The sequence below is a fragment of the Salipiger sp. PrR002 genome, assembly GCF_010500775.1.
In the GTDB taxonomy this organism is placed as follows: Bacteria; Pseudomonadota; Alphaproteobacteria; order Rhodobacterales; family Rhodobacteraceae; genus Salipiger.
In genome coordinates this window covers 56,189-166,730 of sequence record NZ_JAAGOU010000011.1, presented here as the reverse complement: position 1 = coordinate 166,730, position 110,542 = coordinate 56,189, and the positions used below count along the sequence as shown (strand labels likewise).

Genomic DNA, 110,542 nt, shown 5'->3' with positions numbered 1-110,542 from the left:
GCACCTGCTCGGTCACGCCCGGCATCGCCGCAAGCTCATCGGCGAGCTTATTGGGGAACCACGTGCGGCCAACCCCTTCAAAGCCCGGCAGCTGGCTCAGCACGCCAGAGGTCGCCACGGTGCATTGCGTCTGCGACACCGGTCCATGCGCCTGCACCATCTTCAGCGCGCGTTCGGCCACCTCGGGCGACACTTCGATGCGCTGGATGCGCACGCGGTAGGTCTCGCGCGCATGGGCACGGGCGTAAAAGCGTTCGACCTCGGGGGTTACGCCATAGAGCACATCATCCACCTCGGGCACATTGCGCGCCCGGACGGATCCCGCCGGATCGAAGATCACCCGCTGCGACGGCGCGCTGATCATCAGGCTGGAATGCGCCCCGGCATCCGAGCGGTTGTTGATCATCGTGTAGAGCGTCAGCGCGGGTGGGCCGCCATCGACATAGCGCGCGGCGGCAACCTCTTCTGGCGTGGCATTGGGATAGCGCATGGCCGGAGTGGTACAGCCCGCAAGCGTAAGCGCTGCGAGACCGGCCAAAAACGTGGCGCGATAGAACATGAAAGCCGACCCTTTCCGGTCAGCGGGCGGCCTCCTCCGCCGCCCGGCCTTGACTGACGTCTAGATGAATTCCCCTCCCGAAGGCGCGAAGCTCAGGAGTTGAAGATCGCCAGGAAGAGCAGCACTGCGATGATCACATAGACCATGCGGATGGTGAACTTGATGAAGCCGTGAAAGGTCTTCTCTTGGGCCGTGATGTCCATGCTGCCGGGCTTGTAGTCTGCCATATGTCCGTCCTGTCTCCATCCCCAACGGGCGTTTCTTCTCCGCTCAGAGGCTTAGCGGATTCTGCGCAAGCTGTCACCTGTTCTTGAGCCCCGCGTGAGCCCGCTCAGCCGCGCGCGGCCTGCCACAGCCATGCGCCATCTGCGCCTTCGGTCCGTGTCGCCCGGCCTTCCAGATAGAGGTGCTGACAATGCGCCATGGCCTCGACGATGGCGAGCCCGTATTCCGCATCGCCGATGGTGCGCTTGAAGAGCGGCGCAAAGCACGCGCCCGCGCTCTTTGGCGTGTCGAGGAAGTCCTCCAGCCGCTCAAGCGCGCCGTGGTGATTGTCGATCAGCTGGCGCAGGCGGAAGGGCAACCCGGTGAAGGGCAGCTTGTGCCCGCCCAGCACGTAGTGATCGTCGCGCGCCATTGTGGCCAGCCGCTCGCAGGATTCGAGCCAGTCGCCCACCGGATCGGCCTCGGGCTCGGTGGCATAGACGCCAAGGTTGGAGCTGATCGTCGAGAGCACCTGATCCCCGGCCAGCACCAGCGTATCGTCTTTCGACCAGAAAGTGGCGTGCTCGGGCGCGTGGCCATTGCCCATATGCACCTCCCAGTCGCGCCCGCCCATGCGCAGCACGTCGCCCTGCTGCAGCCGGGTGAAGCCCAGGGGCATCGGCCAGACGCAATCGGCGAAGTTGAAAGGCCGCTCCTTGCGCCGCCGCTCCAGCACCCGCGGCTCCATGCCGCAGCGCTTCCAATAGGCGATTTGCTCGGGCGGCGGCGCCTCCTGCGCGTCAAGCTGCAGCATGCGCGCGAACAGCCACGCGGTGCGCGTGGTCAGGAGCTCCGCGCCCCGCTCCTGAAACCAGCCCGCCAGCCCCATGTGATCGGGGTGATGATGGGTCACCACCACCCGCCGCACCGGTTTGCCCGCCAGCGGCCCGGCGAGCAGCTTTTCCCAGATGCCCCGCGCCCGCCCCGAGTTGATGCCGGTGTCGATCAGTGTCCAGCCGTCGCCGTCATCCAGCGCGTAGCAATTCACGTGATCGAGCTTCATCGGCAGCGGCAGGCGCAGCCACAGAACGCCCTCGGCGATCTCTGTGGCCTCGCCCCATGCGGGCGGCGTTTCGTGCGGGTAGTGCAATCCGGGCTTCATCAGGCGGCAAGATCCTCGGCAGTGATGGCAATCAGCTCGGCATCCGCCGCCGCGACCTCGGCCAGCAGGCCGACATGCTCGGGCAGAAGCCTCGTGATGTAGAAACGCGCAAGCCGTGCGTGCGCGCCCGACGGGTCTGCCATGGCCGCGCGCAGATGGAAATGCCCCCCGAGCACGCGGGCGAAGGCGCGCAGATAGGGCACCGCCACGCCAAACCGCTCGGTCATGGGGCGCGCCACCAGCGCCTCGGTGGTCTCGCGCAGGGTCTCCGCAGCCTGCCAGACCGCCTCGGCCAGATCGGGCATCTGCGCTTTCGCCGCCTCCGACTGGGCCTCGATCTCATCGAGCAGCCGCGCCGCCGCCTCACCGCCGTCCATCAGCTTGCGCCCCACGAGGTCCATGGCCTGAATGCCGTTGGTGCCCTCATAGATCGCCGTGACCCGGACATCGCGGTAATATTGCGCGGCGCCGCTTTCCTCGATGAACCCCATGCCGCCCCAGACCTGCACGCCCGCCTCCGCCGAGGCGCAGCCGACGTCGGTACCAAACGCCTTGGCGATCGGTGTCAGAAAGGCCGCGCGGGCGGCCCAGTCGGCCTCGCCGGTCGCCGAGGCCATGTCGAGCGCCACCGCGCAGCTGAGCGCGATGGAGCGCGCCGCCAGCACATCCGCCTTTACCCCTGCCAGCATCCGCCGCACATCCGCATGGCCGATGATGGTGCCCTCGGGCGTGCGGCCCTGCTTGCGCTCCATCGCATAGCCAAGCGCGTGCTGATAGGCGCCCTCGGCGGCCCCCACGCCCTCGCAACCGACACCGAGCCGCGCGTTGTTCATCATGGTGAACATGGCGCGCATGCCGCCGCCTTCCTCGCCGATCATCCAGCCGCGCGCGCCCTCAAAGCTCATCACACAGGTCGGCGAGCCGTGCAGACCCATCTTATGCTCGAGGCTGACCACCCGCAGATCATTGGCCACGCCCGGTGCGCCGGACTCGTCGGGGATGTATTTCGGCACAAGGAACAGGCTGATGCCCTTGGTGCCCGGTGCCGCATCCGGCAGGCGCGCCAGCACGAGGTGGCAGACATTGCCGGTGAAATCGCAATCGCCCCAAGAGATGAAGATCTTCTGCCCGGTGATCGCATAGGTGCCATCGCCGTTGGGCACCGCCTTGCTCGACAGCGCGCCCACGTCCGAGCCCGCCTGCGGCTCGGTCAGGTTCATCGTCCCCGACCATTCGCCCGAGATCAGCTTGGGCAGATACAGCGCCTTGATCTCCTCGCTGGCGTGATGCTCCAGCGCCTCGATCTGGCCTTGGGTCAGCAGCGGGTTGAGATGCAGCGCAAGACAGGCCCCCGACATCATCTCGTTGACAGCCGAGGCGACGGTCAGCGGCAGCCCCATGCCGCCATGTTCGACCGGCCCGGCCACGGCCACCCAGCCGCCCTCGGCGATCGCGCGGTAGCCTTCAGCAAAGCCCGGCGTAGAGCGCAGCACGCCATTTTCGAGCACCGCCCCCTGCAGATCGCCCGCGCGGTTGAGCGGCGCCAGCACCTCGTCGCAGAGCCGCCCCGCTTCGCCGAGCACCGCCGCGACCATGTCAGGCGTGGCCTCGGCATGGCGCTCGGTCGCCGTTACCGCGTCAAAGCCCACCACCTTGTCGAGCAAAAACGTAAATTCAGCGACAGGCGCGCGATAGGCCATGGCATTTCCTCCGATCCCGGTTGGCAAGTCGGAGCCCCTCGGCTAGGGAGGATCCGACGATTTCGGTGCGACCCTAGGACGATGGCTCGCCGCCGACCAAACGGAACGCAGCGTCACGGATAAACCGATGCCCGACACCCCTACCTTGCGCCTGCCCGCCGACGAGGCCGGGATCGCGCGCGCCGCCGAGTTGCTGCGCGCCGGAGAGCTTGTCGCCTTCCCGACCGAAACGGTCTACGGGCTGGGGGCCGACGCGCGCAATGATGCCGCCGTGGCGGGCATCTACGAGGCCAAGGGCCGCCCCAGCTTCAACCCGCTGATCGTGCATGTGCCCAGCATCGAACACGCCAAGGAATTGGTGGAATGGTCGGGCACCGCCGAAAATGTCGCCCGCGCCTTCTGGCCCGGTCCGCTGACGCTGGTGCTGCCGATCCGCTGGGATGCCGGTCTGTCGGACCGCGTCACCGCAGGCCTCGACACGCTGGCGGTGCGCCTGCCCGCGGCGCCGCTGGCGCGCGAGCTTCTCACCGCCTTCGGCGGCCCGCTCGCTGGCCCCTCGGCCAACCGCTCGGGACGGATCAGCCCGACCACCGCCGATCACGTGCTGAGCACGCTCGACGGGCGCATCGCCGCGGTGCTCGATGGTGGGCCCTGCAAGGTGGGCCTCGAAAGCACGATCCTTGGCCTCTCGGGCCGCCCCACCCTGCTGCGCCCCGGCGGCATCAGCGCCGAACAACTGTCGGAGGCCCTCGGGCACCCGGTGATGCGGCGTCAGGACAACGCGGCCATCTCGGCCCCCGGGCAGACCGCCTCGCATTACGCGCCGCGCGCCCGCATGCGCCTCAACGCCGCCGAGTGGCGCGAGGGCGAAGCGCGGCTCGGTTTCGGCGACATGGAGTGCGATCTGAACCTCTCGCCGAGCGGCGATCTCGAGGAGGCGGCGGCCAATCTCTTTGCGCATCTGCATCTGCTCGACGCCAGCGGAGCAAAGATCATCGCCGTCGCCCCGGTGCCGCATTTCGGTGCCGGTGTCGCGATCAACGACCGCCTCAGCCGCGCCGCCGCCCCGCGCTGAGCGCCGCAGCTTCATTGTTCTGAAAATACGCGATCCCAGCCATGCCAGACGGTCTGCAGGCGGAACGGCTGGGAACGCCTCCGGCGGGCGTATTTGGGGAACAATGAAAGCGCAGGGGCGCGCTCAGGCCCGGCCGCCTTCGCCCGAGAGCGCCAGTGCCGGGATACCGAGCACATCGAGCGCGGCGCTCCATTTGCCGGCGTCGGGCGTGGCGAAGACCAGTTCGCGGCTCGCCGGGCAGACCAGCCAGGCATTCTCGGCCAGCTCGCCCTCGAGCTGCCCCGGCCCCCAGCCCGCGTAACCCAGCATCGCCATCCAGTCGCGCGGCCCGTCGCCGCGTGCGATATGCTCCAGCACGTCGAGCGTGCCGGTCATGAAGATCGCGTCGTCGACCTGCAGCGTGGTGAGTTCCGAGCGGTAGTCGGCGCTGTGCAAGACGAATCCCCGGCCCATCTCCACCGGGCCGCCGAAATGCACCGGCTGCTTGCCGGACCCCGGCTCGGCGTCGATGCCAAGCTGTTCAAAGAGCCCTTCGAGTGTGACGTCCGCCGAGGGTTTGTTGAGGATCAGCCCCATCGCCCCCTCGTCTGAATGGGCGCAGAGGTAGATCACCGCGTGTTCGAAACGCTCGTCGCCCATGCCGGGCATGGCAATGAGGACGGAGCCGGTCAGATCGGTGGCGCCGGAGGCGGTCTCGCTGTGCGTCATGGGACCCTTTCTGAAGTCTGCCTTCTGAGTGTGACCGTCCCGCAGTGTCGGTGCAAGCACACAAGCGGGCAGAATTGCCACGCTCTCGCTGCAATGTGACTTGGCAGGAGCCCCGCGAGGCTCCATTTGAAATGCATGATCCAGAATGCATTCAGAGCCGCCACCCTTGGCTGCGCGCTGGCGATGTCCGGCGTTTTCGCCACCGACGCCACCGCGATGGAGCCGGTCACCGCCGAGCTACGCCCCGGCTGGCGCTTGCCGAATGGCGATCACATGGCGGCGCTGCATCTGACGCTTGCGCCGGGGTGGAAGACCTATTGGCGCGCGCCCGGCGACGCTGGCATCCCGCCGGTCTTTGACTGGAGCGCTTCGGACAATGTCGCCGATGTCGCCGCGCTCTGGCCGACACCGCATGTGTTCCGCCAGTCCGGCGCGCGCTCGGTGGGCTATAAGGGGGAGCTGGTCCTGCCACTGCGCGTGGCCGCCACGGGCGGGCCGGTGACGCTGGAGGCGAATATGATGATCGGTGTCTGCAGTGACATCTGCGTGCCGCAGGAACTGCATGTGCGCGCCACGCTTCCCGACAGCAGCAGCGTCGATCCGGTGATCGCCGCGGCGCTGGCCGAAGCGCCCTTCACCGCCAGTGAGGCCAATGTGGGCAAGGTGCAATGCTCGATCAGCCCGGCCAAGGGCGGGATGGTTCTGCGCACCGAGATCGAGATGCCGTCTGCCGGTGGGCAGGAGGAACTGGTGGTCGAGGCGGGGCAGCCCGAGATCTGGGCGTCCGAGCCGAAGACCCGCCGCGAGGGCGGCAAGCTCGTGAGCAAGACCAAGCTGATGCATATGGAAGGCAAGCCCTTCGCCCTCGACCGCTCGAAGCTGCGCATCACCGTGCTGGGCGCGCAGCACGCGGTGGATATTCACGGCTGCTCTTCCTGAGGCACCCTGCTGGGCTTGAGGCTGCTTAGCCCACCCGCTGCCCGCGCAGCGCTATGGCGAGCGTGGCCAGCCAGACCAGCCCCAGCGCCAGAGCCACCCCAGCGACGAACAGCGTGAAGCCCGCGAGCGCCGGGGGCAGCAGCGCCAGCGGACCAAGCGCCAGCGCCGCCGGAAGCGCGCCGCTCACCGCCACCGCGCCCATGGTCGCCGCCAGCCAGCCCAGCACCAGCGCAAACAGCCCCAGCGTCAGCGCGCGCACCTTCGCGTGGCGATGCCGCGCGCCGCGCCGGAAGGCCGCGATGCGCCGGGCGATGTCATGCTGCGCTGCCAGAAGCGCGGGCACCACCATCAGCACCAGCAGCATGCCAAAACCCAGCCCGTAGACCAGCGTGATCACCGTCGGCTTCAGGAATTGCGCGTCCGAGCTGCGCTCGTAGAGCAGCGGCGCGAGACCCAGCACGGTGGTCGCCGTGGTCAGAAAGACCGGACGCAGCCGGTCCGCCGCGCCGTCGATGATCGCTTGAAAAATGCCGCGGTCGGGGGCGTATTCGTCGATCTGCGTCACCAGCACGATGGAATCGTTGATGATGATCCCGGTCATCCCCAGCAGGCCCACGACAGTGAACATCGACAGCGGCACATCCCACAGCGCGTGGCCGTAGATCGTGCCGACAAGGCCGAAGGGGATCACCGCCATCACCACCAGCGGACGCGTCCAACTGGCAAAGACCCAAGCCAGCACGAGGTAGATGCCCAGCAGAACCAGAACCAGCCCGGTGCCCGCGTCCGACAGGAAGTTGCGCTCGTCCTCGGCCATGCCGGACATGCGGAACTCCACCTGCCGCTCGGCGGCGATGGCAGGAAGGATGTCCTCCTGCAGCGCCTTCAGGATATCCGCGGCGCGCTCGGGATCATCCTCCGAGATATCGCCGGTGACCGAGACCGTGCGCAGCCCGTTCTCGCGCCGCACCGTAGAGAACCCGCTCTGCCGCTCGACCCGCACGATGTCGGCCAATTCCACATAGGCGCCCTCGGGCGTGCGGATTTGCGTGCGCTGCAGGAAATCGGCGGTCTGTTCGCGGTCCGGCAGTTCGACGCGGATCTCGGCGCTGCGCGGGCCGACCGGGAAGGTCGCCGCCTCGAGCCCGCCGATACGCGCGCGCAGCACCCGGCCCAGATCGTCCACCGTCAGCCCCAGCGCCTGCCCCTGCGGGGTCAGCTCCAGCACCAACTCGTCCTTGTCGTAAGACAGGTTGTCCTCGACCGCCGAAACCTCGGGGAAGCGCAGCACCGCTTTCTTGAGGTCTTCGGCGGCGGCCTTGAGCGCGCCCGCATCGGCACCGAAGAACTGCACGTCCAGCGCGTCGCCCCCCGGCCCCGAACGCCAGCCGCGGAAGCTGATCACCTCGACCATGGGCATCGCCGCCACCCGCTCTTGCAGCTCGCCGACGAATTGGAAGCTGGAATAGGGCCGCAGATCCGGCTCGATCAGTTCGATCGAAATGGCGCCCAGTTGATCGGCCTCCTTGTTCTCGGCCTCAGCCAGCGGGCGCCCGGAGTTGCCGCCGATCTCGGCGATCACATAGTCGAGCGGGTTGAGGCCGTAGCGCTCTTCATATTCGCGCCCCAACGCCTCGGTGGCGCGCTGCATCTCGCGCATCTGTGCCAGCGTGTCCGCGCGGGTGGCGCCCGGTGTCATGGCGAAATTGCCGCTGACCGAGGGCCGTTCCGGCGAGTTGAAAAAGCGCCAGACCACATCGCCCCGGATGAAGCTTGCCGCCTGCGAGGCCAGCAGCAGCACCGCCAGCGCCAGCACCACGTAGCGCGCCGTGATCACCCCGGCCATGAACGGGCGGAACAGCCGCTCGCGCACCCAGCGGAACCCGCGGTTCACCATGCGCGAGGGCCAATCGTACCAATGCTGCTCGGTCGATTTGGCGATGGCATGGGCCATGTGGTTGGGCAGGATCAGGAAGCATTCGATCAGGCTGGCGATCAGCACGACGATCACCGTGAAGGGAATATCGGCGATCATCTCACCGAACCGCCCCCCGATGGCGGTGAGCCCGAAGAAGGCGATGATCGTGGTCAGGGTCGAGCTGAACACCGGCAGCGCCATGCGCCGCGCCGCGGTCTCGGCGGCTTCGACCGGCCCCAGCCCCTTGCGATGCAGATGATCGGCGTGCTCGCCGACGACGATGGCGTCATCCACAACGATGCCCAGCGTGATGATCAGCGCAAAGAGCGAGATCATGTTGAGCGTCAGACCCGAGGCATACATCAGCGCCAGCGCTGCGAGCATCGAGGTCGGGATCCCCGCCGCCACCCAGAGCGCGGTGCGCGCATTGAGGAACAGGAACAGCAGCCCGACCACCAGCACCAGCCCCGACAGGCCGTTGTGCAGCAAGAGGTCAAGCCGGTTGGTGATCGCCTCGGCGCGGGTGCGGATCAACTCGATCGTCGTGCCCTCGGGCAGCACCGGCTGAAAGTCGCGCGCCACATCGGCCACGGTCTGCTGGATCTTGATGGCATCGCCATCCGCCGAGCGATCGACCCGCACCGAGATCGCCGGATCGTCGCCGACGAAATAGGCGCGCTCGCGGTCGATGCCCTCTTCACGCAGGATCGCCACGTCACCGACGGTCAGCTTGGTGCCGTCGGGCTGCGAGCGAAGGACGATGGCGGCAATGTCACGCAGCGCGCGCTTCTCGACCCCGGCGCGCACGCGGGCGTTTGCGCCCGTCACATCGCCGGCGGGCGCGGCATCGACCTCGGCGGCAATCGCCTCCGAGATCTCCTGCATGGTCACATCGTAGCCCAGCAGATTGGCGGTGGGCACTTCGACGATGATCTGCGGCGCGGCGACACCGCGAATGGTGGTACGGGTGACGCCTTCGGCAAAGAGGCGCACCACGAATTCGTCGGCGAAGCGGCCCAGCTGATCCACTGCCACCGGTCCCGAGATCACCACATCGGTCACCCGGTCGCGCCAGCCTCCCGAGGTGACGCGCGGATCGTCGGCCTCTTCCGGCAGATTGTCGACGCCGTCCACGGCGGTCTGCACGTCGTCCAGCGCCTTGGCCATATTGTAATTGGGCTCGAACTCCAGCTCGATCTGCGCCGAGCCCTCGCGCGAGCGGCTCTCGGAGGCCACCACCCCTTCGACCGCAAGCAGCGTCGGCTCGAGCAATTGCACGATGGCGTTGTCCACGTCCTGCGCCCCGGCGCCGTCCCAGCTGACGCGGACGTCGATCTCATCCTCGACCACATCGGGGAAATACTGCGCGCGCATATTGGGTACCGCCAGCAGCCCCGCCCCAAGCAGGATCACCAGCAGCAGGTTGGCCACCGTGCGGTGCCGGGTGAAGTAGCTCAGAAGGCCGCTGGCAGATCCGGGGATGTGGCGCATGGCCTCAGCCTCCCATCCGCGCTTCGAGCCGTTCGATCACCTGCGCGGGCACCTTGGGTTCCGAGATCTGCGCCAAGAGCCGCTGTTTGGCCTCCGCCGGCATGCCGCTGTTGCCTTCGATGAAGGCGACCAGCCGCGCGCGGCGTTCGGCGCTGAGTTCCAGCATCGCCGCCTCAGAGGTCACATCGGGCCCGCTTGGGCCGCCCGCCGACGCCTCGGCGCTCAGGGGCCGAACCTTGATCCCCGCACCCAGAAGCGGCGTGCGCTCGGACACCACCAACCGCCCGTCCAGCGCCGCAGCGCGCACGATCACCTCGTCGCCCTGCCGCCGCAGCAGTTCCACCGGCAGCGCCTCCAGCCGCTGTTCGGCGTCGAGCACCAGCACATCGCCATCGGCCCCGAGCGCGGTCGCAGGCAGGCGCACCACCTGCTCGAGCGCTGGCTCGGCGATCTTCACGGTGACGAAATCCCCGGGCTTGAAGCCGCGCGGGGTCTCCAGCGAGGCAAAGAGCAGGCGCCCGGTCTGCCCCTCGCCGACCGCCGCCCCCTCGCGGGTGAGCGTCCCGGCGCTGCTGACCGAGGCGCCGTAGAAATCCAGCGTCACCGTGACCGGCAGTTCGCGCGGGCGGTCGGACGCGTTGAGCAGTTGCAGATACTGTTGGGTCGAGACGCGGAAGGCCACCTCCAGCGCCTGCGGGTCCACCAGCGTCGCCAGCTGTTCATTGGCCGAGACCCGGCGCCCAGCCACCACCGAGACATCCTCGAGCTGGGCATCGAACTCGGCGCGGATTTCCGTCTCGTCGAGCCGCCGCTGCGCCTCGTCAAGCGCGATACGCGCGCGCGCCAGCGCGGTGGTGCTCTGGTCCACCCGCGCCTCGGCCTGCGCCAGCGCCTGCCTGCGGGTCACCACCGCCTGCCGCGCCGAGGAGGCGGAAAGCTCCGCCTCTTCCACCAGCGCCGATGTGCCCACGCCGCGCGATTGCAGATCGGCCTGCCGCTGGTAGGCGCGCTGGCGCAGCTCAGCCTGTTCCTCGGCGGCCGCAAGCGCATCCTTTTCCAGCTCGACCGCGCGGATCGCCTCGCGGCGCTCGGCCTCGGCATCCTCCAGCGCGCTTTGCGTCCGTTCCAGTTCCGCCTGCATGTCCGCCGGGTCGATCCGCGCCAGCAGTGTGCCCGCCGCGACGCGCCCACCCTCGACAAACTCAGGCGCCAGTTCCATCAGCGTGCCGCCCACCGCGGTCCGAAGCTCCAGCATGCGGCGGCTCTGGATCTCGCCAAAGGCAGTCATCTCTGGCGAAACACTGCCTTCCCGCGCTTCCACCACGTTCACCGCAAAAACCCGTTCGCGCGCCTGCGGAATGCGCGGCGTATCGCTGAGCCGCGCCTGCACGGCATCGCGCACCAGCAGCCCGGCCCAGACCAGCAGGCCCAGCGTCAGCGAAAGGAGAAAGAGCCCGGTCAGGCTCCGCCGAAGAAACCGCATATGAACGTCCCGCGAAATCGAGGGGCATCGCCCCCCTGTCTGGCTGATATCACCTTATGCCCGAGCCCAAGCACAAGGAAAGCCATGACAAGGATACGCGGGCGCGCGTCATTTCCGCCGCTTATGCTCGTCGAGGCGCGGAAAAATCTCAACAAAGTTGCAGGGACGGTGCCGATAATCGAGCTGCCAGCGCAGGATCTCGTCCCATGCGTCCTTGCACGCCCCAGTGCTGCCGGGCAGCGCGAAGAGATACGTGCCCCCCGCAACCCCGCCCGTGGCTCGCGACTGCACCGCAGAGGTGCCGATTTTCTGCATGGAAACAAGAGTGAAGACCGTCCCAAAGGCTTCGATCTCTTTCTCGTAGACGTCGCGGTGCGCCTCGACGGTGACATCCCTGCCCGTGAGCCCGGTGCCCCCGGTCGACAGGATCACATCCACCTCGGGATCGGCGATCCAGACCCGCAGCTGATCGGCGATGCCCTCGCGGTCATCCTTCACGATTGCGCGATCTGCCAGCTTATGCCCCGCCTCGGTCAGGCGCACGACCAGCGTGTCGCCGGAGCGGTCCTCGGCAAGACTGCGGGTGTCGCTCACCGTCAGCACCGCAATGCGCACTGGAATGAACTCTCGGGTTTCGTCGATGCGGCTCATGCGGCCTCCGGTATCTAAAGATCAGGGACAGGGCTGCGCCAGCGGCAGGCGCGGCACCGAAAAGATGCGCTCAAAGCGGCGGGCGGCGCCATCCGTGGCGAGGCTGCGGGCGAAACGCACCCAATCGGCCTCGGGCGTCGGACAGACCCCCGGCTGCGCCTGCCGAGCGGCGGCAAGCTCGGTCATCAGCGCCGCGCGGCGCGCCTCTTCGGGCAGCGGCGGATAGGTGTTCCGACCGGCGAACGCGGCGGCCCTCATCAGCAGTGTCGCCAGCCGGTCGCGCTCGGCGGCACTCAGAAGCTCGGGGCAAAGCTGCACGGCGGCGGTGATCTCGACAAGCCGCTGCAAGGCGCAGCCCGCGCGGCCATAACCGCTTTGATCTTCGGCCCGGACGACCGCGCCGCTGCGCCGGGTGAGGATCACCGGCCCCGGCAATTCGAGCACCTGGGTGCCCGGCGATGGCGTCGCGATCTCGGCGGCGTGCTTCTCGAAAAGCGCATCAAGTTCTGGTGCAAAGCCGCGCTCGGCGCGCAGCGGCCCCGCGAGCCCGCACCAGAGCATCCCGCAGAGAACCCCGGCCAAGACGCGCCCCCGCCACGCCGCCGGGCGCATCACCCCAGCGCCTTGAGCTTGGCCTGAAGCTCCAGCAGATCGGCCCATGCGTGGCGCTTCATGCCCGGCTGGCGCAGCAGGTAGGCAGGGTGGAACATCGGCATCACGGGACGGCCCGCCGCTTCGGTCCATTTGCCACGCAACCGGGTGATGCCGCGCTTGCCAAGCAGCGCGTCGCAGGAGATGTTTCCCATGATCACAAGAAGATCGGGATCAACCAGCTCGATGTGCCGGGTCAGGAAGGGCGTCATCATGGCGATCTCATCGGGCCGCGGATCACGGTTCTGCGGCGGACGCCAGGGCAGAACATTGGTGATGTAGACCGACTCGGCGCGGCTCAGCCCGATGGCGCCGAGCATCCGGTCCAGCAACTGCCCGGCGCGCCCGACGAAGGGCTTGCCCTGCCGGTCTTCCTCGCGTCCCGGCGCTTCGCCGATGATCATCACCCGCGCCTCGGGCACCCCATCGCAAAAGACGAGGTTGCGCGCACCGCGTTTGAGCTCGCAATGCTCGAAACCCGCCATGGCCTCGCGCAGCCCCTCGAGACTGCCCGCGCCCCGCGCCGCCTCGCGCGCGAGATCCACCGGATCAGGCCCCTCGGGCTCGGCCATTGGCGTCGCCGCGGCACCGGGTTTTGGCTCGGGCCCTGCCGCAGGCGCGCCGCGCGCCGCCTGCTCCGCCGCCTCATGCGCAAAGCGGTCCACCGGCGTCTCGCCGATCGCCTCGTCGATGCCCAGTTCGACCTGCCAGTCGAGCGCAGCGCGGGCCCAGTGCCAATCCATCCCCGAATCCATGATGCGACCCTAGCCGAGCCCGCGGGCAGAGCAAATCTCCCCTGACTTCATTGTTCTCAAAATACGCATGGCGTTACCTCTGGCCGAAGCGGCACCTTGCGTATTTGCGGAACAATGAAGGACCGGGCCATCGTCCCGGACGTCACGAGCGGGGCTTCTTGCGGGCACGGATCAGCGTGCTGTGGCTGATGATCTCATAGCCGAGGCGTTCGACCAATTCGCGGCGCAGGCGCTCGATCTCGGCGCATTCGATCTCGATCACCTCGCCAGTGTCCACATCCACAAGGTGGTCATGCTCTGCCGCCGGGGTCAGCTCGAACCGCGCGGGCTCGTCTTCGAAGCTCAGCTTGCGGATCAGCCCGGCCTCTTCCAGTGCTGACAGCGTTCGGTAGACCGTGGCGAAGGAGACCGAGCCGTCGATCACCTTGGTGCGCGCGAAAAGCTCGTCGGCATTGGGATGATCCTCGGCCTGCATCAGCACCGACAGCACGATCATACGCTGCTGCGTGACGCGCAGCCCCGCATCGCGCAGGGCCTGTGCAAAATCCGGTGCGACCGATGACATGGGCAAACTCCTGTTCAGGGCGGTTTTCTATCCCCTGCCCCGGGACGTGGCAACAGCGTGGAGGCGTGCCCCCTGAAGGTAATGCAAATGAGAACGACTCGCATTACCCATTGACTAATGCGAATGCCTCGCATTTACATTCACACGACAGAGCCAAAGGAGTTCCCATGCCGTCCCGTCTTGCGCTGATCCTCGGCACCGCCGCCTGTACCCTTGCCAGCGCAGGGGGCGCGGCGGCAGAGAAGATGAAGGTGGTCACCACATTCACCGTGCTTGCCGACATGGCGGCACAGGTCGCCGGAGACGCCGCCGATGTGGTCTCGATCACCAAGCCCGGCGCCGAGATCCATGGCTATGCCCCCACCCCGCGCGACATCGTGCGGGCGCAGGGTGCCGATCTGATCCTGTGGAACGGGCTGAATCTGGAGCTGTGGTTCGAACAGTTTCTGTCGAACCTGCGGGACGTGCCCTCTGTTACGCTGACGACAGGCATCGACCCGATCCCCATCGCCGCCGGCGCCTATGAGGGCAAACCCAATCCGCATGCGTGGATGGGGCTGGAGAACGCGCAGATCTACATCGACAATATCGCCAAAGCCTTTGCCGCGCAGGACCCTGAGAACGCGGCGGTCTATGAGGCCAACGCCGAGGCCTATAAGGCCAAGCTGCGCGCCACGCTCGAGCCGCTGCGCGATGCGGTGGCGCAGATCCCCGAGGCGCAGCGCTGGCTGGTCACCTGCGAAGGCGCCTTCAGCTATCTGGCGCGGGATTTCGGCATGAAGGAGCTTTATCTCTGGCCGATGAACGCCGACCAGATGGGCACGCCGCAGCAGGTGCGCGCGGTGATCGACGGGGTAAGGGATAACGATATCCCCACGGTGTTCTGCGAAAGCACCGTCAGCACCCGCCCCGCCGAGCAGGTGGCGCGGGAAACCGGCGCAAGCTATGGCGGCGTGCTTTACGTCGACAGCCTCTCCGAGCCCGGCGGACCGGTGCCGAGCTATCTCGACCTGCTGCGGGTCACTTCGGAGACCATCGCAGACGGGTTGGCGCAGGGTCTGTCGCGATGAGCCGCGCCGAAGGCATCGCGGTCACGGGCGTCACCGTCACCTATCGCAACGGCCACACCGCGCTGCGCGGCGCCAGTTTCGAGGTGCCTCGCGGCACGATCACCGCGCTGGTCGGCGTCAACGGGGCCGGCAAGTCGACGCTGTTCAAGGCGATCATGGGCTTCCTGCCGGTGGCAAAGGGCGAGATCAGCCTGCTCGGCCAGACGGTGAAACAGGCGCTGAAGAGCAACCTCGTCGCCTACGTGCCGCAGTCCGAAGAGGTGGATTGGTCCTTTCCGGTGCTGGTCGAGGACGTGGTGATGATGGGCCGCTACGGCCATATGGGGTTCTTGCGCCGCCCGTCGGCGGCGGATCACGCGGCGGTCGAAGCGGCGCTCTCGCGGGTCAATATGACCGCCTACCGTCACCGCCAGATCGGCGAACTGTCGGGCGGGCAGAAAAAGCGCGTTTTCCTCGCCCGTGCGCTGGCCCAGGAGGGTCAGGTGATCCTGCTCGACGAGCCCTTCACCGGCGTCGACGTGAAGACCGAGGAACAGATCATCGCGCTGCTGCGCGAACTGAAGGCGGAGGGCCGGGTGATGCTGGTCTCGACGCACAACCTTGGCACGGTGCCAGAGTTCTGCGACCGCACGGTTCTGGTCAAGGGCACGGTGCTCGCCTATGGCCCGACCGAGACCACCTTCACCCGCGCCGCGCTGGAAGAGGCCTTTGGCGGGGTGCTGCGGCATTTCACCATCGAAGGCGCCGATCTCCACGACGACGAAGACCCGCGCCGTGTCTCGATCCTCACCGACGACGAACGGCCGCTGGTGCGCTATGGCGGCGAGACGCGCCGGGCCAAACGGGAGGCGCAGGAATGAGCCTGCTGGAGCCGTTCACCTACGGCTATATGACCAACGCCATGTGGGTCTCGGCGCTTGTGGGGGCGGTCTGCGCCTTTCTTTCGAGCTACCTGATGCTCAAGGGCTGGTCGCTGATCGGCGACGCGCTCTCGCACTCTGTGGTTCCGGGCGTGGCGGGCGCCTACATGCTCGGCCTGCCCTTCGCGCTTGGAGCGTTCCTGTCGGGCGGGCTGGCAGCGGCGGCGATGCTGCTGCTGTCGGACCGTTCGGGGCTGAAGAGCGACGTGGTGATCGGGCTGATCTTCACCTCGTTCTTCGGGCTTGGCCTGTTCATGGCCTCGGTGAACCCGATGGCCGTGTCGATCCAGACCATCACCATGGGCAATATCCTTGCCATCACGCCGCAGGACACAGCGCAACTGGCGATCATTGGCGTGGTCTCGCTGGCGGTGCTGCTGGCCAAGTGGAAAGACCTGATGGTGGTGTTCTTCGACGAGAGCCACGCACGCTCGATCGGGCTGCGGCCGGGGCTGCTGAAGGCGCTGTTCTTCATGCTGCTGTCGGCCTGCGTGGTGGCGGCGATGCAGACCGTCGGAGCGTTTCTGGTGGTGGCCATGGTGGTGACCCCGGGGGCCACCGCCTATCTGCTCTGCGACCGCTTTCCGCGGCTGATCCTCACCTCGGTGGCGATCGGCACGCTGACCAGCTTTGCCGGCGCCTACCTCAGCTACTTCCTTGACGGGGCCACCGGCGGGATCATCGTGCTGCTGCAGACGGCGATTTTCCTGCTGGCCTTCACCTTCGCGCCAAAGCACGGACGGCTGGCGGCGCGGCGCAAGGCGCGCGCGGCGCTGGAGGAGGCGGCATGATCGAGAGCCTGACCCTGCCGTTTCAATTCCCCTTCATGCAGAACGCCTTTGCGATCTGCGCCATCGTGGCGCTGCCGACCGCGCTGCTGTCGTGCTTTCTGGTGCTCAAGGGCTGGGCGCTGATGGGCGACGCGGTGAGCCATGCGATCCTGCCCGGTGTGGTGCTGGCCTATGTGCTGAACCTGCCGCTGATCCTCGGGGCCTTTGCCGCAGGCATGGTGACGGCGCTGGCCACCGGGTTTCTTGCGGGCAACAGCCGGGTGAAGCAGGACACGGTGATGGGCGTGGTCTTCTCGGGCATGTTCGCGCTGGGGATCGTGCTTTACACGCAGGTCCACACCAATGTGCATCTCGACCATATCCTCTTTGGCAACATGCTGGGCGTGGGGGCCGAGGACCTCTGGACCGCCGGGCTGATCTCGCTGGGCGTGAGTGCCGCGCTGCTGCTGAAGTGGAAGGACCTGCTGCTTTTCGCCTTCGACCCGGCACAGGCGCGGGCGAGCGGGCTGCGGGTCGGGCTGCTGCACTATGGGCTGCTGACGCTGATCTCGCTGACCATCGTGGCGACGCTGACCGCGACCGGGCTGATCCTCGCCGTCGGTCTGCTGATCGCACCGGGTGCCATCGGCTTTCTGCTGGCGCGCAGCTTTGGGCGGATGATGCTGGTGGCGAGCCTTGCCAACCTTTGTGCGATGCTGGCGGGCACCTATCTCAGCTTTCACCTCGACAGCGCGCCTGCGCCGACGATCATCCTGATCCTGTCGGGGATGTTCCTTCTGGCATTGGCCCGGCGCATCGCACTGACACGCCGGGCGTCGGCACAGGGTTAGGGCGCGGGAAAGGCGATCTGCACCTTCATCGCGCGGGTCTTGTCGGCGGCAAGCTCGAACGCCTCCTGCGCCTGCGCCACCGGCAGCACGCCAGTGAGCAGCGGTTTGACGTCGAGCCGCCCGCTGTCGATCAGCCGCGCCGCCGTGGCAAACTCGGGATCGAACCGGAAGCTGCCCATCAGGCGCAGTTCCTTGGAGACGATCACGGTCATCGGCAGCGGCGTCTCGGGGCCAAGGCCCACGGTCACCAGCGTTCCACGCGGGCGCAGGATCGCGCAGGCCGCGCCCACCGCAACCGGCGCACCGGAGCATTCAAACACCACATCGACCTGCCCTTTGCCCGCCTGTAGAGGGCTCAGCGCGCCCTCATGCTCGGCGATGTTCAGCGCCCGGTCCGCGCCCATGGTGCGGGCGGCCTCCAGCGCGGCGGCGGAAATGTCGGTGGCGATGATCTCTTCGGCCCCGGCCAGTTTCGCCGCGGCGATGGTCAGGCAGCCGATGGGACCGCAGCCCGAAACCGCCACCCGCTTGCCAATCAGGCTGCCCGCCTGCCGCACCGCATGCAGGCAGACCGCCAGCGGCTCTGACATGGCGGTGAGCGCCAGATCGGCGCCATGCGACAGCAGCACCGCCTGCCGCGCAGGCAGGGTCAACTGCGCGCGAAAGAACCCCTGCACATGCGGCATCCGCATGGCCGACCCGGCAAAGCGCATGTCGAGGCAGTGGTTGGCCATGCCGCGCAGGCAGTATTCGCAGTCGCCACAGGGCCGCGACGGGTTGATCGCCACCTTGTCGCCTTCCGACAGGCCGCTGACCCCCGCGCCGACATCGGTGATGATCCCCGAGACCTCATGCCCCAGTGCCATGGGCTCGCGGATGCGGATCGTGCCGAAGCCGCCATGCAGGTAATAGTGCAGGTCCGAGCCGCAGATGCCGCCATGGCTCACCGCGATGCGCACCTCACCGGGACCGGGCGCAGGAGCCGCAGAGATGGTGTCGAGCCGCAGATCCTTCGGCGCGTGGATGACGACGGCGTCCATCAGCGCCCCCCTCCGCGCTGCGTCACGAAATGGGCGGTGGGCGTCTTGGCATCGGTCATGATCAATGGGGTCTCCTCACTGGCGCGGGTGCGCCGTTCCTCGGCTCCAGCTAGACAGGCGGCGCGCGAGGTTTCAAGGCGAAACGCGGGAACCCGCAAGACGCAACAAGGGGGCGCCTTTCGCCGCCCCCTCGCAGGTCAGTTGCGGATGCCGTCCCGCGCTCAGGCGGGCTCGGCCACCCCTTCGGGCACCGCCGCGCCGGTCATATAGGCCACCGCGTCGGACATGCTGTGCTCTTTGGGATTGATCACGCAGAGCCGCTTGCCCAGCCGGTGCACATGCACCCGGTCCGCCACCTCGAAGACATGCGGCATATTGTGCGAAATCAGGATGATCGGAATGCCCCGCGACCGCACCTCTTGGATGAGGTCGAGCACCCGCCGACTTTCCTTAACCCCAAGCGCTGCGGTGGGCTCGTCGAGGATCACCACGCGCGAGCCGAAGGCCGCTGCACGCGCCACCGCCACACCCTGCCGCTGGCCGCCCGACAGGGTCTCGACCGGCTGGTTGATGTTCTGGATCGTCATCAGGCCCAGTTCCGCCAGCTTCTGGCGCGAAAATTCCTCCATCTTGCGCTTGTCGAGTTTCCGGAAGACCGAGCCCATCACTCCCGGCATCCGCAACTCGCGGCCCATGAACATATTGTCGGCGATCGACAGCGCCGGAGACATGGCGAGGGTCTGATAGACGGTCTCGATCCCCTCGGCGCGGGCATCGTTGGGTGAGGCGAAGCTGACCGGCTGGCCTTCGAGGAAGATCTCTCCGGCGTTGGGCTGGATGGCCCCCGAAAGGGCCTTGATCAGCGTCGATTTGCCGGCACCATTGTCGCCGATGACGGCGAGGATTTCCCCTGGCATCAGGTCGAAATCACAATGGTCCAGAGCGGTTACCTTGCCGTAGCGCTTAACAAGGCCACGGCCTTCGAGAACGGGTTTCTGGCTCATGCCGTCACCTTTCTGATCCATTGGTCCACGGTCACGGCGGCGATGATCAGCACACCGATGAGAAGATAGGTCCACTGCGGGTCGGCCCCGCCCATGCGCAGGCCCAGTTCGAACACGCCGACGATCAGCGCCCCGAAGAAAGCCCCGAGGATCGAGCCGCGCCCACCGAAGAGCGAGATGCCCCCGATCACCACGGCGGTGATCGCCTGAATATTGCCGATGACGCCGGTGGTGGCGGAAGGAGACACAGACCCGAAGCGCCCGATCATCACCCAGCCTGCAAGCCCGCAGATGAAGCCGACCAGCATGTAGACCGACATGATCGTGCGGTGCCAGTCGACGCCCGCCAATTGCGCCGCTTCGGGATCGTCGCCCACGGCATAGACATGACGGCCCCAAGCGGTGGCGCGCAGCACATAGGCCAGCACCAGAACGAGACCGAGCATCAGCACCACGCCCAGCGTGAAGACCGCGCCGCCGACGCTGAACTTCGTGCCGAGGAACTGCAGGAAGGGGGCCTGCGCCTCGATGTCCTGCGCGCGGATCGTCTCGTTGGCGGAATAGAGGTAGTTCACCGCCAGCACGATTTGCCACATGCCAAGCGTGACGATGAACGGCGGCAGTTTGACCTTGCTGACCAGCCAGCCGTTGATCGCCCCGATGGCGGTGCCGCAGGCAAGGCCGATGGGCACGGCGAGCACCGCAGGCACGCCGTAGCGGAAGGTCACCTGCCCCATGATCACCGAGCAGAGCACCGCCACCGCCCCGACCGAGAGGTCAATGCCCGCAGTCAGGATGATCAGCGCCTGCGCCGCGGCCAGCACGCCGACGATCTGCACCTGTTGCAGGATCAGCGTCAGCGCGAAGGGCGAGAAGAATTTCGAGCCGAGCACCAGCCCGAACACCACGCAGGCTCCGATCAGCACGATCAGCGGCACGATGGCCGGGGTCGTGTGCAGAAGCTCGTGAAAGCGCCCCCAGAGGCCCTTTCCGCTGTCCTCGAACTCGGCGAACTTTTCGTCGCTCCGGGTTCGGACCACGTCTTCGTATCTGTCCGCTTCGGCCATGTCGCGCCCTCCTCTCGCGTTTGCGCGCCTCAGGCCCCTCACCGGCCAATGCGCGCACGGGTTGCGGTTGGTTGTCTGCGGCCCGCGCGGTTGTCGCGCGGGCCGCAAACGTCAGGGATCAGCCCCAGCAGAGGTCCGTGCCCTCTTCGACTGAGATCGACTCGACGCCCTCGACGGGCTGATCGGTCACCAGCGCCACGCCGGTATCGAAGAAGTTCTTACCCTCGGTCGCCTCGGGCTTGGTGCCGTCCTTGGCGTAGGCGGCAATCGCCTCCATGCCCTTCGACGCCATCAGCAGCGGGTATTGCTGCGAGGTGGCTCCGATGACGCCCTCAGCGATGTTCTTCACCCCCGGGCAGCCGCCATCGACCGAGACGATGAGCACGTCGCCCTCGCGTCCGATTGCCTTCAGCGCCTCATAGGCACCGGCAGCGGCGGGCTCGTTGATCGTATAGACGACGTTGATCATCGGGTCGGTGGCAAGAAGGTTCTCCATCGCCTTGCGGCCCCCCTCTTCGTTGCCCTGCGTCACGTCGTGACCGACGATGCGGCTGTCATCCTCATCGCCCCATTTGTTCTCGTCCTTGGTGTCGATGCCAAAGCCCTTCATGAAGCCCTGATCGCGCAGCACGCCGACGGTGGGCTGGCTGACGTCGAGATCGAGGAAAGCCACACGCGCATCGGCGGCAGCATCGCCAAGCTTGGCGGCGGCCCATTGCCCGATCAGTTCACCGGCCAGATAGTTGTCGGTGGCGAAGGTCATATCGGCGGCGTCTATGGGGTCGAGCGGCGTGTCGAGCGCGATCACCAGAATGCCCGCGTCGCGCGCCTGCTGGATCGACGGCACGATGGCCGAGGTGCTGGACGCGGTGATCAGAATGCCGTCGACGCCATTGGCGATGCAGGTCTCGACCGCTGCCACCTGAGTCTCATTGTCGCCGTCGACCTTGCCCGCATAGGAGTTGAGCGTCATGCCCAGTTCCTCGGCCTTCGCGGCGGCACCCTCGCGCATCTTCACGAAGAACGGGTTGGTGTCGGTCTTGGTGATCAGGCAGGCGCTGCCGCCCTCCTGTGCAAAGGCACCGGCGGTGGATGCGAGCAGCGCGAACGCGCTGACGGAAATCAGCTTCTTCATGGGGTCTCCTCCTCCCTCTGGGTCGTGTGGCGGCACGTTGGCCGCCGTGAAACTCTCCGTCCTCCAACGGATTGCCCATGTTGATACCGTCGATTCTGACTTTGCGTCAATAAATAATTAAAATTGATTTATTAACCAGAGCGGGTAGTCTGGGGCCCAAGAGAAAGAGACCCGGAGGAGAGCGGGCCATGGACATCTGCGAGATCCGCAAGCTCAGCGACGGCGCCAATCAGATCGGCGTGCGGGCTCATAACGAGCGGCTGATCCTGTCGCTGATCCAACGCTATGGCGCCCTGCCGGGCAGCGACATCGCCAAACACACCGGGCTGTCGGCGCAGACCGTGTCGAACATCCTGCGCAAGCTCGAGGCCGAGGAATTCCTGCTGCGCGGCGAACCAAAGCGCGGGCGGGTCGGCAAGCCGTCGGTGCCGATGACGCTCAACCCCGATGCGGCTTTGTCGTTTGGCCTGAAGATCGGGCGCCGCTCCGCCGATCTGGTGGTGATGAACCTGCTCGGCGACGTGCTCGGCCAGTCGCAGACCACCTACCGTTACCCCATGCCCGCCGAGATCTTCGCCTATCTCGCCTCTGGCATGGACGAGCTGTCGCACGGGCTGAGCGCCTACCAGCGCGAGCGCCTCTGCGGCATCGGCATCGCCGCGCCCTCGGAGATCTGGAGCTGGACCGAGGTGCTTGGCGCGCCGGTGGATTTCAGCGTCTGGGCGGAAATCAACGTGCAGGAAGAGATCGCCAAGACCTCGGAGCTGCCGCTCTTCACCGAAAACGACGGCACCGCCGCCTGCCGCGCCGAGCATGTCTTTGGCCGCGGGCGCGAGTTCGGCGACTACGCGTATTTCTTTATCGGGTCTTTCATCGGCGGCGGCGTGGTGCTGAATTCCAGCGTCACCGTCGGCGCGCATAACAACGCGGGTGCTTTCGGATCGCTGCGCGTGCCTGCGCCCGAGGGAGGGGAACTGCCGCTGATCGACGCCGCCTCGCTCTATCTTCTGGAGGCGGCGATCGTCGCCGACGGGCTTGATGCCACGGCGCTTTGGACGCAGCCGCAGGACTGGCGCGCCTTCGAGGCGCAGATCGGCCCTTGGGTGGACCGCACCGGCGATGCGCTGGCGCATGCGATCCGCTCGATCGGCTCGGTGATGGACTTCGAAGTGGCGCTGATCGACGGAGCCATGCCCGCTGACGTGCGCGACCGGGTGGTGACGCGCACCCGCGACGCGCTCGAGAGGCTCGACACTCGCGGCATGCTGCCCCCCCGCCCCGAAGCGGCACAGGTTGGCGCCAACGCGCGCGCCCTCGGCGCAGGCTGCACGCCGATCTACGCGCAGTACTTCTTTCAGTAGCATTTTTCCCAAAAGCGCGGACGTTCCGCCGCCGCTTTCAGACGACAAACCGCACAGCTGTGCAGGACATGGGCGGGACGGGCGCGAACTGTCGCAGAGGTGTCACGAAACCATCACGTGGCTGTTATCCGCGTCATGTCTGAAGCGCCCGACACCCTCAACCGTGCAATGGGCTCTGCCCCCCGAACTTCGGAGCGTCACAGTCGTGAAAACGATCTTCACCACCACCTCTCTCGCCATGATCCTCGCCGCTGGTACCGCCAGCGCTCAGGACATCTCGCAGGCCAATGACGCCTGGTTCACCGCCGGTCAGGACGCCATTCAGGCGATCATCAACCGCGAAGTGAACACCGGCCGTGCCAAGAACGTCATCCTGCTGGTTGCCGACGGCAACGGCGTGGGCACCAACTACGCCACCCGCCTCTATGCCGGTCAGCAAGAAGGCAAACTCGGCGAAGAGCACGTGCTGCCCTATGAGACGCCCGACTTCCACAGCGCGCTGGTGAAGACCTACAACATCAACGCCCAGACCCCGGACTCGGCCCCCACCGCGGGCGCGATGAACACCGGCGTCAAGCAGCGCTTCAACCTGATCAACCTCGGCGGCGACGCGATCCACGACGATTGCGCGACCGTGGCAGGCAACGAGCTGACCACCTTCGCCGAGATCGTCACCGGCATGGACAAATCGGTTGGCGTGATCTCCACCGCGCGCCTCACCCACGCCACCCCGGCGGGCGTCTACGCCAAGACCGCCAACCGCAACTGGGAAGGCGAAGTGCCCGAGGGCTGCACCGCGCAGAAAGACATCGCGGCCCAGCTGATCGACCAGATGGACGCGGGTGTCGTCGATCTCGCCATGGGCGGCGGTCGTCGCTATTTCGCCGGTGAAGATGTGACCCTCGACGAGGGCGGCAACGGCCGCCGTCCCGATGGCGTCAACCTGATCGAGCAGGCCACCGGCAAGGGCACGCAATACGCCTGGAACACCGAGACCTTCAGCGGCCTCAACCTCGACGGCGAGACCCCGATCCTCGCGCTGTTCAACGACAGCCACATGGAATACGAAGCCGACCGCGCCGACGATGACGAGCCCTCGCTGGCCGACATGACCAAGGCGGCGATCGAGTATCTGTCGAAGAACGACAACGGCTACTACCTCGAGATCGAAGCGGGCCGCGTCGACCACGCCAACCACGCCGGCAACGCCAAGCGCACGATGATCGACGGCATGGCCTTCGCCGACGCCGTGGCCATGGCCGACGAGCTGACCGATGACGCCGACACGCTGATCATCGTCACCGCCGACCACGAGCACTCGATTGCCTTCAACGGCTACTGCGGCCGCGGCACCCCGATCGAGGGTCTGTGCTACGACGTCGCCAAGACCGGCGAGATGCACTCGGACGAGCTGGTGCTGGCCGATGATGGCAAGCCCTACACCGTGGTGGGCTACCTCAACGGTGCCGGCTCGGTGCTGACCAAGGGCGAAGGCGAGAACGACTACTCCGGCTCGCGCCCCGATGTAACCCAAGAAGAGGCGACCGACATCGACTACGTGCAGCAGGCGCTGATCCCCAAGTCGTCGGAAAGCCACTCGGGTGAAGACGTCGCCGTCTACGCCAAGGGCCCCTGGTCGCATCTCTTCGACGGCACCATCGAGCAGAACGTGATCTTCCACGTGATGAACCACGCCGTCGCCGCCGAGTGACCCTGATCTGATATGCTGGGCGGGGGCGGCACTGACCGCCCCCGCTGCCGTTCCGACCGATAGGTACCCCAATGCTGACCCGCCGCAGGCTCATCGCCTCCGCCCTCGCCACACCCTTCATTGCCACCGCTGCCGCCGCCGAAGACCCGCTGAAAGTGCGCGAGCTCTATCAGGCCAAGGGCCGCGGCCTCTCGGACCTCGCCAAGACCAGCGCCGGAAAGCGCCTGACGGTCGAAGGGTTCATGGCGCCGCCGCTGAAGGCCGAGAGCCGGTTTTTCGTGCTCACCAAGATGCCCATGGCGGTCTGCCCCTTCTGCGAGACCGAGGCCGAATGGCCCAATGACATCGTCGCGGTCTACACCAAGCGCATCGTCGATGTGACGCCCTTCAATGTGAAAATCGTCACCAGCGGCGTGCTGGAGCTCGGGGCTTACAAAGACCCAGAGACCGGGTTCCTCAGCATGATGCGCCTCACCGACGCCAGCTACGGCTGATCCGCCATGTCCCTCCCACTCGAGATTTCCGGGCTGACCGTGCGCAGCCCCCGCGATCGTGTTCTGCTGGACGTGCCCAGCCTCTCCGCCCCGGCGGGCGCGCTGATCGGCATCCGCGGTGCCTCTGGCGCTGGCAAATCCACGCTGCTTTACGCCATCGCCGGGCTGCTCGAGCGCGCCACCGGCTCCGTGCGCTGGGGCGAGAGCGACCTGCTTGCGCAGAGCCCCGAGCGCCGCGCGCGCTTCCGCGCCGGAAACATCGGCATAATCTTTCAGGACTTTCTGCTGTTCGAGGAGCTTGGCGCTCTGGACAACGCCGCGCTCACCGCCCTCTTCCGCCCGCGCGCCGAGCGTGCCGCCCTGCGCCAGCGCGCCGCCCAGCGCCTCGCCGCGCTCGGGCTTTCCGACACCGATCGGCGTGTGACCAGCTTCTCGGGTGGTGAGCGGCAGCGCGTCGCCATCGCCCGCGCCATGGCCGCCGAAGCGCCGGTGCTGCTGGCCGACGAGCCGACCGCGAGCCTCGACCGCCCCAACGCCGATCGGCTGATCGACGATCTGGTTGGGCTGGTACGAACGCAGGGCACCACGCTGATCGCCGTCAGTCACGATGCCGCGCTGCTGGCGCGGATGGACCGGGTGCTGACCATCGCCGACGGACGCCTCGCACAGGACGAGGTGGCGGCATGAGGATGCTCTGGGACAGCCTGCCGGTGCTGGCGCAGGACATCGGCCTGCTGATCGTTCTGCTGCTGCCTGCCTTGCTCACCGGCCTTTTGGTGCTGCGCGGCTACGCACCTTGGCCGCTGCTGCGCGGGTTCCTCAGCCGGTTCCGGACCAGCGCCGCGCTTTTCGTTCTGCTGATCGCCATTTCAGTTGGCATGGGCGTCGGGCTGCTCGCGCAGGAGCGCGGGCTGCGCCACGGCACCGCGCAGGCCGCCGACAAGTTCGACCTCATCGTCGCGGCGCCGGGCAGCGAGCTTACCGCACTTTTCGCCTCGGTGTTCCTGCAGCCTTCGGATATGGCGCTGATCTCGGGCGCCACCTATGCCGAGATCGAGACCCACGAGCATGTGGCCATCGCCGCGCCGCTGGCCTTTGGCGACAGCTATGGCACCGCCCCCGTGGTGGGCACCACCGCCGAGTTTCTGCGCCACCTGAGCGATGATCGTATCGAGGGCAGTCTCTGGCAGGATCACGACGAGGCAGTGATTGGCGCGCTGGTGCCGCTGCAGATCGGCGCGCAGTTCACCCCGGCGCATGGGGTTGGCGACGCCGCCGATGCCGAGGCGCATGGCGATGAGCACGGTCATGGCGACGGCATCACCGTCACCGGGCGCATGGCTCCCACGGGCACGCCATGGGACCGGGCGATCCTCATCCCGGTCGAATACGTCTGGGAAATCCACGGTCTCGCGAATGGACACGCGCCGGATCGCGACACCCAGATCGGCCCGCCCTTCGATCCCGAGTATTTCCCCGGCACGCCTGCGGTGGTGATCCGCTCCGACGAGCTTTGGGCCAATTATGCCCTACGCTCGGAGTTCACCCGCGATGGCGAGACCATGGCCTTCTTTCCCGGCGCGGTGCTGTCCGGCCTCTACCGGGTAATGGGCGACGTGCGGCAGGCGATGTCGCTCATGGCGCTGGTCACACAGGTTCTGGTCGCAGCCTCGGTCCTGCTGGGCCTCTTCATCCTCACCCGCCTCTTCCGCCGCCAGATTGCCTTGCTGCGCGCGCTGGGTGCACCGCGCCGCTTTGTCTTTGCCACAGTCTGGGCGTTCAGCGCGGCGCTGCTGCTCAGCGGTGCGGTGCTGGGGCTCGGGGTCGGCTGGGGCGCGGCTGAGCTTTTATCGCGCGTGGTCACCGCCCGTACCGATATCGCCATCTCTGCCCCGCTAGGATGGGGCGAGCTGCATTTCCTTGCAGGCTTCGTGTCGGTGACCATGCTGCTGTCGCTGCTGCCCGCCGCAATGGTGCTGCGACAGCCGGTTGTGGACGGGCTGCGCAGCTGAGCTGATCCTCCCCAGAGGCGCGACACCTCGCCGCCCCCTTCGCGCCCTCTGACCGTTTGTGATTGTTGCGCGGCGGCGATCTAGCCGCTATTCGGTGCCTGCTTCGGTTCCGGGCGGCCTGCCGCTCGGTGAATAGGGAATGCGGTGCGGGCCTTGGCCCAACTCCGCAACTGCCCCCGCAACTGTAGGCGGAGAGCGATGCCGGACCATGTCACTGCTCCCTTCGGGGGCGGGAAGACCCGGCGAAGCTGTGACCCGCGAGTCAGGAGACCTGCCGAAGCCGATCACCCAGTCCCGGCGCGGGGAGCGCTGCGGGCGACGGACCTTCCGTAGAGGTGGCATGACGCTAACCGTCTGCGGAAGGGGGAGTCCCTTCTTACGACACATAAAAAGGAAGAAGGGACAATGAAGCGACCCATTTTGTTCGGCCTGCGCGCCGCAACTGCCCTAGCGGCAGCCAGCCTGTCCAGCGCCGCCTACGCGCAAGAGGGCTACGACCTCGGCACCATCACCCTCAGCGCCAACCGCGGCGAGAGCACCGAGCTCGAGCGCAGCGGCGCGACGGTCGAGGTTGTGACCAAGGAAGATCTGGAGAAGACCGGCGAGACTCGCGTCGCCGACTATCTTGCCAGCCTTCCGGGCATCAGCGTGACCACCAACGGCGGCATCGGCACCAACACCACGCTGCGCATCCGCGGTGCCAGCGGGCAGTACATCGGCGTCTACATCGATGGGATCAACGTCAACGACCCGTCGGGCACGCAGATCGAATACGACTTCGGCGCGCTGACCACCGCAGACATCAGCCGGATCGAGGTGCTGAAAGGCTCGCAGTCGGCGCTCTACGGCTCCGAGGCCATCGCCGGTGTGATCAACATCACTACCGCGCGCCCGACGGAGCCCGGCCTCAGCCAGAACGTCGCCGCCGAATACGGCAGCTACAACACCCGCAAACTGAGCTACAACCTCGGCTATCTGGGCGAGCGCGGCAGCTTTGCCACCACCCTGAGCCGGGTCGAGACCGATGGCTTCTCTGCCGCCGACGAGGACGACGGCAATGACGAGGCGGACAGCCACGAGTCCACGCGGCTCAGCTTCTCGGGCGATTATGCGCTGACCGATACGGTCACTCTGGGCGCATCCGGCTTCTGGCAAAAGACCGAAACCGAATACGACGAAAGCTACCCTGTCCTTGCCGATGGCACCCATGACGAGGTCTCCAAGAGCGAGCAATACGGTCTGCGCGGTTTTGCCCGCATCGACGCGGGCGCGCTGAGCCACGAGCTCTCGCTCCAGTATTTCGAGAACGAACGTTCGACTTCGAGCAACGGCTATGACTACCCGTTCTATGGTCAGCGCTGGACGCTCGGCTATCAGGGACAAGCAGAGCTTTCGGCCACCACGCTGACCTTTGGCGCCGATGCCACCCGCGAGCAGTATGAGAATGACGGCGACGAGGGTGATCAGGACACCTATGGCATCTGGGCACAGGCCAACTGGCACCTGTCGGACCAGGTCGAACTGGTGACCGCCCTGCGCCACGACGATCACTCGGATTTCGGCGGCAAGACCACCGGCCGCATCTCGCTGGCCTATCTGCCCAGCGATGATGTCACCCTGCGCGCCAGCGTCGGCACCGGCTTCCGGGCCCCCTCGCTCTACGAGCGCTACAACGCCTATGCCGGCAATCCCGATCTCGAGCCCGAGACCTCGCTCAGCTACGAGCTTGGCGCCGAGAAGCGCTTTGACGGCGGCAAGATCACGGCGACGCTCTTCCGCACCGAGATCACCGATCTCATCGAGTACAACTACGACACTTGGGCGTACTCGCAGGTCAAAGGGACAAGCTGGATGCAGGGTGTCGAGCTGTCGGGAGAAACGCAGATCACCGACAGGCTTGGGCTGGCGGCGGCCTACACATGGACCGACACCGAAGACGCCGAGACCGGTGACCGCCTCACCCGCGTGCCGCTGCATGATCTTGCGCTGACGCTTGATGCGGCGTTCACCGATGACTTCAGCGGTGCCTTCCGGGTGCGCCACGTCGCCGGGGTGGAGGACACCAACGACTCCCTGCCCGACTACACCGTCGCCGATGTGAACTTCCGCTACGCGCTGAGCGACAATGCCGAGCTTTACCTGCGGGTCGAGAACCTCTTCGACGAGGACTATCAAACCGTGACGGGCTATGGCACCTCGGACCGCGCCGCCTATTTCGGCGTCCGGGGCAGCTTCTGATGCTGCGGCGCGCGCTGCTCTGCCTTGCCCTAGCCACCGCTCCGCTTGCGGGCGCGGCGGGCGAGCCACCGGCGCGCGTCGTCTCCATGAACCTTTGCACCGACCAACTGGCTATGCTGCTGGCCGCGCCGGGTCAGCTGGTCTCTGTCTCCAATCTGGCAAGCGACCCGCATAGCTCGGCCATGGCCGACGAGGCGCGGGCCTATCCTGCGAACCACGGGCAGGCCGAGGAGGTCTGGCTGCTGCGCCCCGATCTGGTGATCTCGGGCAGTTTCACCGCGCAGGCGGCGGTGCAGATGCTGCGGCGCCTCGGCACAGAGGTGCTGACCCTGCCGCCCGCCTATTCGCTCGACGATGTGCCGGACCGCATTCGCGCTGTCGGGGTGGCACTGGGCCGCGAAGACCGCGCCGAGGCGCTCATCGCTGAGTTTCAAACGCAGCTCGCCGCCCTGCGCGCAGAGATCGCACGCCACCCCACCGCCGCGCTCTACTACGCCAATGGCTACACCACGGGCGACAACACGCTGGCCGGGGAAATCCTTCTGGCCGCGGGCTTCGACAATATCGCCGGTCCCGGCGGCGGCGGTCATCTGCCGCTGGAAGCGCTGGCCATGGCCGATCCCGATGCGCTGATCACCGCCCGTTCCTACCCCGGCGCATCGCGTTCCGAGGAAATCCTTACGCATCCGGTGCTGCGCCAGATCCGTGAAGCGCGCGCCGGACATCAGATGACCGGCAGCGACTGGATCTGCGGCACCCCACACGTGCTGCGGGCCATTGCCGACCTCACCGACTTCCGCAAGGAGATCAAATGACCCGCGCCCTCGCGCTTCTCCTGCCGCTGGTGCTGGCGTTGGCGGCACTCTCGCTGTCGCTTGGCCCCGCCGATGCGACCCTGCCGCAGAGCCTGCGCGCGCTGGTCGCGGGCGGCGACGGCCCGCTGCCCATGGTGATGCGCGAGATCCGCCTGCCGCGCATGCTGCTGGCGCTGATGATCGGCGGCTCGCTGGGGCTGGCGGGGGCGGCGCTGCAGGGCTATCTGCGCAACCCGCTCGCCGAACCCGGCCTCCTAGGGGTCTCGGCCAGCGCCGCGCTTGGCGCCGTGCTGGCGATCCAGACCGGGCTCTCCGCCGCCTTCGCGCTCGCCTTGCCGCTGAGCGCGCTGGCCGCCGCGGTGGTTGCCGTGCTGATCCTCATGCTGCTGGCCGGGCGGGGCGGCGAGACGCTGACGCTGATCCTCGCCGGGATTGCGCTGTCGGCGGTGGCGGGCGCGCTGACGCAACTGGTGCTGAACCTCTCGCCCAACCCGTTCGCCGCCAGCGAGATCGTCTTTTGGATGATGGGATCGCTGGCCGACCGCTCGATGCTGCACGTCTGGCTGGCGCTGCCCTTCATGGCGGTGGGCGTGGTCCTGCTCGCCGGTGTCGGGCGCGGGCTGGATGCGCTGACCTTGGGCGAGGACGCCGCGGCCTCCATGGGCATCAACCTGCAGCGGCTGCGCCTGCGCGTGGTGCTGGGCACCGCCTGCGTCGTTGGCGCGGGCACGGCTGTGGCCGGGGCGATCGGCTTTGTCGGGCTGGTTGTGCCGCATCTGCTGCGCGGCACCGTGGGCGGACGGCCCGGCGCGCTGCTCTGGGTCTCGGCGGCGGGCGGCGCGGCCATGCTGCTGGCCGCCGACATCGCGGTGCGGGTGGTCGCCCCCGAGCGCGACCTGAAGCTCGGCGTGCTGACCGCCCTCGTCGGCGCGCCCTTCTTCCTGCATCTCGTCTGGCGCAGCCGCGGAGAACGCGCATGACCCTGCTGAGCCTGTCCGATCTGTCGGTCACCCTGCGCAATCGCCCGGTCTTTTCGGGGCTTTCGCTGGAGATTGCCGAGCGCGAGGTCGTCGGCCTCATCGGCCCCAACGGCGCGGGCAAAACCAGCCTGATGCGCGCCGCACTGGGGCTGATCCCGGCGCAAGGTCAAAGCTCGCTGGCCGCGCTCACCCCCGAGCAGCGCGCCAAGGCCGCCGCATGGATGCCGCAGGCGCGCGAGATCGCCTGGCCGGTGAAGGTTGAGGATCTGGTCGCTCTGGGGCGGCTGCCGCATGGCGACCGCGCCAGCGCCCCGGTCGAGGCGGCGATTGCCAAGATGGGCCTCGGCCCGCTGCGCAAGCGCCGCGCCACCAATCTTTCGGGCGGCGAGCAGGCCCGCGCGCTGATCGCCCGCGCGCTGGCACAGGAAACGCCGCTGCTGATGGCCGACGAGCCCACCGCCGGGCTCGACCCGGCGCATCAGATCGCCACGATGGAGGTCTTCCGCAACCTCGCCGCCGAGGGACGCGGTGTGCTGCTGTCGCTGCATGACATCGGTCTGGCGGCGCGCCATTGCACAAGGCTGGTGATGCTCGCCGAGGGCCAGCTTCTGGCCGACGGCATGCCTGAGGAGGTGCTGACCGACGCGCTGCTGGCGCGCGGCTTCGGCATCACCGCCTATCACGCACAAACCCCCGACGGGCCGGTGTTCCAGCCCATGGGCCGGGCGCGCTGAACCTACCTCAGCCGGGCAAAAGAACTGCCAGAAGCACCCAAGCGGCGACCTCGGAAAGCAGCTGCGCCGCGCCCAGAACGTCGCCGGTGACACCGCCCAGCCTGCGCCGCGCGATAGTGCCGAGCGCCAAGGCAACCCCGGCGCAGACCGCCACGATCGCAAGGCCAGCCAGCCCGGCGACGAGCACCGACAGCAGCACCGCCACCAGCAGCGCCACCTGCCCCGCGCGACTGCGGCCCGCCGCGAGATGGCCCATGCCGTCGGCCCGCGCCGGAGGCAGGCTTTCTTGCAGAGCGCTCATCGCACCGCGGCTCAGCGCGCCGATCACCATGAAAAGCAGCGGCCCGGCGGTCTCTTCCAGATCCGCCAGCGCGGCGGTCCAGAGGCCAGAGGCGAGGATCAGCGCCATCACGCCATAGCTGCCGATGCGGCTGTCGCGCATGATCTCGAGCGTATGCGCCCGGTCGCGACCGCCACCGATGCCATCGGCGAAATCCGCCAGACCGTCGAAATGCAGCGCGCCGGTGACCAGCACCGTGATCGTCAGGCACAGCAGCGCCGCCAGCAGCCCTGAGCCGCCCGCGGCCAGCGCGCCTGCAAACACCGCCCAGCCGATCAGCCCCACCAGCGCGCCGACCAGTGGAAAGGCCCAGCGGGCCTCACGCAGCGCGGGTGCATCGCCCAAAAGCCGTCCGGCTGGCAGGCGGGTCAACAGCATCACCGCCACCTGAAGCTCGCGGCGCCGTCTGCCTAGGGCGCGCAGCGCGCTCATCCCCCGGCGACCCCGGCCTCGGCGAAGGTCGCCATGCCGTTGTGGCACTCCAGCGCCGCGCGCAGCACCCCCAGCGCCAGGGCCGCGCCCGAGCCCTCGCCAAGCGCCATGTCGAGCGACAGCACCGGCGCTTTGCCCATGGCCTCGAGGAGGCGGGCGTGCCCCGGCTCGCGGCTGACGTGACCGACCAAGCAATGATCCAGCAGCCTAGGGTCTGCCTTGAAGAGCGGCGCCGTCGCCGCCGTGCAGATGAACCCGTCGAGGATCACCGGAATGCGCCGCGCCCGCGCCTCGAGCACCGCACCGCAGATCGCCGCCTGCTCGCGCCCGCCGAGCGCCGCCAGAAGCGCCGCGCCCTCCACCCCGGCGTGGCGCGCACAGGCCCGGCGCACCGCATCGGCCTTGCGCGCCAGCCCGTCCGCGTCCGAGCCGGTGCCGCGCCCGATCCAGCCCTCGGCGTCGCCGCCAAAACTGGCGCATGCCAGCGCCGCGGCGATGGTCGAATTGCCGATCCCCATCTCGCCAAGGATCACCACCTGCGCCCCCTCGGGCACCGCCTCGGCGCCGCGGCGCATCTCTGCCAGCGTCTCGGCCTCACTCATCGCGGGGCCTTCGGTGATGTCGGCAGTGGGCCGGTCCAGATCGAGCGCGATCACCGCAAGCTCGGCGCCGGAGGCGCGGCAGAGCTGGTTGATCGCCGCGCCCCCGGCCTCGAAATTGGCCACCATCTGCGCGGTGACCTCCTGCGGGAAAGGGTTCACGCCCTGCGCGCAAACGCCGTGGTTGCCCGCAAAAACCAGCGCCTGCGCCCGCGTGATCTCGGGGCGCGGCGTCGCCTGCCAGCCCGCCATGAAGACCGCCAGTTCCTCCAGACGCCCCAGCGAGCCCGGCGGCTTGGTCAGGCTCGTCTGCCGCGCGCGCGCATCCTGCGCCGCAGCCTCATCGGCAGTGGGCAGCACCCCGGCAAGCCCGGCCACCGCCGAAAGCGCGGTCACGTCAGAAAGAATGCTCATTTGGTTTCACCTTCATTGGATAGCCAGCCACCGCCAGCCACACCTCGTCGCAGGCCGCGGCGACGGCCTGATTCATCCAGCCCGCCGCGTCGCGGAAGTCCCGCGCGAGCCGGTTCTCCGGCACGATGCCCGCGCCCACCTCGTTGGTCACAAAGATCACCGGCGCCGATTGCCGGGCGATGGCCTCGACCAGCGCCTGCGTTTCCTCGCGCCAGTCGCCGCCCTCGAGCAGCAGATTGGTCAGCCACAGCGTCAGGCAATCCACCAGTCGCGGCAGCCCGCCATCGCTGCCGTCAAGCGCACCGCACAGATCGCGCGGCGCGTGCAGGGTCTGCCACATCTCGCCGCGCCGCGCCTGATGCTCTGCGATCCGCGCTTCCATCTCCGCATCGCCCTCGTAAATCCGGGCGGTGGCGATATAGATGGCCTGCCCGCACACCGACAGCGCCTTGCGTTCCGCAAGGGTCGATTTGCCGGAGCGGGCCCCGCCGGTGATAAGGATCGACCTTTTCATAACCGCATGGGAAACCATCAAAGCCGGAAAAAGAAAAGGGCAAAGCAGTCAGTTGCACGACAGAGCACCGCACAGCGCAGAGTTGATCCTGATCCGCCACGCGCCGCTGGCCGAGGCCGGGCGGCTGTTTGGCCGCACCGATGCCGCGGCCCGGATAGAGCCCGAGGCGATCGCCGCGCTGCGCGCCCGCCTGCCCCGGCCTGCCCGGCTGATCAGCAGCCCCGCGCGGCGCTGCCGCCAGACCGCCGAGGCGCTGTGGCCTGATCTGCAGGTGCAGCAGGACGCGCGCCTCTGGGAGCAGGATTTCGGTGCCCATGACGGGCTGCGCTTCGATCAGATGCCCGATCTCGGGCCATTGGACGGCCCCGATCTGGCCCGCTGGACACCGCCCGAGGGCGAGAGCTTTGCCGATCTCTGCGCCCGCACCGCGCCCGCGCTCATGCAGCACGGGCAGGCGGCGGCGGAGCTTGGCGCGCCCGTGGTGCTGATGGTGCACGCCGGGGTGATCCGCGCGGCGCTGTCGCTGGTCTGCGGCGCGGGTCACGCCGGGCTCGCCTTCGAGGTCGCGCCGCTTTCGGTGACGCGTCTGCGCTGCGGCGCGGATGGCCCAATCTCGGTGATCGGGACCAGGTGCGCATGAGAGACGTGGTGACGGTCTTCGGCCATTTCGGCGAATGGCTGCAGGGGCGCATGGGCGAGGATGGCCCTGTGGCCCTCGTCACCCTGCCCTGCCCGGTGCTGCATGTCCATGCGCCAGCAGAAGCGGGGTCTGAACCGCCGCTCTTTGGCCCCGCCGACCTGAGGCGTTTTGCGCAGCTGCTGGGGATTGCGCCGGACTTTCCGCAGGTCTCGCGAAACTTCGCGCCGGGCCTTGGCGCCGGGGCGTCGACCGCCACGCTGGTCGCACTGGCCCGCGCGGCGGGGTTTCGCGGCGATGCGGGGGCCCTTGCCGCCGCCTGCCTCACCGTCGAGGGCGCGACCGACCCGCTGATGTACCCCCAGTCCGACCGGCTGCTCTGGGCCTCGCGCGAGGCGCGGGTGCTGCGCCACATGCCGCCGCCGCCACCCTGCGAGATCCTCGGCGGCTTCTGGGGCGCGCCGCAGCGCACCGATCCGTCGGACAGCGGCTTTGACGATATCTCCGACCTCTTGGCACAATGGGAGGACCCGGCCTGCGACCTGACGCGCCGCGCCGCGCTCGCCTCGGATTCCGCGCGCCGCTGCAGCGCCCGGCGCGGCCCGACCTGCCCCACGCCCGATCTGGCGCGCGATCTCGGCGCGCTTGGCTGGTTGCGCGCTCATACCGGCTCGGCCCGAGGGCTGATCTTCGCCCCCGGCACCGTGCCTGCGCGCGCGGCGGACGCGCTGGCCGAAGCCGGGCTCACCGGCATCCTGAACTTCCGGGCGGGTACGACATGAGCTTTGCGCTGATGATGCTGGGCGGGATGGCGCTCGATCTGCTGCTCGGTTGGCCGGGCTGGCTCTACGTCCGGATCGGCCATCCGGTGACATGGCTCGGCCATGCGATCACCACGCTGGAGCGGCGCTGGAACCATGGCGCGCGAGCGCGCAGGCTGGCTCTCGGCGCTCTGGCAGTGGCACTGATCGTGGCGCTGGCGGTGCTGCCTGCGCTGGCCATCCAGAGCGCGCTTCCGGATGGCCTCACCGGCAGCCTGATCGGCGCGGCACTGGCTTGGCCGCTGATCGCCATGCGCGCCATGCACGCCCATGTCGCCGCCGTGGCGACCCCGCTGGCACGCGGAGATCTGGCCGCCGCGCGCGCCGCCGTGGCGATGATCGTCGGGCGCGATCCGGCGCAGCTGGATGCCGCCGGGATCACCCGCGCCGCCACCGAGAGCCTTGCCGAGAACACGTCGGACGGGATCATCGCGCCGCTCTTCTGGGGCGCCATCGCGGGGCTGCCGGGGATTGCGGGCTATAAGGCGATCAACACGCTCGACTCGATGATCGGCCATCGCAATGAAAGGTTCGAAGCCTTCGGCAAGGCCGCCGCGCGGCTCGACGATGTGGTGAACTGGCTGCCCGCGCGGCTGACCGGGGCGCTCTTTGCCATCGCCTCCGGTCGCCATGCCCTGCGCGGGCTGCGGGTGATGCGGCGCGACGCGCCCAAGCACCGCTCGCCCAATGCCGGATGGCCCGAGGGCGCCATGGCCGCCGCGCTGAACATCCGCCTCTCGGGGCCGCGCGTCTACGGCACGCGGGTGGCAGAGGAGCCTTGGCTGAACGGCGGCGCGCCCGACCCGACCGCAGACGATCTGACCCGAGCGCTGCGCCTCTACCGGCGCAGTATGGCGCTCTGCGCCCTTGCGCTTGCCGCCGTGATTCTGCTTCGCTGCGCCGCATGACGACGCCCGACACAAAGACCCGAGACCACGGCGGCAACCTCGATGCCGCGATGATCCGTTTCGGCGGCTCCCGCGCCGAGTGGCTCGACCTTTCGACCGGCATCAACCCCGAGCCCTACCCCGTGCCCGCGATCCCGGCCGAGGCTTGGGCCGCGCTGCCACGCAAGGCTGACATGGCCCGGCTCATCGTGGCGGCGCGCGAGGCTTACGGCTGCCCCGGCCACATCGTGCCGATGAACGGCGCGCAGGGGGCGATCCAGATGGTGCCGATGCTGCGTAGGCCGGGGCGCGCCGCCGTGCTGGGGCCGACCTACAACGAGCATGCCGCCGCGCTGCGGGCGCATGGCTGGGAAGTGACCGAGGTCGCCAGCCTCGCCGCGCTCGCGGGTGCGGATCTGGCCGTGGTGGTCAACCCGAACAACCCCGACGGACGGCGCAGCCAGCCGGGCGCGCTGCGCGATCTGGCGGGCCGCGTCGGGCTTTTGGTGGTGGACGAGAGCTTTGCCGACCCCGAGCCGGAGCTTTCCATCGCCCCCAGCCTCGAAGGCGGGCTGGCCAATGTGGTGGTGCTGCGGTCTTTTGGTAAGTTTTACGGCCTCGCCGGGCTGCGGCTGGGGTTCGCTTTGGCCGAAGGCGATCTGGGCCAGCGCCTCGCCGAGCTTGCAGGCCCATGGCCCGTGTCAGGCCCGGCGATTGAGATCGCCTCTGCCGCGCTCACCGACCGGCCATGGCAGGAGGAAACAATTCGGCGCCTGAGCGCGGACGCCGCGCGTCTCGACGCGCTGGCGGGCGCGGCGGGATGGCGGCTGATCGGCGGCACGCCGCTCTTTCGCAGCTACGCCTGCCCGGGTGCCAAGGCAGCGCAGGAAACCCTGGCGGCGCGGCACATCTGGAGCCGCATCTTCCCCTATTCAGACAGCTGGATCCGCCTCGGCCTGCCCCCATGCTCGCGATGGGGACAGCTCGAGCGCGCGTTCCAAGCGCTTTAGCGGCTCAGAACTCGACGCCCTTCTGCGCCTTGATCCCGTCGCGGAACGGGTGTTTGACCGCGGTCATCTCGGTCACCAGATCGGCGGCCTCGATGAGTTCCGGCTTGGCGTTGCGTCCGGTCAGGCAGACATGGGTCATCGGCGGCTTGTGCTCGAGCAGGAACGAGACGACCTCGTCGATGTCGAGGTAATCGTAGCGCAGCGCGATATTGATCTCGTCGAGCAGCACGAAACGGTTTTCGGGATCGAGGATTTGTTCCTTGGCGATCTCCCAGCCGCGCTGCGCCGCCGCGATGTCGCGCTCGCGGTCCTGCGTTTCCCAAGTGAAGCCCTCGCCCGAAACGAAGAAGCGGCACTCATCGGCGAATCTTTCGCGCAGCATCTTCGCCTCGCCGGTCACCCAAGTGCCTTTGATGAACTGCACGACCGCGCAGGGCATGCCATGGGCGATGCAGCGCATGATCATCCCAAAGCCTGAAGAGGATTTGCCCTTCCCCGGCCCAGTATGCACGAGGATGAGGCCCTTCTCCTCGGTCATCCCGGCGATCATCTTATCGCGGGCGGCCTTGATCCGCTTCATCTTCTCGGTGTGGCGGATGTTCTCGTCTTCGCTCATGCTCTTCTTCGCGCTCTTGTCAGTTTTGGTAATTTCGGGGGACCTGACCGCAGGTCAGCGCCCGTGTAAATGGGTGAATTTAAGCGAGGGGCGCTGCCCCTCGCGCTCCCCGGCGTATTTTCAAAGAGAAGAAGATGGGACGGGACATGTGGTGGCGCTTGCGCGCCGCAGCCGTTGCCTCAGCGCTGGATGACGCCGGATTTGGGCCGGATTTTCGAGCCGTCGGAAAAGCGGTGCAGCCGGAACGGCGCGGGGTCGACGACCGGGCTGCGCCCGGTGATCAGATCCGCCGCGAGCCGTCCCGCGCCGGTGCCGAGCCCGAAGCCGTGGCCCGAAAAGCCGCTTGCCACATAGAGCCCGGGCAACCCGTTCTTCACCCCCTCGGTGCCAGAGATCACCGGGATGATGTCGGGCAGCACGTCGATATAGCCCGCCCATTTCTGCGCGACGGTGGCGGTCTCGAAGGCCGGATAGGAGGATTTCACCACCGCAAGCGCGCGGTCGATCATCGTGCTGTCGGGCTCGGGATCGAGCACGCGGGTTTTCTCGAACGGGCTGACCTCGGCGCCGCTCCAGTGGCGCGGCGTGCGCAGCGCCTCGAAGAAGGACGGCCCCACCCCGAGGTTGATGCTGCGCCATTCGTTCCGCAGCGCAGGCAGGAAGGCCTTGAGCAGGCGGAAGCTGTCGGGGGTCAGCTGGTAGGGGCTGGGCAGCGCCGAGGCGATCGTGTAGCCGCCATCGGCGCGCCTGCGCATGGCGAACTCGGGATATTTGAGGGTGCCTTCGGGCCCCTCGGGCACGGGATCGGTGCGCAGCACGTTGCCTTTGGTGCGCAGCTGCGGCAGCTCGATCCCGAGGTTGCCCAGAAAGAGCCGGGACCAGACCCCGCCCGCCACCAGCACCGCCGAACAGGCGATGCGGCCCTTCTCGGTCACCACGCCCGACACGCGACCGGCCGCGGTTTCGACCACGCGCACGGCGCAGTGCTGATGCACGCTGCCGCCGCGCGCCTGAACCGCGCGGGCGATGGCCGGTGCGGCCTTCTGCGGCTCGGCGCGCCCGTCGTAGGGATTGTGCAGCGCGCCCTTGATGTCGAGCGACAGGCCGGGAAACATGCCCAGCACCTCGTCACGGCTGAGCATCCGGGCCGGGATTTGATAGGGCGCAAGCTCTTCCAGCGACTCGCGCTCGGCGGCCAGCGCCGCCTCGCTGGCGCAGGTGAAGGTCACGCCGCAGCGCGTGTAGCCGGTGTCTGCGCCGATGCGCGCGTCCAGCCCCTGCCAGATGCGCTGCGCTTCGACCATCAGCGGCAACTCGCGGGTGTCGCGGTGGGTCAGCCGCACCCAGCCCCAGTTGCGGCTCGACTGCTCGCCCGCCACATGGCCCTTTTCGCAGATCGCCACCTTGAGCCCCTGCTCGGCCAGTTCCAGACCGGCGCAGACCCCGGCGATGCCGCCGCCGATGATCACCACATCCGCCCGCTCGGGCAGCGCGGCGCTGTTCTCTACCGGATCCGGCTTCGGTCCTGGCATGGTCTTTCTCCCAAAATCGGCGCCGTGCGCCTTAGGTCTTTCCTGCCGCGCTGCCGCGCCCGAAGGCCGGTCTCTCCGGCGAGGGACGGCGACACATCACCCGGCACGTCAGTAGGTCTCGCCAAGCTGGCAGTTGACGTGGAACTCGGCGACGCTGGCTTCATTGGGCAGGTCGATCAGCATGTGGATCACCCGCGCCAGATCTACGGGCTGGGTCATCGTCGCCGGATCCCGGCCCTCGACAGCGGTCGCCATGTCGGTGGCGACAAAGCCGGGGCAGACCGCCACGGCGCGGATCCCGCGCTCATAGCCCGCTTGGCGCAGCGCATGGGCGAGCCCCACCACGGCGAATTTCGAGACCGCATAGGACCCCGCCCCAGGGGATTTGACCCGCTTGCCCGAGAGCGAGGCGAGCAGCACCACCCGGCCCCGGCCCGATGCGGCCAGCGGCTCCCAACAGGCGGCGGCAAGGCGGCGCGGCCCCTGCACATTAACCTCCAGAAGCTGCGCCATTTCTGCGTCGGTGATCTCGACCGGGGTCTTGCGCAGCGAGATGCCTGCGCTGGCGACCACCGCGTCGATGCAGCCCAGCCTCTCCATCACCTCCTGCGCCCAGCCGGTGGCCGTGGCGGGGTCCGTGGCCTCATAGGTGTAAAGATGCACCCGCTCCGGCGCATCCTTGGCCCAGTCCGGCATCTGCGGGCGGCGCATGCCCAGCGACACCGTCCAGCCCGCGTCGAACAGAGCTTTCGCGGTGGCGGCGCCAATGCCGCGCGCGGCGCCGGAGATGAGCGCGACGCGCTCGGTAGTCAGTCCCATTTCGTCCTCATCTTCAGATAGGCACGCTTGAGCATGCGCATGAATTGCGCGCGGTCCTCCGGCTCGATGAAGTCGAAGAACTCCGCTTCCTGCTGGCGAATGATCTCGCGCACCTCTTGTGAGAGCGCATGGCCCCGCTCGGTGATGAAGAGCGCTTGGGCGCGCTGATCGTCCGGAGCAGCCTCGCGGCGGATCACCCCAGAGGCGACGAGCCGGTCGATGATTCTTCCGGTGGCGGGGCGGTCGCGCATCAGCACCTCGGCGATCTGCGACGGGCGGATGCCGGGGTAATCATCCACCAGCAAAAGCGCGGTAATCTTGCCCTTGCCCTTGGCGATCTCAAGATGCGCCATCCGCTTGTCGAGATCGCGCGAGACGACGGCGTCCATAGTGCGAAAGTACCAGCTGAAGGCACCTTCGAGGATGTCGATCCGGAGCCCTCCGATTTCGATCGGAGGATCGTCGGGGCGCTGAGGGTTTGGCGCGTCGGAAGACGGCGGCATGGGGCAAACCTGTCGGTTCTTGGTCCTTTGCATGACGTCCGATCGGCGCGCCGCTGGCAAGAGAAAGGTTGTGAAACGCAACCGAATGGTTGTCAAAAACAACCGATGTGCAAATTTCCTGCGCGGGCTTCGCTGAAACCGCGCTGCATGCCCAGAAGCGCGCCACGCAGAATTTCCATGGCGCCGGTCAGCGCGCCGGGCTAGAGCCGGGGCATGAGCACCGCAACCCAAATCACCAGCCTCAACCGTCCCGGCCTTGGCATCGCGCTGATCTGCGCGGGCGTCGTCGGGATCTCGATCAACGACATGCTGATCAAGCTGCTTTCGGACGGCTACCCGCTGCATCAGATCGTTGCCACACGCTCTGCGGTCGGGCTGTGCATCATCCTTGTCATGCTGCAGATCGAGGGCGGCTGGCGGCTGCTGCGCAGCAACACGCCGTGGCTGCATCTGGCGCGCGGCGTGCTGGTGGTGCTGGCCAATATGACCTTCTACGCCTCGGTCGCGGTGATGCCGCTGGGTCAGGCGACGGCGCTTTTCTTTGTCGCGCCGCTCTTCATCACGCTGCTGTCCGTGCCGCTCCTCGGCGAAAAGGTCGGGCCTTGGCGGCTCGGCGCGGTCTGCGTTGGCTTTTGCGGCGTGGTCATCATGCAGCAGCCATGGGCGGAGACCTCGGGCGGCGCGCGGCTGGTGCTGCTGTTACCGGTGCTTTCGGCGCTGCTCTACGCGCTCTTGCAGGTGCTGACCCGCAAGCTTGGCGTCACCTCCCGCGCCTCGGCGCTGGCGGTGCATCTGCAGCTGATGTTCCTCGTGGTCTCGGCAGGCTTCTACCTCGTCGCCGGAGACGGGCGCTACATGGACGCTTTCGACAGCGATGCGGCGCGCTTCCTACTGCGCCCATGGGTTCTGCCGAGCGGTCAGGACATGCTGGTCTTTCTGGGGCTGGGGTGCATTTCGGGCTTTGTCGGCTACGCGCTGAGCGCCTCTTACCGGATGGCCGATGCGGCGGTGATCGCGCCCTTCGAATACATCGGCCTGCCGATGGCGATCTTCTGGGGCTGGACGATGTTCGGCGAATGGCCCGCACCCGCCACATGGGCGGGCTGCGCGCTGATCGTCGGCGCGGGGCTGGTGGTCTTCCTGCGCGAGCGGGCGAAGGCCCGGCCCCAGCCGGGACGGCGGCGCGGCAGCACCGCCGTCAGGCGCTGAGCGTCGCTCAGGCGGTGACCGTGCTGCGCACGGTGTCGATCATCAGCTGAACATTCTCGGGGTCGGCATCGGGGGTGATGCCATGGCCGAGGTTGAAGATATGCGGCCCTTTCGAGAAGGCGCGCACCACCCGCTGGGTCTCGCGCACCAACTCCTCGCCGCCGGTCACCATATGCGACGACGCAAGGTTGCCCTGCACGCAGCCTGAGGTCTGCACATTGGCCGCCGCCCATTCCGGCGACACGCTGTCGTCCACCGCGACGCAATCGGCGCCGGTGGCCTCGTGGAAGCCGATGTAATTCTCGCCCGCCTGACGCGGGAAGACGATGACCGGCAGGCCGGGGAAGCGCGACTTCATCTCCTGCGTGATCACCTTCGCGGGCTCCAGCGCGTATTTGCGGAAATCGTCACCCTCGAGCGAGCCCGCCCAGCTGTCGAAGATTTTCACCACCTCGGCGCCCGCCTCGACCTGTTTCGACAGATACTCGATGGTGCCCTCGGTGAGCCGGTCGATGACCTTCTCGAACAATGCGCGGTTCTCGGCCTTCAGCGCGTGCGCGGGGCCCTGATCCTTGGTGCCGCGCCCGGCGATCATATAGGTCGCCACGGTCCAGGGCGCGCCGGCGAAGCCGATCAGCGTGGTCTCTTTCGGCAGCTCGCGCGACAGGATGCCGACGGTCTCGTAGATCGGGCTGAGCGTGTCGTGAATCGCCGAGACCGGCTTCAGCGCGTCGAAATCCGCATCGCTCTGGATGGTCGACAGCCGCGGCCCTTCGCCGGTGACGAACCACAGGTCGAGCCCCAGCGCCTGCGGCAACAGCAGGATGTCGGCAAAGAGGATCGCCGCATCGAACCCGTAGCGGCGGATCGGCTGCAGCGTCACTTCGGCGGCAAGCTCGGGGTTGTAGCACAGAGACAGGAAATCCCCGGCCTGCGCGCGGGTGGCGCGATACTCGGGCAGGTAGCGCCCCGCCTGCCGCATCATCCAGATCGGCGGGGTGGGCAGGGTCTCGCCAGCCAGTGCGCGCAGGATCGTCTTGGTCATGGGAAACCCCCGTCTGAATTGCCTATCTCGTCGGGGCGGCAATATGTCAAAACGCCCCCCATTGCCACATCTCTTCCCGCGACATAAAGCTCTGACCATGACAATCGAGACCCCCATCGCCCTGCCCTCGCCCGACGCCCCGCTGAAGATCGGCACCCGCGGCTCGCCGCTGGCGCTGGCGCAGGCCCATGAGACCCGCGACCGGCTGGCCGCGCATTTCGACCTGCCCACTGAGGCCTTCGAGGTGAAGGTGATCAAGACCATGGGCGACGATCGCGCGATGATCGCCGCCGACCGGCCCCTGAAGGAGATCGGCAACAAGGGTCTGTTCACCCGCGAGATCGAAGAGCAGCTTCTTTCAGGCGGCATCGACATCGCGGTGCACTCGATGAAGGACATGCCGACCGAGCAGCCCGAGGGGCTGATCCTCGATTGCTACCTCCCGCGCGAGGATGTGCGCGACTGTTTCATCTCGCCCGGCCATGCGGCCATCGCCGATCTGCCCGAGGGCACCGTGGTCGGCACCTCGTCGCTGCGCCGCCGGGCGCAGCTGCTGAACCGCCGCCCCGACCTGCAGGTGGTGGAATTCCGCGGCAACGTGCAGACCCGCCTGAAAAAGCTCGAAGACGGTGTGGCCGCCTGCAGCTTCCTTGCCATGGCCGGGCTCAACCGGATGAACATGGCGGGCGAGCACATGACGCCGATCGCCCCCGAAGACATGCTGCCCGCCATCGCGCAGGGCGCCATCGGCATCGAGCGGCGGATCAGTGATGCGCGCGTGGCCGCGATGCTCTCGGCGATCCATGACCGCCCGACGCAGCATCGGCTGGACGCGGAACGCGCTTTCCTCGCCACGCTCGACGGCAGCTGCGAGACGCCGATTGCCGGTCTGGCGCTGCTCGAAGGCGACGAGATCTGGCTGCGCGGCGAGATCCTGCGCCCCGATGGCAGCGAGGCGCTGAAGGGCGAGCGCCGCGGCCCCATCGCCGAGGGCGCGCGCATGGGCACCGATCTGGCGCGCGAGCTTCTGGCGCAGGCCGGCGACGGGTTCTTCGACTGGCGCGAGGACTGAGCTGGAGCCTGTAGGAGCGCGCCCGGAGCCGGGCGCGCGCTGGACCGTGGGGTGGCGCTGCAAGGGTTGAGGTCGGCGCTTTATGCCAGCCAAACCTGCACGACATTCGAACGACCTACGCGGATGACAAAAGCGCCAGCCCGCCGGGACGGGCCAGCGCTCGCCCGGCGGCTTCGCCTTGTTTCCGGGCCGGTCAGGCTGAAGCTCCGAATGCGAGCAATTACCGCTCCGGGCAGTCCTCGCCCAGCGGCGTGCCGTCATAGGCCTTGTCACCGCATTCGTTGATCTCTTCCCAGATGTAGCCGCGGCCGTCGTCGGTCACCGCCACCACCCGGTCGATGCCGAACTCGATGTTGCGCTGCGAGGTGTAGACATGCGCGGTGCCCGCTGCGATCTCATCGCCGATATCCTCGGCGTCAAAGCAGCCGAACCAGAACGGCGCATTGCGCGGCTCGGAGCCTTCGTAACGCTCGAACAGCGGATCGAGCGTTTGAGGGCTCTCGGACGTGGAGAAACAGGCGCGGTAGCGGATCGGTGAGGAGGTCGCGTCAATCCCCTCGAAATCCTCGAAGGCGATGGCGCGCGGTGCGGTGCCATCGAGCGGCGTCAGCAGAACCTCCGCCTCTTCCGCGGGCAGGTCGTAATAGTAGTAGAACACCTGCGTGTAGTAGACGACCGCGCCAAAAATCAGCGCGGCCGCGATAATGCCGATCCCGAGGATCTTGCCGCTCATGCGGCGCTGCCTGCGGCCTCTGGCGTCCAGCCGCCCGCCTCGGTGCTCACGAAGGCATCGGCGCATTTCTTCGCCAGAGCGCGCACGCGTCCGATGTAGGCCTGACGCTCGGTGACCGAGATCACCCCCCGCGCATCCAGAAGGTTGAACAGATGCGAGGCTTTGATGCACTGGTCATAGGCCGGGTGCGCCATGACGATGCGCTTGCCGGTCTTGGGGTCGCTCTCGTCGCGGGCGAGGATCGCCTCGCATTCCGCCTCGGCCTCTTCGAAATGGCGCAGCAGCACGTCGGTGTCGGCCACGTCGAAGTTGAAGCGCGAGTATTCCTCTTCGGTCTGGCGGAACACGTCGCCGTATTTCAGCGCGATCGGCGCACCCGGGTCGTTGAACGGCATATCCATCACGTGGTCGATGCCGAGCACATACATGGCAAGGCGTTCGAGCCCGTAGGTCAGCTCGCCCGAGACCGGATGGCAGTCATGGCCGCCGACCTGCTGGAAATAGGTGAACTGCGACACTTCCATGCCGTCGCACCAGACCTCCCAGCCAAGGCCCCACGCGCCCAGCGTCGGGCTTTCCCAATCGTCCTCGACGAAGCGGATATCGTGGCTGGCCATGTCGATGCCGATCGCTTCGAGCGAGCCGAGATAGAGCGCCTGCAGGTCCGGCGGGCTGGGTTTGATAAGCACCTGAAACTGATAATAGTGCTGCAGGCGGTTGGGGTTCTCGCCATAGCGCCCGTCGGTGGGGCGGCGCGAGGGCTGCACATAGGCCGCGGCCCAAGGCTTCGAGCCGAGCGCCCGCAGCGTGGTGGCAGGGTGGAAGGTGCCCGCGCCGACTTCCATGTCGTAAGGCTGCAACACGGCGCAGCCCTTGCTGGCCCAATAGGTCTGCAGACGCAGGATGATCTCCTGAAAACTGCGCGGCTTGCTTGTCTCGCTCATGCTCGGCATCGTCATGGCATCCTTCCCTTGGCGTGCTCGCCCGCGGCGCAGGACGCGCGCCGCTCATCGACTGGTCGGCTGCCTGATTATGCGTGCAACGGTCAAGGGTCAATGCGCAGCCCTGACCATCTTTTGAGATGACGCGAGGCACGCGTCTGTTACATCCTTTGAGTGAACAGCAGTCAGAGACGAGAAACGGCGCGCAGACGTCCGGGCCCGAGGAGCGAGTTAATCCATGTTGAGAACCATTCTTTTTGCAGGCACGGCAGCGTTGATGCTGGCGCAGGGCGCGGCGGCGCAGCAGGGCGATGTGGTCTACATCCAGATCGAAGCCCAGCCCAGCCTGACCGAAGCCGAGGCGCGGCTGCGCGACTATTCGGCCGGGCTGCAGAATGTGAATGGCTTTTCTCTGGGCGGCGGCTGGTACGGCATCGCGCTTGGCCCCTTTGATCCGCAGGTCGCCGCCGACCGGCTGCGCGCCCTGCGCGCCGCGGGGCAGATCCCGCGTGATTCCTATCTCGCGGCGGCGGGCGAATACGGGCGGCAGTTCTGGCCGGTTGGCGCAGGTGTCGCGCAAAACGCAACCCAGCCGCCGGTGAGCGCCGAGCCGCTGGAGCAAACGCCGACCGAAGAGGCCGCAGAGGCCCCGCAAGCCGAGCAGACGCAGGAAACCACCTCTGCGTCCGAACTCGCGGCGGCACTCGCCGAAGTCGAGGCCGAACCGGCAGAGCCCGAGATCCCCTATGAGACCCTCTCGCAGGCGCGCCGCGGCGAGCAGAGCCTCAGCGCTGCCGAACGCCGCCAGCTGCAGGTCGCCCTGCAGTGGTCTGGTCATTACGACAGCGCCATCGACGGTGCCTTTGGCGGCGGCACACGCAACGCCATGGGCGCATGGCAGCGCGACAATGGCTATGAGGTCACCGGCATCCTCACCACCCGCCAGCGCGCCGACCTGCTGGGGCAATACAACGCCGTGCTCGACGGTCTGGGCATGTCCGAGGTCAGCGATGCGCAGGCAGGTGTGGCCGTGTCGATGCCGACCGGATTGGTCTCTTTCGACCGCTACGAGGCCCCCTTTGCCATTTATTCCGGTAATGGCGAGGTCGAGAACGCGCAGGTTCTGCTGATCAGCCAGCCCGGCGATCGCAAGACTTTGGGCGGGCTTTACGAGATACTGCAGACGCTGGAGATCGTGCCGCTGGACGGGCCGCGCAGCCTGCGCCGCGACAGCTTCAGCATCACCGGCGAAAACAGCCGCATCGCAAGCCGCACCGAGGTGACGCTTCAGGGCGGCGAGATCAAAGGCTGGACGCTGGTCTGGCCCGCGGGCGACGACGCGCGGTTCGAGCGTGTGGCCGGGGCCATGTCGGCCAGCTTCCGCCCCATCCCCGGCGTTCTCAACCCCGCCGAGGTCAGCGACAATGGCCAGACGCTCGATTTGGTCTCCGGCCTGCCGATCCGCACCCCGCGCGCGACCGTGGCGGGCTTCTTCGTCGATGGCCGAGGCACCGTGCTGACCACGGCAGAGGCGGTGCAGAACTGCAGCCGCCTGACCCTCGACGGCAGCTATGACGCCGAACTTCTGCAAAGCGATGCGGCACTTGGCGTGGCGCTGCTGCGGCCCTCTGCGGCGCTGGCGCCGCGCGGCGTGGCGCGGCTGCGCACCGATCTGCCGCGCCTCAACTCCGAGGTCGCCGTAGCGGGCTTCCCCTATGGCGGCGTGCTGAGCACCGCGACGCTGAGCTTTGGCGCGCTGCAGGACAGCAAGGGGCTGGGCGGCGAGGAGACGCTGGCGCGGCTCGCGGTCGATGTCACCCCCGGCGATGCGGGCGGCCCGGTGCTGGACGCCGGTGGCGCGGTGGTTGGCCTGCTGATGCCGCGCGATGCGGGCGGCAAGCAACTGCCCGAAGATGTCGCCTTCGCCACCGATGCGGCTGCGCTCATCGAGTTCCTGCGCGGGGCGGGCATTTCCGGCACCACCATGCAGGGCGAAAGCGCACTGGCGCCCGAAGACCTGACCACCGCTGCCCGCGACATGACCGTGGCGGTGAACTGCTGGGAGTAACCCTCTCGGCCCTCTCGCAGCCCGCCGTGGCGCGCGACGTCGCGCCACGCTTCTCTCTGCCGCCGGGCAATGCTAGCCCTTAGAGCGGAGGAGAGAGGGATGGAACACATCGGATGGATAAGGATGCGCTGACGCAGGCCGGGCTGAATCTCATTCAGCAGGCGCTGTCGATCTATGATCGCGATTTGCGGCTGGCGGTCTGCAACCGCCGCTTTGCCGAGATGTTCGACCTGCCCGAGCGGCTGACCCGCCCCGGCGCCAGTTTCGAAGACACGGTGCGCCATCTGATCGAGGCGGGCGAATATGGCGAGGTCGATGAGCCCGAGGGGTTTCTGCGCGCCCGCGTCGAGCAGGCCCGCGCCTTTGCGCCCCACTACATGGAGCGCCGCCGCGCCAATGGGCGCTGGATCTCGGTCGAAGGATCGCCGCTGCCGCAGGGCGGCTGGGTCACCGTCTACACCGATATCACCGCCGTGAAGGCGCAGGAGGATCTGCTGCGCACCCGCTCGGAACTGCTCTCCGAAGAAGTCATCCGCCGCGCCGAGGCGCTGGCCGCCAGCAACCGCGAACTGGCCGCCACCAATGCGGCGCTGGAAGAGGCCCGGCGCGAACTGACCGAGATGGAGGCCCGCACCCGCCTCACCACCGAGATGATGCCCGCCCATATCGCCCGCGTCGACGCCGAGGGGCGCTATACCTACTCCAACCGCCGCCTCTCGCAGGTGATGCCCGGGCGCCCGTCCGAGATCACCGGCCTGCATGTCTCCGAGGCGCTTGGCGCGGCCTACGAGAAGGTGCGCCCGCATCTGGCGCGGGCGCTGGACGGGGAGCAGAGCATCTTCGAGTTCACTGATGCCGGTTCGTCGCGGCGCATCCGTGCGGTGTTCACTCCCGATCCGGCAGAGCGCGGCGTCTATATCCTGTCGCTTGATGTCACCGAGGAAACTCAAGCCCGCGCGGCGCTGCAGCAGGCGCGGCGGCGCGAACTCGCGGCACAGCTGACCTCGGGGCTGGCGCATGACTTTTCGAACCTGCTGACGATCATCCTTGGCATGCAGTCCAAGCTCGCGCGCATGGCCCTGCCGGACGAGGCCGCGCCGCTGGTCAGCGGCACGTTGCAGGCGGCAAGGCGCGGTGGCGCGCTGCTCGACCGCATCGCCGGGATCACCGCGCCGCGCGCGTGGACGCCGGAACCGGTGGACCCCGCCGATTTCCTGCGCGACCTGCGCACGCTGGCCGGTCCGGCGCTTCCCGAGAGTGTGACGCTGGAGATCGGCCCCGCGCCACAGGGTGCCTTCCTGCTCGATCCGGGGCTGTTGCAGGACGCGGCGCTGAACCTCGTGCTGAACGCCCGCGACGCCTGCGCCTCGGCAAGCGCGGGCGGCGGGCATATCCGCCTCGACATGCGCGCGGTGCAGGGCACATGGCTGGAACTGGCGGTCAGCGACAGCGGGCACGGCTTTTCGGAAGAGGCGCTGCGCCACGGGCTGGATCCCTTCTTCACCACCAAGGGCGGCGCCGGGTCGGGGCTGGGGCTCGCCATGGTCTACGATATGGCCAAGCTCGCAGGCGGGACGATCAAGCTGGCCAATGCCGCGCGCGGCGCGCGGGTCACTTTGCGCCTGCCGCTGCGCCCCGCCCCGGCGCTGCCGCCCCGCGCGCGCGGGCTCGCGCTGCTGGTCGAGGATGACCCCGAACTGCGCGAGCAGTTGCGCGACATGCTCACCGCGCTTGGCCATGCGGTGGTCGAGGCGTCCTCGGTGGCCGAGGCGAAGGCGTTGGCCGAGGGCCTGGATCTGGACCTCGTGCTTTCGGATGTGCTGCTGGAGGGCGGCACCCCCGGCTCGGCGCTGCCCGCCGCCCTGCCCGGTCTCGACGTGCGGCTGATGACCTCTCTGCCGCCGGGCGATCCGCGCCGCGAGGCCGCCGAGGCTGCGGCCCCGGTGATCGCAAAGCCCTTCAGCGAGGGACAGCTCGCAGCCTTTCTCGGCATGGTGCCCGCATGAGCGCGCCGCTGATTTCGATCCTCGACGACGAGCCGGCGATCCGGGCGATCCTCTCCGAGGCGCTGACCGAGGCGGGCTTTCGTACCATGGCCTTTGGGCGCGCCACCGAGTTCGAGGCGGCGCTGAAACGCGCCACGCCGGATGTCTGCCTCGTGGACCTCGGCCTGCCCGATCGCGACGGGCTGAGCCTCGTGCATCGGCTGGCGCTGGAACAGGGTGCCTCGGTGATCATCGTCTCGGGACGTGCGCAGGTGCAGGACCGGGTGACGGGGCTGGAACTGGGGGCAGATGATTACATCATCAAACCTTTCGATCCGGCAGAAGTGGTCGCCCGCGTTCGCGCCCGCCTGCGCGCCCCGCGCAGCGCACCCACCCGCAGCGAGACCGCCCGTTTCGCAGGCTGGACCGCGCATTTCGATCGCTACGTGCTGGAAGATGCCACGGGCGCGGAAACCCCCTTCTCCCATGCCGAGGGCGAGGTTTTGCGGCTGTTTCTGGAAAGCCCAAAACGTCTGATCACCCGCGCGCATATGCAGGAAAGCCTTGGCGGCGCGGCTGGGGAAAGCTTTGACCGGGCGATGGACGTGCGCATCTCGCGCCTGCGCACCAAGCTGCGCGAGGACCCGAAGAACCCGCGCCTGATCAAGACGATCTACGGCGCGGGCTATATCTTTCTCGGGGATGTGGATTGGGCGTAGGCCAAGGCAGCCGCGTGCCTCAGTCTTCCTTCGGCGCCTCGGGAAGCGAGCGCTCTTCGCCCTGCACCCCTTGCAGAAGGTCCTGCAACTCGCCCTGCATCTGCACCAACTCGTCGCGGTAGCGCGAGGGCTCCATGGCCTTGATCACCTCGGTGAAGCCCGCCAGCACCTTGGCCTCGGACGCGCGGATGCGGTCCATCATATCGCCGTCGATGCCGCCAAAGACCGAGCGCACCGAAAGCCCGGCGCGTTTCATCACGGCGCTCATGGTCTCGGTCGGGTCCGCCTCGCCGCCGACGGCGGTGATCAGCGCCGTCAGGCGCTGTACCTGCTCCACATGCAGACCGTGAAAGCGCACGGCGACAAAGCGGAACTCGGGATCGGCCTTTTCGACCATCTCGTCAAACCACGCCCGTGCGCCGACGCTGCGCGCCTGCAGATGGTCCAGCAACTCAAGCTGGCGGGCGCTGGCGGTGATCACGTGCTGGTCTCTCGGAACATCCTTCATGGGCGTATCCTCCGGTTGTGTTACCGGATTAACGTGCCTGCGCGCAGCCGGTTCCCCGCGCCGCCCAGGCTTCAGCCGAGCGCCGCCACCGCTCCGGCCAGCGCCTGCAGCCCGGTCACCAGATCCGCCTCGTCGGTATCTTCCGCAAAATCATGGCTGATCCCGCCGATCGACGGCACGAAAAGCATGGCCACCGGCATCAGGTTCGACAGATTGGTGGCATCGTGCAGAGCCCCCGAGGGCATCAGCCGCCACGCACCCGGCGCGGCGGCCTCGGCCCCCTGCTCGAGCGCCGCGCGCAGCCGCGCATCCATGGTCACCGGCGCCAGTTCCAGCTTCGGCGCGAATGTCAGCTCCAGCCCGGTCTCGGCGCAAACCTCGTTGATCGTCTCGCGGGCGATGGCCTCGATCCGGTCGAGCCGGTCCGCATCGCCGTCGCGCCACTGCAGGGTAAAGCGCACCTCGCCGGGCACGATGGCATGGGCGTTGGGATGCACCTCCACATGGCCGATGGTCCAGACCGTCGCCGGGGTGACCACATTGCGCAGGCGCTCATTGAGCCGCGTGGTGAATGTGGCGAGCCCCTGAAACGCATCCTTGCGCAGGCGCATTGGCGTCGTACCAGCGTGGTTCTGCTGACCCTTGAGCACCATGGTCTGGTTGCGCATGCCCACGATGGCCTCGACCACGCCGAGGCTGCCGCCCTCGGTGTCGAGCACCGGGCCCTGCTCGATGTGCATCTCCAGAAACCCGGTGAACCGGTCGGGATCGAGGAACGCCCCGGCACGCGCCCCGAGCCCCTTGCGCGCCTCGGCCAGAGTCACACCATCCGGCCCCTGCAGCGCGTCGGCTTCGGCAAGACTGATGTTGCCGCCCCAGATGGCGCTGCCGGTGGTCACGCCAAAGCGTCCTTCCTCATCTTGAAACGACACGCAGGACACCGGCGGGCCGCCCGCCTCCTGCGCCGCGCGCGCCACCTCGAGCCCCGCGATCACCCCCAGCGCGCCATCGAGCCAGCCGCCCTCGACCTGACTGTCGGAGTGCGAGCCGATGAGCAGCGATGGCCCGTCGGTCAGCCCGAAGAGCGAGCCCACCGGGTCGAAATGGCTGCGCAGACCCGCCTCTTCCATGCGCCCCGCCAGCCAGTCGCGCGCGGCAATATCCGCCTCCGAGAAAGCCGGGCGGCACACGCCCTTGCCGACCCCGGTCGCGCCGAAGCTGCGCAGCATGTGCAGGTCGGACAGAAAACGCTCGGGGTTCACGGGAATGCCGGTCATGATGCGGTCTCCTTGGGGTTGGTGTCTCGGGGTGGTCAGCTGCCGCGCAGGATGGTCTCCAGCGCCGCGCGGTAATTGGGCGGGATCGGCACGGGGCGGTTTTCGGCATCGGCGGCCACATGCACCACGAAACCCTCGGCGCAGGCGCTCTCGCCGTCATTGCGGAACAGCCCCACCTCGAAGCGAGCCGAACTGCGCCCAAGGTGACCGCAGCGCAGCCCCGCGTGCAGAAGGTCGGGAAACCGCGCCTCGGCATGATAGGTGCAGCCGTTCTCGACCACCAGCGAGCGCAGCGCCCCCGCGCCTTCGATGGCAATTCCGCGATCCAGCTGCCAGAGCGTCACCGCCGTGTCGATGAAGGAGTGATAGGCGGCGTTGTTCAGATGCCCGTAGGCATCATTGTCCTCCCAGCGGGTAGGAATGGCAAAAAAGGCCGCATAGTCGGCGCGGCGGGCGGGCGCGGGCCGGCTCATCCCGAGCGGATCGCCCGGAACGCTGCCGAAGCGCCCCAGCCGGCGATCGCCGCGATGGCCAGCGACAACAGCCCGTAGGCCAGCGGCATCTGCCGCGAAAGCGTAAACAGCCAGCGCTCCAACCCGACCTTGCCGACCTGAATTTCGCTGTCGTGCTCGGCCACCACCTTGCCGCCGCGGGTCAGCAGCACGCGGGTCAGATAGCGCCCCTCGGAAATATTCGCGGGCATGGAGATCGAGGTGTCGAACAGCGTGCTGTCGCGCAGCTCGACGCTGTCTTCCTCGACGCGGTAGAGACCCTGCCGCTCGCGCACACGGATCAGCGCCTCGGTGAACGCCTCGGAATCCATAATGTCCATCGGCGCCCCGACCGAGCGGATGGCGCGCGGGATCGAGACCTCATGGCGCAGGTCCTCGACCGCCGAGATGGTCTCGTTCCATGGCGCCGAAGTGGCGACCGCGTAAAAGCTTGGCGCGCTGTCGATCTCCACCGCCTCGGCATTGACCCAAATCCCCAGCTTGCGCGCCTTGCGCCAGACGGTGACCGGCTCGAGCGGGCCCTCGACGGTGACGATCACCTGCAAGGGCGGGTCGCGCTGGATCGCCGCCTCGCGTTTGACCGCGCCGAAGATGAGAATGTCGGAGCCGTCGAAATCGGTGGTGATCGACACATTGGTGCGCGAGAGCCCCATGACCACCTCTTCGGCCCGCGCGGGCAGCGCGGCGATCAGCAGAAGAAGCGCAGCCAGAAGTCTCATCCCGCCACCAGCTCGTAAAGTTCAGATGGGGTGATGAAGAGATCCAGCGCCAGCTTGCCGCAGACCAGCAGCACCAGCGAGGCCAGCGCGATGCGCAGTTGCTCGGCCTTGAGCCTTGTGCCGAAAGCGGTGCCGATCTGCGCGCCAATGACCCCGCCGAGAATCAGGATCAGCGCCAGCATGATGTCGACGGTGTAGTTGGTGCTGGCGTGCAGCAGCGTGGTGAAGGCGCTGACAAAGATGATCTGAAACAGCGAGGTGCCGACCACCACCTTCGTGGGCATTCCCAGCAGGTAGATCATCGCCGGCACCATGATGAAGCCGCCGCCCACCCCCATGATCGCCGCCAGCACGCCCACCGAAAAGCCGACCAGCACCGGCGGGATCGCCGAGATGTAGAGCCCCGAGGTGCGGAAGCGCATCTTGAACGGCAGCCCGTGCACCCAGCCGTGGTGGCGCCGCTTCGGGGCCGTGCCCTTGCGCGATTTGAAGATGGCGTTGAGGCTCTCGACGAACATCAGCCCGCCGATGATCCCCAGAAACACCACATAGCAAAGCCGCACCAGAAGATCGACCTGCCCCAGCCCCTTCAGCAGGTTGAAGATCCAGACCCCCAGCGCCGCGCCGACGAGCCCCCCGGCCAGCAGCACCAGCCCCATTCGCAGGTCCACCGTCTTGCGCTTGAAATGCGCCAGCACGCCGGAAATCGAGCTTGCGACGATCTGGTTGGCGCCGGTGGCCACGGCGACGGCGGGCGGAATGCCCATGAAGAACAGCAGCGGCGTGATCAGAAAGCCGCCGCCGACGCCGAACATTCCCGACAGAACGCCGACGATCCCGCCCAGACCGAAGAGCAGGAAGACATTGACCGAAACCTCGGCGATGGGGAGGTAGATCTGCATGCCGCTGACTTTGCGTCCGCGCTGGCGATTTGGCAACCAAGCGGGATGTGACGTTGATGTGTCGCGGCGGAATTCACACAACCCCCGCGCCGCGCCGGGTGGCTGGTGGAGCGATGCGTATTTTTAAAGAGAAGAAGCCCGCTGCCGGGGCGCCTGTCCCTTCTTCTCTTTTAAAATACGCCGGGGAGCGCGAGGGGCAGCGCCCCTCGCACCTTTGTTCAAGCCGCCTCAGCGTTCCTTCACATAGGGCTCGCCCCCGGCACGTGGCGGGATCGCCTTGCCGACGAAACCGGCAAGGATCACCACGGTCAGGATGTAAGGCAGCGCATCCATCACCTGCACCGGAATGATGAACCCGCCAAGGTCAATGTTCTGATAGCGCAGCGCCACCGCCTGCAGCAGGCCGAAGAGCAGGCAGGCGTAAAGCGCGTACCACGGCCGCCATTTGGCGAAGATCAGCGCCGCCAGCGCGATATAGCCGCGCCCGGCGGTCATCTCGCGCACGAAGCCCGCCTGCAGGCCGGTGGCCAGATAGGCCCCCGCGAGGCCGCAGAGCAGCCCGCAGATGGCGATCGCCGCATAGCGCAGCGCGACCACCGAGACACCGGCGGTGTCCACCGCCTCGGGCGCCTCGCCCACCGCGCGCAGGCGCAGGCCAAAGCGGGTGCGATAGAGGATCCACCAGGTCAGCGGCACCATCAGGAAGGCGACGTAGACAAGGATCGAATGGCCGGAGATCAGCTCGTAATAGAGCGGGCCGATGAAGGGCACGCCGCGCAGCGCCTCGGCGAAGGGCAGCGTGATGCTCTCGAAGCGCCCGCCGCCCATCAGCGAGGGTGTGCGCCCGCCCTGAGAGAACCAGTCCTGCGCGATCAGCACCGTCAGCCCAGAGGCGAGGAAGTTGATCGCCACGCCCGAGATCAGCTGGTTGCCGCGGAAGGTGATCGAGGCGAAGCCGTGGATGAACGACATCACCATAGAGGCGGCGATGCCCGCCAGCAGGCCGAGCCAGACCGAGCCGGTGACCGCCGCGATGGCCGCCGACAGGAAGGCCGCGGCGAGCATCTTGCCCTCGAGCCCGATGTCGACGATGCCCGAGCGTTCCGAGAACAGCCCCGCAAGGCAGGCCAGCAGCAGCGGCGTGGCGAGGCGCACGGTGGAATCGAGCACCTGCAGAAGCGTCGCGTAATCCATCACGAGGACCTCCGGCGCATGGACATGAAGAGCTTTTCGAGCGGCAGGCGGACCATATTGTCGAGCGCCCCGGTGAAGAGGATCACCAGCGCCTGAATAACGGTGATCAGCTCACGCGGGATATTGGTCCAGAGCGCCAGTTCCGCCCCGCCCTGATAGAGAAAGCCGAAGAGCAGCGCCGCGAGGAACACGCCCACCGGATGCGAGCGGCCCATGAGCGCCACGGCGATGCCGATGAAGCCCGCGCCCTCGGTCGCGTTGAGCACCAGCCGTTCGGCCTCGCCCATGGTGGTGTTGAGCGCCATCATCCCCGCAAGCCCGCCGGAGATCAGCATGGCGACGACGGTGATGCGCACCGGCGAGATGCCGGCATAGCGCGCGGCGCTTTCGGACTGGCCGAAGGCGCGGATCTCATAGCCGAGCTTGGTGCGCCAGATGAGAAACCAGAAGGCGATGCAGGCGGCGACCGCAAGGAAGAAGGTCACATTTGCGGGCGAGCCGCGAAACAGCGGGTTGCCCTCGGTGGCGAACATGTCTTGGAACGTCGGCAGATGGGTCGCTGCCGGGAACGTGCCGGTGGCGGGCTCCATGGCGCCGACCGGGCGCAGCAGGTTCACCAGAACGTAGTTCAGCAGCGCCGCGGCGATGAAGTTGAACATGATCGTGGTGATCACGATGTGGCTGCCGCGCTTGGCCTGCAGCCATGCCGGGATGAAGGCCCAAGCCGCACCAAAAGCCGCCGCTGCCAGCGTCGCCACCAAAAGCGCCACCGACCAATGCGGGAAGGGAATGAACAAGCACGCCAGCGCCACCCCGAGCCCGCCGATCATCGCCTGCCCTTCGCCGCCGATGTTGAACATCTTGGCATGAAAGGCGATGGCGACGCAGAGGCCGGTGAAAATGAAGTTGGTCGTGTAGTAAAGCGTGTAGCCCCAGCCGGACGAGCGCATCAGCGCGCCGTCGACCATCAGCTTGAAGGCCTCGATCGGGTTCTCACCGATGGCGAGGATCACCCCGGCCGACAGGATCGCCGCCAGCAGGATCGAGATCAGGGGCACGAGCACCGCATCGGCCCAGGCGGGCATCTTATCCATTCGGAACCTCGTTCGTCTTTCTGGTCCGGGCAGCGCCCTGCGGGCGCTGATGCCTCCGGCGGGCGTATTTGGGGAACAATGAAGCGGCGCGGTCAGTCATGCTGGCTTGCCTCGCGCGCTTCTTTCTCGTGCAGCGAGGCGTCCACCGCGTCGATGAGCTTGCCTTCGGGCTTTTCGGTGACCCCGGCCATCAGCAGGCCAAGCTCGGTCTGGTCGGTTTCATCCGGCATCCGCTCGCCCATGATCTTGCCGTCGAACATCACCGCGATGCGGTCGGACAGCGAGAAGATCTCGTCAAGCTCCACCGAGACCAGAAGGATAGCCTTGCCCTTGTCGCGCAAGCGGATGATCTCTTGGTGGATGAACTCGATGGCACCGATGTCGACGCCGCGGGTGGGCTGACCGATCAGCAGCACCTCGGGGTCTCGCTCGATCTCGCGCGCGAGCACGATCTTTTGCTGGTTGCCGCCCGAGAAGTTGCGCGCGGCCAGCGCCGGGTTCGGCGGGCGCACGTCGTAGCGGGTCATCTTGTCCTGCGCTTCCTCGCGGATCAGCGCATTGTTCATCAGGATGCCCGACTGGTAGTGCGGATCGCGGTGGTAGCCGAAGACCGTGTTTTCCCACGCGGTATAGGCCATGATCAGCCCTTCGTGCTGGCGGTCTTCGGGCACATGGCCGATGCCGACGGCGCGGCGCGCGCTGCCATCGGCGCCGACGCCCGAGAGCGGCAGGTTTTGGCCGTGCATGATCACCGTGCCGGTGCCCTCGGCAGAGCCGCCCAGCACCGACAGAAGCTCGGACTGACCATTGCCCGCGACACCCGCGATGCCCAGCACCTCACCGGCGCGCAGCTGCAGCGACACGCCCTTGAGCCGCTCGACCCCGGCGCTGTCCACATGGCGCAGGTCCTGCACGTCGAGCAGCACCTCGCCGGGCTGCGCTGCTGCCTTGTCGACGCGCAGCAGCACCTTGCGCCCGACCATCAACTCGGCGAGCTGCTCGGGCGAGGTTTCGGCGGTCTTGACGGTGGCGGTCATCTGCCCGCGGCGCATCACCGAGACGGTGTCGGTGATCTCCATGATCTCGCGCAGCTTGTGGGTGATCAGGATGACGGTTTTGCCCTCGGCCCGCAGGTGGTCGAGGATGCGGAAGAGGTGATCGGCCTCGGCCGGGGTCAGCACCCCGGTGGGCTCGTCGAGGATGAGAATATCGGCCTGACGGTAGAGCGCCTTGAGGATCTCGACGCGCTGCTGGTGGCCGACCGAGAGGTTCTCGACCAGCTCGTCGGGATCGACGGCCAATTCGTATTCCTCGGCCAGTTGCTTCAGAATACCGCGCGCGCGCGCCAGCGAGGGGCGCAGCATCGGGCCGTCCTCGGCGCCGAGGATGACGTTTTCCAGAACGGTGAAGTTCTGCACCAGCTTGAAGTGCTGGAACACCATGCCGATGCCCGCCGAGATCGCGGCCTGACTGTCGGCGATGTCCTTCTTGGCGCCATTCACCCAGATCTCACCCGCGTCGGCCTTGTAGAAGCCGTAGAGGATGGACATGAGGGTGGATTTACCGGCGCCATTCTCGCCGATGATGCCGTGGATCGTGCCGGGCATCACGCGGATCGAGATATCCTTGTTGGCCTGGACGGGGCCGAAGGCTTTGGAGATGCCCTTCAGCTCGATGGCGGGGATGTCGTTCATGCGGAGCCTCACGGCATTGGATAAGTACGGCCCGGCCTCCTGTAAACGAGGAACCGGGCCACACGAAAGCAGAAATCGGGGACACGCCAGCAGGCACGCCCCCGATCGTCAAGAGGTGATCAGAAGTTCAGCGCGGGGCAGCTGTCATCCGCCGAGTAATCGTGAACCTCGATCTCGCCGGCGACGATCTTCTCGCGCGCCTCGTCAACGGCGGCTTTCATCTCGTCAGAGAGCAGCTCGGCGTTGTTCTCGTCGAGCGCGTAGCCGACGCCGTTCTCGGCGAGGCCCAGCACCTTCACGCCGGTCTTGAGCTCGGTGCCTTCGGTCATCGCCTCGGCCACGGCCACGTCGACGCGCTTGAGCATGGAGGTCAGAACCTTGCCCGGGTGCAGGTAGTTCTGGTTGCTGTCGACGCCGACCGAGAGGATGCCCTCGTCCGCGGCGGTCTGCAGCACGCCGATGCCGGTGCCGCCAGCGGCAGCGAAGATCACGTCGGCGCCTTGGCTGATCTGTGCCTTGGTCAGCTCCGAGCCCTTCACCGGGTCGTTCCATGCGGCGGGGGTGGTGCCAGTCATGTTGGAGATCACGTTGATGTCATCGCTGACCGCTTTGGCACCCTGCGCGTAGCCGCAGGCGAATTTGCGGATCAGCGGGATGTCCATGCCGCCGACGAAGCCAACAGTGCCCGACTCGGAGGCCATCGCCGCCAGCATGCCGACGAGGTAGGAGCCTTCATGCTCGGAGAAAAGGATCGACAGGACGTTGGGATGCTCTTCGGGGTCGACGAAACCGTCGATGGTCACGAATTTGGTGTCCGGGTAGTCCGCCGCCACCGAAGCGATCGGCGAGGACATCGAGAAGCCGGTGGTCACGACCGGGTTGAAGCCAGCCTCGGCAAAGCGGCGCAGGGCCTGCTCACGCTGGGCTTCGGACTGCAGTTCGATGTCCTTGTAGGAGCCGCCGGTCTCTTTGGCGTACATCTCGGCGCCGTTGAACGCGGCCTCGTTGAAGGATTTGTCGAACTTGCCGCCGAGGTCGTAGATCAGCGCCGGATCCGCCAGCGCGGCGCCTGCGGTCAGGGCCAGCGTTGCGGCGGTGCCGAGAATGGATTTCATGAGGGTCATAGGGTGCTCCCGGGTCTGGACGAGCGGGGTCTGTTCTGCGTGCCCCGCACTTTGGACTGCCCTGTGGCAGATCATGCCCGATAATGCGTTGCCCTAGCGGCGGGTCAACAGGTTTTTGCAAGTCCGCGCACAGGGTTGGCCTGCCGCAACGCCTAACCTCAGGTAAGCGCACGGCTCATGAGCAGCGCATCGTCGCGCCCGCCGCCGGGGCGGTGGTAATAGGCTTTCCGCCGGCCGGTCACCTGATAACCGCAGGCCTCGTAAAAGCCGCGAGCACCTAGGTTTTCCGACGCCACCTCAAGAAAGACAGTGGCCACACCGCGGGCCGCGGCCTGCGCCTCGAAGGCCTGCAAAGCCGCCCGCCCCGCCCCCTTGCGCTGCTGCGCGGGATCGGTGGCAAGCGCGAGGATCTCGGCCTCGTCCAGCATTACGCGGCCAAGCACAAAGGCACCCTCGCCGCTTACCAGCAGGCTGGAGGGCTGATCGAGCGTGCCCGCAAATGCCGCCTCGGTCCAAGGGTCCATATGGGTGTAGGCGCGGGCCGAGAGCGCGGCCAGTTCGGCGGCGGTCAGCCTCATGCGCTCAGTCCAGCAAGCGCGGCGCCGCATCGCGCGACGGCGCGGCATCGGCGGCGCGGATGTAAAGCGGAGCAGGACGGCGGCCCGGCTCCTTCTGCGCGGCGACCTGTGCGATGCGGATCGCCAGGTCCCGCGGCTCGGGCGGCAACACCGCGTCGCTGTCTTCGGCAGAGACCAGCGCCGGGGTTTCCCAGTTGCGCTGCACGTAGATCTGCCCGCGCGGTGCAGGCACCCCGGCCAGAACGTCGGGCTGTTCGTGATGGATCGCCTCGAAGGTGCTCACTCCGATGGCCGGAGCCTCCAGCCCCAGCGCCAGCCCGCGGGCGGTCGAGACCGAAATGCGGATCCCGGTGAAATTGCCCGGTCCGATGCCCACGGCGACCAGATCGAGATCGCCCCAGACAACCCCGCCCTCGGCCAGCACTTCCTCGAGCAACGGCATCAGGCGCTCGGCCTGTCCGCGGCCCATCTCCTCGGCCTTCGCCACCAGCACCTCGTCGCCACGCAGCAAAGCGGCCGCGCAATGCGCGGCCGATGTGTCGAAGGCAAGGATCAGTTGATCAGGCATGGATCGCTCCGGTGCGCTCAGACGGCGACCGGGCGTACCTCGGTCACTTCGGGGATGTAGTGGCGCAGCAGGTTCTCGATGCCCATCTTCAGCGTCAGCGTCGACGAGGGGCAGCCCGCGCAGGCGCCCTGCATGTGCAGGTAGACCACGCCACGGTCAAAGCCGTGGAAGGTGATGTCACCGCCATCCTGCGCCACGGCCGGACGCACGCGGCTGTCGAGCAATTCCTTGATCTGGCCGACGATTTCAGCGTCCTCGCCTTCAAAGGCCTTGTGGCCCGAGGCTTGCGCTTCGCCCGCCATGACCGGCTCGCCGGACTGGAAATGCTCCATGATCGCGCCCAGAACGGCGGGCTTCACATGGTCCCAATCGGCGGCTTCGTCCTTGGTGACGGTGACGAAATCATTGCCAAAGAACACGCCGGTGACACCGGCGACCGAGAACAGGCGCTTGGCCAGCGGCGAGTTGTCCGCGCCCTCGGGCGTGGGGAAATCCGCGGTGCCTGCCTCCAGCACGGTCTGGCCCGGCAGGAACTTCAGCGTCGCGGGGTTCGGGGTGGATTCGGTCTGGATGAACATCTGCGATAGTCCTTTTTGCGGGCTGGCCCCTATATGCGCCTCCGCCGCTCCAACGTCAAGTTTTGGAATCGTTCTAAATCGGATCCGTCGCTGAATTCCCGGTGCCAAACGTCAGTGCTGCGCCCAGAAGGCACCTGCCCTCCGGCACCACGGATGCCCCCTCAGGTGATCGCTTCGAGCCGTTCCTTGGACATGTCTCCCGGCACGATGGTCAGCGGGATCGGCAGGCTGCCCGAGCTGCGGGTCATCTGGCTGACCAGCGGTCCCGGCCCCTTCTTGTCGGCGGCGGCGCCCAGCACCAGCACGCCGATCGACGGGTCTTCATCCACCTGCGCGAGGATCTCGGTCACCGGATCGCCCTCGCGGATCACCAGTTCGGGATCAACCCCCTGACGGTCGCGCATCCATTTGGCGAAGACCTCGAAATGCGCCTCGATCCGCTCGCGGGCCTCGGCGCGCATGATGTCACCCACGCCGATCCAGTGGTTGAATTCATCGGGCGGGATCACCGACAGGATCGACACGCCGCCCTTGGTCTTGGCCGCGCGCATGGCGGCGAAACGCATGGCATTGAGACATTCGCGGCTGTCATCCAGCACGACGAGGAACTTGCGCATTGGGCTCTCCTTCGCGGCGATCATGGCGCAGGGGGCAGGCGCAGGCAATGTCGATTTCTCATCACTCGACCCGCGCCGCCAGACCGCGTGCGGCGGGCCGCAGCAGACGCGCGCCCAGCCAGCCGCCGAGGGCCGTCAGCGCCTGCGCAAGCGCCAGCCAGACCATCAGCCCCGCGGCGATCGCGTGATCCGAGACGCGCACCAAGGCCCGGAAGGTGCGGGATTTTCCGAGCACCTCCATCACCCCGCGCGTCTCGCTGCCCGCCACATCCGACACCCGCGCGAGCCGCGCCGCATCCTCGGCGCTGTCCACATGGCGCAGCAGCAACACGCCGTCGGTCATCGAGGTGTTGCCGACCACCCGGCTGACGTCGCCCGCCAGCGCTTCGGCTCTTGCCAGTCGCGCCGTGTCCGCCGCCGCGCCGCTGCCGCTGGCCAGCCGCCGCAGCATGCCCGCGTCGGCGAGGCGCGCCAGCTCGTCGAGGAAGGATGGCGTCAGGGTGCGCAGCCGCCGCCCCATGCGCAGCGCCGTGGCACCGGCCTTGACCGAGGCGGAACTGCCGCCGGTGACCACCAGCGCGCCCGTCGCCGCCAGCCCAACGGTGGCCAGCGTCACCTCCACCCCATCCACATCGCTGCCGCTGAGCCAGTCGCCGCCCGCACGGCGCAAAGCGTTGAGATCGCCGAGCGGCGTCAGTTCCAGCGGGATGCCGCAATAGGCCAGCATCTGCAGCGAGGGGCAATTGGCGATATCGGCGGCGCAAGTGCCGCAGGTGGCGACCTTGCCCCAGACGCTGTCCTTGGCCGCGCGCAACTCTTCGATCTGCCGCGCCTGCGCCGCGTCCGGCTGCTGACCGACGCGTGCGGCCAGCGGCAGCAGCATGTCGATCCGGTCAAGGTCCTGCGCCTCCAGCGCTTCGGCGATCTGCTGCGCGAGCCGCTCCGGGCTCAGCGCCCGCGCCAGCCCGGCGTCCAGCGCCTGCCGCACTTCGGCGGTGCTGGCCTGCAGGAAAGGCCGCGCGAAAGGGTTGGTCGAGAGGGTCCAGACCATCAGCAGCAGGCTGATCAGCAGCGGCAGGGCTCGGATCGAGCGCGCCAGCCCGCTGCGCCGCCGCCTCGGACGTCTGTGACCGCGCGGCTCAGACCGCAGATCGTCCCCCGGCAGATCGCGCCGCGGGGGATCGGCTTCGGCATAGCGGCGTTCGGCCCGCAGCACCGGGCGCTGCGGGTCCTTGGGGCGTGTCGCGACGAGCGGCGGCTCGCGGCGCAAGGCTCAGCCTTCGCTGAGTGCCCAGTCCCAGTAAAGCTCGCGCACGCGGCGCGTCACGGGACCGATCTGGTAATTGGTGTCTTCAAAGCCCGACACGGCGGTCACCTTCTGCAGGTTGCCCGAGAGGAACACCTCGTCGGCGCCCTCGAAGTCCTCGAAGCTGAGCACCGCCTCATGCACCTCCATGCCGTCGGCGCGCATGTTCTCGATGTGGCGCGCGCGGGTGATCCCCGACAGGAAGGTGCCATTGGCGATCGGGGTGAACACCGCGCCATCCTTCACCATGAAGGCGTTGGCCGTGGCGCTCTCGGCGACATTGCCGAGCGCATCGGCCACCAGCGCGTTGTCGAACCCGCGCGAGCGCGCCTCGACCAGCATCCGCGCATTGTTGGGATAAAGACAGCCCGCCTTGGCGTTGCAGACCGAGCTTTCCAGCACGGGCCGGCGGAACCGCGTGCGGCCCAGCCGCGATGCTGCGGTCTCGGGCGCCATGGGGATCTCTTCGAGCGAGATGGCAAACGCGGTGCCTTCGGCGCCCGGCACGATGGCAGTCGCGTCGCCCTGCGTCGCCCAATACATCGGGCGGATGTAGATGGCCGCCTCCTTGGGATAGGCCGAGAGCCCCTCCCAGACGATCTGCACCATCTCCTCGGCGGTGATCGTCGGCGTCAGCATCAGCGCCTTGGCCGAGCGGTTGATCCGTGCGCAATGGGCATAGAGATCGGGCGCAATGCCATTGACGCAACGCGCACCGTCAAAGACCGAACTGCCGAGCCAGGCCGCGTGATCTGCCGCGCGCATGATCATCGCGTCCCCGTCGTGCCAGGTGCCCTGGAAATAGGTGCGGATGTTCTTGCCCGTTGCCATCGTCATGTCTCCTGCGAAAGTTGCGCGGACCCTAAGCCCGCGCCGCCGCCACGTCCAGACCGCCCCGCCGCGCCCTCACGGAAGAGCGAGCGGCGCCCCCGCTCCCGGCCCTTTCATCTTTCCACAAATACTCGACAACACCCGCCCGCAAGGCGCAGCAAGCCCCTTCATTGTTCCCCAAATACGCAGCCCCGCGCGCCACACGCGCCGCCGCCGGGCCGCGTCAGCCCAGCGTCACGTCAAGGAACATCATCAGGATCAGACCAAAGAGCAGCCCCGTGGTCGCCCGCTTCTGGTGGCCGTTGCGGTGGGTCTCGGGCACGATCTCATGGCTGATGATGTAAAGCATCGCGCCCGCCGCGAAGGTCAGCCCCCAAGGCAGCAGCACCGAACTGACCGAGACCGCGACCACGCCCAGCAGCGCCCCGACCGGCTCGACCAACCCGGTGAGCGCGGTGTAGAGCAGCGCCTTGCTGCGGGAATAGCCCAGCCCCACCAAGGCCACCGCCACGGCCAGCCCCTCAGGCATGTCCTGCAGCGAGATGCCGGTCATCACCGAAAAGCCGTTGGTGCGGTCGACACCGTAAGCGACGCCGATCGACAGGCCTTCGGGGAAATTGTGGATCGAGATCGCCAGCACGAACAGCCAGATCCGCGCGAAGGTCGCCTGATCCGCCCCGCCCTCGGGGCCGGTCTTGAAATGCTCGTGCGGAATCGCGTGGTTGAGCCACGCCACGAAGCCCGAGCCGAAGGCGATGCCGCAGGCGGCGATGGCGGCGGCGACCCAGACCGAACCGGTCTGTTCCTGCGCCACGTCGATGCCCGGAATGATCAGCGAGAAATAAGAGGCCGACAGCATGACACCGGCGGCAAAGCCCAGCATCATGTCCGAGGTCGCCTGCGTCATCTTGCGTCCGACCAGCGCCGGGATCGCCCCTGCCGTGGTGGCAATCGCGGCGATCATGCCGCCCCCGACGCCCCAGAGAATGTCCTGCATGATGCCTCCGATCTGCATTCGCGCGCACTAAACGTGCTCTGCCGGGGAGATACAAGCACACGTCATTGCGCAAACTCTGGCGAAGCGGTAAGGAAACCTGACCACATAGCGGAGGAAGGCGGCCCATGCCGGTGATCACAGAGATCGAGGACCTCAAACGCATCTATCGGCGCAGGGTGCCGAAGATGTTCTACGACTATTGCGAGTCGGGCAGCTGGACAGAGCAGACCTTCCGCGAGAACAGCTCGGATTTCGACGATCTCTATTTGCGCCAGCGCGTCGCCATCGACATGACCGGCCGCAGCACCGCGACGCAGATGATCGGTCAGGACGTGGCGATGCCGGTGGCGCTGGCTCCGGTGGGCATGACCGGGATGCAGCACGCCGACGGCGAGATCCACGCCGCGCGCGCGGCCGAGAAATTCGGCGTGCCCTATTGCCTCTCGACCATGTCGATCTGCTCGATCGAGGATGTGGCCGAAAACACCTCCAAACCGTTCTGGATGCAGGTCTATACGCTCAAGGACGATGACTACATGAAGCGGCTCTTCGACCGCGCCAAGGACGCCAAATGCTCGGCGGCGGTGATCACGGTCGACCTGCAGATGCTGGGTCAGCGTCACAAGGACCTGAAGAACGGCCTGTCGGCCCCGCCCAAGCTGACGCCGAAGTCGGTCGCCAACATGATGACCAAAGTGCCGTGGGGGCTGGAGATGCTGCAGACCAAGCGGCGCTTCTTCGGCAATATCGTCGGCCATGCCAAGGGCGTGACCGACCCGTCGTCGCTGACCACATGGACGGCGCAGAGCTTTGATCAGGCGCTCGACTGGGACCGCATTCGCGAGTTCCGCAAGATGTGGGACGGCCCGCTGATCATCAAGGGCATCATCGACCCGCGCGACGCTTTGGAGGCCTGCAACGTCGGGGCCGATGCCATCGTGGTGTCGAACCACGGCGGGCGGCAGCTTGACGGCGCGCTCAGCTCGATCCGCGCGCTGGCACCGATCATGGACGCGGTGGGTGACAAGATCGAAGTGCACCTCGACAGCGGCATTCGCTCGGGACAGGACGTGCTGAAGGCCGTCGCCATGGGCGCCAAGGGCTGCTGGATCGGGCGCGCCTATATCTACGGGCTGGGCGCCATGGGCGAGGCCGGGGTCACCCGCGCGCTTGAGGTGATCCACAAGGAACTGGATGTGTCGATGGCGCTTTGCGGGCGCACCGACGTCAACACCGTAGATCGCGATATCCTGATGATCCCCAAGGGATTTTCCGGCGACTGGGAAGAATAACCGGGAGGTTTGTGCCCGAACCGGTGGTGGCGCGGCGCCTAGCGTCGCGCCATCAAGGGCAGCAGCACCAGCGGCACCGCCAGCAAGAGCAGCGCCACCGCGCCGAAAGCGGCGCGCAGGCCGAAGACCTCGGACAGCCCGCCCATCAGCGGCGGCCCGAGGAAGAACCCCGCATAGCCGATCACCGTCGCGCGGCTGATCGCCCGCGCCCGTGACTGCGGCGTGAGCCGTCCGCCCAGCCACGCATAGGCCATGGGGGCCAGCACCGAGACGCCAAAGCCCAGCACCGCAAAGCCCGCCCAGCCGATCAGCGCGGTCGGCGCCAGCGCTGCCACCAGCGCTCCGAACGCGGCAAGCGCAGCCCCTGCCCCCAGCACGCCCGCGCCATTGAGCCGCCCGATCACCCCCTGCCCGGCAAGCCGCCCGGCGCCCATGGTCAACCCCAGCAGCGTCGGCGCCAGCGCGCCGCCCACGGCGCCCGCGCCAAGGTTGCGCTCCAGATGCAGCGCTGACCACGCCTCGGTCGCCTGCTCTGCAAGAAAGCCGATGCAGATGACCACCCCCGCCAGAACAACCACCGCCCAAGGCAGCGGACCGCGCGCGTCGGATCCCGGCTCGGCGCTCTCGTGGTGCGGCAGCGCCGCGCCGCCGCGCGCCACCAGCGCCATCGCCAGTGTGACCACAGCCGCGCCCATGAAAATGCTCCACAGCGGCAGCCCCGCCCCGCGCGCAATGCCCGCCGTCAGCGCCGCGCAGGCATAGACCAGCGAATAGCCCCCGTGGGCGAGGTTCATCAGCGGCCGCCCGGACTTTGCCTCGAGATGCGACAGCTGCGCGTTCATCGCCACGTCGACCGTGCCCGCCGCCGCCGCGCAGCACAGCATGATCGCGCCGAACTGCACGCCCGAGGTCGCCAGCCCCGGCAGGGCAAAACCGCAGGCCAGCAGCGCGATGAACACCGGCATGGCCCAGCGGCGCAGCCGCTCTTCGGCCCATGGCGCCAGCCACATGGCGGCGATCGCGCCGCAGGTCGAGATCAGCATCGCCGTGGCGAAACCGCCGTCGCCAAGCCCGGTCTGCGCCATGACCACGGGCACGCTGCCCGCGAACACCCCCCAGCACACGCCGATCCCGGCAAAGCCCGCCAGCGGCGCGCGGATCATCCGCAGATCACTCAAAACGCTCATGGTCCCTCCGTTCGCCGCAAGCCGTCGCACGGCCCGGCGGGAAGATCCAGCCAGTCCCGCCCCTGCTCTCGCGCGCGCGGAGCAACCGCCACAGAGGATTAGCCCTTGCCCAAAGAGGGAATCCGGTCTAATGGGCTGCCTTCATCGCGGGGTGACAGCCTTGGAGGCACCCCCACAGACATATGGAGATACAAAATGGCTGGTGAGATTCCTGATCTCGAAGCCCTGGAACGGTCGGGGACGGGCAAGGGCGCCGCTCGGCAGGCCCGCCGCGACGGCATGGTTCCGGGGATTGTTTTTGGTGGCGAAGCAGACCCGCTTGCTATCCAGATCCCGTTCAACACGCTGCTCAAGCGCCTGAAAGCAGGCCGCTTCAAGTCGACCCTGTTCAACCTCAAGGTTGACGGCCACGACGACGTGCGCGTGATCTGCCGCGACGTTCAGCGCGATGTGGTGAAGGACCTTCCGACCCACTTCGACCTGATGCGTCTGCGTCGCACCTCGCGCATCAACCTGTTCATCCACGTTGATTTCATCAACGAAGAGCAGGCACCGGGCCTGAAGCGCGGCGGCGTTCTGACCATCGTGCGTCAGGAAGTCGAACTGAACGTTCTCGCCGGCGATATCCCGGACCACATCACTGTGGACCTGGCAGGCAAGCAGATCGGTGATGTCATCCACATCAACGACGTCGTGCTGCCGGAAGGCGCAAAGCCGACCATCGACCGTAACTTCGTGATCGCCAACCTCTCCGCTCCGCGCGGTCTGGTTGAAGCCGAGGCCGAAGAAGGCGAAGAAGAAGCCGCCGCAGAGGAATAATCCTCGCGCAGCTTCGCTGAAAAGACGGCCCCGCCATTTGGCGGGGCCGTTTTCGTTTGGCGGGCTAGCTGCCTACTCCAGCACCTGCACCGCCGAGAAAATCTCAAGCTCGGGCCCGCCGCGATACATGCCCTCGCGGCTCTTCGCGCCTTTGTGGGCCATGCGGAAAGCCTCGCTCTTGGTCCACGCGATGAAGCTCTCCTCATCCTCCCAGACCGTGTGCGAGGCATAGAGGATGTGGTCCTCGCGCTCCGGCCCTTTGAGCAGCGCGAAGCTGCGGAAACCGGGCACGCTCTTGAGCTGGCTGTCGCGCTGCGCCCAGACCTCTTCGAACTCCGCCGCCCGCTCGGGCACCACCTTGAAGCGGTTCATCGTGAGATACATGGTCTCTCCCTCGTTGCTGTGCTATCGCCATCCCTGCCCTATCTAGGGGGCGAGGCAACCAATTCGGAGACGCGGCGTGCAGATTTTCGTGGGTCTGGGCAATCCCGGCGGCAAATACGCGAAGACGCGGCACAATATCGGCTTCATGGCCGTCGACCGGATCGCCGAGGATCACGGCTTCTCGCCGTGGCGCGCGCGGTTTCAGGGCGAAGTGGCCGAAGGCCGGCTCGGCACCGAGAAAGTGCTGCTGCTGAAGCCGCAGACCTTCATGAACCTCTCGGGCCAATCAGTCGGCGAGGCCATGCGCTTCTTCAAGCTCGAGCCGAGCGATGTGACCGTGTTCCACGACGAGCTTGACCTCGCGCCGGGCAAATGCCGGGTGAAGACCGGCGGCGGCCACGCGGGCCACAATGGGCTGCGCTCGATCCACCAGCACATCGGCGAGGCCTATCACCGCATCCGCCTCGGCATCGGTCATCCGGGCCGCAAAGAGGCGGTGGCGGGCTATGTGCTGCACGAGTTTGCCAAGGCCGAGGAAGGCTGGCTGGACGATCTGATGCGCGGCATCTCCGACGGTGCCAAGGCGCTGGCGTCGGGTGACAAGCCCGGCTTCCAGAACGCCGTGGCGCTGCGCGTGGCGCCGCCGCGCTCCTCGCAGGGCACAGGTCAAAAGGGTGCGGGCCAAAAGACCGCGGGCAAGCCGGGTTCCGACAAGCCGGGCAGCGACCAGTCCACCGCCAAGGACGGCGATGCCGCCAAGCCGCAAGCCGCACCAAAGGCACAAGCCGCGCCCGAAGCCGCCGCTGAGGACAGCCGCAGCCCGCTGCAAAAGCTCGCCGACAAGTTTCGCTGAGCCGTCCTCCCAGCACCCACCCCTTACCCAGCCCCGCCTTGTCCAGCCCCGCCTTGTCCAAGGCCAGCGGTCTGCTAGGCTTGGCCGCATGAGTTCTCGGTAACGGAGGGACGAACATGCAGAAAGACAAGGCGATCAACGTTCTGGGCGAACTGCTACACCCCTGCTCGGTCGACCCCATGACCGGCTATTTCCGCGACGGGCACTGCAACACCTGCACCGAGGATTCCGGCAGCCACACGGTCTGCGCCGTGATGACAGCGGAGTTTCTCGCCTATTCGAAATACGTGGGGAATGATCTGTCGACCCCGCGCCCCGGTCTGCGCTTTCCGGGGCTGAAGCCGGGTGATCAATGGTGCCTCTGCGCGCTGCGCTTCCTGCAGGCCCATGACGAGGGCTGCGCGCCAAAGGTGCAACTCGACTCCACCCACCAGCGCGCGCTGGAAGTGGTCTCGCTGGACATCCTCGAACAGCATAAAGCCGACTGAGGCACACAGGAGGCACACAGCCCCGAAGCAATGGAAAAGGCCGCCCCGAAGGGCGGCCTTTTGCGTCTCAATAAACTCGGATCAGGCGATGTCGACGCCGAGGTGCTTGGCGACAGCAAAGATGTCCTTGTCGCCCCGCCCGCACATGTTCATGACGATGATGTGGTCCTTGGGCAGATCCGGCGCGATCTTCATCACATGGGCAAGCGCATGGCTCGGCTCCAGCGCCGGGATGATGCCCTCGGCCGAGCACGACAGCTGGAACGCCTCGAGCGCCTCCTTGTCGGTGATCGCCACATATTCGGCGCGGCCGGTGTCATGCAGCCAAGCGTGCTCCGGCCCAATGCCCGGATAGTCGAGACCGGCCGAGATCGAGAAGCCCTCGAGGATCTGCCCGTCGTCGTCCTGCAGCAGATAGGTGCGGTTGCCATGCAGCACGCCGGGGCGACCGCCGGTCAGCGAAGCGCAATGCTCCATCTTCTCGTTGACGCCCTTGCCGCCGGCCTCAACGCCGATGATCTTCACGTCCTTGTCGTCAAGGAACGGGTAGAACAGGCCCATGGCGTTCGAGCCGCCACCGATGGCGGCGATGATCGTGTCGGGCAGACGGCCCTCGGCTTCCATAATCTGCTCTTTGGTTTCCTTGCCGATGATCGACTGGAAATCGCGGACCATGGCCGGGTACGGGTGCGGGCCCGCCACCGTGCCGATGCAATAGAACGTGTCGCGCACATTGGTCACCCAGTCGCGCAGCGCGTCGTTCATCGCATCCTTCAGCGTGCCGCGGCCCGAGGTCACGGGGACCACTTCGGCGCCGAGCAGGCGCATGCGGAAGACGTTGGGCTGCTGGCGCTCGACGTCATGCGCGCCCATGTAGACCACGCACTTCAGGCCGAACTTGGCGCAGACGGTCGCGGTGGCCACGCCATGCTGACCGGCGCCGGTCTCGGCGATGATCCTTGTCTTGCCCATGCGCTTGGCGAGGATGATCTGGCCCAGCACGTTGTTGATCTTATGCGCGCCGGTGTGGTTCAGCTCGTCGCGTTTGAAATAGACCTTGGCGCCGCCCAGCTGCTCGGACAGGCGCTCGGCGTGATACAGCGGCGAGGGACGGCCGACGTAGTGCTTCCACAGGAAGTCCATCTCGCCCCAGAAGCTCTGGTCGGTCTTGGCGCGCTCATATTGCTCCTCAAGCTCGAGGATGAGCGGCATGAGGGTCTCGGACACGAAACGCCCGCCGTAGATGCCGAAGCGGCCCTTCTCGTCGGGGCCTGTCATGAAGGAATTGACCAGATCGTCCATAGCGCGTCTCCCGCTGAATTTCCCCCTTCTCTAAAGCATGCCCCAAGGCAAAGGCCAGAGCAGACGGAGCCTGCAGGCAATTTCCCTGCCGCTGCGCGCGCCCGGTCCCTTCTTCTCTTTCCAAATACGCACGGCACGAGGGCGCAATCAGCGGGGCACCGCCGCGCCGGGAGCCGAGCCGACAAACGTAAAAGACCGGCAACAAAAAGACCGGCCGCGGTGTCCCGCGACCGGCCCTGATCACAATGCGTGAGCGCCTCAGCCCTTGGCGGCGACGCCGTAGATTTGCGCGATGCGCTCCACGGCAGCCTCGGGCGCCAGTTCCTCGCTCTCACCGGTGCGGCGCGAGGTCAGCTCGACCACGCCGTTCTTCAACCCGCGCGGGCCGACGGTGATGCGCCACGGCAGGCCGATGAGGTCCATGGTGGCGAATTTGGCGCCCGCACGCTCGGCACGGTCATCGTAGAGCGGCTCCAGCCCCAGCGCGGTGAGCGCGGCGTAGAGCGACTCGCAAGCCGCATCCGCCTCGTCGTCGCCCTGCTTGAGGTTGACGATGCCGCAGTGGAAGGGGGTGACGCCCTCGGGCCAGATGATGCCCTTGTCGTCGTGGCTGGCTTCGATGATCGCGCCCAGCAGGCGCGACACGCCGATGCCATGCGAGCCCATGTGCACGGGCACCTGATTGCCGTCCTTGTCGGCAACGGTGGCGCCCATCGGCTCGGAGTATTTGGTGCCGAAGTAGAAGATCTGTCCGACCTCGATGCCGCGCGCGGTGCGGCGGCGCTCTTCGGGGACCTCGGCAAAGACCGCCTCGTCGTGGGTCTCGTCGGTGCGGGCGTAGCGCGAGGTGAACTCCTCGAGCACCGCCTGACACTGCTCGACCGAATCGTAGTCGATCTCGCGGTCGCCGAACTTCAGCTCGGTGATCTGGCTGTCATAGAACACTTCCGACTCGCCGGTTTCGGCCAGCACGAGGAACTCGTGGGTGTCGTCGCCGCCAATCGGGCCGCTGTCGGCGCGCATCGGGATCGCCTGCAGGCCCATGCGCTCATACGTGCGCAGGTAGCTGACAAGGTGACGGTTGTAGGCGTGCAGCGCGTCTTCCTTGGTCAGGTCGAAGTTGTAGCCGTCCTTCATGTAGAACTCGCGGCCCCGCATCACGCCAAAGCGCGGACGGATCTCGTCGCGGAACTTCCACTGGATCTGATACAGCGTCAGCGGCAGGTCCTTGTAGCTGCCGACGTGGCTGCGGAAGATGTCGGTGATCAGCTCTTCGGCGGTGGGCGTGAACAGCATGTCGCGGTCGTGCCGGTCGCGGATGCGCAGCATTTCCTCGCCGTAATCGTCGTAACGGCCGCTCTCGCGCCACAGGTCCGCCGACTGGATCGTCGGCATCAGCATCGGGATATGACCGGCGCGCTTTTGCTCTTCGTGGATGATGTCCTCGATCTTGCGCAGCACTTTGAAGCCCAACGGCAGCCACGAATAGATGCCGGCGCTCGATTGTTTGATCATGCCGGCGCGCAGCATGTAGCGGTGCGAGACGATCTGCGCCTCGGAAGGCGTTTCTTTCAGAACGGGCAGGAAATAACGGCTCAGACGCATGCGGGCCTCCCGGAGATTGGCGTTTCGCCCGGGTTAGGCGAAGGGCGCGCCAAGGGCAAGAGGTCTGCGCGCCGCCCTGCCTTTCAACCCGCGCAAACCCGGCTCAGCGCCAGCGCCCGCCCGGCACATTCCCCCGCGAACAACACCGCAGACTTGAGCCACAGGCTTGAAAAGGCACGGCGGAGCGGCGATGAAGGACGAAACGCGTTGAGAAGGATTCCCATGGCGCTCCCCGTGCGTGATCAGATGAAGTACTGGGGCGTTGCGGCCATCATCTTTGCCGTGGTGCTTTGGTATCTTGGCAACGTCCTGCTGCCGTTCATTCTTGGCGGCGCCATCGCCTATTTCCTCGACCCCGTGGCCGACCGGCTGGAACGGCTGGGTCTGAGCCGGGCCATGGCGACCATGGTCATCACCCTCGCCGCGATCCTGATCTTCGTCATCCTCGCGCTCGCGGTGATCCCGACGCTGGTCCGGCAGGCGGGCGATCTGATCGCGACGGCGCCGCAGCTGTTCCGCGACCTGCGCGATTTTCTCGGCACGCATTTCCCGTCGCTGGTGGTTGAAGGCAGCCCGATGCGCGAGGCGCTCGTCTCGATCGGCCAGACCGTGCAGGAGCGCGGCGCCGAACTGCTGAACACTGCGCTCAGCTCGGCGATGTCGGTGATCAACATCCTGATGCTCTTTGTCATCGTGCCGGTGGTGGCGGTCTATCTGCTGCTCGACTGGGATCGCATGGTGGCCCGCGTCGATGAGCTTTTGCCGCGCGACCATGTCTCGGTGATCCGCCAGATCGCCAGCGAGATCGACGCCACGCTGGCCGGTTTCGTGCGCGGCATGGGCTCGGTCTGCCTGATCCTCGGCTGCTATTATGCCATTGCGCTAGCGCTGGTCGGGCTGAACTTCGGCCTCGTGGTCGGGGTGATCGCCGGGCTTTTGACCTTCATCCCCTACGTGGGCGCGATCATCGGCGGGGCGCTGGCCATCGGGCTGGCGCTGTTCCAGTTCTGGGGCGAATGGTACTGGATCGCCGCCGTGGCGGGCATCTTCTTCCTCGGCCAGTTCCTTGAGGGCAATTTCCTCACACCGAAACTGGTGGGCAGTTCGATCGGGCTGCATCCGGTCTGGCTGATCCTCGCGCTGTCAGTCTTCGGCACGCTCTTCGGCTTTGTCGGGATGCTGGTGGCCGTGCCGCTGGCGGCGGCGCTGGGGGTGATCATGCGCTTCGTGATCGACCAGTACAAAGACAGCCGCCTTTATCGCGGCCTCGAGCACGACCGAGAGGCCCCATGACCCTGCCTCAGCAGCTTCCTCTGCCCCTGCCGGTCCGCGCCGCGCTGGGGCGCGAGGATTATTTCGTCTCGGATTCAAACGCGCTTGCCGTAGCACTGCTCGACCGCTGGCAGAGCTGGCCTGCGGGCAAGCTGATCCTCGTCGGCCCCGCCGGTGCGGGAAAGACCCATCTTGCCCATGTGTGGGCGGCTGACTGCGGCGCGACGATCCTGCCCGCCGCGGCGCTGCCGCAGGTGGATATTCCCGATCTGGCCGAAGGTCCGGTCTGCATCGAGGACGTGCCGCAGATCGCCGGGGACCGCCCCGCCGAAGAGGCGCTGTTCCACCTGCACAACCTTGCGCTGGCGCAGCACCAGCCGCTGCTTTTGACCGCACAGACCGCCCCCAAGCATTGGCAGCTGTCCCTGCCCGACCTCTGCTCGCGCATGGAAGGCACCCAAACCGCCACCCTGCCCGAGCCCGACGACGCGCTGCTTGCCGCGGTTCTGGCGAAGCTTCTGGCGGACCGCCACTGCGTGCCCGCCCCCGATGTGATCCCTTATCTGCTGCGCCACATGCGACGCAGCTTCGGCATGGCCCAAAAGGTCGCCGCCGCGCTCGACGCGGGCGCGCTCGGACGCCCCAAGGGCATGACGCGCTCTCTGGCCCGCGAGATTCTGCTGGCTGTCGATCCCCGCGCGTGATCCGTGCCCGCCGCAGCGCAGCGCTTGCGCCCTCTCCGGCAGTCGGGCATCCTTCCTCTTTCATCAAGATGTTGCAATTCGTGACGCATATGCCCCCCATGACCATCGCTGATTTCCTCACCGCCCCGATCCCCGAGCCGCAGGACCTTCCCGAGATCGACCTCTCGGGCCCCGGCCGCTATTACAACCGCGAACTCAGCTGGCTGGGCTTCAACTGGCGTGTGCTGGAAGAGGCCGAGAACACCAAGGTTCCGCTGCTCGAGCGCCTGCGCTTCCTGTCGATTTCGGCCACCAACCTCGACGAGTTCTACACCGTGCGCGTCGCCGGTCTGCGCGAGCTTGCCCATGCGGGCAACACCACCCCCGCCGCCGATGGGCTGAGCCCCGCCGAGCAGCTTGTGCTGATCGACGAGGACGCGCGGCGGCTGATGGCGCATCAGCAGAAAGTGCTGGGCGAGCTTGAGAAGGAACTGGACGCGGCGGGCATCGACATCGTGCCGCGCGACGCGCTGCAGCCCGAAGACCTCGAATATCTCAACACCCAGTTTCTCGAGCAGGTCTTCCCGGTGCTCTCGCCTCTGGCGATCGACCCGGCGCACCCGTTCCCCTTCATCGCCAACATGGGCTACTGCCTCGCGCTCGAGCTAGAGCGCAAGCGCGACCGCCGTACGCGGCAGGCGCTGCTGCCGATCCCGCATCAGATCGACCGTTTCATCGCCCTGCCCGCCCCCGAGGGGCACAACCGCTTCATCTTCCTCGAAGACGTGCTGCTGCTGCACATCGAAAGCCTGTTCCCCGGCTACCGGGTGAAGGACCACTTCGGCTTCCGCGTGCTGCGCGACAGCGACATCGAGGTCGAGGAAGAGGCCGAGGATCTGGTGCGCGAGTTCGAAGTGGCGCTGAAGCGCCGCCGCCGCGGCGAGGTTGTCCGCCTGACCGTCAGCGCCGGTGCGCCAAAGCAGCTGCGCAGCATCGTTATGCGCGAGTTGTTCGTGCAGGAAGACGATGTGATCGAGCTCGACGGGATGATCGGCATGGCCGACCTCAAGGAGTTGGTGCTCGACTCCCGCCCCGATCTGCTGTGGCCCAGCTTCACCCCGCGCGTGCCCGAGCGGGTGCAGGACCACGAAGGCAATATGTTCGAGGCGATCAAGCAAAAGGACATGCTGCTGCACCACCCCTATGAGACCTTCGACATGGTGGTGCGTTTCCTCAATCAGGCGGCGATGGACCCGGATGTGGTGGCGATCAAGCAGACGCTTTATCGCACCTCGCGCAACTCGCCGATCGTCGAGGCGCTTTGCGAGGCGGCAGAGGATGGCAAGTCGGTCACCGCGCTGGTCGAGCTGAAGGCGCGCTTCGACGAGGCCGCCAACATCCGCCAGTCGCGGCGGCTGGAACGCTCGGGCGCGCATGTGGTCTATGGCTTCCTCGATTGGAAAACCCACGCCAAGATCTCGAGCGTGGTGCGCCGCGAGGGCGACAAGCTGGTGACCTACACCCACTGGGGCACCGGCAACTACCATCCCATCACCGCCAAGATTTACACCGACCTGTCGTTCTTCACCTGCGATGCGCAACTGGGCCGCGACGCCTCGAAGATCTTCAACTACCTATCGGGCTACGCCATGCCCGAAGGGTTGGAGAACCTCGTGATTTCGCCGCACACGCTGAAGCCGCGCATGCTGGAGCTGATCGAGGCCGAGGCCGAGCACGCGCGTCAGGGCCGCCCGGCGCAAATCTGGCTGAAAATGAACTCGCTGATCGAGCCGGACATGATCGACGCGCTTTATGCCGCAAGTCAGGCGGGCGTGAAGATCGACTGCGTGATCCGTGGCATCTGCGGGCTGCGCCCCGGCGTGAAGGGCCTGTCAGAGAACATCCGCGTCAAAAGCATCGTGGGCCGTTTCCTCGAACACTCGCGCATCGCCTGTTTCGGCAATGGCCACGGGCTGCCGCACAGCAAGGCGCGCGTGCTGATCTCTTCGGCGGACTGGATGGGCCGCAACCTCAACCGGCGGATCGAGACCGGCATCGAGATCATGAACCCCACGGTGAAGGCGCAGATCGTCAGCCAGATCATGGCGGCGAACCTCGCCGACACGGCGCAAAGCTGGGTGATGGAACCCTCGGGCAAGTTCACCCGGCACGTGCTGCCGGAGGGCGAGTTTTCGTTCAACTGCCACCGGTTCTTCATGGAGAACCCGTCGCTCTCGGGTCGCGGCTCGGCTGGTGCCAAGGACGTGCCGAAGCTGACCCACGCGGGCGACTGACCGGACAAAGTTCTGACGCTGCATAAGAAAAGGGGCCCTGCTGGGCCCCTTCCTTTTTCTGCGACAGCGCTGACGGGCGCGCCGATCTAATGCTGCCCTGACGGGCGCGACGCCCTCAGGCCGCGTTGCTGTTCGCCGCCTTGCGCGGCGCGTTGGAATTGCGGTCGATAAAGTCGAGCACCAGCGGGCGGATATTGCTGCGCCAGCTGCGCCCGGCAAAGATGCCGTAGTGGCCCGCGCCCGGCTCGAGGTGCTGGCCCTTCTTCGAATCCGGCAGCCCGGTGCAGAGATCGAGCGCGGCGACGCACTGACCCGGAGCCGAAATATCGTCATTGGCGCCTTCGACGGTCATCACCGCCACGTCGGTGATCTTGCCGATATCCACCTTGTGGCCATCCACCACGAAATTGTTCGACGCGATCTCGCCGTTCTTGAAGATGCGCTCGACCGTCGAGAGGTAGAACTCGGCGGTCATGTCCATCACCGCCAGATATTCGTCGTAGAAGCGGTTGTGCGCGTCGTGATCGCTGGCTTCGCCGCGACTCACCCGCATGATCTGATCGGTGAACGCCTTGGAATGACGCTCGGCATTCATCGACATGAAGGACGCCAGCTGCAGCAGACCGGGATAGACCATCCGCCCGACGCCCGCATATTTGTAGCCGACGCGCTGGATCATCGTCTCTTCCAGCTGGCCCATGGTGACCCGGTGGCCGAAGTCGGTGACATCGGTGGGGGTCGCATTAGGGTCGATTGGCCCGCCGATCAGGGTCAGCGTGCGCGGCTGCGCAGCGGGCTCCAACTCGGCCAGATAGGCGGTGGCCGCCAGCGTCAACGGTGCCGGCTGGCAGACCGCGATCACATTGGTGTCGGGCCCCAGCGCGCGCATGAAGTCCATGAGGTAGAGGGTGTAATCCTCGATGTCGAACTTGCCCTCGCTCACAGGGATGTCGCGGGCGTTGTGCCAGTCGGTGACGTAAAGCTCGCAATCGGGCAGCAGCGAAACCGCGGTAGAGCGCAGCAGCGTCGCATAGTGGCCCGACATCGGGGCGACCAGCAGCACCTTGCGCGGCTTCGTAGGACGGCCCTGCACTTCGAAGTGCACCAGATCACCAAAGGCCCGCTCAACCACGGTGCGCGGCTCGACCACATGGTCGCGGCCATCGGCGCAGGTGACGGTGCGAATGCCCCAGTCGGGTTTGACCACCATGCGCTCGAAAGTACGCTCAGTCACTTCCCCCCAGGCCGCCATCCAGCCGATCATCGGATTCGGCAATGCGGCAAAGGCGGGGTAGGACGCCATCGTCCGTGCCGTCGCCCCGAGCCACTGGTTGGTGTTCCGGAAGGTCTCCATCAGATCGTAAGTCGCCATTTGACGCATATCGCGTGTCTCCTGATGCGCGGTCCCGCCCGGCGCCCGGTCACTGCGTGCCTCCCGTCACTCAGTTTCCGCTGATCCGGCCTCGGATCAATTCGCCGCTTTGCCCCTCGCTGTACCGCCGTTATTCTGCAACAGGCCGAAAGTAGGGGGGATTCGACCTTATGACAACTACTCCGGGCACGGACATCACGTCAGACCGCGCACGACTCGAAGCCAATATTGAGAAGATCGAAGCCCTTTCTCAACGACTTCTGGAAGCAATTTCGCGACGTAAGCCGATCAATCCTGCGTTAAACGGGCCTGATCCGCTGCTCTATGGAAAAGCTGCGCAGGCCTACTGGCAGGAATGGATGCAGAACCCCGCGAAGGTGTTCGAGCAGCAGGTGGCCTACTGGGGCAAGGCCTTGTCCCACTATCTCGAGGCGCAGACCGCGCTGGCCGGTGGCCAGCTTGCCCCGCCCGAGGACACCGGCCCCAAGGACAAGCGATTCTCGAACCCGCTGTGGGACAGCCATCCCTATTTCAACTTCATCAAGCAGCAGTATCTGATCAGCGCCGAGGCGATCCACCGCTCGGTCGACGAGATCGCCGATCTGGACCCGAAGGAAAAGAAGCGCCTGCGCTACTTCGCGCGCCAGATCGTCGACATGATGGCGCCGACCAATTTCTTCGCCACCAACCCCGACGCGCTGCAGAAGGCGCTGGAAACAGAGGGCGAAAGCCTTGTGCTGGGGATGGAAAACCTCGTTGCGGACCTCGAGGCCAACAATGGCGAGCTGGTCGTAAGGCTCGCCGATGAGAACGCCTTCAAGCTTGGCGAGAACATCGCCACCGCCGAGGGCGAGGTGGTCTATCGCAACCGCATGATGGAGCTGATCCAGTACAAGCCCACCACCGAAAAGGTGCGCGAGACGCCGATCATCCTGTTCCCGCCGTGGATCAACAAATACTACATCCTCGACCTCAAGCCGAAGAACAGCCTGATCCGCTACATCGTCGATCAGGGCTACACGCTCTATGTGGTCAGTTGGGTCAACGCCGACGAAAGCTATAGCGACGTCGGTCTCGAGGATTACATCCAGGACGGCTATCTCACAGCGATCGACCTCGTGCGGGAGATGTGCAAGGTCGAGCAGGTCAATGCGGTGGGTTACTGCATCGCGGGCACGACGCTGGCGCTGACGCTCTCGCTGCTCAAGCAGCGCGGCGAGAAGCCGGTGAAGTCGGCGACCTTCTTTACCACGTTGACCGATTTTTCCGATCAGGGCGAGTTCACCCCGTTCCTGCAGGATGATTTCGTCGATGGGATCGAGGCCGAGATCAATGCCAGCGGCATTCTGAAAAGTTTCATCATGTCGCGCACCTTCTCGTTCCTGCGCTCCACCGACCTCATCTACACGCCGGCGATCCGCAGCTACATGATGGGTGAGACGCCCCCGGCCTTCGACCTGCTCTATTGGAACGGCGACGGGGCCAACCTGCCGGGACGGATGACCATCCAGTACCTGCGCGGGCTGTGTCAGCAGAACCTCTTCTCGAAGGGCGAATTCGAGATTCTGGGCCATACGCTCGACATCAAGGACGTGGATGTGCCGCTGATGTCGATCGCCGCAGAGGGCGACCATATCGCCGCCTGGAAGGACTGTTATCGCGGTGTGCAGAAGATGGGCTCGCGCTCGAAAACCTTCGTGCTGTCGGAGTCGGGTCATATCGCCGGGATCGTGAACCCGCCGGACAAGCAAAAGTATGGCCACTACCTGAACCCCGACCTCACGCTCTCGGCAGAGGACTGGCAGGCCAGCGCCGAGTTCCATGCCAAGGAGTCTTGGTGGCCGGTGTGGGAGGCGTGGCTGCGCAAGAAGTCGGGGAAGATGGTGCCGGCTCGGAAGCCCGGCGATTCGTCTCATACGCCGCTCTGCCCGGCTCCGGGCACCTATGTGCGCGTGAAGGCCGCTTAACGCCACGTCAAAACAGACACTTGCAAATTTATTCTGCGGCGCAGCAAAAAACCTTGAAATGCTGCGGTGCAGCATTCATATTGAAGTCAGCCGATAGTTAAGCGCGGGGTGGGCCCGCTAGGCTGAATACGGGAATTGAAAGAATGGCTAAGACTCAAGACTTCACCGCCATGATGAAGGACATGATGGGCGCGTTCCCCGTGGACACCAAAGCCATGGACGAAGCGTTCAAGACCTCTGCAACTCTGAACGAGAAGCTCTCGGCAGTTGCTCTCGAGGCCGCAGAGAAATCCACCGAGATTTCCGCCAAGTGGACCAAAGACACTCTGGCGAAACTGACCGACATGTCGAAGGTCAAGAAAGAGCCGGCCGACTACGCCAAGGCGATGACCGATTTCGCCTCCGCGCAGGCTGAAGTCGCCGCCGAAAACATGGCCGCCTTCGCCGAGATCGCGAAGAAGGTGCAGATGGACACCGTCGAGCTGATGATGGCCGCAGGCAAGGACTTCACCGAAGATGCCTCCGCCGCCGTCAAGAAGGCCACCGACGAGATGACCGCCGCCACCAAGAAGGCGACCACCACGGCAACTGCCGCGGCCAAGTAAGCCGGGTTTCGCCCCCCTCTCCTTCCGGGGGCGACCCGCGATTGCGCCAAGCCTCTCCTCCCAAGTATTTCCGGCGCAATGCGTAGGGCGGGCCTCCCAGGGTCCGCCCTTTTTCGTGGCTCCATGACAGTTGGGCTAAGGCCCCCAAGACCGGCCCCTTCCGCCGCTGCGGATCGGCCCCGAGCCCAAGCACCGCCGCGCCACAGAGCAGCAGCCACAGGGTGATCCCCGCAGCGCGGCGCAAAACAAAAGGCGCAGCCCCAGCGGGCCGCGCCTCTCCTTGGTCCTGCCGCGCAGGATCAGTTGACGATGGTCGCCTCGGTCGCCGCGCGAAGCTCGTCCTCGGTGACGCCCTCGGCGGTCTCGACGATCTTCAGACCGCCCTCGACCACATCCAGCACACCAAGGTTGGTGATGATCCGGTCCACCACGCTCTTGCCGGTCAGCGGCAGAGTGCATTCCTTCAGCAGCTTGCTGTCGCCGTGCTTGTTGGTGTGGTCCATGACCACGATGACCCGGCCGACGCCCGCCACCAGGTCCATCGCACCGCCCATGCCCTTGACCAGCTTGCCGGGGATCATCCAGTTCGCCAGATCGCCGTTCTCGGCCACTTCCATGGCCCCAAGGATGGCCGCCGCGATCTTGCCGCCGCGGATCATCGCAAAGGACATGGAACTGTCGAAATACGACGTCTTGGGCAGCTCGGTGATGGTCTGCTTGCCGGCGTTGATAAGATCCGGGTCCTCTTCGCCCTCATAGGGGAAGGGGCCCATGCCCAGCATGCCGTTCTCGGACTGCAGCGTGATCTCCTTGTCGCCGACGTAGTTGGCCACAAGCGTCGGGATGCCGATCCCGAGGTTCACATACATGCCGTCTTCGAGTTCCTCGGCCGCGCGCGCGGCCATCTGGTTACGATCCCAAGGCATTACGCTTCCTCCCGCTTGCGCGTGGTGCGCTGTTCGATCCGCTTCTCGTGCTCACCCTTGATGATGCGATGCACGAAGATGCCCGGCAGGTGGATGTGATCGGGGTCGAGCTCGCCCGGCTGCACGATCTCTTCCACTTCCATGACGCAGATCTTGCCGCACATGGCCGCCGGCGGGTTGAAGTTGCGCGCCGTCTTGCGGAACACGCAGTTGCCCGAGGTGTCGGCCTTCCACGCCTTGACGATGGAAAGATCGGCAAAGATGCCCTCTTCCAACACGTATTCCTCGCCGCGGAACATCTTGGTTTCTTTGCCCTCGGCCACCACGGTGCCGACGCCGGTCTTGGTGTAGAACCCGGGGATGCCCGCGCCGCCAGCGCGCATGCGCTCGGCCAGCGTGCCCTGCGGGTTGAACTCGAGCTCAAGCTCGCCCGACAGGTACTGGCGCATGAACTCGGCGTTCTCGCCCACGTAAGAGCTCATCATCTTCTTGATCTGCTTGGTGTCGAGCAGCTTGCCGAGGCCGAAGCCATCCACGCCGCAGTTGTTCGACGCGATGGTCAGATCCTTGACGCCGCTGTCGACCATGGCGTCGATCAAGAGCTCGGGGATGCCGCAGAGCCCGAAGCCGCCCGCCGCGATGGTCATGCCATCAAACAGCAGCCCGTCCAGCGCCTCGGCGGCGGAGCCGTAAACTTTCTTCATTCCGTCCTCCCGAAAGAAAGAGTCTGCCTGACTTGTCACCCGCACCGCAGGCAGAGTCAACGAAGCCCCCCGCCCCAAGCCGCGCCTTCGCGCCAAGTCACCCTCGCACGCGCAGCAAAAAGGCGCCGCAACGCAGCATAAGCCCCTTCGTCTAGACAAAAATATCCCCGCCGGAGGCGCAAGAGCACGGCATCCGGACATAAAAAGGCCCGCGTCACAGGTGACGCGGGCCGATCTCAATCAAGATGTCACGAGACGCTCAACCGTCGTCAGAATCTTCAGCGGGAGCTTTTTTCGCCGCCGTCTTCTTCGCCGGAGCCTTCTTGGCGGTGGTCTTTTTCGCCGTGGTTTTCTTGGCCGCCGTCTTTTTCGGGGCCGCCTTCTTCTTGGTGCCCTTCTTGGCCGCCTTCTCGGCGATCAGTTCCAGCGCCTGCTCCATGGTGACGCTCTCGGGGTCCGTGTCCTTGGGCAGGGTCGCATTGACCTTCTCCCATTTCACGTAAGGCCCGTAGCGCCCGTCAAAAATGGCGATCTTGCCGCCGTCCGGGTGATCGCCCAACTCCTTGAGCGCCTTGGCCGCAGCACGTCCGCGCCCACCGGGGTTGGCGCGCTTCTCGGCCAGCATCTCGACGGCACGGTTCATGCCGATCTCGAAGACATCCGCCGGGTCCTTGAGGTTCACATAGGTCGGCTTTGCGTCATCGGGCAGCTGGTGCATGATGTAGGGGCCGAAGCGGCCGAAGTTCGACTTCACCGCTCCGCCCTCGGGGTGCTCGCCCACCTCGCGCGGCAGCGAGAGCAGAACCAGCGCCTTCTCCAGCGTCATGTCGTCCTTGGACCACCCGCGCGGCAGCGACGCGCGCGGCGGTTTCTTGTTCTCCGGCGTCGGCTCGCCGCGCTGCACATAGGGACCGAAACGCCCGGCCTTGAGCCAGATCTCGTCGCCCTGATCCTCGCCCAGCAACCGCTCGTCGCCATCGGCGCCCTCGCCCGCGATGGGGCGGGTGTAGGTGCATTCGGGGTAGTTGCCGCAGCCGACGAAGCCGCCGGTGCGCGAGGTCTTCAGGTGCAGCTGGCCGGTGCCGCATTTGGGGCAGACGCGCGGGTCCGACCCGTCTTCGCGCGGCGGATAAAGCTGCGGAGCCAGCGCCTCGTCGAGCACGTCGAGCACCTCGGAGATGCGCAGCTCGGAGGTTTCAGAGATCGCCGCCGAGAAATCGCGCCAGAACTTGCCCAGCAGCGACTTCCAATCCATGTCGCCAGCCGAAACCTCGTCGAGCTCGTTTTCCAGCTCTGCGGTGAACTCATAACCCACATATTTGCGGAAGAAATTGAGCAGGAAGATCGTGACGATCCGGCCCTTGTCCTCGGGGATCAGGCGGTTCTGCTCTTTCTTGACGTATTCGCGGTCTTGGATGGTGGTGATCACCGACGCATAGGTCGAGGGGCGCCCGATGCCCAGCTCTTCCATGCGCTTGACCAGCGTCGCCTCGGTGTAGCGCGGCGGCGGCTGGGTGAAGCTCTGAGTGCCCAGAACAGCGCTGTTCTCGGCCAGCACCGCCGAGGGGCCTTTGGCCGTGCCCGGACGGTCGCTCGCGCGCTCGGCGGCCTTGTCGTATTGCGCCTTCAGGCCCGACTTGGCGAAAGCCGCCGGCTCGCCCTGCATGATCTGCGGCAGGCGCTTGTCGTCGTCATCCGCCACATCGTCGCGGCCTTCCTCATAGATCTTCAGGAAGCCGTCGAAGGTGATGACCTGACCGGTCGCGCGCAGACCGACCTGCTGGTCGTCAGAGCCGATCTCGACCGTGGTGCGCTCGAGCTTGGCAGCCTCCATCTGGCAGGCCAGCGTGCGCTTCCAGATCAGATCGTAGAGCTTGCGCTGATCATCTTCGCGCAGCTTCAGCTCCGCCGCGTCCTTGGTCATGTCGGTCGGGCGGATACATTCGTGCGCTTCCTGCGCGTTCTTGGCCTTGTTCTTGTAGATGCGCGGGCTGCCCGGCACGTATTCCTTGCCGAAGCGATCGCCAATGGCCTCGCGGCAGGCGGTAACCGCCTCGGGCGCCATGTCGATGCCGTCGGTCCGCATATAGGTGATATGCCCCGCCTCATAGAGCCGCTGCGCCGCGTTCATACAGGCGCGCGCGCCCATGCCGAACTTGCGGCTCGCCTCTTGCTGCAGAGTCGAGGTCATGAAGGGCGCCGAGGGGTTGCGGGTCGACGGTTTCGCCTCGACCGACAGCACCTTCAGCTTGCGCCCAGCCACCGCCTGCACCGCCATCTCGGCCTGCGTGGCATTCTCCAGATCGTAGCGGTCGAGCTTTTTGCCGGCGAGCGCGGTCAGACGCGCCTCGAACTCCTGCCCGCGCGGCGTCTGCAGCAGCGCCTTCACCTGCCAGTATTCGCGCGGATTGAAGGCTTCGATCTCCATCTCCCGCTCGACGATGAGCCGCAGGCAGACCGACTGCACCCGCCCCGCCGAGCGCGCGCCCGGCAGTTTGCGCCAGAGCACCGGCGAGAGGTTGAAGCCCACGAGATAGTCGAGCGCGCGGCGGGCCAGATAGGCCTCCACCAGCGGCGCGTCGATGTCGCGCGGGTTCTTCATCGCCTCGGTGACGGCGGCCTTGGTGATCGCGTTGAAGGTGACCCGGCGAACCTCGGTGTCCTTCTTGATCGACCGGCGCTTGGTGAGCGCCTCTTTCAGGTGCCACGAGATGGCCTCGCCCTCGCGATCGGGGTCGGTCGCGAGAATGAGGGAGTTGTCGCTCTTCAGCGCCTCGGCGATTGCCGAGACATGCTTGCGCGAGTCGTTGGCGATCTCCCATTTCATGTCGAAATCATGCTCGGTGTCGACCGAGCCATCCTTCGGAGGCAGGTCGCGCACGTGACCGTAGGAGGCGAGCACCGTGTAATCGGATCCCAAATACTTGTTGATTGTCTTGGCTTTGGCCGGGGATTCGACGACGACGACGGGCATTAATGAGACCTCATTGCAACGCTGTGCTCAAAACGGCTTGCCTGCCGCTATGGCGGCGCAAGATGTGGGGTGCAAGGGGGAAATGTCAATGCGGCCCCCAGCGTCGGCGGTGCGGCAACAGGGCAAGCGGCGTGGTTTCGGGCATCTTTGGGCCTCTGCGCAGGCCTATCCCGAACGGCAGAGCAGGCCGCCCGGCCGCCGCTCCAGCCGCCCTTCAAGCTCGAGGTCGGTGAGCGCCGGGGCGATCTGCCCGACCGCGCCGCCCAGATCGCGGATCACCTGATCTTCGGGCACCGGCACCGGGCCGAGCCGGTCGAGGATGCGCTGATGCAGGGCGCGCGTCTCGGCCCGGCTATAGCGTTCGGGGGGCGCGGGCGGGATGGTCGGCAGCGCGCCATTGGGCGCGGGGTGCGGCGCAGCGCAGGGCACCGCCAGCGCCTCCAACACATCCTCGGCGCGGCGAACCAGCCGCGCGCCATCGCGCAAAAGCAGGTTGCAGCCCCCTGCCCGCCCGTCGAGCGGATGGCCCGGCACCGCCATCACCTCACGCCCCTGATCGAGCGCGCAGCGCGCGGTGATCAGCGAGCCGGATTTCACCGCCGCCTCAACCACCACGACGCCGCGCGCCATGCCCGAGACGATGCGGTTGCGCGTGGGAAAATGTCGCGCCTGCGGCTGCACGCCCGGCGGCTGTTCCGACAGCAGGGCACCGCGCCCGCGGATTGCGCCGGCGAGCCGGGTGTTTTCCTGCGGGTAGATCACGTCGACACCGCCCGCCATCACCGCGGCGGTGCCGTCCTCCAGCGCGGCACCATGCGCCTCGGCATCGATGCCGCGCGCCAGTCCCGAGACCACGACCCAACCCGCTGCGGACAGATCGCGCGCCAACAGCCGCGCCATGCGCGCGCCCAGCGAGGAGGCGTTGCGCGCGCCAACGATTGCCACCGCCGGGCGGCTCAGCAGCTCTGGCCGTCCCAGCACCCAGACAAACGGTGGCGCATCGTCAAGCTCGGCCAGATGCGCGGGGTAATGCGCCTCGCCGCGAAACAGCAGTGAGGCTCCCGCCCGCGCGCCGCCCGCCATCTCTGCAGCGGCCACGCCTTCAGGGCAGATGCGATAGTCCGAAACCCCGGCGGCGGCGGCCACCTCCGGCAGCGCCGCGAGCCCGTCAGCCGCCGAGCCATGTTCGGCCATCAGCCGCCAAAAGGTGGTCGGCCCGACACGGCGCGAGCGCAAGAGACGGAGCCAGTCAAACCGCTCAGCTTCCGTGGTGGGTGGGAGTGGGGGGTGGGTGGAAGTCTGTGTGTGCCCGGTCATCCTGACCCCGTCGCTTGCAGAACCTCTCTAACAGATGAGTGGTTAATCAACGGTGAAGCACGAAAGACGCGGGGGGCCCATCACAGCCCCCCTCGCTTCTTCTCTTTCCAAATACGCAGATCCATACCCCTCCGCCGCGCTGCCGCAGCCGCAGAGGCGGCGGCTCAGCTGCCCGCGCCGCCCACGGTCAGCCCGCCGATCATCACCGTCGGCTGGCCCACGCCCACCGGCACCCATTGCCCCTGCTTGCCGCAGTTGCCCATGCCCGGATCCAGCGCCATGTCGTTGCCAAGCGCGCGCACGTGCTGCAGCGCGGTGGCGCCGTCGCCGATCAGCGTGGCGCCCTTCACCGGCGCGCCGACCTTGCCGTCTTTCACCCGGTAGGCCTCGGTGCAGGAGAAGACGAATTTGCCATTGGTGATGTCCACCTGACCGCCGCCAAACCCGGTGGCCCAGATCCCGTCCTTGAGATCGGCCACGATGTCCTGCGGATCGGCGTCGCCGCCCTCCATGATCGTGTTGGTCATCCGCGGCATCGGCGCATGGGCATAGCTCTCGCGGCGGCCATTGCCGGTGGCTTCGACACCCATCAGCCGGGCGTTCTGCCGGTCCTGCATATAGCCCACGAGGATCCCGTCCTCGATCAGCACGTTGCGCGCCGAGGGCGTGCCCTCGTCATCGACCGAGATCGAGCCGCGCCGGTCCGGCATGGTGCCGTCATCGACCACCGTGACCCCGGGCGCCGCGACGCGCTGGCCCATGAGCCCGGCAAAGGCCGAACTGCCCTTGCGGTTGAAATCACCCTCCAGACCGTGGCCCACCGCCTCATGCAGCAGGATGCCCGGCCAGCCCGGCCCAAGCACGATGTCCATGACGCCCGCCGGGGCATCCTCGGCACGCAGGTTCACCAGCGCCACGCGCAGCGCTTCGCGGGCCTGCGCCTGCCACGCCGCGGGCTCCAGCAGCCCGTCCAGCAGGAACCGGCCGCCACCCGAGGCGCTGCCCTGCTCGCGGCGGCCGTTCTCCTCGACGATCACGCTGACCGTCACGCGGGTCATCGGGCGCGTGTCGCTGACCAGCCCGCCCTCGGGACGCAGGATCGAAACCTCCTGACAGGAGGCGGCGATGGTCGCGGTGACCTGCACCACGCGGCTGTCGAGATCGCGGGTGAAGGCGTCGATCTCGCGCAGCGTGTCGAGCTTCACCGCAAAGCTGTGCCCGGCAATCGGATCGGCGTCGGTATAGAGCTTGTGGTTGGTGCCTGCGGGCGGCGGGGCCAGCACGCCGCCGCCATCGCCCACCGCGAGCCGGGCGGTTTCCACGGCGCGCGAGATGGCCTTTTCCGAGATCTCGGTGGCATGGGCGTACCCGGCGACCTCGCCGCGCACCGCGCGCAAGCCGAAACCCTCGGAGGCGTCGTAGCTGGCGGTTCTGATTCGTCCGTCGTCGAGCACCAGAGCCTCGGCGCGGCGCCTTTCAAGGAACAGCTCACCGTCATCCGCGCCTGCGACAGCATTACGCAGCTGCGCAAGGGTGCGATCCAGGTCGAGGGCGGTTTCGAAGGGCCGGAACGGGCTTTCGCTCATAGGTATCTTCCTCTGGTATTTTGATCTGGATCAAAAAAGTGCGCTTTTGCCGCAAGCGTTCATCTTTATTTGAGGGACGCAATGTGCTTTTTAAAGAGCATATCTAGGGGAGGACTCTCTTCGGGCTGCGGTCCGGGGCTCATTCCTCCTGTCCGCAAGAGAAGAATGACAACCGGATCAGGTGATACATGCGTAAACTTTCTATGCTGGCAGGACTCATTTTCGGCGTGACCGCCGCGCCCGCGATGGCGCAGGACTCGCTGGAACTGGTCGGCCACCCGCAGGCAGGCGGAATCGGCTTCCAGCCAGCCTCGACAGAGCTGGCCCGTGACCTTCAGTGGCTCGACGGCATGCTGCTCGTGATCATCACCGCGATCTGCATCTTCGTCATTGCACTGCTGGCCTACGCCGTGGTCCGCTTCAATGCCAAGAAGAACCCCAACCCGAAAAGCTTCACCCACAACTCGCCGCTGGAAATCGCATGGACGCTTGGCCCCATCGTCATCCTCGTGGTGATCGGTGCCTTCTCGCTGCCGGTGCTGTTCAAGCAGCAGGAAATCCCCGAAGGCGACATCGTGATCAAGGTCACCGGCTACCAGTGGTACTGGGGCTATGAATATGTCGGCACCGATCTGGCCTATGACAGCTACATGATCGGCGCCCCGGCCACCGGCGGCGACAACCGTTTCAACGCGGATGTCTCGGCGCAGCTGCAAGAAGCGGGCTACAGCGACAGCGAGTTCCTTCTGGCCACCGACAGCGCCGTCGTGGTGCCGGTTGGCAAGACCGTGGTGATGCAGGTCACCGGCGCCGATGTGATCCACTCCTGGACCATCCCGGCCTTCGGTGTGAAACAGGACGCCGTGCCCGGCCGCATCGCCGAGCTGTGGTTCAAACCCGAGCGCGAAGGCGTGTTCTTCGGCCAATGCTCGGAACTCTGTGGCATCAGCCACGCTTACATGCCGATCACCGTCAAGGTGGTCAGCCAGGAAGCCTATGACGCCTGGCTCGCCGCATCGCAGGAAGATGGCGGCTATCTGGATGTGCGCGAGTTCCTCGCCGCTTCCTGATCCTTTGAAACAAGGCGGCGCGCCCCGAGGAGGAGGGCGCGTCGCCACAAGCTGAATCGAGACCGGAAATGAGCGACCTCACCACCAACACGGCAGCCCCCGCGGCACGCGCCTCCGAATACGACGCGCAGTTCGGCGATTACTTCGCCCTGCTCAAGCCGCGCGTCATGACTCTGGTGGTGTTCACCGCCTTCGTCGGCCTGCTGGCGGCCCCGGTCCCGGTCCACCCGTTCATCGGTTTCTGCGCCGTGCTGTTCATCGCCGTCGGTGGCGGTGCCTCGGGCGCGCTCAACATGTGGTGGGACGCAGACATCGACGCGGTGATGAAGCGCACGGTCAAGCGGCCGATCCCTTCGGGCCGGGTGCAGCCCGGCGAAGCGCTGGCCATCGGCCTCGCGCTCTCGGCCTTCTCCTGCGTCTTCCTCGCGCTCGCCACCAATATTCTCGCCGGCGCGCTGCTGGCCTTCACCATCTTCTTCTACGTGGTGATCTACACCATGTGGCTAAAGCGCTCGACGCCGCAGAACATCGTCATCGGCGGCGCCGCGGGCGCCTTCCCCCCGATGATCGGCTGGGCCGCGGCAACCGGCTCGGTGAGCATCGAGGCGGTGCTGATGTTCTGCCTGACCTTCATGTGGACGCCGCCGCACTTCTGGGCGCTCGCGCTCTTCATGCGCTCGGATTACGACGACGCCAATGTGCCGATGCTGACGGTCACCCATGGCCGCCGCTCGACCCGTGTGCACATCCTCGTCTACACCGTGCTGCTCGCCGCTCTGGCCATCGGCACCGGGTTCACCTCGGTCGGCGGGCCGGTCTATCTGGCCGTGGCCGTGGTGCTGAACGCGCTCTTCCTGAAGGGCGCATGGAACATCTTCCGCCGCGACGAGACCATGTCCGAGGCGGACAACTTCAAGACCGAGAAGAGCTTCTTCAAGCTCTCGCTGCTGTATCTCTTCGCCCATTTCGGCGCGATCCTGGTGGAAGCCGGGCTCGACCGTTTCGGCATAGACCTGGCGCTCGGCGGCTGGACAATCGGAGGCTGAGAATGGGCATCGCGCACGAACACGAACTGCACCAGCGGCGCCGGGGCCGCAACATCGGCGTCGGACTGGTGCTGGCGGCGTTCATCGCCATCGTTTTCGGCATGACCATCGTCAAGATCGGCAGCGGAGACTTCGCTGCGGCGCCCGAGGTGCAGGGGAGCGAGGCCACCAATGGCAACTAAGGGCACCACCAGAACCCTCTGGTCGCTGATCGGCGTGGTCGTCTTCATGGGCGCCATGGCCTGGGCAGCGGTGCCCTTCTACAACTGGTTCTGCCGGGTCACCGGCTATGGCGGCACGACCAATGTCGCCACCGGCGCCTCTTCGGGCGTGCTCGACAAGACCATCAAGATCCGCTTCGACGCCTCGAAGGAACGCGGCATGCCGTGGGACTTCAAGCCGATGCAGACCGAGATGACCCTGCGCATCGGCGAGGACGGGCTGGCCTTCTACGAGGCCTACAACCCCACCGACCGCCCGATCGCCGGGCAGGCCGCCTATAACGTCGCGCCTTTCGATGCCGGCGCGTATTTCAACAAGATCGAATGCTTCTGCTTCACCGAGCAGGTGCTGATGCCCGGCGAGCGGGTGGAAATGCCGGTGAGCTTCTACGTCGACCCCGAGATCGTCAACGATCCCGACGCGAAGTTCGCCAAGCACATCACGCTCAGCTACACTTTCTACGAGATCGACCTGCCAGAGGAGACTTTGGAGGAGACACAGGCCGCTCTCGACGCGAAACCGGACGAAAGCTCCGTGAACTGACCGCCTGACCAACGAGGGATAACGAGATGGCGCATGCTAAGAACCACGACTACCACATATTGCCCCCATCCGCCTGGCCGCTGATCGGCTCGGCCTCGGCCTTCGTCATGCTCTTCGGGGCGGTGCTGTGGATGCACGACAGCGGACCGTGGATCTTCCTCGCGGGCTTCGTCGGCGTGCTTTACACGATGTTCGGCTGGTGGTCCGAAGTGGTGGTCGAAAGCCGCGTCGGCGATCACACCCCGGTGGTGCAGATCGGCCTGAAGTACGGCTTCATCCTCTTCATCATGTCCGAGGTGATGTTCTTCTTCGCCTGGTTCTGGTCGTTCTTCAAACACGCGCTCTACCCGATGGGCCCGAACAGCCCGGCGGTCGACGGTGTCTGGCCGCCCGCTGGGATCGAGACCTTCGATCCCTGGCACCTGCCGCTGATCAACACGCTGATCCTGCTCTGCTCGGGCGCCGCCGTGACCTGGGCGCACCACGCGCTGGTGCATGAGAACAACCGCGAAGACATGAAGTGGGGCCTGACCATCGGCATCGCGCTTGGCGTGCTGTTCACCGTGTTCCAGGCCTATGAGTACAGCCACGCGGCCTTTGGCTTCTCGGGCAACATCTACGGCGCCAACTTCTTCATGGCGACGGGCTTTCACGGCATGCATGTGATCATCGGCACGATCTTCCTCTTCGTGTGCCTGCTGCGCCTGATGCGCGGCGATTTCACCCCCGACAAACACGTCGGCTTCGAAGCCGCCGCCTGGTACTGGCACTTCGTCGACGTGGTGTGGCTGTTCCTCTTCGCCTCGATCTACATCTGGGGCGGCTGAGCCGAGCCCGCGACCTCGTTGCAGACTGCACCGCAGACGCCCGCCGCTTGGCGGGCGTTTCGCGTTTGATCACTCCGCCGCCCGTGGCCGGCGCCCCGCCGTGCGTATTTGGAAAGAGAAGAAGACCGGGCGCGGGTGCTTCTTCTCTTTCCAAATACGCCGGCCAAATACGCCGGGGGAGTCGCGCACCGCGCGACGGGGGCAGCGCCCCTTCTTCCGAAGCCTGCCCTTTTCGCCTTGCAACGCAGCAGCAATCGCGCCTTGATGTGCCCCGCGCTGAGGCGCTAAAGCAGGCGGGACGCGCCAGCGCCCTGAACCCGGACCCGGACTTACTTGACCCGCTACCTCGCCCCCCTCCTCTTTGGCCTGATCGGCGCCGCGATCCTGATATCGCTCGGCAGCTGGCAGCTGCGCCGCCTGGAGTGGAAAGAGGCGGTTCTGGCGGATATCGACGCGCGCATCGAGGGAGAGGCGCAGCCTTTGCCCACGCTGATCTCTCCGACCGAGCAGCGCTATATGCCGGTGGCGCTCAAGGGCGAGATCCTGCCCGGCGAGATCCGAGTGCTGGTCAGCCAGAAACAGGTCGGCGCAGGCTACCGGATCATCTCGCCCTTCCGCACCGACGGCGGGCGGCTGATCTTGCTCGACCGCGGCTTCACCGCCAGCGCGCAGAAGGACGCCATCCGCTACACCGGCCCCGCCGAGGCGACGGGCAATCTGCACTGGCCCGACGAGCGCAACAGCTCGACCCCCGAGAACGACATCACCGGCAACATCTGGTTCGCCCGCGACATCGGAGCGATGGCCGAAGAGCTGCAGACCGAGCCTCTGCTCGTCGTGGCGCGCAGCACCAGCCCGGGCGATCCCGACATCCAGCCGCTGCCGGTCAGCCGCAGCGGCATCCCGAACGATCACCTGCAATATGCCATCACCTGGTTCTCGCTGGCCGTGGTGTGGCTGATCATGACCGGTTATTACATCCGCCGGCAGTCCAAGACAGGAAAGGCCTGAGCCCCCATGAGCCCCCAGAGCCCTATGCGCTATATCTCCACCCGCGGCAAAGCCCCGGCGCTCAGCTTCGAAGAGGCCATGCTGTCCGGCCTTGCCCGTGACGGCGGCCTCTATGTGCCCGAGACCGTGCCGGTGATGACCCCCGGCGATATCCGCGCGCTGAACGGCCTGTCCTACGAGGAAGTGGCCTTCCGCGTCATGCGCCCCTTCGTTGGCGACAGCTTCAGCGACGAGACCTTTGGCGATCTGATCTCCAAGGCCTATGCCGGATTCGGCCACAACGCCCGCGCGCCGCTGGTGCAGCTGGCGCCGAACCACTTCCTGCTGGAGCTTTTCCACGGGCCGACGCTGGCGTTCAAAGACTTCGCCATGCAGCTCATCGGCCAGCTCTTCCAAGAGGCGCTGACGCGCCGCGGCGAGCGGGTGACCATCGTCGGCGCCACCTCGGGCGACACCGGCTCGGCGGCGATCGAGGCCTTCAAGGGGCTCGACGCGGTGGATGTCTTCATCCTCTTCCCGCATGGCCGCGTGTCGGAGGTGCAGCGCCGCCAGATGACCACGCCGTCCGAGGCCAACGTGCACGCGCTGGCGCTCGACGGGCATTTCGACGACTGCCAGGCCAAGCTCAAGGATATGTTCAACGATTTCGCCTTCCGCGACGAAGTGCGGCTGGCGGGCGTGAACTCGATCAACTGGGCGCGGGTGCTGGCGCAGGTCGTCTACTACTTCTCGTCGGCGGTCTCGCTCGGCGCGCCCGACCGCAAGGTCAGCTTCACCGTGCCCACCGGCAATTTCGGCGACATCTTCGCCGGCTATATCGCCAAGAAGATGGGCCTGCCGATCGACCGGCTGGTGGTGGCCACCAACCAGAACGACATTCTGCACCGCTGCCTCTCGACCGGCGATTACAAGATGTCGGAAGTGCACCCGTCGATCAGCCCCTCGATGGACATTCAGGTCAGTTCCAACTTCGAGCGCGCGCTCTTTGATGCCTACGGGCGCGATGGCGCCGCCGTGGGCCAGCTGATGGACGAGTTGAAGGCGGGCGGCTTCCATGTGAGCCAGGGCGCGCTGCAGGCGCTGCGCGAGCATTTCGAGAGTGGCCGCGCCTCGGAAGAGGACACGCTGGCCACAATCGCCGGGGCCAATAAGACCATGGGCGAGCTTCTCTGCCCGCATTCCGCCATCGGCGTGAAGGTCGCCGAAGAGCATCGCACGCCCGCCGTGCCGATGATCACGCTGGCCACCGCGCATCCGGCGAAATTCCCCGACGCCGTGGAAAAGGCCAGCGGCATCCGCCCGCCCCTGCCCGAGCGCATGGGCGACCTCTTTGATCGCGAAGAGCGCGTGACCCGCGTGCCCAACGACCTTTCCGCCCTCGAAACCCTGATCCGGGAGCGTATCGCCAAGTGACCGTGCAACTGACCACCCTCAAGAACGGCTTTCGCATCGTCTCCGAGCAGATGCCGGGCCTGCAATCCTCCACCCTCGGGATCTGGGTGACCGCTGGCGGCCGCAACGAGCGGCTGGAGCAGAACGGCATCGCCCATTTCCTCGAACATATGGCGTTCAAGGGCACCAAGACCCGCACCGCGCTGCAGATCGCCGAGGCGATCGAGGACGTGGGCGGCTATATCAACGCCTATACCTCGCGCGAGGTGACCGCCTATTACGCCCGCGTTCTGGAGCAGGACTGCAAGCTGGCGATGGATGTCATCGGCGACATCCTTCTGAACCCGATCTTCGAGCCCAAGGAGATCGAGACCGAGCGCCACGTGATCCTGCAGGAGATCGGTCAGGCGCTGGACACGCCCGACGACGTGATCTTCGACTGGCTGCAAGAACGCGCCTATAGCGATCAGGCGCTGGGGCGCACCATCCTTGGCGAAGAGGCCAATGTGCGCAGCTTCGGGCGCGACGATCTCGCCACCTTCGTGGCCGAGCAATACGGGCCCGGGCAGATGATCCTCTCGGCGGCTGGGTCGGTGGATCACGACGCGCTGGTGGCGCAGGCCGAGGCGCTCTTTGGCGGTATGGTCGCCCGCTCGGCGCCGGATCTGGAGCACGCGAAATTCACCGGCGGCGAGATCCGCCGCGAGAAGACCCTCGAACAGGCGCATATGGCGCTGGCGTTCGAAGGTCCGGGCTATCGCGATCCGAACTTCTACACCGCGCAGATCTATTCGATCGCGCTTGGTGGCGGCATGTCCTCGCGGCTGTTTCAGGAGATCCGCGAGAAGCGGGGCCTGTGCTACACGATCTTCTCGCAGACCGGCGCCTATGCCGAGACCGGGCTCAACACGATCTATGCCGGTACCTCGGGCGAAGAGGTTGGTGCGCTGGCGCGGCTGACCATCGACGAGATGAAGCGCGCCGCCGACGACATGAGCCCCGAAGAGGTCGCCCGCGCCCGCGCGCAGATGAAGGCCGGGCTGCTCATGGGGCTGGAAAGCTCGTCGAGCCGCGCCGAGCGCATGGCCCGCATGGTGCAGATCTGGGGCAAGGTGCCGCCGATCGAAGAGACGGTCGAGAAGATCGACAATGTGACCACCGGCGACGTCCGCGACTTCGCCGAGCAGGTGGCCACGGACGCGCCCGCGGCGCTGGCGCTCTACGGGCCGGTGGCCGGGGCGCCGGGGCTGGACGACCTTCAGGCGCAGCGGGCAGCCTGATGCTGGGGCGGCGGCGGAAGTTCAGGCTCGACACCGAGCGTCTGATCCTGCGGCCGCCGATGCATGGCGATTTCAACGCCTGGGTGGCGCTGCGGCTCGAGAGCAAGGACTACCTCACCCCCTGGGAGCCGTCCTGGGCCGAGGATCACCTCTCGCGCCGCGCCTTCACCAACCGCGTCTACTGGGCCAATCGCTCGATCATCGGCGGCACCGCGGTGCCGCTGTTCCTCGTCCGGCGCGAGGATTCGGTGCTGGTGGGCGCAATCACCCTCGACAATATCCGCCGCGGTCCGGCGCAGTCGGGCACGCTGGGCTATTGGACCGGCCTGCCCTTTGCCCGGCATGGCTACATGCGCGAGGCCATCGCGTCGCTGGTGCATCACGCTTTCACCCAGATGGATCTCAGCCGCATCGAGGCCGCCTGCCTGCCGGAAAACGTCGCCTCGCGCGGGCTCTTGGAAAGCTCTGGCTTCAAGTATGAGGGCGTGGCCCAAAGCTACTTGCAGATCAACGGGCGCTGGCGCACCCATGTGCTTTACAGCTCGCTGCGGCTCGACCGGCGCGGCCGCACGCAGGTCGGCTGAGCGCGTCCTCGGGCTGCCCAAAGCTTACCCCACGTAAATTTCAACACCGCTGCGGGGGATCCGCGCTTAGGCTGTCTCTGGAAAGGAGGCCTGCCATGCCGCGCCCTGCCCTTGCCCAAGTCACTGCTTACGCCCTCGCCCTGCTGTCCCTGCTCACCGCCCTGCCCGCCTCGGCGCAGGAGAGCCGCCGCCCCTCGCATTGCATCGCGATCGCCGACGCGGCACCGGGCCTGCAGTATCTGCACAAGGCTGCATGGACCGATCCGGTGCCCGAATATTCGGTGCGCATCCAATACCTCGGCCATGCCGCCTTTCTGATCCAGACCCGTGGCGGGCTGAACGCGGTTACCGATTTCACCGGCTACATCGGCAACGTGCCAATGATCCCCGATGTCGTCACCATGAACCACGCTCATTCCAGCCATTGGACCGCCGCCCCCGATCCGGCCATCCCGCATGTGCTCGAAGGCTGGGGCGAGTTTGGACAGGGCATCGACCATTACCTCGACCTTGGCGAGATGCTGGTGCGCAACGTCTCGACCGACATCCGCTCGTCCTATGGCGGCACCGAGGAGCGCGGCAATTCGATCTTTGTCTTCGAGGTCGAGGGGCTGTGCATCGGCCATCTTGGCCATCTCCACCACGAGCCGAATGATGAACAATACGCCGCGCTCGGGCGGCTCGACGTGCTGATGGTGCCGGTGGATGGCGGATATACGATGGCCCTCGATGGCATGGTGCGGGTGGTCGAGCGCCTGCGCAGTTCGGTGATCGTCCCGATGCATTGGTTCTCTGGCACCTCGCTGGAGCGCTTCGTCGCCGATGTCTCGGACACTTTCCCGGTCGAGCGCCGCGACGGGCCGGAGATCGAGGTGAGCCTGCGCGAGTTGCCTGCCCAGCCCACGGTGATCGTGCTGCAGCCGCAATGGCTGCGCGAGTGAGGCCGCGCGCCACTGGACGTGGCGGTGCCGAGGCATCAGTATGCTCCTGCGCCGCCGTCCCGCGGTGCCAAGGAAAAGGATACCGCGCCATGCCTCTCGTCTTCACACCCCGCAGCACGGGCTGCGCCGCATGATGAAATCCGTTGTCTTCGACCTTGATGGCACGCTGATCGACAGCGCGCCCGACCTGCACCGCGCCGCCAATGTGGTGCTGCGCGACGAGGGGCTGCCCGAGATCACCTTTGCGCAGGCGCGCAGCTTCATCGGCCATGGCGCGCCGGTGCTGATCGCCCGCGTGGTCGAGGCGGTCGGCCTCGGCGGCGACCCCGAGGCGCATGAGCGCCTGCTTGGGAAATTCATGACCGAATACAACCACGCACCGCAGCTGACCGTGCTTTATCCCGGTGTTATGGACGCGCTGGCGCAGCTCGAGCTTCTCGGCTGCGCCATGGGGCTTTGCACCAATAAGCCCGAGGCCCCCACCCATATCGCGCTGTCGCATTTCGGGCTGACGGACTATATGCGCTCGGTCGCCAGCGGCGACAGCCTGCCGGTGCGCAAACCCGATCCCGCGCCGCTGATCGAGGTGATGCAGGCGCTTGGCGCCGGTCCCGGCCTTTATGTGGGCGACAGCGAGGTGGACGCCGAAACTGCCGCGCGCGCAGGCATCCCCTTCGCGATCTACACAGAGGGCTATCGCAAAGCGGCGCTCGACGAGTTGCCCCATACCTACGCGTTCGACCATTGGGATCAGTTGCCGGGCATCGTCGCCCAGCATTTCGGCGGCCTCGAAGCCTGAGGCCGCCTCAAAGGCGCCGCCGCTAGCGTTTGACCGCGACCAGATCGATCAGTGCCGAGCGCCCGACGTGGCCGCTGCCTTCGTTGATGTCGAGCTCATAATCCTCGAGCACCTGAATGCGCATATCCGCGAAAAGCCGGCGCAGCAGTTCGGCGGTGTAGAGGTTTTCGCGCTGCTTCGGGCCGCCGGTGCCATAGTGCAACTGCTTGGGCGTGTAGCCATGCAGCATCAGCACGCCGCCCGGTTTCAGCGCCGCTGCCATCTTCTTGAACAGCTGATCGCGCCCTTCTGGCGGCAGAAACTGGATGAAGATACCGACCACGAGGTCATAAGCCCCCTCGGGCCAGTCCCACTCGAAGACGTCCTGCACCGAATACTCGACCTCGACGCCCCGCGCCTTGGCCAGCTTGCGCGCCTTGGCGACCGCGGCTGGCGATCCGTCCCACGCGGTGACCTGCAGCCCCTGCTCGGCGAGATAGACCGAGTTGCGCCCCTCGCCATCGGCCACGCAAAGCGCCTTTGCGCCGCGTTTGAGCCAGTGATCACGGCGCGTCAGGAAGCCCGAGGGCTCGGTTCCGAACACATAATCCTCGACGGAATATCTTTCATCCCACATCAGCAACGCTCCTGGAAAATTCTTATGCTTCAGATAGAAAGCTGCCCGAAGGCTGCAAGCCCGCTGTAACCGTTCGCACCCTTTTGTCAGTTGACCGGAGGGCGGCGTGCTTGCGACAACATGACACCATATAGCACGAAAGCGCCGCAGGTCGCGGCACAACAAGAAAGTCCCGCGCGATGTTCCGCCGTCTTATGCGCCAGAGCCTGCCGCTCTCCCTTGCCGCCACCCTTGCCAGCGCCGGTTTCGCCGCTGCGGAAGCGCCTGCTGCCGAAGTTGATCCCGCCGACTGGCCCGCAGTTCTGGCCGAGGCGGAGGGCCAGACCGTCTATTGGAACGCTTGGGGCGGGGCCGAGAACGTCAATGCCTTCATCGACTGGATCGGCGATCTGGCGCAGGCGCAATATGGCGTCACGCTCGAGCATGTGAAGCTTTCGGACACCGCCGAGGCGGTGAGCCGCGTGCTGGCCGAGAAAGGCGCGGGGAAAGACGCAGGCGGCGCGATCGACCTCATCTGGATCAACGGCGAGAATTTCGCGGCGATGAAGCGGCAAGGGCTGCTCTTTGGCCCGTGGTCCGAGGATCTGCCCAACTGGCAGCTGACCGACCCCGAAACCAACGCCGCGCTGACCGCCGATTTCACCGTGCCCACGAGCGGCATGGAAAGCCCGTGGGGCATGGCGCAGCTGGTGTTCTATCATGACACCGCCCGCCTGCCCGAACCGCCGCGCAGCATGGCGGCGCTGGCCGATTGGGCCGCCGAAAACCCCGGCCGTTTCACCTACCCGCAGCCGCCGGATTTCCTTGGCTCCACCTTCCTCAAGCAGGCGCTGATCGAGCTGACCCCCGATCCCGAGGTGCTCTCGACCCCGGTCACAGAGGCCGACTATGAGGCCGCCACCGCGCCGCTCTGGGACTGGCTCGATGCGCTGACGCCAAACCTGTGGCGGCAGGGCAAGGCCTATCCGCAGAATGCACAGCGGATGATCCAGCTGATGGCCGACAATGAGATCGACATCGGGTTCGAGTTCAACCCCAACGCCGCCTCCAACGCCATCGCCAACTTCCAATTGCCCGAGAGCGTGCGCAGCTTCGTCCTCGACGGTGGCTCGCTCGGCAACGCCAGCTTTGTCGCCATCCCCTACAATGCCAACGCCAAGGCCGGAGCCATGGTGATCGCCAACCTGCTGCTCTCGCCGCAGGCACAGGCGCGTATGGCCAGCCCCGACGAGCTGGGCTTCGGCACGGTGTTGGCGATGGAGAAGCTCTCGGACGACGACGTGCGCCTCTTCGACGAGATCCCGGTGGGCATCGCCACGCTGACCCCCGAGGAACTTGGTCCGACGCTGCCAGAGCCGCATCCCTCGTGGATGGAGAAGCTCGAAGAAGGCTGGACCGCACGCTACGGCGTCGCGCCCTGAGCGGGCGCCGGGAATGAGCCTCTGATGCGCCTGTCTCTGACCCGCGCGGCACCCGCCCTGACGCTGCTGGCGCTGCTCGGGCCGGTGGCGGCGGGCCTCCTCGGGACAGTGGCGCCCGCCTTTGGCCTGCTGCCCGCGCTGGGGGCGGATGAGCTGAGCCTCGATCCTTTGCGCGCGCTGCTGGGCTGGCCGGGTCTTGCCCGTGCCGTGCTGCTGAGCCTTTTCACCGGGCTTGCCGCCACCGCCCTGTCGCTGGCGTTGACCCTGCTGATCTGCGCCGGCTGGCAGGGCACACGGCCCTTCCGGGCGCTTGAGCGGGCACTCTCGCCGCTGCTGTCGGTGCCCCATGCCGCCGCCGCCTTCGGCCTTGCGTTCCTGATCGCCCCCTCGGGCTGGATCGCGCGGCTGATCGCGCTGCCGCTGGGCTGGGACCGCCCGCCCGATCTGCTGATCTTGCAAGACCCATGGGGCCTGTCGCTGATCGCCGGGCTGGTGGTGAAGGAAATGCCCTTCCTGCTGTTGATGAGCCTCGCCGCGCTGCCCGCGCTGCGCTCGGGCCAAAGCCTCGCAACCGCGCAAGCGCTGGGATACGGACGGGTGTCTGGCTGGGTAAAAACCGTCCTGCCAAGGCTCTACCCACAGATCCGCCTGCCGGTCTATGCGGTGCTGGCCTATTCGCTTTCGGCGGTGGATGTGGCGATGATCCTCGGGCCGGGCACGCCGCCGCCCTTGGCCGTGCAGGTGCTGAAATGGATGAACGATCCCGATCTGGCGCTGCGCCTGCAGGCCGCCGCCGGAGCCTTGCTGCTGCTGGGGCTGACGCTGGCAGCGCTGGGACTCTGGCGTTTTGGCGAGGCGGCGCTCGCCCGTCTGTCGGCGCGCTGGCTGGTGGCCGGCGGCCGCGGCCACGCCGAGCCGCTGTGGCGCGCCTTGGGGCTGGGGCTCGGCGCGCTCTGCGCCGCGCTGGTGCTGCTGGGGCTGGCGGGGCTGGCGGTGTGGTCTGTGGCCGGGCTCTGGCGCTTTCCCGAGCTTTTGCCGCAGGGCTGGAGCCTGCGCAGCTGGATGCGCTATGGACCCGAGCTATTGGCGCTCTTCGGGCGGACCCTGCTGATCGCCGCAGCCTCGAGCGCCATCGCGATGCTCCTCACAACCGCCTGTCTGGAGGCCGAGCAGCGCCACGGTTTGCGTCCGGGAACCCGCGCGCTCTGGCTGCTCTACCTGCCGCTTCTGGTGCCGCAAATCGCCTTTCTGCCGGGGCTGCAGGTGGCCGGGCTGCTGACCGGGCTCGACGGCACGCTTGCGGCGGTGATCGCGGCGCATGTGGTCTTTGTGCTGCCCTATGCCTTCCTGTCGTTGTCCGACCCCTTCCGCGCGCTCGACCCGCGCTATGCCGCGGTGGCCCATGCGCTCGGCAAGGGGGCCAGCGCCACCTTCTGGCGCGTGCGCCTGCCGCTGTTGCTGCGTCCGCTGCTGACCGCCGCTGCCGTCAGCGCCGCGGTCAGCGTCGGGCAATATCTGCCGACCCTGCTGATCGGCGGGGGCCGGGTTCCGACGCTGACCACCGAGGCGGTGGCTCTGGCCTCGGGCGGCGACCGGCGGGTGATCGGCGTGACCGCGCTTGCCCAGACCTCTGCCGCGTTCCTGCCCTTCGCGCTGGCGCTGCTGATCCCGGCGCTGGTCTGGCGCAACCGGCGGGGGATGCGGCATGGTGCCTGACATGACCTCCGGTTTGAGTTTCGAAACCCTGCGCATCACCCGGCAGGGCGCGCCGCTGCTGAGCCTCGACGCGCGCGTCGCGCCGGGCGAGGTGCTGACCATCATGGGCCCCTCCGGCTCGGGAAAATCCACTCTGCTGGCCGCGGTCATCGGCACGCTCGCGCCGGGCTTCGGCCTCACCGGGCGCATCACGCTTGATGGGCAGGACATCACCGCGCGGCCCCCCGAGCGCCGCCGCGTCGGCATCCTCTTTCAGGACGAGCTGCTGTTTCCGCATCTGTCGGTGGGCGGCAACCTCGGCTTTGGCCTGCCGCCGCAACTGCGCGGCAAGGCACGCCGCGCCCGGATCGACGCCGCGCTCTCCGAGATCGGGCTCTCGGGCTATGCGAGCCGCGATCCCGCCACGCTCTCGGGCGGTCAGAAGGCACGGGTGGCACTGATGCGCATGCTGCTGTCCGAACCGCGCGCCCTGCTGCTCGACGAGCCCTTCTCGAAACTCGACGCCGCGCTGCGCGGCCAGATCCGCAGCCTCGTGTTCGAGCGCGCGCGGGCGCAGGGGCTTCCCGTGCTGCTGGTGACGCATGATCCCGCCGACGCCGAGGCCGCCGGGGGACAGCTGATCGAGCTCGGCTGACCCCCCTTGCGGCGGCAGCCGATCCGCGAAATGGTCGGCGCGGAAGGCGACAGGGATCGTGGGAGGAGAACTGTCTTGGAAATTGGATTGGACCTCGGCACCAGTTCGGTGATCGCGGTGCTCTGCGACGCCGGGGTGCCACGCGCCGAGGCGCGGCGTGCCCTGCATAGCGCCTCGCCCATGCCCTATGCCTCCGAGCAGGACCCCGAGGCGTGGTGGCAGGCCGCCCGCGCGGTGCTGGCCGAAGTTCTCGCCCCGCTCTCCGACGCCGAGCGGCGCGCGGTGACCGCCATCGGGCTTTCGGGGCAGATGCATGGTGCGGTGCTGCTGGACGACGCTGGCGCGGTGCTGCGCCCGGCAATGCTGTGGAACGACGGGCGGGCGCATGCGGAATGCACCGCCCTGCGCGCCGCCGTGCCGGAGATCGGCACCATCGCCGGCGTGCCGCCCCTGCCCGGCTTCACCGCGCCAAAGCTGATGTGGCTGGCGCGGCACGAGCCGCAGATCCACGCCCGTATCGCGCATATCCTGCTCCCCAAGGATTACCTCGGCTTTCGCCTCCATGGCACCTATGCCACCGACCCTTCCGACGCGGCAGGCACGCTGTGGTACGACCAGAAGGCCCGGCGCTGGTCAGAGCAACTCTGTGCCGCCAGCAACACCAACCCAGACTGGCTGCCGCAGGTTGTGGACGGGCATGAGGTCGCGGGGCTGATCCGCCCGGCACTGGCCGCCGAGCTGGGGCTGCAGCCCTCGGTGAAGATCGTCACCGGCGGCGGTGACGCGGCCACCGGTGCCGTCGCCGTCGGAGCCGTCGAGGATGGCACGGGGCAGATCTCGCTTGGCACTTCGGGGCAGCTGCTGCTGGCGGGCACCGGTTATCAGCCCAATCCCGGGGCCTATGTGCATGCCTTTGCCCATACGCTGCCCGACCGCTGGTATCAGATGGCGGCGATGCTCAATGGCGCGCGGCCACTGGCGTGGTTCGCTGGCATCGCCGGGGCCGAGATCGGCCCCTTGCTGGCGGAGGCGGCGACCGTGCCCGAGGCCCGCGTGCCGCTGTTCCTGCCCTATCTCACCGGCGAGCGCAGCCCGCATGGCGATCCACACATTCGCGGCGGCTTCTTTGGCCTCGAAGACAGCACCAGCCGCGCTGCGATGATGCGCGCGGTGGTCGAGGCGGTGGCCTTTTGCTTTGCCGATGCGGTGGAGAGTTTCGGATCCGCTGCCGAGGGGCTCGCCCCGCTGCCCGCGCTTGGCGGCGGCGCGCAGAGCGATGCGCTACTGCAGGCGGTCAGCGATGCCAGCGGTCTGCAACTGTTCCGTCCCGAAGGTGCCACCTTTGGCCCGTCGCTGGGGGCGGCCAAACTGGCGGCGCTGGCGGTCGGCGCGCTGTCGCGCAGCGACCTCGCGCGTCGCCCCGAGGCGCTGCGGATTTTCGCGCCCGCCGCCTCAGAGCCGATGCTGGAGCGCCTGCAGAACTGGCGCACGCTCTACGCGGCGCTCAAGCCGCTGGCCGCGCCGCACTAAGGCAGCGCCCGGCCAAGCGCCCGCTCAGGCCTGCTTGAGCCGCGCCTCGACGGTGCCTGCATATTCGGCCATGCGCACGCGAAACTTCTTCTCGATACTGGCGCGGGCGAGCTTGAGCGATTGCACCATGAGCCGCGCCGAAAGCGTCTTGGGCTGCAGCGCCATCTGCATCGCCACGCGGGTGCGGCTGCGCGACAGGGCGACGAACTCGATACGCGTCAGAACCTCCAGCCCGTCCGACAGGCTGCGATAGACCAGCAGGTTGGGCGTGTCCTGCTCCACAAGCGCGATCGACGCCTTGCGGGTCTTGCCACGAAAGGTGAACTCCGCCTCCCAAGCCATCTGCGGCCCGGCATCGCCATCGGTGCCCGTCGGCACCCGGCGCAACTCGATCCCGCGCCGCATGATCTGCCGTTCCAGATGATCGAAATTCGTCGCTTCTGCGAAGACCCGGTCGACCGGGACCTCAATGTCTTCCTTCGTGGATATGTCCATCTACTGCCTCGAGTAACCGCTTCTAAATCGTTATCGCCGCATTTTGTCTTAATCGAGGCGGTCTGCAAGCCAGTTGCGCAGCAGGAAGTTGGCGATCGAACCACGCCGCGCCGGCTGCAGCCCCGGCAGGTTGCCCGCGAACGCCTCGGCCAGATCCTCGCGGCTGACCCATTGCGCGTGTTCGATTTCATCGGGATCGATGGTGATCTCTTCGCTGAGCGCCGCGCCGTGACAGCCAAGCATCAGCGAAGCCGGGAAGGGCCAAGGCTGGCTCGACAGATAGCTCACCTCACCGACCTCAATCCCGGTTTCCTCCATCACCTCGCGGCGCACCGCCGCCTCGATCGCCTCGCCGGGCTCGATGAAGCCCGCCAGGCAGGAATACATCCCCTCGGGCCAGCCGGGCGAGCGTCCCAGAAGGCAGGAATTGCCGCGGGTGATCAGCATGATGACAACAGGGTCGGTGCGCGGGAAATGCGGCGCACCACAGGCCGGGCACACCCGCTGCCAACCCGCCTGCGTCACCTCCGACGCGGCCCCGCAGCGGGAACAGAACCCATGCGCCTCGTGCCAGCCGAGGATCGCCTTGGCGGTGGCTGCCAGCTCAGCGTCACGCGGGCTCAAAGTGATGAGCTGCGTGCGTAGTTCCACAAACCGGCTGCCCTCAGGCGCATCGGGATGGGTCTGCACGCTGTGATCGACAAAGCCCTCGCCCTGCGGCGCGTCGGGCTCCCAACCCGAGATATCATAGGCCAGCACCACCTCACCCGCCTCGCGCCCGAGCAGCACCGGGCGGGCGCTTGCGGCGGCGAGCAGCGGGTGGTCGAGCGGCAGCCGCAGGAGTTCTGCCGCCTCCTCGCCCTGCAACAGCGGCTTGCCACGCCAAAGCACCACGCCGCGCGCGCCCGGGCGCTGCATCGCCGCCGCGAGCGCCGGGATGTCGCCCCGCATCTCCGCCGCACGGTCGAGCCCCGATCCGCCGAAAGTCACCTGTTCCGCCTGCTGCATGCGCTGCCTCCTGCTGAGTGCGCAAGCCATGGCACGCACGGCGCGGGGTGGCAACCGACGCCCCCTAGCCCACAGGCACTGCGAGGGGCGCTGCCCCTCGCGCTCCCCGGCGTATTTGGAAAGAGAAGAAGGACAGAACCCGTCCCCTGCTTCTTCTCTTTAGAAATACGCACGGCGCGCCGCCTGCCGCAGCGCACAGCTGTGCAGCGCTTGGCGCCACGTCAGCCCCCCACACGCGGACGTACGGAGCGCAACCGTTGCAAGACTGTCTTGAAGCTGCACTATTCCGGGCAGCGACTACACTCGAAGGAGAGCATGATGCGCCGTTTTCCCCAAGCCCCGATCAGCCGCCGCGGCTTTCTCGCTGGCAGCGCCGCAACCGGTGCGCTGATCGCGCTGCACCCCTATTCCGCCCGCGCCGCGGCCAATCAGGCGCATCTGCGCATCATGGAAACCACCGACCTGCACGTGCATGTCTTCCCGTACGATTACTACGCCGACAAGCCGGTGGACACGGTGGGCCTGTCGCGCACAGCCTCGATCATCGAGAGCATCCGCGCCGAAGCGACGAACGCGATGCTGGTCGACAATGGCGACTTTCTGCAGGGCAACCCGCTGGGCGATTACATCGCCTATGAGCGCGGCATGAAGGACGGCGACATGCACCCGGTGATCACCGCGATGAACACGCTGGGCTATGACGCGGGCACCATCGGCAACCATGAGTTCAACTACGGGCTCGGCTTCCTCGAGAAATCCGCCGCCGGGGCGAATTTCCCCATCGTGCTGGCCAATATCGCCAAGACACAGGGCGCGACCCCGCGCGAGGATGAGACGCTGTTCAAACCCTATGTGATCCTCGACCGCGAGATCACCGACGGCGCGGGCAACACCCATCCGATCCGCGTCGGCATCATCGGCTTCACCCCGCCGCAGGTGATGAACTGGGACCGCAAGCACCTTGAAGGCAACGTCGAGGCGCGCGACATCGTCACCACCGCCGAGGCATGGGTGCCGCAGATGAAGGAAGAGGGCGCCGAGATCATCATCGCGCTGTCGCACTCAGGCATCGGCGCGGCGCAGCATGAGGACGGGATGGAGAACGCCTCGGTGCCGCTGGCCGCCGTCGACGGGATCGACGCGCTGATGACCGGCCACAGCCACCTCGTCTTCCCGTCGGCCGATTACGACGGGCGCGATGCCATCGACCTTGCCGCCGGCACCATCCATGGCAAGCCCGCTGTCATGGGCGGCTTCTGGGGCTCGCACATGGGGCTCATCGACCTGCTGCTCGAGCGCGATGGCAATACATGGAAAGTGGTCTCCACCACCTCCGAGGCGCGCCCGATCTACGAGCGTGGCGAGGATCGCAAGGTCACCGCGCTGGTTGGTGACGACGAAGAGGTGCTCGCCTCGATCCGCCCCGAGCATGAGGCCACGCTGGACTATGTGCGCCGCGCCGTGGGCGAGACCTCGGCGCCGCTCTATTCCTATTTCGCGCTGGTGGCGGATGACCCCTCGGTGCAGATCGTCTCGATCGCGCAGAGCTGGTACATCGCACAGATGATGCAGGGCACCGAGTACGAGGGGCTGCCGATCCTCTCGGCGGCGGCGCCGTTCAAGGCCGGGGGCCGCGGCGGGCCGGAGTATTACACCGATGTGCCCAAGGGCCCGGTGGCGATCAAGAACGTCGCCGATCTCTACCTCTATCCCAACACGGTGCGCGCGGTGAAAGTGACCGGCGCGCAGGTGAAGAACTGGCTGGAGCGCTCGGCGGGCATGTTCAACCAGATCGAGCCCGGTGCCAGTGATGCGCCGCTGCTGAACCCCGACTTCCCGAGCTACAACTTCGACGTGATCGACGGGGTGACCTATCAGATCGACCTGTCGCAGCCCGCGATGTTCGACCGCGATGGCAATGTGGTGAACGAGGGCACCAATCGGATCGTCAACCTCAGCTACAATGGCGCGCCGATTGACCCCGAGGCCGAGTTCATCATCGCGACGAACAATTACCGCGCCTCGGGCGGCGGCAGCTTCCCCGGTGCCAAGGGCGACACCATCGTCTTCGAAGCGCCGGACACAAACCGCGACGTCATCGTGCGCTACATCGTCGAGCAGGGGACCATCAACCCTTCGGCTGACGACAACTGGAGCTTCGCGCCGATGGAGGGCACCACGGTGCTGTTCGAGACCGGCCCCAAGGCCCGCGACTACATGGAGAGCGTCGCGCTCGACATCGAGGATGCGGGCGACAACGCCGATGGCTACGCCCAGTTCCGCGTGACGCTCTGAGCACCGACCCGGGGGCGCATCGCTGCGCCCCCTCTCCTTTGCCCATGCTGTGCCGCTATCTCACCCACCCGCAGATCATCGTCGACCCGGCGCTGGACGTTCCGCGCTGGCACCTGAGTGACGCGGGCAAGGCACGCATCGCGGCGCTGGCCGCAAGCGGCGCGCTTCAGGGCACCACGCGGGTGATCTCCAGCGACGAGACCAAGGCTCTGGAGACCGCGCAGCCCTTGGCCGATGCGCTTGGTCTGCGGCTCGAGGTACGCCCGGCGATGCATGAGAACGACCGCAGCGCCACGGGATTTCTGCCGCCTGCCGAGTTCGAAAAGACCGCCGACCGTTTCTTTGCCGCGCCCGAAACCTCGGTCCGAGGCTGGGAGCGCGCCGCGGATGCGCAGGCGCGCATCCTCCAAGAGGTGAGCGACTGCCTCGCGCAGCCGAGCCAGCCAAGACAGCCAAGCCAACCCAGCCAGGGCGACACGCTGTTTGTCGGCCATGGCGGTGTGGGCACGCTGCTGTGGTGCGCGCTGGCTGGCAAGCCCATCAGCCGCGCCCACGACCAAGGGCCGGGCGGCGGCGGGAACGTCTTTGCCTTTACGTGGAGGCCGCGCGCCGTGCTGACTGGCTGGCAGCCGATGGAACGCCTCAGCGCCGGATAACGCCATCGTCGACCAGTTCGTAGTGGCGGATCAGCCGGCTCTCGACGAGGTCCTCTTCAGCCGGGTCCACATGCGGGCGCGTGTAGTCCTCATCCGTGAACGCCTTGAGCGAGGCCAGATCGCGCCAGACCATGACCACGGAAAACTCCCGCGGGCTTTCGGGCCGTGCCGCGCCGGGCAGCACCTCGACGATCCCTTCGGTCCGCCGCAGCAGCGGAATGGCGATCGTGTGGAAGAATTCGGCGAATTCCTCTTCCTTGCCGGGCCGCGTCACGACCTGGAAAATACGCATGATCATCGAACCACCCTCCTTGTATCGCGCGATATCGGGGGGCCTGTCTGCCTCAAGGTTCGCCAGCATAACACGAAATCGCGCTCTCGACATTCCCCGCAGCAGCGGGCCACATTGGCGCCGCCCGAACCCGAAAGGCCCGTGATGACTGCCCCTCTCCCCTTCTCCGCCGTGATCTTCGACCTCGATGGCACGCTCGTCGACAGCGAACGCGTGGCGCTCGAGGCTGGGCGGCGGGCGTTCCTGCGCTTTGGAGTGACCGTGGACCCGGGATTTCTCGAAGGGCTGATCGGGCGCGACCGCGACGCCGTGGCCGATGCGCTGCGCGTGAGTTATGGCGCGCTCGACCAGCTTGCGCTGAAGCGGGCTATCCGCGAAGAGAGCATCGCCCTACGCGAAGCGGAGGGTCTGCCACTGAAACCCGGCGCGGTGCTGCTGATCGAAGAGATCGCCGCGCTTGGCCTGCCGATGGCGGTGGCCACCAGTTCCGGCGCCGAAGAGGCCGAGCGCAAGCTCACCCACGCCGGACTGCGCGCGCATTTCACCGCCGTCATCGCCTTCGACCACGTCGAGAACCCCAAGCCCGCGCCGGACCCCTACCTCATGGCCGCCGCGGCGCTGGGGCACGCCCCCGAGCTCTGCCTCGCCTTCGAGGACAGCGATCCCGGTGCCGCCAGCGCCCGCGCCGCCGGGATGCAGGTGGTGCAGGTGCCCGACATGCTGCCCAGCGACGGCGCCCATGCGCATCACCTCGCGACCTCGCTGATCGCGGGGGCATTGGCCGCGGGGCTTCCGTTGCAGAGGCCGGGAGACGAGACCGACGCCTAATTTTTGATCATTAGGTCAAAATGTAGCAGGCGCTCTGCGCAGCTTCCTCCGATGGGGCCTTCCCATCGCCGCATTTCCCGGCAAGATCACCGCCAAGACGTGAAAAACACGCCGGAAAAAACGCCAAAGACCAAGGCGGCTCAGCCGCCCCAACACGGAGGAAACCCCACCATGTACCCCCGCGCCTTCGCGCTGGCCGCTGGCCTTATGGCCGCTGCTGCTGCCGCCCAAGCCGAAACCGCCCTGCC

Annotated in this window: 107 protein-coding genes and 1 riboswitch (2 of these 108 cut by a window edge); of the genes, 52 read left to right on the top strand and 55 right to left on the bottom strand. The window is 66.9% G+C overall.

Features of this window, described 5'->3' with window-relative positions; all coding sequences use genetic code 11:
* From G0A00_RS13835 to G0A00_RS13820, 4 genes are all read right to left on the bottom strand, one after another.
* Positions 1-559 carry the 5' portion of a hypothetical protein gene (locus G0A00_RS13835; protein WP_203595376.1) on the bottom strand. It extends 86 nt beyond the left edge of the window, so the window shows 559 of its 645 coding nt (coding positions 1-559); the start codon lies at positions 557-559; its stop codon lies beyond the left edge, outside the window.
* A gap of 92 nt (positions 560-651) precedes the next feature.
* Entirely contained in the window at positions 652-786 is a 135-nt protein-coding gene (locus G0A00_RS13830; RefSeq protein ID WP_083191296.1) for an aa3-type cytochrome c oxidase subunit IV, read from the bottom strand.
* Positions 787-890: 104 nt separating this feature from the next.
* Positions 891-1,925, bottom strand: a complete 1,035-nt coding sequence (locus G0A00_RS13825; protein WP_164184834.1) for an MBL fold metallo-hydrolase — start codon at positions 1,923-1,925, stop codon at positions 891-893.
* Complete coding sequence (locus G0A00_RS13820; protein ID WP_164184833.1) at positions 1,925-3,625, bottom strand: acyl-CoA dehydrogenase; 1,701 nt, start codon at positions 3,623-3,625, stop codon at positions 1,925-1,927. Before G0A00_RS13820 ends, G0A00_RS13825 begins: the two co-directional genes overlap by 1 nt.
* Before the next feature lie 127 nt (positions 3,626-3,752).
* On the opposite strand from G0A00_RS13820, the gene G0A00_RS13815 reads away from it, so the two are divergent.
* Positions 3,753-4,700 (top strand): L-threonylcarbamoyladenylate synthase, encoded by a 948-nt coding sequence (locus G0A00_RS13815; protein WP_164184832.1) that lies wholly within the window; start codon positions 3,753-3,755, stop codon positions 4,698-4,700.
* Between the two features lie 123 nt (positions 4,701-4,823).
* On the opposite strand, the gene G0A00_RS13810 is transcribed toward G0A00_RS13815, so the two are convergent.
* On the bottom strand, positions 4,824-5,408 hold the full coding sequence (locus G0A00_RS13810) for a YqgE/AlgH family protein (RefSeq protein WP_066107317.1): 585 nt from the start codon (positions 5,406-5,408) through the stop codon (positions 4,824-4,826).
* A gap of 135 nt (positions 5,409-5,543) precedes the next feature.
* Here G0A00_RS13810 and G0A00_RS13805 point away from each other — a divergent pair, with 135 nt between their 5' ends.
* Positions 5,544-6,347 carry a protein-disulfide reductase DsbD domain-containing protein gene (locus tag G0A00_RS13805; protein WP_235953319.1) on the top strand — a complete coding sequence of 268 codons (804 nt, stop codon included), beginning with the start codon at positions 5,544-5,546 and terminating at the stop codon, positions 6,345-6,347.
* Positions 6,348-6,372: 25 nt separating this feature from the next.
* Here G0A00_RS13805 and G0A00_RS13800 read toward each other — a convergent pair whose 3' ends face one another.
* The 6 genes from G0A00_RS13800 to G0A00_RS13775 form a co-directional block, all read right to left on the bottom strand.
* On the bottom strand, positions 6,373-9,756 hold the full coding sequence (locus G0A00_RS13800; protein ID WP_164184831.1) for an efflux RND transporter permease subunit: 3,384 nt from the start codon (positions 9,754-9,756) through the stop codon (positions 6,373-6,375).
* A 4-nt stretch (positions 9,757-9,760) separates the two neighbouring features.
* On the bottom strand, positions 9,761-11,239 hold the full coding sequence (locus G0A00_RS13795) for an efflux RND transporter periplasmic adaptor subunit (RefSeq protein ID WP_164184830.1): 1,479 nt from the start codon (positions 11,237-11,239) through the stop codon (positions 9,761-9,763).
* Positions 11,240-11,347: 108 nt separating this feature from the next.
* Positions 11,348-11,890 carry a molybdenum cofactor biosynthesis protein B gene (gene moaB / locus G0A00_RS13790; protein WP_164184829.1) on the bottom strand — a complete coding sequence of 181 codons (543 nt, stop codon included), beginning with the start codon at positions 11,888-11,890 and terminating at the stop codon, positions 11,348-11,350.
* Between the two features lie 21 nt (positions 11,891-11,911).
* On the bottom strand, positions 11,912-12,472 hold the full coding sequence (locus G0A00_RS13785; RefSeq protein WP_164184828.1) for a hypothetical protein: 561 nt from the start codon (positions 12,470-12,472) through the stop codon (positions 11,912-11,914).
* 29 nt (positions 12,473-12,501) lie between these two features.
* Positions 12,502-13,296, bottom strand: a complete 795-nt coding sequence (locus G0A00_RS13780) for a uracil-DNA glycosylase family protein (protein WP_164184827.1) — start codon at positions 13,294-13,296, stop codon at positions 12,502-12,504.
* A gap of 142 nt (positions 13,297-13,438) precedes the next feature.
* Entirely contained in the window at positions 13,439-13,861 is a 423-nt protein-coding gene (locus G0A00_RS13775) for a Fur family transcriptional regulator (RefSeq protein ID WP_164184826.1), read from the bottom strand.
* A 167-nt stretch (positions 13,862-14,028) separates the two neighbouring features.
* Here G0A00_RS13775 and G0A00_RS13770 point away from each other — a divergent pair, with 167 nt between their 5' ends.
* The 4 genes from G0A00_RS13770 to G0A00_RS13755 are packed head-to-tail and all read left to right on the top strand — an operon-like array spanning position 14,029 to position 17,472.
* A complete protein-coding gene (locus tag G0A00_RS13770; RefSeq protein WP_164184825.1) occupies positions 14,029-14,931 on the top strand; it encodes a metal ABC transporter substrate-binding protein in 903 nt (300 codons plus the stop codon).
* Complete coding sequence (locus G0A00_RS13765) at positions 14,928-15,791, top strand: manganese/iron ABC transporter ATP-binding protein (RefSeq protein ID WP_164184824.1); 864 nt, start codon at positions 14,928-14,930, stop codon at positions 15,789-15,791. The genes G0A00_RS13770 and G0A00_RS13765 overlap by 4 nt, the downstream gene beginning before the upstream one ends.
* Positions 15,788-16,642, top strand: coding sequence for a metal ABC transporter permease (locus G0A00_RS13760; RefSeq protein WP_066107343.1), 855 nt, complete (start codon positions 15,788-15,790; stop codon positions 16,640-16,642). Before G0A00_RS13765 ends, G0A00_RS13760 begins: the two co-directional genes overlap by 4 nt.
* Complete coding sequence (locus G0A00_RS13755; protein ID WP_164184823.1) at positions 16,639-17,472, top strand: metal ABC transporter permease; 834 nt, start codon at positions 16,639-16,641, stop codon at positions 17,470-17,472. Before G0A00_RS13760 ends, G0A00_RS13755 begins: the two co-directional genes overlap by 4 nt.
* Here G0A00_RS13755 and G0A00_RS13750 read toward each other — a convergent pair.
* The 4 genes from G0A00_RS13750 to G0A00_RS13735 form a co-directional block, all read right to left on the bottom strand.
* Positions 17,469-18,512 carry an L-idonate 5-dehydrogenase gene (locus G0A00_RS13750; RefSeq protein WP_164184822.1) on the bottom strand — a complete coding sequence of 348 codons (1,044 nt, stop codon included), beginning with the start codon at positions 18,510-18,512 and terminating at the stop codon, positions 17,469-17,471. The two genes, G0A00_RS13755 and G0A00_RS13750, sit on opposite strands and share 4 nt — an antisense overlap.
* A 221-nt stretch (positions 18,513-18,733) precedes the next feature.
* The gene (locus G0A00_RS13745) at positions 18,734-19,516 is read right to left on the bottom strand and encodes an ATP-binding cassette domain-containing protein (protein WP_164184821.1); all 783 of its coding nucleotides are present in this window, start codon (positions 19,514-19,516) and stop codon (positions 18,734-18,736) included.
* A complete protein-coding gene (locus G0A00_RS13740; RefSeq protein WP_164184820.1) occupies positions 19,513-20,583 on the bottom strand; it encodes an ABC transporter permease in 1,071 nt (356 codons plus the stop codon). The genes G0A00_RS13745 and G0A00_RS13740 overlap by 4 nt, the downstream gene beginning before the upstream one ends.
* Before the next feature lie 118 nt (positions 20,584-20,701).
* Positions 20,702-21,718, bottom strand: a complete 1,017-nt coding sequence (locus G0A00_RS13735) for a sugar ABC transporter substrate-binding protein (RefSeq protein ID WP_164184819.1) — start codon at positions 21,716-21,718, stop codon at positions 20,702-20,704.
* Between the two features lie 188 nt (positions 21,719-21,906).
* Between G0A00_RS13735 and G0A00_RS13730 the strand changes: the two genes are divergently transcribed.
* From G0A00_RS13730 to G0A00_RS13690, 9 genes are all read left to right on the top strand, one after another.
* Positions 21,907-23,079 (top strand): ROK family transcriptional regulator, encoded by a 1,173-nt coding sequence (locus G0A00_RS13730; RefSeq protein ID WP_164184818.1) that lies wholly within the window; start codon positions 21,907-21,909, stop codon positions 23,077-23,079.
* Positions 23,080-23,317: 238 nt separating this feature from the next.
* Complete coding sequence (locus G0A00_RS13725; RefSeq protein WP_203595380.1) at positions 23,318-24,790, top strand: alkaline phosphatase; 1,473 nt, start codon at positions 23,318-23,320, stop codon at positions 24,788-24,790.
* A gap of 71 nt (positions 24,791-24,861) precedes the next feature.
* The gene (locus G0A00_RS13720; protein WP_164184816.1) at positions 24,862-25,284 is read left to right on the top strand and encodes a hypothetical protein; all 423 of its coding nucleotides are present in this window, start codon (positions 24,862-24,864) and stop codon (positions 25,282-25,284) included.
* Positions 25,285-25,290: 6 nt separating this feature from the next.
* Entirely contained in the window at positions 25,291-25,971 is a 681-nt protein-coding gene (locus G0A00_RS13715; protein ID WP_164184815.1) for an ABC transporter ATP-binding protein, read from the top strand.
* Positions 25,968-27,296, top strand: coding sequence for an ABC transporter permease (locus G0A00_RS13710; protein WP_164184814.1), 1,329 nt, complete (start codon positions 25,968-25,970; stop codon positions 27,294-27,296). The genes G0A00_RS13715 and G0A00_RS13710 overlap by 4 nt, the downstream gene beginning before the upstream one ends.
* A gap of 87 nt (positions 27,297-27,383) precedes the next feature.
* Positions 27,384-27,590: riboswitch (cobalamin riboswitch) on the top strand.
* A gap of 111 nt (positions 27,591-27,701) precedes the next feature.
* Positions 27,702-29,534: a TonB-dependent siderophore receptor gene (locus tag G0A00_RS13705; protein ID WP_164184813.1), complete on the top strand. Its 1,833-nt coding sequence runs from the start codon at positions 27,702-27,704 to the stop codon at positions 29,532-29,534.
* The gene (locus tag G0A00_RS13700) at positions 29,534-30,349 is read left to right on the top strand and encodes an ABC transporter substrate-binding protein (RefSeq protein WP_164184812.1); all 816 of its coding nucleotides are present in this window, start codon (positions 29,534-29,536) and stop codon (positions 30,347-30,349) included. The genes G0A00_RS13705 and G0A00_RS13700 overlap by 1 nt, the downstream gene beginning before the upstream one ends.
* On the top strand, positions 30,346-31,329 hold the full coding sequence (locus tag G0A00_RS13695) for an iron ABC transporter permease (protein WP_164184811.1): 984 nt from the start codon (positions 30,346-30,348) through the stop codon (positions 31,327-31,329). Before G0A00_RS13700 ends, G0A00_RS13695 begins: the two co-directional genes overlap by 4 nt.
* Positions 31,326-32,063: an ABC transporter ATP-binding protein gene (locus tag G0A00_RS13690; protein WP_164184810.1), complete on the top strand. Its 738-nt coding sequence runs from the start codon at positions 31,326-31,328 to the stop codon at positions 32,061-32,063. The genes G0A00_RS13695 and G0A00_RS13690 overlap by 4 nt, the downstream gene beginning before the upstream one ends.
* Before the next feature lie 7 nt (positions 32,064-32,070).
* Here the strand turns inward: G0A00_RS13690 and cobS are convergent, their stop codons facing one another.
* From cobS to cobU, 3 genes are read right to left on the bottom strand one after another with little or no spacing between them, the layout of a single operon-like run.
* Positions 32,071-32,835, bottom strand: coding sequence for an adenosylcobinamide-GDP ribazoletransferase (gene cobS, locus G0A00_RS13685; protein ID WP_164184809.1), 765 nt, complete (start codon positions 32,833-32,835; stop codon positions 32,071-32,073).
* The gene (gene cobT / locus G0A00_RS13680) at positions 32,832-33,848 is read right to left on the bottom strand and encodes a nicotinate-nucleotide--dimethylbenzimidazole phosphoribosyltransferase (RefSeq protein WP_164214210.1); all 1,017 of its coding nucleotides are present in this window, start codon (positions 33,846-33,848) and stop codon (positions 32,832-32,834) included. Before cobT ends, cobS begins: the two co-directional genes overlap by 4 nt.
* A complete protein-coding gene (gene cobU, locus G0A00_RS13675) occupies positions 33,832-34,362 on the bottom strand; it encodes a bifunctional adenosylcobinamide kinase/adenosylcobinamide-phosphate guanylyltransferase (RefSeq protein ID WP_164183645.1) in 531 nt (176 codons plus the stop codon). Before cobU ends, cobT begins: the two co-directional genes overlap by 17 nt.
* 52 nt (positions 34,363-34,414) lie before the next feature.
* Here cobU and G0A00_RS13670 point away from each other — a divergent pair, with 52 nt between their 5' ends.
* The 4 genes from G0A00_RS13670 to cobD are packed head-to-tail and all read left to right on the top strand — an operon-like array spanning position 34,415 to position 37,717.
* On the top strand, positions 34,415-35,002 hold the full coding sequence (locus tag G0A00_RS13670) for a histidine phosphatase family protein (protein WP_235953193.1): 588 nt from the start codon (positions 34,415-34,417) through the stop codon (positions 35,000-35,002).
* Entirely contained in the window at positions 34,999-35,781 is a 783-nt protein-coding gene (locus G0A00_RS13665; protein ID WP_164183643.1) for a propanediol utilization protein, read from the top strand. Before G0A00_RS13670 ends, G0A00_RS13665 begins: the two co-directional genes overlap by 4 nt.
* Positions 35,778-36,728, top strand: a complete 951-nt coding sequence (cbiB, locus tag G0A00_RS13660; protein ID WP_164183641.1) for an adenosylcobinamide-phosphate synthase CbiB — start codon at positions 35,778-35,780, stop codon at positions 36,726-36,728. Before G0A00_RS13665 ends, cbiB begins: the two co-directional genes overlap by 4 nt.
* Entirely contained in the window at positions 36,725-37,717 is a 993-nt protein-coding gene (gene cobD, locus G0A00_RS13655; protein ID WP_164183639.1) for a threonine-phosphate decarboxylase CobD, read from the top strand. The genes cbiB and cobD overlap by 4 nt, the downstream gene beginning before the upstream one ends.
* Positions 37,718-37,721: 4 nt before the next feature.
* Here the strand turns inward: cobD and cobO are convergent, their stop codons facing one another.
* The 4 genes from cobO to G0A00_RS13635 all read right to left on the bottom strand — a co-directional run bounded on the left by cobO (position 37,722) and on the right by G0A00_RS13635 (position 41,187).
* Positions 37,722-38,333 (bottom strand): cob(I)yrinic acid a,c-diamide adenosyltransferase, encoded by a 612-nt coding sequence (gene cobO / locus G0A00_RS13650; RefSeq protein ID WP_164183637.1) that lies wholly within the window; start codon positions 38,331-38,333, stop codon positions 37,722-37,724.
* Between the two features lie 179 nt (positions 38,334-38,512).
* Entirely contained in the window at positions 38,513-39,865 is a 1,353-nt protein-coding gene (locus tag G0A00_RS13645) for an FAD-binding oxidoreductase (protein WP_164183635.1), read from the bottom strand.
* A 108-nt stretch (positions 39,866-39,973) separates the two neighbouring features.
* On the bottom strand, positions 39,974-40,684 hold the full coding sequence (locus G0A00_RS13640) for an SDR family NAD(P)-dependent oxidoreductase (protein WP_203595375.1): 711 nt from the start codon (positions 40,682-40,684) through the stop codon (positions 39,974-39,976).
* Positions 40,675-41,187, bottom strand: coding sequence for a MarR family winged helix-turn-helix transcriptional regulator (locus G0A00_RS13635; protein ID WP_164183633.1), 513 nt, complete (start codon positions 41,185-41,187; stop codon positions 40,675-40,677). The genes G0A00_RS13640 and G0A00_RS13635 overlap by 10 nt, the downstream gene beginning before the upstream one ends.
* A gap of 213 nt (positions 41,188-41,400) precedes the next feature.
* Between G0A00_RS13635 and G0A00_RS13630 the strand changes: the two genes are divergently transcribed.
* Entirely contained in the window at positions 41,401-42,396 is a 996-nt protein-coding gene (locus G0A00_RS13630; protein ID WP_164183632.1) for a DMT family transporter, read from the top strand.
* Positions 42,397-42,403: 7 nt separating this feature from the next.
* On the opposite strand, the gene hemE is transcribed toward G0A00_RS13630, so the two are convergent.
* Positions 42,404-43,441 (bottom strand): uroporphyrinogen decarboxylase, encoded by a 1,038-nt coding sequence (gene hemE / locus G0A00_RS13625; RefSeq protein ID WP_164183630.1) that lies wholly within the window; start codon positions 43,439-43,441, stop codon positions 42,404-42,406.
* A gap of 97 nt (positions 43,442-43,538) precedes the next feature.
* Here hemE and hemC point away from each other — a divergent pair, with 97 nt between their 5' ends.
* The gene (gene hemC, locus G0A00_RS13620; protein WP_164183628.1) at positions 43,539-44,513 is read left to right on the top strand and encodes a hydroxymethylbilane synthase; all 975 of its coding nucleotides are present in this window, start codon (positions 43,539-43,541) and stop codon (positions 44,511-44,513) included.
* A 220-nt stretch (positions 44,514-44,733) separates the two neighbouring features.
* Here hemC and G0A00_RS13615 read toward each other — a convergent pair whose 3' ends face one another.
* Positions 44,734-45,246 (bottom strand): DUF6446 family protein, encoded by a 513-nt coding sequence (locus G0A00_RS13615; protein WP_164183625.1) that lies wholly within the window; start codon positions 45,244-45,246, stop codon positions 44,734-44,736.
* The gene (locus G0A00_RS13610) at positions 45,243-46,190 is read right to left on the bottom strand and encodes a glycine--tRNA ligase subunit alpha (RefSeq protein WP_066110320.1); all 948 of its coding nucleotides are present in this window, start codon (positions 46,188-46,190) and stop codon (positions 45,243-45,245) included. Before G0A00_RS13610 ends, G0A00_RS13615 begins: the two co-directional genes overlap by 4 nt.
* 235 nt (positions 46,191-46,425) lie before the next feature.
* Here G0A00_RS13610 and G0A00_RS13605 point away from each other — a divergent pair, with 235 nt between their 5' ends.
* The 3 genes from G0A00_RS13605 (at position 46,426) to G0A00_RS13595 (ending at position 50,959) form a co-directional block, all read left to right on the top strand.
* The gene (locus G0A00_RS13605; protein ID WP_164183623.1) at positions 46,426-48,255 is read left to right on the top strand and encodes a serine protease; all 1,830 of its coding nucleotides are present in this window, start codon (positions 46,426-46,428) and stop codon (positions 48,253-48,255) included.
* A gap of 113 nt (positions 48,256-48,368) precedes the next feature.
* Positions 48,369-50,261 (top strand): PAS-domain containing protein, encoded by a 1,893-nt coding sequence (locus G0A00_RS13600; protein ID WP_164183621.1) that lies wholly within the window; start codon positions 48,369-48,371, stop codon positions 50,259-50,261.
* Positions 50,258-50,959 carry a response regulator transcription factor gene (locus G0A00_RS13595; RefSeq protein WP_164183619.1) on the top strand — a complete coding sequence of 234 codons (702 nt, stop codon included), beginning with the start codon at positions 50,258-50,260 and terminating at the stop codon, positions 50,957-50,959. Before G0A00_RS13600 ends, G0A00_RS13595 begins: the two co-directional genes overlap by 4 nt.
* Positions 50,960-50,978: 19 nt before the next feature.
* Here the strand turns inward: G0A00_RS13595 and G0A00_RS13590 are convergent, their stop codons facing one another.
* The 16 genes from G0A00_RS13590 to G0A00_RS13515 all read right to left on the bottom strand — a co-directional run bounded on the left by G0A00_RS13590 (position 50,979) and on the right by G0A00_RS13515 (position 65,458).
* Positions 50,979-51,467 (bottom strand): DUF2383 domain-containing protein, encoded by a 489-nt coding sequence (locus G0A00_RS13590; RefSeq protein WP_164183617.1) that lies wholly within the window; start codon positions 51,465-51,467, stop codon positions 50,979-50,981.
* A gap of 71 nt (positions 51,468-51,538) precedes the next feature.
* Positions 51,539-52,735, bottom strand: a complete 1,197-nt coding sequence (locus tag G0A00_RS13585; RefSeq protein WP_368667703.1) for a hydantoinase/carbamoylase family amidase — start codon at positions 52,733-52,735, stop codon at positions 51,539-51,541.
* A gap of 44 nt (positions 52,736-52,779) precedes the next feature.
* A complete protein-coding gene (locus G0A00_RS13580) occupies positions 52,780-53,217 on the bottom strand; it encodes a thioesterase family protein (RefSeq protein ID WP_164183613.1) in 438 nt (145 codons plus the stop codon).
* Entirely contained in the window at positions 53,214-53,975 is a 762-nt protein-coding gene (locus G0A00_RS13575; protein ID WP_066107438.1) for a TIGR02186 family protein, read from the bottom strand. The genes G0A00_RS13580 and G0A00_RS13575 overlap by 4 nt, the downstream gene beginning before the upstream one ends.
* Positions 53,972-54,877: a sulfite exporter TauE/SafE family protein gene (locus tag G0A00_RS13570; protein WP_164183611.1), complete on the bottom strand. Its 906-nt coding sequence runs from the start codon at positions 54,875-54,877 to the stop codon at positions 53,972-53,974. The genes G0A00_RS13575 and G0A00_RS13570 overlap by 4 nt, the downstream gene beginning before the upstream one ends.
* Before the next feature lie 228 nt (positions 54,878-55,105).
* On the bottom strand, positions 55,106-56,071 hold the full coding sequence (locus G0A00_RS13565; protein WP_164183609.1) for an ABC transporter permease: 966 nt from the start codon (positions 56,069-56,071) through the stop codon (positions 55,106-55,108).
* A complete protein-coding gene (locus G0A00_RS13560; protein WP_066107447.1) occupies positions 56,071-57,165 on the bottom strand; it encodes an ABC transporter permease in 1,095 nt (364 codons plus the stop codon). Before G0A00_RS13560 ends, G0A00_RS13565 begins: the two co-directional genes overlap by 1 nt.
* Positions 57,166-57,257: 92 nt before the next feature.
* Positions 57,258-58,859 (bottom strand): ABC transporter ATP-binding protein, encoded by a 1,602-nt coding sequence (locus G0A00_RS13555; RefSeq protein ID WP_164183607.1) that lies wholly within the window; start codon positions 58,857-58,859, stop codon positions 57,258-57,260.
* Between the two features lie 119 nt (positions 58,860-58,978).
* Complete coding sequence (locus G0A00_RS13550) at positions 58,979-59,983, bottom strand: BMP family protein (RefSeq protein ID WP_164183605.1); 1,005 nt, start codon at positions 59,981-59,983, stop codon at positions 58,979-58,981.
* A gap of 158 nt (positions 59,984-60,141) precedes the next feature.
* Positions 60,142-60,561 (bottom strand): ribosomal protein S18-alanine N-acetyltransferase, encoded by a 420-nt coding sequence (rimI, locus tag G0A00_RS13545; RefSeq protein WP_368667701.1) that lies wholly within the window; start codon positions 60,559-60,561, stop codon positions 60,142-60,144.
* A 4-nt stretch (positions 60,562-60,565) separates the two neighbouring features.
* Positions 60,566-61,129: a tRNA (adenosine(37)-N6)-threonylcarbamoyltransferase complex dimerization subunit type 1 TsaB gene (gene tsaB / locus G0A00_RS13540; protein ID WP_164183603.1), complete on the bottom strand. Its 564-nt coding sequence runs from the start codon at positions 61,127-61,129 to the stop codon at positions 60,566-60,568.
* Positions 61,130-61,146: 17 nt separating this feature from the next.
* A complete protein-coding gene (locus G0A00_RS13535) occupies positions 61,147-61,707 on the bottom strand; it encodes a NifU family protein (RefSeq protein WP_066107460.1) in 561 nt (186 codons plus the stop codon).
* 161 nt (positions 61,708-61,868) lie between these two features.
* Positions 61,869-62,324, bottom strand: coding sequence for a universal stress protein (locus tag G0A00_RS13530; RefSeq protein ID WP_164183601.1), 456 nt, complete (start codon positions 62,322-62,324; stop codon positions 61,869-61,871).
* Between the two features lie 61 nt (positions 62,325-62,385).
* A complete protein-coding gene (locus tag G0A00_RS13525) occupies positions 62,386-63,594 on the bottom strand; it encodes a hypothetical protein (RefSeq protein ID WP_164183599.1) in 1,209 nt (402 codons plus the stop codon).
* A gap of 3 nt (positions 63,595-63,597) precedes the next feature.
* Entirely contained in the window at positions 63,598-64,461 is an 864-nt protein-coding gene (locus tag G0A00_RS13520) for a branched-chain amino acid aminotransferase (protein WP_164183650.1), read from the bottom strand.
* 223 nt (positions 64,462-64,684) lie between these two features.
* Entirely contained in the window at positions 64,685-65,458 is a 774-nt protein-coding gene (locus G0A00_RS13515) for a ZIP family metal transporter (RefSeq protein WP_164183597.1), read from the bottom strand.
* A 125-nt stretch (positions 65,459-65,583) separates the two neighbouring features.
* On the opposite strand from G0A00_RS13515, the gene G0A00_RS13510 reads away from it, so the two are divergent.
* The gene (locus tag G0A00_RS13510; protein ID WP_164183595.1) at positions 65,584-66,750 is read left to right on the top strand and encodes an alpha-hydroxy acid oxidase; all 1,167 of its coding nucleotides are present in this window, start codon (positions 65,584-65,586) and stop codon (positions 66,748-66,750) included.
* A 38-nt stretch (positions 66,751-66,788) separates the two neighbouring features.
* Here G0A00_RS13510 and G0A00_RS13505 read toward each other — a convergent pair whose 3' ends face one another.
* The gene (locus tag G0A00_RS13505) at positions 66,789-67,937 is read right to left on the bottom strand and encodes an MFS transporter (protein WP_164183593.1); all 1,149 of its coding nucleotides are present in this window, start codon (positions 67,935-67,937) and stop codon (positions 66,789-66,791) included.
* A gap of 195 nt (positions 67,938-68,132) precedes the next feature.
* Here G0A00_RS13505 and G0A00_RS13500 point away from each other — a divergent pair, with 195 nt between their 5' ends.
* Positions 68,133-68,756 (top strand): 50S ribosomal protein L25/general stress protein Ctc, encoded by a 624-nt coding sequence (locus tag G0A00_RS13500; RefSeq protein ID WP_066107473.1) that lies wholly within the window; start codon positions 68,133-68,135, stop codon positions 68,754-68,756.
* A 72-nt stretch (positions 68,757-68,828) separates the two neighbouring features.
* On the opposite strand, the gene G0A00_RS13495 is transcribed toward G0A00_RS13500, so the two are convergent.
* Positions 68,829-69,140: an antibiotic biosynthesis monooxygenase gene (locus G0A00_RS13495; RefSeq protein WP_066107476.1), complete on the bottom strand. Its 312-nt coding sequence runs from the start codon at positions 69,138-69,140 to the stop codon at positions 68,829-68,831.
* Between the two features lie 76 nt (positions 69,141-69,216).
* Between G0A00_RS13495 and pth the strand changes: the two genes are divergently transcribed.
* Together pth and G0A00_RS13485 are read left to right on the top strand one after the other, a co-directional pair.
* On the top strand, positions 69,217-69,993 hold the full coding sequence (gene pth / locus G0A00_RS13490; protein WP_164183591.1) for an aminoacyl-tRNA hydrolase: 777 nt from the start codon (positions 69,217-69,219) through the stop codon (positions 69,991-69,993).
* A gap of 116 nt (positions 69,994-70,109) precedes the next feature.
* Positions 70,110-70,481 (top strand): DUF2237 family protein, encoded by a 372-nt coding sequence (locus tag G0A00_RS13485; RefSeq protein WP_066107481.1) that lies wholly within the window; start codon positions 70,110-70,112, stop codon positions 70,479-70,481.
* A gap of 81 nt (positions 70,482-70,562) precedes the next feature.
* Here the strand turns inward: G0A00_RS13485 and trpB are convergent, their stop codons facing one another.
* Together trpB and proS are read right to left on the bottom strand one after the other, a co-directional pair.
* Positions 70,563-71,783 carry a tryptophan synthase subunit beta gene (gene trpB / locus G0A00_RS13480; RefSeq protein ID WP_164183589.1) on the bottom strand — a complete coding sequence of 407 codons (1,221 nt, stop codon included), beginning with the start codon at positions 71,781-71,783 and terminating at the stop codon, positions 70,563-70,565.
* A 258-nt stretch (positions 71,784-72,041) separates the two neighbouring features.
* On the bottom strand, positions 72,042-73,388 hold the full coding sequence (proS, locus tag G0A00_RS13475; RefSeq protein WP_164183587.1) for a proline--tRNA ligase: 1,347 nt from the start codon (positions 73,386-73,388) through the stop codon (positions 72,042-72,044).
* 222 nt (positions 73,389-73,610) lie between these two features.
* Here proS and G0A00_RS13470 point away from each other — a divergent pair, with 222 nt between their 5' ends.
* From G0A00_RS13470 to G0A00_RS13460, 3 genes are all read left to right on the top strand, one after another.
* On the top strand, positions 73,611-74,681 hold the full coding sequence (locus G0A00_RS13470) for an AI-2E family transporter (protein ID WP_164183585.1): 1,071 nt from the start codon (positions 73,611-73,613) through the stop codon (positions 74,679-74,681).
* Positions 74,678-75,364 carry a chromosomal replication initiator DnaA gene (locus tag G0A00_RS13465; RefSeq protein ID WP_203595374.1) on the top strand — a complete coding sequence of 229 codons (687 nt, stop codon included), beginning with the start codon at positions 74,678-74,680 and terminating at the stop codon, positions 75,362-75,364. The genes G0A00_RS13470 and G0A00_RS13465 overlap by 4 nt, the downstream gene beginning before the upstream one ends.
* Positions 75,365-75,462: 98 nt before the next feature.
* Positions 75,463-77,637 (top strand): RNA degradosome polyphosphate kinase, encoded by a 2,175-nt coding sequence (locus G0A00_RS13460; RefSeq protein WP_164183583.1) that lies wholly within the window; start codon positions 75,463-75,465, stop codon positions 77,635-77,637.
* A gap of 115 nt (positions 77,638-77,752) precedes the next feature.
* Here the strand turns inward: G0A00_RS13460 and phaZ are convergent, their stop codons facing one another.
* Positions 77,753-79,018 carry a polyhydroxyalkanoate depolymerase gene (gene phaZ, locus G0A00_RS13455; RefSeq protein ID WP_164183581.1) on the bottom strand — a complete coding sequence of 422 codons (1,266 nt, stop codon included), beginning with the start codon at positions 79,016-79,018 and terminating at the stop codon, positions 77,753-77,755.
* Between the two features lie 161 nt (positions 79,019-79,179).
* On the opposite strand from phaZ, the gene G0A00_RS13450 reads away from it, so the two are divergent.
* Together G0A00_RS13450 and G0A00_RS13445 are read left to right on the top strand one after the other, a co-directional pair.
* Positions 79,180-80,976: an alpha/beta hydrolase gene (locus G0A00_RS13450; protein ID WP_164183579.1), complete on the top strand. Its 1,797-nt coding sequence runs from the start codon at positions 79,180-79,182 to the stop codon at positions 80,974-80,976.
* A 143-nt stretch (positions 80,977-81,119) separates the two neighbouring features.
* Positions 81,120-81,581: a phasin family protein gene (locus G0A00_RS13445; protein ID WP_066107502.1), complete on the top strand. Its 462-nt coding sequence runs from the start codon at positions 81,120-81,122 to the stop codon at positions 81,579-81,581.
* 299 nt (positions 81,582-81,880) lie between these two features.
* Here the strand turns inward: G0A00_RS13445 and G0A00_RS13440 are convergent, their stop codons facing one another.
* The 5 genes from G0A00_RS13440 to tldD form a co-directional block, all read right to left on the bottom strand.
* The gene (locus G0A00_RS13440) at positions 81,881-82,507 is read right to left on the bottom strand and encodes a CoA transferase subunit B (RefSeq protein WP_164183577.1); all 627 of its coding nucleotides are present in this window, start codon (positions 82,505-82,507) and stop codon (positions 81,881-81,883) included.
* Positions 82,507-83,211, bottom strand: coding sequence for a CoA transferase subunit A (locus G0A00_RS13435; RefSeq protein WP_164183575.1), 705 nt, complete (start codon positions 83,209-83,211; stop codon positions 82,507-82,509). Before G0A00_RS13435 ends, G0A00_RS13440 begins: the two co-directional genes overlap by 1 nt.
* Before the next feature lie 259 nt (positions 83,212-83,470).
* Positions 83,471-86,185, bottom strand: coding sequence for a type I DNA topoisomerase (gene topA, locus G0A00_RS13430; protein WP_164183573.1), 2,715 nt, complete (start codon positions 86,183-86,185; stop codon positions 83,471-83,473).
* Positions 86,186-86,350: 165 nt separating this feature from the next.
* A complete protein-coding gene (gene dprA, locus G0A00_RS13425; RefSeq protein ID WP_164183571.1) occupies positions 86,351-87,502 on the bottom strand; it encodes a DNA-processing protein DprA in 1,152 nt (383 codons plus the stop codon).
* A 164-nt stretch (positions 87,503-87,666) separates the two neighbouring features.
* Positions 87,667-89,088 carry a metalloprotease TldD gene (gene tldD / locus G0A00_RS13420; RefSeq protein ID WP_164183569.1) on the bottom strand — a complete coding sequence of 474 codons (1,422 nt, stop codon included), beginning with the start codon at positions 89,086-89,088 and terminating at the stop codon, positions 87,667-87,669.
* Positions 89,089-89,276: 188 nt separating this feature from the next.
* On the opposite strand from tldD, the gene coxB reads away from it, so the two are divergent.
* The 11 genes from coxB to gph all read left to right on the top strand — a co-directional run bounded on the left by coxB (position 89,277) and on the right by gph (position 98,803).
* Positions 89,277-90,158 carry a cytochrome c oxidase subunit II gene (coxB, locus tag G0A00_RS13415; RefSeq protein ID WP_066107520.1) on the top strand — a complete coding sequence of 294 codons (882 nt, stop codon included), beginning with the start codon at positions 89,277-89,279 and terminating at the stop codon, positions 90,156-90,158.
* Between the two features lie 68 nt (positions 90,159-90,226).
* A complete protein-coding gene (gene cyoE / locus G0A00_RS13410) occupies positions 90,227-91,204 on the top strand; it encodes a heme o synthase (protein WP_164183567.1) in 978 nt (325 codons plus the stop codon).
* A 2-nt stretch (positions 91,205-91,206) separates the two neighbouring features.
* The gene (locus G0A00_RS13405) at positions 91,207-91,386 is read left to right on the top strand and encodes a hypothetical protein (RefSeq protein WP_164183565.1); all 180 of its coding nucleotides are present in this window, start codon (positions 91,207-91,209) and stop codon (positions 91,384-91,386) included.
* Positions 91,376-91,969: a cytochrome c oxidase assembly protein gene (locus G0A00_RS13400; RefSeq protein WP_164183563.1), complete on the top strand. Its 594-nt coding sequence runs from the start codon at positions 91,376-91,378 to the stop codon at positions 91,967-91,969. Before G0A00_RS13405 ends, G0A00_RS13400 begins: the two co-directional genes overlap by 11 nt.
* 26 nt (positions 91,970-91,995) lie before the next feature.
* On the top strand, positions 91,996-92,796 hold the full coding sequence (locus G0A00_RS13395) for a cytochrome c oxidase subunit 3 (RefSeq protein ID WP_164183561.1): 801 nt from the start codon (positions 91,996-91,998) through the stop codon (positions 92,794-92,796).
* 333 nt (positions 92,797-93,129) lie between these two features.
* On the top strand, positions 93,130-93,807 hold the full coding sequence (locus G0A00_RS13390) for an SURF1 family protein (RefSeq protein WP_164183559.1): 678 nt from the start codon (positions 93,130-93,132) through the stop codon (positions 93,805-93,807).
* A 24-nt stretch (positions 93,808-93,831) separates the two neighbouring features.
* A complete protein-coding gene (gene thrC / locus G0A00_RS13385; RefSeq protein WP_164183648.1) occupies positions 93,832-95,220 on the top strand; it encodes a threonine synthase in 1,389 nt (462 codons plus the stop codon).
* Positions 95,217-96,479 (top strand): pitrilysin family protein, encoded by a 1,263-nt coding sequence (locus G0A00_RS13380; protein ID WP_066107541.1) that lies wholly within the window; start codon positions 95,217-95,219, stop codon positions 96,477-96,479. The genes thrC and G0A00_RS13380 overlap by 4 nt, the downstream gene beginning before the upstream one ends.
* Positions 96,479-97,063 carry a GNAT family N-acetyltransferase gene (locus tag G0A00_RS13375; RefSeq protein ID WP_066107544.1) on the top strand — a complete coding sequence of 195 codons (585 nt, stop codon included), beginning with the start codon at positions 96,479-96,481 and terminating at the stop codon, positions 97,061-97,063. Before G0A00_RS13380 ends, G0A00_RS13375 begins: the two co-directional genes overlap by 1 nt.
* Positions 97,064-97,158: 95 nt before the next feature.
* Positions 97,159-98,004 carry an MBL fold metallo-hydrolase gene (locus G0A00_RS13370; protein WP_164183557.1) on the top strand — a complete coding sequence of 282 codons (846 nt, stop codon included), beginning with the start codon at positions 97,159-97,161 and terminating at the stop codon, positions 98,002-98,004.
* A gap of 130 nt (positions 98,005-98,134) precedes the next feature.
* Positions 98,135-98,803: a phosphoglycolate phosphatase gene (gene gph, locus G0A00_RS13365; RefSeq protein WP_066107550.1), complete on the top strand. Its 669-nt coding sequence runs from the start codon at positions 98,135-98,137 to the stop codon at positions 98,801-98,803.
* A 22-nt stretch (positions 98,804-98,825) separates the two neighbouring features.
* Here gph and G0A00_RS13360 read toward each other — a convergent pair whose 3' ends face one another.
* Complete coding sequence (locus tag G0A00_RS13360) at positions 98,826-99,419, bottom strand: cyclopropane-fatty-acyl-phospholipid synthase family protein (RefSeq protein WP_164183555.1); 594 nt, start codon at positions 99,417-99,419, stop codon at positions 98,826-98,828.
* Between the two features lie 179 nt (positions 99,420-99,598).
* Here G0A00_RS13360 and G0A00_RS13355 point away from each other — a divergent pair, with 179 nt between their 5' ends.
* From G0A00_RS13355 to xylB, 4 genes are all read left to right on the top strand, one after another.
* Positions 99,599-100,840, top strand: coding sequence for an ABC transporter substrate-binding protein (locus G0A00_RS13355; RefSeq protein ID WP_235953192.1), 1,242 nt, complete (start codon positions 99,599-99,601; stop codon positions 100,838-100,840).
* A gap of 24 nt (positions 100,841-100,864) precedes the next feature.
* Complete coding sequence (locus G0A00_RS13350; protein ID WP_164214209.1) at positions 100,865-102,556, top strand: ABC transporter permease; 1,692 nt, start codon at positions 100,865-100,867, stop codon at positions 102,554-102,556.
* Position 102,557: 1 nt separating this feature from the next.
* Positions 102,558-103,190 carry an ATP-binding cassette domain-containing protein gene (locus G0A00_RS13345; protein WP_164183978.1) on the top strand — a complete coding sequence of 211 codons (633 nt, stop codon included), beginning with the start codon at positions 102,558-102,560 and terminating at the stop codon, positions 103,188-103,190.
* A gap of 75 nt (positions 103,191-103,265) precedes the next feature.
* Positions 103,266-104,720: a xylulokinase gene (gene xylB, locus G0A00_RS13340; protein ID WP_164183980.1), complete on the top strand. Its 1,455-nt coding sequence runs from the start codon at positions 103,266-103,268 to the stop codon at positions 104,718-104,720.
* 24 nt (positions 104,721-104,744) lie between these two features.
* Here xylB and G0A00_RS13335 read toward each other — a convergent pair whose 3' ends face one another.
* Both G0A00_RS13335 and nudC read right to left on the bottom strand, forming a co-directional pair.
* Positions 104,745-105,215 carry an SRPBCC family protein gene (locus G0A00_RS13335; protein ID WP_164183982.1) on the bottom strand — a complete coding sequence of 157 codons (471 nt, stop codon included), beginning with the start codon at positions 105,213-105,215 and terminating at the stop codon, positions 104,745-104,747.
* A 48-nt stretch (positions 105,216-105,263) separates the two neighbouring features.
* Entirely contained in the window at positions 105,264-106,223 is a 960-nt protein-coding gene (nudC, locus tag G0A00_RS13330; protein WP_164183984.1) for an NAD(+) diphosphatase, read from the bottom strand.
* 318 nt (positions 106,224-106,541) lie between these two features.
* Between nudC and G0A00_RS13325 the strand changes: the two genes are divergently transcribed.
* A complete protein-coding gene (locus G0A00_RS13325; protein WP_164183986.1) occupies positions 106,542-108,518 on the top strand; it encodes a bifunctional 2',3'-cyclic-nucleotide 2'-phosphodiesterase/3'-nucleotidase in 1,977 nt (658 codons plus the stop codon).
* Positions 108,519-108,562: 44 nt separating this feature from the next.
* Positions 108,563-109,174, top strand: coding sequence for a histidine phosphatase family protein (locus tag G0A00_RS13320; protein WP_164183988.1), 612 nt, complete (start codon positions 108,563-108,565; stop codon positions 109,172-109,174).
* On the opposite strand, the gene G0A00_RS13315 is transcribed toward G0A00_RS13320, so the two are convergent.
* Positions 109,161-109,472 carry an antibiotic biosynthesis monooxygenase gene (locus G0A00_RS13315; protein ID WP_164183990.1) on the bottom strand — a complete coding sequence of 104 codons (312 nt, stop codon included), beginning with the start codon at positions 109,470-109,472 and terminating at the stop codon, positions 109,161-109,163. The two genes, G0A00_RS13320 and G0A00_RS13315, sit on opposite strands and share 14 nt — an antisense overlap.
* A 138-nt stretch (positions 109,473-109,610) precedes the next feature.
* Between G0A00_RS13315 and G0A00_RS13310 the strand changes: the two genes are divergently transcribed.
* On the top strand, positions 109,611-110,294 hold the full coding sequence (locus tag G0A00_RS13310) for an HAD family phosphatase (protein WP_164183992.1): 684 nt from the start codon (positions 109,611-109,613) through the stop codon (positions 110,292-110,294).
* Positions 110,295-110,465: 171 nt separating this feature from the next.
* Positions 110,466-110,542: the beginning of an ABC transporter substrate-binding protein gene (locus tag G0A00_RS13305; RefSeq protein WP_164183994.1), read on the top strand. It continues 928 nt past the right edge of the window; only the first 77 of its 1,005 coding nucleotides appear in the window; its start codon is at positions 110,466-110,468; its stop codon lies beyond the right edge, outside the window.

Excerpts from the sequence above, each read along its gene's own strand:
- G0A00_RS13470 (WP_164183585.1), top strand. The coding sequence starts at position 73,611 with ATGGCGCTCCCCGTGCGTGATCAGATGAAGTACTGGGGCGTTGCGGCC.
- G0A00_RS13405 (WP_164183565.1), top strand. The coding sequence starts at position 91,207 with ATGGGCATCGCGCACGAACACGAACTGCACCAGCGGCGCCGGGGCCGC.
- nudC (WP_164183984.1), bottom strand. The coding sequence starts at position 106,223 with ATGCAGCAGGCGGAACAGGTGACTTTCGGCGGATCGGGGCTCGACCGT.
- G0A00_RS13765 (WP_164184824.1), top strand. The coding sequence starts at position 14,928 with ATGAGCCGCGCCGAAGGCATCGCGGTCACGGGCGTCACCGTCACCTAT.
- G0A00_RS13605 (WP_164183623.1), top strand. The coding sequence starts at position 46,426 with ATGTTGAGAACCATTCTTTTTGCAGGCACGGCAGCGTTGATGCTGGCG.
- G0A00_RS13795 (WP_164184830.1), bottom strand. The coding sequence starts at position 11,239 with ATGCGGTTTCTTCGGCGGAGCCTGACCGGGCTCTTTCTCCTTTCGCTG.
- hemE (WP_164183630.1), bottom strand. The coding sequence starts at position 43,441 with ATGACCAAGACGATCCTGCGCGCACTGGCTGGCGAGACCCTGCCCACC.
- G0A00_RS13325 (WP_164183986.1), top strand. The coding sequence starts at position 106,542 with ATGCGCCGTTTTCCCCAAGCCCCGATCAGCCGCCGCGGCTTTCTCGCT.
- moaB (WP_164184829.1), bottom strand. The coding sequence starts at position 11,890 with ATGAGCCGCATCGACGAAACCCGAGAGTTCATTCCAGTGCGCATTGCG.
- G0A00_RS13700 (WP_164184812.1), top strand. The coding sequence starts at position 29,534 with ATGCTGCGGCGCGCGCTGCTCTGCCTTGCCCTAGCCACCGCTCCGCTT.
- G0A00_RS13825 (WP_164184834.1), bottom strand. The coding sequence starts at position 1,925 with ATGAAGCCCGGATTGCACTACCCGCACGAAACGCCGCCCGCATGGGGC.
- G0A00_RS13630 (WP_164183632.1), top strand. The coding sequence starts at position 41,401 with ATGAGCACCGCAACCCAAATCACCAGCCTCAACCGTCCCGGCCTTGGC.
- G0A00_RS13350 (WP_164214209.1), top strand. The coding sequence starts at position 100,865 with ATGCGCCTGTCTCTGACCCGCGCGGCACCCGCCCTGACGCTGCTGGCG.
- G0A00_RS13635 (WP_164183633.1), bottom strand. The coding sequence starts at position 41,187 with ATGCCGCCGTCTTCCGACGCGCCAAACCCTCAGCGCCCCGACGATCCT.
- G0A00_RS13640 (WP_203595375.1), bottom strand. The coding sequence starts at position 40,684 with ATGGGACTGACTACCGAGCGCGTCGCGCTCATCTCCGGCGCCGCGCGC.
- G0A00_RS13310 (WP_164183992.1), top strand. The coding sequence starts at position 109,611 with ATGACTGCCCCTCTCCCCTTCTCCGCCGTGATCTTCGACCTCGATGGC.
- G0A00_RS13800 (WP_164184831.1), bottom strand. The coding sequence starts at position 9,756 with ATGCGCCACATCCCCGGATCTGCCAGCGGCCTTCTGAGCTACTTCACC.
- gph (WP_066107550.1), top strand. The coding sequence starts at position 98,135 with ATGATGAAATCCGTTGTCTTCGACCTTGATGGCACGCTGATCGACAGC.
- G0A00_RS13780 (WP_164184827.1), bottom strand. The coding sequence starts at position 13,296 with ATGGATTCGGGGATGGATTGGCACTGGGCCCGCGCTGCGCTCGACTGG.
- tsaB (WP_164183603.1), bottom strand. The coding sequence starts at position 61,129 with ATGCCTGATCAACTGATCCTTGCCTTCGACACATCGGCCGCGCATTGC.
- G0A00_RS13645 (WP_164183635.1), bottom strand. The coding sequence starts at position 39,865 with ATGCCAGGACCGAAGCCGGATCCGGTAGAGAACAGCGCCGCGCTGCCC.
- G0A00_RS13520 (WP_164183650.1), bottom strand. The coding sequence starts at position 64,461 with ATGGCAACGGGCAAGAACATCCGCACCTATTTCCAGGGCACCTGGCAC.
- G0A00_RS13320 (WP_164183988.1), top strand. The coding sequence starts at position 108,563 with ATGCTGTGCCGCTATCTCACCCACCCGCAGATCATCGTCGACCCGGCG.
- G0A00_RS13755 (WP_164184823.1), top strand. The coding sequence starts at position 16,639 with ATGATCGAGAGCCTGACCCTGCCGTTTCAATTCCCCTTCATGCAGAAC.
- proS (WP_164183587.1), bottom strand. The coding sequence starts at position 73,388 with ATGCGTCTGAGCCGTTATTTCCTGCCCGTTCTGAAAGAAACGCCTTCC.
- G0A00_RS13575 (WP_066107438.1), bottom strand. The coding sequence starts at position 53,975 with ATGAGACTTCTGGCTGCGCTTCTTCTGCTGATCGCCGCGCTGCCCGCG.
- G0A00_RS13740 (WP_164184820.1), bottom strand. The coding sequence starts at position 20,583 with ATGGCCGAAGCGGACAGATACGAAGACGTGGTCCGAACCCGGAGCGAC.
- G0A00_RS13445 (WP_066107502.1), top strand. The coding sequence starts at position 81,120 with ATGGCTAAGACTCAAGACTTCACCGCCATGATGAAGGACATGATGGGC.
- coxB (WP_066107520.1), top strand. The coding sequence starts at position 89,277 with ATGCGTAAACTTTCTATGCTGGCAGGACTCATTTTCGGCGTGACCGCC.
- G0A00_RS13695 (WP_164184811.1), top strand. The coding sequence starts at position 30,346 with ATGACCCGCGCCCTCGCGCTTCTCCTGCCGCTGGTGCTGGCGTTGGCG.
- G0A00_RS13705 (WP_164184813.1), top strand. The coding sequence starts at position 27,702 with ATGAAGCGACCCATTTTGTTCGGCCTGCGCGCCGCAACTGCCCTAGCG.
- G0A00_RS13760 (WP_066107343.1), top strand. The coding sequence starts at position 15,788 with ATGAGCCTGCTGGAGCCGTTCACCTACGGCTATATGACCAACGCCATG.
- G0A00_RS13335 (WP_164183982.1), bottom strand. The coding sequence starts at position 105,215 with ATGGACATATCCACGAAGGAAGACATTGAGGTCCCGGTCGACCGGGTC.
- G0A00_RS13600 (WP_164183621.1), top strand. The coding sequence starts at position 48,369 with ATGGATAAGGATGCGCTGACGCAGGCCGGGCTGAATCTCATTCAGCAG.
- G0A00_RS13750 (WP_164184822.1), bottom strand. The coding sequence starts at position 18,512 with ATGGACGCCGTCGTCATCCACGCGCCGAAGGATCTGCGGCTCGACACC.
- G0A00_RS13510 (WP_164183595.1), top strand. The coding sequence starts at position 65,584 with ATGCCGGTGATCACAGAGATCGAGGACCTCAAACGCATCTATCGGCGC.
- G0A00_RS13500 (WP_066107473.1), top strand. The coding sequence starts at position 68,133 with ATGGCTGGTGAGATTCCTGATCTCGAAGCCCTGGAACGGTCGGGGACG.
- phaZ (WP_164183581.1), bottom strand. The coding sequence starts at position 79,018 with ATGCGTCAAATGGCGACTTACGATCTGATGGAGACCTTCCGGAACACC.
- G0A00_RS13805 (WP_235953319.1), top strand. The coding sequence starts at position 5,544 with ATGATCCAGAATGCATTCAGAGCCGCCACCCTTGGCTGCGCGCTGGCG.
- G0A00_RS13460 (WP_164183583.1), top strand. The coding sequence starts at position 75,463 with ATGACCATCGCTGATTTCCTCACCGCCCCGATCCCCGAGCCGCAGGAC.
- G0A00_RS13580 (WP_164183613.1), bottom strand. The coding sequence starts at position 53,217 with ATGAGCCGGCCCGCGCCCGCCCGCCGCGCCGACTATGCGGCCTTTTTT.
- G0A00_RS13485 (WP_066107481.1), top strand. The coding sequence starts at position 70,110 with ATGCAGAAAGACAAGGCGATCAACGTTCTGGGCGAACTGCTACACCCC.
- G0A00_RS13360 (WP_164183555.1), bottom strand. The coding sequence starts at position 99,419 with ATGTGGGATGAAAGATATTCCGTCGAGGATTATGTGTTCGGAACCGAG.
- G0A00_RS13400 (WP_164183563.1), top strand. The coding sequence starts at position 91,376 with ATGGCAACTAAGGGCACCACCAGAACCCTCTGGTCGCTGATCGGCGTG.
- G0A00_RS13590 (WP_164183617.1), bottom strand. The coding sequence starts at position 51,467 with ATGAAGGATGTTCCGAGAGACCAGCACGTGATCACCGCCAGCGCCCGC.
- G0A00_RS13395 (WP_164183561.1), top strand. The coding sequence starts at position 91,996 with ATGGCGCATGCTAAGAACCACGACTACCACATATTGCCCCCATCCGCC.
- G0A00_RS13440 (WP_164183577.1), bottom strand. The coding sequence starts at position 82,507 with ATGCCTTGGGATCGTAACCAGATGGCCGCGCGCGCGGCCGAGGAACTC.
- hemC (WP_164183628.1), top strand. The coding sequence starts at position 43,539 with ATGACAATCGAGACCCCCATCGCCCTGCCCTCGCCCGACGCCCCGCTG.
- G0A00_RS13435 (WP_164183575.1), bottom strand. The coding sequence starts at position 83,211 with ATGAAGAAAGTTTACGGCTCCGCCGCCGAGGCGCTGGACGGGCTGCTG.
- G0A00_RS13715 (WP_164184815.1), top strand. The coding sequence starts at position 25,291 with ATGTCCCTCCCACTCGAGATTTCCGGGCTGACCGTGCGCAGCCCCCGC.
- G0A00_RS13595 (WP_164183619.1), top strand. The coding sequence starts at position 50,258 with ATGAGCGCGCCGCTGATTTCGATCCTCGACGACGAGCCGGCGATCCGG.
- thrC (WP_164183648.1), top strand. The coding sequence starts at position 93,832 with ATGCGCTATATCTCCACCCGCGGCAAAGCCCCGGCGCTCAGCTTCGAA.
- cobS (WP_164184809.1), bottom strand. The coding sequence starts at position 32,835 with ATGAGCGCGCTGCGCGCCCTAGGCAGACGGCGCCGCGAGCTTCAGGTG.
- G0A00_RS13555 (WP_164183607.1), bottom strand. The coding sequence starts at position 58,859 with ATGAACGACATCCCCGCCATCGAGCTGAAGGGCATCTCCAAAGCCTTC.
- G0A00_RS13770 (WP_164184825.1), top strand. The coding sequence starts at position 14,029 with ATGCCGTCCCGTCTTGCGCTGATCCTCGGCACCGCCGCCTGTACCCTT.
- G0A00_RS13690 (WP_164184810.1), top strand. The coding sequence starts at position 31,326 with ATGACCCTGCTGAGCCTGTCCGATCTGTCGGTCACCCTGCGCAATCGC.
- G0A00_RS13550 (WP_164183605.1), bottom strand. The coding sequence starts at position 59,983 with ATGACCCTCATGAAATCCATTCTCGGCACCGCCGCAACGCTGGCCCTG.
- G0A00_RS13355 (WP_235953192.1), top strand. The coding sequence starts at position 99,599 with ATGTTCCGCCGTCTTATGCGCCAGAGCCTGCCGCTCTCCCTTGCCGCC.
- G0A00_RS13565 (WP_164183609.1), bottom strand. The coding sequence starts at position 56,071 with ATGGATTACGCGACGCTTCTGCAGGTGCTCGATTCCACCGTGCGCCTC.
- cbiB (WP_164183641.1), top strand. The coding sequence starts at position 35,778 with ATGAGCTTTGCGCTGATGATGCTGGGCGGGATGGCGCTCGATCTGCTG.
- G0A00_RS13375 (WP_066107544.1), top strand. The coding sequence starts at position 96,479 with ATGCTGGGGCGGCGGCGGAAGTTCAGGCTCGACACCGAGCGTCTGATC.
- G0A00_RS13720 (WP_164184816.1), top strand. The coding sequence starts at position 24,862 with ATGCTGACCCGCCGCAGGCTCATCGCCTCCGCCCTCGCCACACCCTTC.
- G0A00_RS13810 (WP_066107317.1), bottom strand. The coding sequence starts at position 5,408 with ATGACGCACAGCGAGACCGCCTCCGGCGCCACCGATCTGACCGGCTCC.
- cobU (WP_164183645.1), bottom strand. The coding sequence starts at position 34,362 with ATGAAAAGGTCGATCCTTATCACCGGCGGGGCCCGCTCCGGCAAATCG.
- G0A00_RS13745 (WP_164184821.1), bottom strand. The coding sequence starts at position 19,516 with ATGAGCCAGAAACCCGTTCTCGAAGGCCGTGGCCTTGTTAAGCGCTAC.
- G0A00_RS13560 (WP_066107447.1), bottom strand. The coding sequence starts at position 57,165 with ATGGATAAGATGCCCGCCTGGGCCGATGCGGTGCTCGTGCCCCTGATC.
- G0A00_RS13370 (WP_164183557.1), top strand. The coding sequence starts at position 97,159 with ATGCCGCGCCCTGCCCTTGCCCAAGTCACTGCTTACGCCCTCGCCCTG.
- G0A00_RS13775 (WP_164184826.1), bottom strand. The coding sequence starts at position 13,861 with ATGTCATCGGTCGCACCGGATTTTGCACAGGCCCTGCGCGATGCGGGG.
- G0A00_RS13315 (WP_164183990.1), bottom strand. The coding sequence starts at position 109,472 with ATGATCATGCGTATTTTCCAGGTCGTGACGCGGCCCGGCAAGGAAGAG.
- G0A00_RS13570 (WP_164183611.1), bottom strand. The coding sequence starts at position 54,877 with ATGCAGATCTACCTCCCCATCGCCGAGGTTTCGGTCAATGTCTTCCTG.
- G0A00_RS13530 (WP_164183601.1), bottom strand. The coding sequence starts at position 62,324 with ATGCGCAAGTTCCTCGTCGTGCTGGATGACAGCCGCGAATGTCTCAAT.
- dprA (WP_164183571.1), bottom strand. The coding sequence starts at position 87,502 with ATGACCGGGCACACACAGACTTCCACCCACCCCCCACTCCCACCCACC.
- G0A00_RS13665 (WP_164183643.1), top strand. The coding sequence starts at position 34,999 with ATGAGAGACGTGGTGACGGTCTTCGGCCATTTCGGCGAATGGCTGCAG.
- G0A00_RS13450 (WP_164183579.1), top strand. The coding sequence starts at position 79,180 with ATGACAACTACTCCGGGCACGGACATCACGTCAGACCGCGCACGACTC.
- G0A00_RS13465 (WP_203595374.1), top strand. The coding sequence starts at position 74,678 with ATGACCCTGCCTCAGCAGCTTCCTCTGCCCCTGCCGGTCCGCGCCGCG.
- G0A00_RS13830 (WP_083191296.1), bottom strand. The coding sequence starts at position 786 with ATGGCAGACTACAAGCCCGGCAGCATGGACATCACGGCCCAAGAGAAG.
- G0A00_RS13615 (WP_164183625.1), bottom strand. The coding sequence starts at position 45,246 with ATGAGCGGCAAGATCCTCGGGATCGGCATTATCGCGGCCGCGCTGATT.
- cobD (WP_164183639.1), top strand. The coding sequence starts at position 36,725 with ATGACGACGCCCGACACAAAGACCCGAGACCACGGCGGCAACCTCGAT.
- topA (WP_164183573.1), bottom strand. The coding sequence starts at position 86,185 with ATGCCCGTCGTCGTCGTCGAATCCCCGGCCAAAGCCAAGACAATCAAC.
- G0A00_RS13725 (WP_203595380.1), top strand. The coding sequence starts at position 23,318 with ATGATCCTCGCCGCTGGTACCGCCAGCGCTCAGGACATCTCGCAGGCC.
- G0A00_RS13345 (WP_164183978.1), top strand. The coding sequence starts at position 102,558 with ATGACCTCCGGTTTGAGTTTCGAAACCCTGCGCATCACCCGGCAGGGC.
- cobO (WP_164183637.1), bottom strand. The coding sequence starts at position 38,333 with ATGAGCGAAGACGAGAACATCCGCCACACCGAGAAGATGAAGCGGATC.
- G0A00_RS13710 (WP_164184814.1), top strand. The coding sequence starts at position 25,968 with ATGAGGATGCTCTGGGACAGCCTGCCGGTGCTGGCGCAGGACATCGGC.
- cyoE (WP_164183567.1), top strand. The coding sequence starts at position 90,227 with ATGAGCGACCTCACCACCAACACGGCAGCCCCCGCGGCACGCGCCTCC.
- trpB (WP_164183589.1), bottom strand. The coding sequence starts at position 71,783 with ATGGACGATCTGGTCAATTCCTTCATGACAGGCCCCGACGAGAAGGGC.
- tldD (WP_164183569.1), bottom strand. The coding sequence starts at position 89,088 with ATGAGCGAAAGCCCGTTCCGGCCCTTCGAAACCGCCCTCGACCTGGAT.
- G0A00_RS13515 (WP_164183597.1), bottom strand. The coding sequence starts at position 65,458 with ATGCAGGACATTCTCTGGGGCGTCGGGGGCGGCATGATCGCCGCGATT.
- G0A00_RS13820 (WP_164184833.1), bottom strand. The coding sequence starts at position 3,625 with ATGGCCTATCGCGCGCCTGTCGCTGAATTTACGTTTTTGCTCGACAAG.
- G0A00_RS13505 (WP_164183593.1), bottom strand. The coding sequence starts at position 67,937 with ATGAGCGTTTTGAGTGATCTGCGGATGATCCGCGCGCCGCTGGCGGGC.
- G0A00_RS13735 (WP_164184819.1), bottom strand. The coding sequence starts at position 21,718 with ATGAAGAAGCTGATTTCCGTCAGCGCGTTCGCGCTGCTCGCATCCACC.
- G0A00_RS13610 (WP_066110320.1), bottom strand. The coding sequence starts at position 46,190 with ATGAGCGAGACAAGCAAGCCGCGCAGTTTTCAGGAGATCATCCTGCGT.
- cobT (WP_164214210.1), bottom strand. The coding sequence starts at position 33,848 with ATGAGCATTCTTTCTGACGTGACCGCGCTTTCGGCGGTGGCCGGGCTT.
- G0A00_RS13730 (WP_164184818.1), top strand. The coding sequence starts at position 21,907 with ATGGACATCTGCGAGATCCGCAAGCTCAGCGACGGCGCCAATCAGATC.
- G0A00_RS13535 (WP_066107460.1), bottom strand. The coding sequence starts at position 61,707 with ATGTTCATCCAGACCGAATCCACCCCGAACCCCGCGACGCTGAAGTTC.
- G0A00_RS13815 (WP_164184832.1), top strand. The coding sequence starts at position 3,753 with ATGCCCGACACCCCTACCTTGCGCCTGCCCGCCGACGAGGCCGGGATC.
- rimI (WP_368667701.1), bottom strand. The coding sequence starts at position 60,561 with ATGAGGCTGACCGCCGCCGAACTGGCCGCGCTCTCGGCCCGCGCCTAC.
- G0A00_RS13495 (WP_066107476.1), bottom strand. The coding sequence starts at position 69,140 with ATGTATCTCACGATGAACCGCTTCAAGGTGGTGCCCGAGCGGGCGGCG.